Origin of the sequence: Primorskyibacter marinus, from assembly GCF_003313245.1 — a bacterium.
In the GTDB taxonomy this organism is placed as follows: Bacteria; Pseudomonadota; Alphaproteobacteria; order Rhodobacterales; family Rhodobacteraceae; genus Primorskyibacter; species Primorskyibacter marinus.
The window spans coordinates 1-106518 of the sequence record NZ_QJSD01000012.1; the positions used below are offsets into that span (position 1 = coordinate 1).

Annotated in this window: 99 protein-coding genes, 3 tRNA genes and 1 riboswitch; of the genes, 61 read left to right on the forward strand and 41 right to left on the reverse strand. The window is 61.0% G+C overall.

The features are described from left to right. From acs to DMZ65_RS13655, 3 genes are all read right to left on the reverse strand, one after another. On the reverse strand, positions 1 to 1916 hold a 1916-nt coding region (gene acs, locus DMZ65_RS13645; RefSeq protein ID WP_438942732.1), incomplete at its 3' end, for an acetate--CoA ligase. 567 nt (positions 1917 to 2483) lie between these two features. Next, a complete protein-coding gene (locus DMZ65_RS13650; RefSeq protein ID WP_116599449.1) occupies positions 2484 to 3278 on the reverse strand; it encodes an NAD-dependent epimerase/dehydratase family protein in 795 nt (264 codons plus the stop codon). A 96-nt stretch (positions 3279 to 3374) separates the two neighbouring features. Beyond that, positions 3375 to 4217, reverse strand: coding sequence for an SMP-30/gluconolactonase/LRE family protein (locus DMZ65_RS13655; RefSeq protein ID WP_157960632.1), 843 nt, complete (start codon positions 4215 to 4217; stop codon positions 3375 to 3377). A 451-nt stretch (positions 4218 to 4668) separates the two neighbouring features. Here DMZ65_RS13655 and DMZ65_RS13660 point away from each other — a divergent pair, with 451 nt between their 5' ends. Both DMZ65_RS13660 and DMZ65_RS13665 read left to right on the forward strand, forming a co-directional pair. Further along, the gene (locus DMZ65_RS13660) at positions 4669 to 5901 is read left to right on the forward strand and encodes an enolase C-terminal domain-like protein (RefSeq protein ID WP_116599451.1); all 1233 of its coding nucleotides are present in this window, start codon (positions 4669 to 4671) and stop codon (positions 5899 to 5901) included. Between the two features lie 71 nt (positions 5902 to 5972). Further along, a complete protein-coding gene (locus DMZ65_RS13665) occupies positions 5973 to 6893 on the forward strand; it encodes an ornithine cyclodeaminase family protein (RefSeq protein WP_116599452.1) in 921 nt (306 codons plus the stop codon). Between the two features lie 7 nt (positions 6894 to 6900). Here the strand turns inward: DMZ65_RS13665 and DMZ65_RS13670 are convergent, their stop codons facing one another. From DMZ65_RS13670 to DMZ65_RS13695, 6 genes are read right to left on the reverse strand one after another with little or no spacing between them, the layout of a single operon-like run. Continuing rightward, on the reverse strand, positions 6901 to 8067 hold the full coding sequence (locus DMZ65_RS13670; RefSeq protein ID WP_116599453.1) for a molybdopterin molybdotransferase MoeA: 1167 nt from the start codon (positions 8065 to 8067) through the stop codon (positions 6901 to 6903). Beyond that, entirely contained in the window at positions 8064 to 8540 is a 477-nt protein-coding gene (moaC, locus tag DMZ65_RS13675) for a cyclic pyranopterin monophosphate synthase MoaC (RefSeq protein ID WP_116599454.1), read from the reverse strand. Before moaC ends, DMZ65_RS13670 begins: the two co-directional genes overlap by 4 nt. Continuing rightward, complete coding sequence (trpC, locus tag DMZ65_RS13680; protein WP_116599455.1) at positions 8537 to 9340, reverse strand: indole-3-glycerol phosphate synthase TrpC; 804 nt, start codon at positions 9338 to 9340, stop codon at positions 8537 to 8539. The genes moaC and trpC overlap by 4 nt, the downstream gene beginning before the upstream one ends. After that, entirely contained in the window at positions 9337 to 9984 is a 648-nt protein-coding gene (locus DMZ65_RS13685; RefSeq protein WP_116599524.1) for a uracil-DNA glycosylase, read from the reverse strand. Before DMZ65_RS13685 ends, trpC begins: the two co-directional genes overlap by 4 nt. Before the next feature lie 2 nt (positions 9985 to 9986). Beyond that, entirely contained in the window at positions 9987 to 11006 is a 1020-nt protein-coding gene (gene trpD, locus DMZ65_RS13690; protein ID WP_116599456.1) for an anthranilate phosphoribosyltransferase, read from the reverse strand. After that, positions 11003 to 11584 carry an anthranilate synthase component II gene (locus DMZ65_RS13695; protein WP_116599525.1) on the reverse strand — a complete coding sequence of 194 codons (582 nt, stop codon included), beginning with the start codon at positions 11582 to 11584 and terminating at the stop codon, positions 11003 to 11005. The genes trpD and DMZ65_RS13695 overlap by 4 nt, the downstream gene beginning before the upstream one ends. 177 nt (positions 11585 to 11761) lie before the next feature. Here DMZ65_RS13695 and DMZ65_RS13700 point away from each other — a divergent pair, with 177 nt between their 5' ends. Further along, positions 11762 to 13801: a divergent polysaccharide deacetylase family protein gene (locus DMZ65_RS13700; RefSeq protein WP_157960633.1), complete on the forward strand. Its 2040-nt coding sequence runs from the start codon at positions 11762 to 11764 to the stop codon at positions 13799 to 13801. A gap of 166 nt (positions 13802 to 13967) precedes the next feature. On the opposite strand, the gene trpE is transcribed toward DMZ65_RS13700, so the two are convergent. From trpE to fabI, 6 genes are all read right to left on the reverse strand, one after another. Beyond that, complete coding sequence (gene trpE / locus DMZ65_RS13705) at positions 13968 to 15479, reverse strand: anthranilate synthase component I (RefSeq protein ID WP_116599526.1); 1512 nt, start codon at positions 15477 to 15479, stop codon at positions 13968 to 13970. Between the two features lie 12 nt (positions 15480 to 15491). Continuing rightward, positions 15492 to 17339 (reverse strand): peptidylprolyl isomerase, encoded by a 1848-nt coding sequence (locus DMZ65_RS13710; protein WP_116599458.1) that lies wholly within the window; start codon positions 17337 to 17339, stop codon positions 15492 to 15494. Positions 17340 to 17414: 75 nt separating this feature from the next. Then, positions 17415 to 18614 (reverse strand): aminotransferase, encoded by a 1200-nt coding sequence (locus DMZ65_RS13715; protein WP_116599459.1) that lies wholly within the window; start codon positions 18612 to 18614, stop codon positions 17415 to 17417. An 85-nt stretch (positions 18615 to 18699) separates the two neighbouring features. Then, on the reverse strand, positions 18700 to 19203 hold the full coding sequence (gene gpt / locus DMZ65_RS13720) for a xanthine phosphoribosyltransferase (protein WP_084353467.1): 504 nt from the start codon (positions 19201 to 19203) through the stop codon (positions 18700 to 18702). A 13-nt stretch (positions 19204 to 19216) separates the two neighbouring features. After that, positions 19217 to 19819, reverse strand: coding sequence for a LysE family translocator (locus tag DMZ65_RS13725; protein WP_116599460.1), 603 nt, complete (start codon positions 19817 to 19819; stop codon positions 19217 to 19219). 6 nt (positions 19820 to 19825) lie between these two features. Then, positions 19826 to 20632 (reverse strand): enoyl-ACP reductase FabI, encoded by an 807-nt coding sequence (fabI, locus tag DMZ65_RS13730; RefSeq protein WP_116599461.1) that lies wholly within the window; start codon positions 20630 to 20632, stop codon positions 19826 to 19828. A gap of 140 nt (positions 20633 to 20772) precedes the next feature. Here fabI and pdxH point away from each other — a divergent pair, with 140 nt between their 5' ends. The 9 genes from pdxH (at position 20773) to DMZ65_RS13775 (ending at position 32391) form a co-directional block, all read left to right on the forward strand. Then, the gene (gene pdxH / locus DMZ65_RS13735; RefSeq protein ID WP_116599527.1) at positions 20773 to 21378 is read left to right on the forward strand and encodes a pyridoxamine 5'-phosphate oxidase; all 606 of its coding nucleotides are present in this window, start codon (positions 20773 to 20775) and stop codon (positions 21376 to 21378) included. A gap of 136 nt (positions 21379 to 21514) precedes the next feature. After that, entirely contained in the window at positions 21515 to 22048 is a 534-nt protein-coding gene (locus tag DMZ65_RS13740; RefSeq protein ID WP_232824993.1) for a cold-shock protein, read from the forward strand. After that, positions 22030 to 22500 carry a DUF192 domain-containing protein gene (locus DMZ65_RS13745; RefSeq protein ID WP_116599463.1) on the forward strand — a complete coding sequence of 157 codons (471 nt, stop codon included), beginning with the start codon at positions 22030 to 22032 and terminating at the stop codon, positions 22498 to 22500. The genes DMZ65_RS13740 and DMZ65_RS13745 overlap by 19 nt, the downstream gene beginning before the upstream one ends. 74 nt (positions 22501 to 22574) lie before the next feature. Then, positions 22575 to 22651 (forward strand) — tRNA-Pro (locus tag DMZ65_RS13750). Between the two features lie 715 nt (positions 22652 to 23366). Continuing rightward, positions 23367 to 27038, forward strand: a complete 3672-nt coding sequence (locus DMZ65_RS13755; RefSeq protein WP_116599528.1) for a vitamin B12-dependent ribonucleotide reductase — start codon at positions 23367 to 23369, stop codon at positions 27036 to 27038. A gap of 926 nt (positions 27039 to 27964) precedes the next feature. Beyond that, the gene (locus tag DMZ65_RS13760) at positions 27965 to 29056 is read left to right on the forward strand and encodes an HlyD family secretion protein (RefSeq protein ID WP_116599529.1); all 1092 of its coding nucleotides are present in this window, start codon (positions 27965 to 27967) and stop codon (positions 29054 to 29056) included. Between the two features lie 8 nt (positions 29057 to 29064). Continuing rightward, complete coding sequence (locus tag DMZ65_RS13765) at positions 29065 to 30105, forward strand: FUSC family protein (protein ID WP_116599464.1); 1041 nt, start codon at positions 29065 to 29067, stop codon at positions 30103 to 30105. Beyond that, entirely contained in the window at positions 30102 to 31643 is a 1542-nt protein-coding gene (locus DMZ65_RS13770) for a phospholipase D family protein (RefSeq protein ID WP_116599465.1), read from the forward strand. Before DMZ65_RS13765 ends, DMZ65_RS13770 begins: the two co-directional genes overlap by 4 nt. A gap of 55 nt (positions 31644 to 31698) precedes the next feature. Further along, the gene (locus tag DMZ65_RS13775) at positions 31699 to 32391 is read left to right on the forward strand and encodes an endonuclease/exonuclease/phosphatase family protein (RefSeq protein WP_116599466.1); all 693 of its coding nucleotides are present in this window, start codon (positions 31699 to 31701) and stop codon (positions 32389 to 32391) included. 271 nt (positions 32392 to 32662) lie between these two features. On the opposite strand, the gene DMZ65_RS13780 is transcribed toward DMZ65_RS13775, so the two are convergent. The 4 genes from DMZ65_RS13780 to DMZ65_RS13795 form a co-directional block, all read right to left on the reverse strand. Next, positions 32663 to 33184, reverse strand: coding sequence for a bactofilin family protein (locus tag DMZ65_RS13780; RefSeq protein WP_116599467.1), 522 nt, complete (start codon positions 33182 to 33184; stop codon positions 32663 to 32665). Further along, complete coding sequence (locus tag DMZ65_RS13785; protein ID WP_116599530.1) at positions 33174 to 34487, reverse strand: M23 family metallopeptidase; 1314 nt, start codon at positions 34485 to 34487, stop codon at positions 33174 to 33176. The genes DMZ65_RS13780 and DMZ65_RS13785 overlap by 11 nt, the downstream gene beginning before the upstream one ends. 197 nt (positions 34488 to 34684) lie before the next feature. After that, a complete protein-coding gene (locus DMZ65_RS13790; protein ID WP_116599468.1) occupies positions 34685 to 35485 on the reverse strand; it encodes a ferritin-like domain-containing protein in 801 nt (266 codons plus the stop codon). A gap of 66 nt (positions 35486 to 35551) precedes the next feature. After that, positions 35552 to 36025 carry a peroxiredoxin gene (locus tag DMZ65_RS13795; RefSeq protein ID WP_116599469.1) on the reverse strand — a complete coding sequence of 158 codons (474 nt, stop codon included), beginning with the start codon at positions 36023 to 36025 and terminating at the stop codon, positions 35552 to 35554. An 84-nt stretch (positions 36026 to 36109) separates the two neighbouring features. Here DMZ65_RS13795 and DMZ65_RS13800 point away from each other — a divergent pair, with 84 nt between their 5' ends. The 5 genes from DMZ65_RS13800 (at position 36110) to lpdA (ending at position 44037) form a co-directional block, all read left to right on the forward strand. Beyond that, a complete protein-coding gene (locus DMZ65_RS13800) occupies positions 36110 to 39388 on the forward strand; it encodes a YhdP family protein (RefSeq protein WP_116599470.1) in 3279 nt (1092 codons plus the stop codon). Positions 39389 to 39418: 30 nt separating this feature from the next. Then, on the forward strand, positions 39419 to 40489 hold the full coding sequence (gene queA / locus DMZ65_RS13805) for a tRNA preQ1(34) S-adenosylmethionine ribosyltransferase-isomerase QueA (protein ID WP_116599471.1): 1071 nt from the start codon (positions 39419 to 39421) through the stop codon (positions 40487 to 40489). Between the two features lie 97 nt (positions 40490 to 40586). Continuing rightward, the gene (locus DMZ65_RS13810; RefSeq protein WP_116599472.1) at positions 40587 to 41849 is read left to right on the forward strand and encodes an MFS transporter; all 1263 of its coding nucleotides are present in this window, start codon (positions 40587 to 40589) and stop codon (positions 41847 to 41849) included. Between the two features lie 97 nt (positions 41850 to 41946). Then, positions 41947 to 42525, forward strand: a complete 579-nt coding sequence (locus tag DMZ65_RS13815; RefSeq protein WP_116599473.1) for a DUF924 family protein — start codon at positions 41947 to 41949, stop codon at positions 42523 to 42525. 117 nt (positions 42526 to 42642) lie between these two features. Continuing rightward, positions 42643 to 44037 (forward strand): dihydrolipoyl dehydrogenase, encoded by a 1395-nt coding sequence (lpdA, locus tag DMZ65_RS13820; protein WP_116599474.1) that lies wholly within the window; start codon positions 42643 to 42645, stop codon positions 44035 to 44037. A 165-nt stretch (positions 44038 to 44202) separates the two neighbouring features. On the opposite strand, the gene DMZ65_RS13825 is transcribed toward lpdA, so the two are convergent. Beyond that, entirely contained in the window at positions 44203 to 44856 is a 654-nt protein-coding gene (locus DMZ65_RS13825) for an alpha/beta hydrolase (protein WP_116599475.1), read from the reverse strand. Between the two features lie 159 nt (positions 44857 to 45015). On the opposite strand from DMZ65_RS13825, the gene iscR reads away from it, so the two are divergent. The 10 genes from iscR (at position 45016) to DMZ65_RS13875 (ending at position 53523) form a co-directional block, all read left to right on the forward strand. Next, positions 45016 to 45477 carry a Fe-S cluster assembly transcriptional regulator IscR gene (gene iscR, locus DMZ65_RS13830; protein WP_084353448.1) on the forward strand — a complete coding sequence of 154 codons (462 nt, stop codon included), beginning with the start codon at positions 45016 to 45018 and terminating at the stop codon, positions 45475 to 45477. A 121-nt stretch (positions 45478 to 45598) separates the two neighbouring features. Next, positions 45599 to 46645 (forward strand): cysteine desulfurase family protein, encoded by a 1047-nt coding sequence (locus DMZ65_RS13835; protein ID WP_116599476.1) that lies wholly within the window; start codon positions 45599 to 45601, stop codon positions 46643 to 46645. Positions 46646 to 46674: 29 nt separating this feature from the next. Then, positions 46675 to 48198, forward strand: coding sequence for a Fe-S cluster assembly protein SufB (gene sufB, locus DMZ65_RS13840; protein ID WP_116599477.1), 1524 nt, complete (start codon positions 46675 to 46677; stop codon positions 48196 to 48198). Between the two features lie 33 nt (positions 48199 to 48231). Next, positions 48232 to 48846, forward strand: coding sequence for a hypothetical protein (locus DMZ65_RS13845; protein ID WP_232824994.1), 615 nt, complete (start codon positions 48232 to 48234; stop codon positions 48844 to 48846). Positions 48847 to 48878: 32 nt separating this feature from the next. Next, positions 48879 to 49634 (forward strand): Fe-S cluster assembly ATPase SufC, encoded by a 756-nt coding sequence (gene sufC / locus DMZ65_RS13850; protein WP_116599478.1) that lies wholly within the window; start codon positions 48879 to 48881, stop codon positions 49632 to 49634. Then, positions 49634 to 50917 carry a SufB/SufD family protein gene (locus tag DMZ65_RS13855; RefSeq protein ID WP_116599479.1) on the forward strand — a complete coding sequence of 428 codons (1284 nt, stop codon included), beginning with the start codon at positions 49634 to 49636 and terminating at the stop codon, positions 50915 to 50917. Before sufC ends, DMZ65_RS13855 begins: the two co-directional genes overlap by 1 nt. Position 50918: 1 nt before the next feature. Then, positions 50919 to 51422, forward strand: coding sequence for a YIP1 family protein (locus tag DMZ65_RS13860; RefSeq protein ID WP_116599480.1), 504 nt, complete (start codon positions 50919 to 50921; stop codon positions 51420 to 51422). After that, on the forward strand, positions 51419 to 52009 hold the full coding sequence (locus tag DMZ65_RS13865) for a Yip1 family protein (RefSeq protein ID WP_157960634.1): 591 nt from the start codon (positions 51419 to 51421) through the stop codon (positions 52007 to 52009). The genes DMZ65_RS13860 and DMZ65_RS13865 overlap by 4 nt, the downstream gene beginning before the upstream one ends. Next, the gene (locus DMZ65_RS13870) at positions 52002 to 53222 is read left to right on the forward strand and encodes a cysteine desulfurase (protein ID WP_116599482.1); all 1221 of its coding nucleotides are present in this window, start codon (positions 52002 to 52004) and stop codon (positions 53220 to 53222) included. The genes DMZ65_RS13865 and DMZ65_RS13870 overlap by 8 nt, the downstream gene beginning before the upstream one ends. Before the next feature lie 224 nt (positions 53223 to 53446). After that, positions 53447 to 53523, forward strand: a tRNA-Arg gene (locus DMZ65_RS13875). A 395-nt stretch (positions 53524 to 53918) separates the two neighbouring features. Here DMZ65_RS13875 and ettA read toward each other — a convergent pair. Further along, entirely contained in the window at positions 53919 to 55574 is a 1656-nt protein-coding gene (gene ettA / locus DMZ65_RS13880) for an energy-dependent translational throttle protein EttA (protein WP_116599483.1), read from the reverse strand. A 302-nt stretch (positions 55575 to 55876) separates the two neighbouring features. Here ettA and DMZ65_RS13885 point away from each other — a divergent pair, with 302 nt between their 5' ends. Together DMZ65_RS13885 and dacB are read left to right on the forward strand one after the other, a co-directional pair. After that, complete coding sequence (locus DMZ65_RS13885; protein WP_116599484.1) at positions 55877 to 56551, forward strand: nicotinate-nucleotide adenylyltransferase; 675 nt, start codon at positions 55877 to 55879, stop codon at positions 56549 to 56551. Further along, positions 56548 to 58044, forward strand: a complete 1497-nt coding sequence (gene dacB, locus DMZ65_RS13890; RefSeq protein WP_116599485.1) for a D-alanyl-D-alanine carboxypeptidase/D-alanyl-D-alanine endopeptidase — start codon at positions 56548 to 56550, stop codon at positions 58042 to 58044. Before DMZ65_RS13885 ends, dacB begins: the two co-directional genes overlap by 4 nt. Positions 58045 to 58053: 9 nt before the next feature. On the opposite strand, the gene DMZ65_RS19505 is transcribed toward dacB, so the two are convergent. Both DMZ65_RS19505 and DMZ65_RS13895 read right to left on the reverse strand, forming a co-directional pair. After that, positions 58054 to 58191 carry a hypothetical protein gene (locus DMZ65_RS19505; RefSeq protein WP_157960635.1) on the reverse strand — a complete coding sequence of 46 codons (138 nt, stop codon included), beginning with the start codon at positions 58189 to 58191 and terminating at the stop codon, positions 58054 to 58056. Positions 58192 to 58369: 178 nt separating this feature from the next. Continuing rightward, on the reverse strand, positions 58370 to 58771 hold the full coding sequence (locus DMZ65_RS13895) for a tellurite resistance TerB family protein (RefSeq protein ID WP_116599532.1): 402 nt from the start codon (positions 58769 to 58771) through the stop codon (positions 58370 to 58372). A gap of 159 nt (positions 58772 to 58930) precedes the next feature. Between DMZ65_RS13895 and DMZ65_RS13900 the strand changes: the two genes are divergently transcribed. The 3 genes from DMZ65_RS13900 (at position 58931) to DMZ65_RS13910 (ending at position 63528) form a co-directional block, all read left to right on the forward strand. Next, the gene (locus DMZ65_RS13900) at positions 58931 to 60511 is read left to right on the forward strand and encodes a lysine--tRNA ligase (protein ID WP_116599486.1); all 1581 of its coding nucleotides are present in this window, start codon (positions 58931 to 58933) and stop codon (positions 60509 to 60511) included. A 63-nt stretch (positions 60512 to 60574) separates the two neighbouring features. Continuing rightward, positions 60575 to 60985 carry a DUF4864 domain-containing protein gene (locus tag DMZ65_RS13905; protein WP_116599487.1) on the forward strand — a complete coding sequence of 137 codons (411 nt, stop codon included), beginning with the start codon at positions 60575 to 60577 and terminating at the stop codon, positions 60983 to 60985. Between the two features lie 263 nt (positions 60986 to 61248). Continuing rightward, on the forward strand, positions 61249 to 63528 hold the full coding sequence (locus tag DMZ65_RS13910) for a glycosyl hydrolase family 28-related protein (protein WP_116599488.1): 2280 nt from the start codon (positions 61249 to 61251) through the stop codon (positions 63526 to 63528). Positions 63529 to 63590: 62 nt separating this feature from the next. Here DMZ65_RS13910 and DMZ65_RS13915 read toward each other — a convergent pair whose 3' ends face one another. Continuing rightward, a complete protein-coding gene (locus DMZ65_RS13915) occupies positions 63591 to 64229 on the reverse strand; it encodes a hypothetical protein (RefSeq protein ID WP_116599489.1) in 639 nt (212 codons plus the stop codon). Positions 64230 to 64423: 194 nt separating this feature from the next. Here DMZ65_RS13915 and parA point away from each other — a divergent pair, with 194 nt between their 5' ends. The 4 genes from parA (at position 64424) to DMZ65_RS13935 (ending at position 66890) form a co-directional block, all read left to right on the forward strand. Further along, positions 64424 to 65059, forward strand: a complete 636-nt coding sequence (gene parA, locus DMZ65_RS13920; RefSeq protein ID WP_116599490.1) for a ParA family partition ATPase — start codon at positions 64424 to 64426, stop codon at positions 65057 to 65059. Between the two features lie 33 nt (positions 65060 to 65092). Then, entirely contained in the window at positions 65093 to 65935 is an 843-nt protein-coding gene (locus DMZ65_RS13925) for a DUF6206 family protein (RefSeq protein ID WP_116599491.1), read from the forward strand. Between the two features lie 65 nt (positions 65936 to 66000). Continuing rightward, entirely contained in the window at positions 66001 to 66321 is a 321-nt protein-coding gene (locus DMZ65_RS13930; RefSeq protein WP_116599492.1) for an antibiotic biosynthesis monooxygenase family protein, read from the forward strand. 161 nt (positions 66322 to 66482) lie between these two features. Further along, positions 66483 to 66890 (forward strand): universal stress protein, encoded by a 408-nt coding sequence (locus DMZ65_RS13935; RefSeq protein WP_116599533.1) that lies wholly within the window; start codon positions 66483 to 66485, stop codon positions 66888 to 66890. A 121-nt stretch (positions 66891 to 67011) separates the two neighbouring features. Here the strand turns inward: DMZ65_RS13935 and DMZ65_RS13940 are convergent, their stop codons facing one another. Both DMZ65_RS13940 and DMZ65_RS13945 read right to left on the reverse strand, forming a co-directional pair. Next, on the reverse strand, positions 67012 to 68055 hold the full coding sequence (locus DMZ65_RS13940) for an L-idonate 5-dehydrogenase (RefSeq protein WP_116599493.1): 1044 nt from the start codon (positions 68053 to 68055) through the stop codon (positions 67012 to 67014). Positions 68056 to 68151: 96 nt separating this feature from the next. Continuing rightward, positions 68152 to 69099 carry a LysR family transcriptional regulator gene (locus DMZ65_RS13945; RefSeq protein WP_232824995.1) on the reverse strand — a complete coding sequence of 316 codons (948 nt, stop codon included), beginning with the start codon at positions 69097 to 69099 and terminating at the stop codon, positions 68152 to 68154. Positions 69100 to 69215: 116 nt separating this feature from the next. Here DMZ65_RS13945 and DMZ65_RS13950 point away from each other — a divergent pair, with 116 nt between their 5' ends. The 9 genes from DMZ65_RS13950 to DMZ65_RS13990 all read left to right on the forward strand — a co-directional run bounded on the left by DMZ65_RS13950 (position 69216) and on the right by DMZ65_RS13990 (position 77013). Then, the gene (locus DMZ65_RS13950; RefSeq protein WP_116599494.1) at positions 69216 to 70259 is read left to right on the forward strand and encodes an ABC transporter substrate-binding protein; all 1044 of its coding nucleotides are present in this window, start codon (positions 69216 to 69218) and stop codon (positions 70257 to 70259) included. Then, positions 70256 to 71077 carry an ABC transporter ATP-binding protein gene (locus DMZ65_RS13955; RefSeq protein ID WP_232824996.1) on the forward strand — a complete coding sequence of 274 codons (822 nt, stop codon included), beginning with the start codon at positions 70256 to 70258 and terminating at the stop codon, positions 71075 to 71077. Before DMZ65_RS13950 ends, DMZ65_RS13955 begins: the two co-directional genes overlap by 4 nt. Next, entirely contained in the window at positions 71077 to 71880 is an 804-nt protein-coding gene (locus DMZ65_RS13960; RefSeq protein ID WP_232824997.1) for an ABC transporter permease, read from the forward strand. Before DMZ65_RS13955 ends, DMZ65_RS13960 begins: the two co-directional genes overlap by 1 nt. A gap of 79 nt (positions 71881 to 71959) precedes the next feature. Further along, complete coding sequence (locus tag DMZ65_RS13965; protein WP_116599496.1) at positions 71960 to 73324, forward strand: FAD-dependent oxidoreductase; 1365 nt, start codon at positions 71960 to 71962, stop codon at positions 73322 to 73324. An 11-nt stretch (positions 73325 to 73335) separates the two neighbouring features. Beyond that, positions 73336 to 74505: a CaiB/BaiF CoA transferase family protein gene (locus DMZ65_RS13970; protein WP_116599497.1), complete on the forward strand. Its 1170-nt coding sequence runs from the start codon at positions 73336 to 73338 to the stop codon at positions 74503 to 74505. Beyond that, positions 74502 to 75278: an enoyl-CoA hydratase-related protein gene (locus DMZ65_RS13975; RefSeq protein ID WP_116599498.1), complete on the forward strand. Its 777-nt coding sequence runs from the start codon at positions 74502 to 74504 to the stop codon at positions 75276 to 75278. The genes DMZ65_RS13970 and DMZ65_RS13975 overlap by 4 nt, the downstream gene beginning before the upstream one ends. A gap of 11 nt (positions 75279 to 75289) precedes the next feature. After that, positions 75290 to 75637, forward strand: a complete 348-nt coding sequence (locus DMZ65_RS13980; RefSeq protein ID WP_116599499.1) for a ferredoxin family protein — start codon at positions 75290 to 75292, stop codon at positions 75635 to 75637. Positions 75638 to 75647: 10 nt separating this feature from the next. Next, positions 75648 to 76523: a dihydrodipicolinate synthase family protein gene (locus DMZ65_RS13985; RefSeq protein ID WP_116599500.1), complete on the forward strand. Its 876-nt coding sequence runs from the start codon at positions 75648 to 75650 to the stop codon at positions 76521 to 76523. 28 nt (positions 76524 to 76551) lie between these two features. Continuing rightward, complete coding sequence (locus DMZ65_RS13990; RefSeq protein ID WP_116599501.1) at positions 76552 to 77013, forward strand: deoxycytidylate deaminase; 462 nt, start codon at positions 76552 to 76554, stop codon at positions 77011 to 77013. Positions 77014 to 77097: 84 nt separating this feature from the next. On the opposite strand, the gene DMZ65_RS13995 is transcribed toward DMZ65_RS13990, so the two are convergent. Next, positions 77098 to 77964 carry a hypothetical protein gene (locus tag DMZ65_RS13995; protein WP_116599502.1) on the reverse strand — a complete coding sequence of 289 codons (867 nt, stop codon included), beginning with the start codon at positions 77962 to 77964 and terminating at the stop codon, positions 77098 to 77100. Between the two features lie 114 nt (positions 77965 to 78078). Between DMZ65_RS13995 and miaB the strand changes: the two genes are divergently transcribed. The 10 genes from miaB to cmk all read left to right on the forward strand — a co-directional run bounded on the left by miaB (position 78079) and on the right by cmk (position 88894). Beyond that, positions 78079 to 79398 carry a tRNA (N6-isopentenyl adenosine(37)-C2)-methylthiotransferase MiaB gene (miaB, locus tag DMZ65_RS14000; RefSeq protein WP_116599503.1) on the forward strand — a complete coding sequence of 440 codons (1320 nt, stop codon included), beginning with the start codon at positions 78079 to 78081 and terminating at the stop codon, positions 79396 to 79398. A gap of 213 nt (positions 79399 to 79611) precedes the next feature. Continuing rightward, positions 79612 to 80595, forward strand: coding sequence for a PhoH family protein (locus DMZ65_RS14005; protein WP_116599504.1), 984 nt, complete (start codon positions 79612 to 79614; stop codon positions 80593 to 80595). Positions 80596 to 80645: 50 nt separating this feature from the next. Continuing rightward, the gene (gene ybeY / locus DMZ65_RS14010) at positions 80646 to 81152 is read left to right on the forward strand and encodes an rRNA maturation RNase YbeY (RefSeq protein ID WP_116599536.1); all 507 of its coding nucleotides are present in this window, start codon (positions 80646 to 80648) and stop codon (positions 81150 to 81152) included. A 23-nt stretch (positions 81153 to 81175) separates the two neighbouring features. Further along, positions 81176 to 82108, forward strand: a complete 933-nt coding sequence (locus DMZ65_RS14015) for a transporter associated domain-containing protein (protein ID WP_116599537.1) — start codon at positions 81176 to 81178, stop codon at positions 82106 to 82108. Then, complete coding sequence (lnt, locus tag DMZ65_RS14020) at positions 82101 to 83594, forward strand: apolipoprotein N-acyltransferase (RefSeq protein ID WP_232824998.1); 1494 nt, start codon at positions 82101 to 82103, stop codon at positions 83592 to 83594. Before DMZ65_RS14015 ends, lnt begins: the two co-directional genes overlap by 8 nt. A gap of 38 nt (positions 83595 to 83632) precedes the next feature. Next, positions 83633 to 83680: riboswitch (SAM-SAH riboswitch) on the forward strand. 6 nt (positions 83681 to 83686) lie between these two features. Beyond that, a complete protein-coding gene (gene metK, locus DMZ65_RS14025) occupies positions 83687 to 84868 on the forward strand; it encodes a methionine adenosyltransferase (protein WP_116599506.1) in 1182 nt (393 codons plus the stop codon). A 263-nt stretch (positions 84869 to 85131) separates the two neighbouring features. Further along, on the forward strand, positions 85132 to 85974 hold the full coding sequence (locus tag DMZ65_RS14030; RefSeq protein WP_157960636.1) for a DUF1353 domain-containing protein: 843 nt from the start codon (positions 85132 to 85134) through the stop codon (positions 85972 to 85974). Positions 85975 to 86058: 84 nt separating this feature from the next. Further along, complete coding sequence (gene trmB, locus DMZ65_RS14035) at positions 86059 to 86790, forward strand: tRNA (guanine(46)-N(7))-methyltransferase TrmB (RefSeq protein ID WP_116599508.1); 732 nt, start codon at positions 86059 to 86061, stop codon at positions 86788 to 86790. A gap of 85 nt (positions 86791 to 86875) precedes the next feature. Further along, on the forward strand, positions 86876 to 88228 hold the full coding sequence (aroA, locus tag DMZ65_RS14040; protein ID WP_116599509.1) for a 3-phosphoshikimate 1-carboxyvinyltransferase: 1353 nt from the start codon (positions 86876 to 86878) through the stop codon (positions 88226 to 88228). A gap of 48 nt (positions 88229 to 88276) precedes the next feature. Beyond that, positions 88277 to 88894, forward strand: a complete 618-nt coding sequence (gene cmk, locus DMZ65_RS14045; RefSeq protein ID WP_116599510.1) for a (d)CMP kinase — start codon at positions 88277 to 88279, stop codon at positions 88892 to 88894. A 24-nt stretch (positions 88895 to 88918) separates the two neighbouring features. Here cmk and DMZ65_RS14050 read toward each other — a convergent pair whose 3' ends face one another. The 4 genes from DMZ65_RS14050 to rpsA form a co-directional block, all read right to left on the reverse strand. Further along, a complete protein-coding gene (locus DMZ65_RS14050) occupies positions 88919 to 89563 on the reverse strand; it encodes a phosphoribosylanthranilate isomerase (protein ID WP_116599511.1) in 645 nt (214 codons plus the stop codon). A gap of 10 nt (positions 89564 to 89573) precedes the next feature. Then, positions 89574 to 89924 (reverse strand): lipopolysaccharide assembly protein LapA domain-containing protein, encoded by a 351-nt coding sequence (locus DMZ65_RS14055; protein ID WP_084353408.1) that lies wholly within the window; start codon positions 89922 to 89924, stop codon positions 89574 to 89576. Positions 89925 to 89929: 5 nt separating this feature from the next. Continuing rightward, entirely contained in the window at positions 89930 to 90211 is a 282-nt protein-coding gene (gene ihfB / locus DMZ65_RS14060; RefSeq protein WP_084353407.1) for an integration host factor subunit beta, read from the reverse strand. Between the two features lie 518 nt (positions 90212 to 90729). Further along, positions 90730 to 92709 (reverse strand): 30S ribosomal protein S1, encoded by a 1980-nt coding sequence (gene rpsA, locus DMZ65_RS14065; RefSeq protein ID WP_269801563.1) that lies wholly within the window; start codon positions 92707 to 92709, stop codon positions 90730 to 90732. A 56-nt stretch (positions 92710 to 92765) separates the two neighbouring features. Between rpsA and trpB the strand changes: the two genes are divergently transcribed. Continuing rightward, a complete protein-coding gene (gene trpB / locus DMZ65_RS14070) occupies positions 92766 to 93995 on the forward strand; it encodes a tryptophan synthase subunit beta (RefSeq protein WP_116599512.1) in 1230 nt (409 codons plus the stop codon). A gap of 111 nt (positions 93996 to 94106) precedes the next feature. On the opposite strand, the gene DMZ65_RS14075 is transcribed toward trpB, so the two are convergent. The 3 genes from DMZ65_RS14075 to DMZ65_RS14085 all read right to left on the reverse strand — a co-directional run bounded on the left by DMZ65_RS14075 (position 94107) and on the right by DMZ65_RS14085 (position 96154). Further along, the gene (locus DMZ65_RS14075) at positions 94107 to 94484 is read right to left on the reverse strand and encodes a DUF2237 family protein (RefSeq protein WP_116599513.1); all 378 of its coding nucleotides are present in this window, start codon (positions 94482 to 94484) and stop codon (positions 94107 to 94109) included. Between the two features lie 169 nt (positions 94485 to 94653). Beyond that, entirely contained in the window at positions 94654 to 95373 is a 720-nt protein-coding gene (gene pth, locus DMZ65_RS14080; RefSeq protein ID WP_116599514.1) for an aminoacyl-tRNA hydrolase, read from the reverse strand. A gap of 133 nt (positions 95374 to 95506) precedes the next feature. Then, the gene (locus DMZ65_RS14085) at positions 95507 to 96154 is read right to left on the reverse strand and encodes a 50S ribosomal protein L25/general stress protein Ctc (RefSeq protein ID WP_116599515.1); all 648 of its coding nucleotides are present in this window, start codon (positions 96152 to 96154) and stop codon (positions 95507 to 95509) included. A gap of 232 nt (positions 96155 to 96386) precedes the next feature. Here DMZ65_RS14085 and DMZ65_RS14090 point away from each other — a divergent pair, with 232 nt between their 5' ends. After that, complete coding sequence (locus tag DMZ65_RS14090) at positions 96387 to 97553, forward strand: MFS transporter (protein ID WP_116599516.1); 1167 nt, start codon at positions 96387 to 96389, stop codon at positions 97551 to 97553. A 10-nt stretch (positions 97554 to 97563) separates the two neighbouring features. Here the strand turns inward: DMZ65_RS14090 and DMZ65_RS14095 are convergent, their stop codons facing one another. Continuing rightward, complete coding sequence (locus DMZ65_RS14095) at positions 97564 to 98727, reverse strand: alpha-hydroxy acid oxidase (protein WP_116599517.1); 1164 nt, start codon at positions 98725 to 98727, stop codon at positions 97564 to 97566. Between the two features lie 84 nt (positions 98728 to 98811). After that, on the reverse strand, positions 98812 to 99603 hold the full coding sequence (trpA, locus tag DMZ65_RS14100; protein ID WP_116599518.1) for a tryptophan synthase subunit alpha: 792 nt from the start codon (positions 99601 to 99603) through the stop codon (positions 98812 to 98814). Between the two features lie 194 nt (positions 99604 to 99797). Here trpA and ychF point away from each other — a divergent pair, with 194 nt between their 5' ends. Both ychF and gnd read left to right on the forward strand, forming a co-directional pair. Further along, positions 99798 to 100895: a redox-regulated ATPase YchF gene (gene ychF, locus DMZ65_RS14105; protein WP_116599519.1), complete on the forward strand. Its 1098-nt coding sequence runs from the start codon at positions 99798 to 99800 to the stop codon at positions 100893 to 100895. Positions 100896 to 101124: 229 nt separating this feature from the next. Then, positions 101125 to 102522: an NADP-dependent phosphogluconate dehydrogenase gene (gene gnd, locus DMZ65_RS14110; protein WP_116599520.1), complete on the forward strand. Its 1398-nt coding sequence runs from the start codon at positions 101125 to 101127 to the stop codon at positions 102520 to 102522. Between the two features lie 40 nt (positions 102523 to 102562). On the opposite strand, the gene DMZ65_RS14115 is transcribed toward gnd, so the two are convergent. Together DMZ65_RS14115 and DMZ65_RS14120 are read right to left on the reverse strand one after the other, a co-directional pair. Then, the gene (locus DMZ65_RS14115) at positions 102563 to 103021 is read right to left on the reverse strand and encodes an NUDIX hydrolase (protein ID WP_116599521.1); all 459 of its coding nucleotides are present in this window, start codon (positions 103019 to 103021) and stop codon (positions 102563 to 102565) included. A 266-nt stretch (positions 103022 to 103287) separates the two neighbouring features. Then, on the reverse strand, positions 103288 to 103779 hold the full coding sequence (locus DMZ65_RS14120) for an SH3 domain-containing protein (RefSeq protein WP_116599522.1): 492 nt from the start codon (positions 103777 to 103779) through the stop codon (positions 103288 to 103290). 111 nt (positions 103780 to 103890) lie between these two features. On the opposite strand from DMZ65_RS14120, the gene DMZ65_RS14125 reads away from it, so the two are divergent. After that, a complete protein-coding gene (locus tag DMZ65_RS14125) occupies positions 103891 to 104877 on the forward strand; it encodes a 2-hydroxyacid dehydrogenase (protein ID WP_116599538.1) in 987 nt (328 codons plus the stop codon). A gap of 7 nt (positions 104878 to 104884) precedes the next feature. Here DMZ65_RS14125 and DMZ65_RS20045 read toward each other — a convergent pair whose 3' ends face one another. Together DMZ65_RS20045 and DMZ65_RS14130 are read right to left on the reverse strand one after the other, a co-directional pair. Then, on the reverse strand, positions 104885 to 105019 hold the full coding sequence (locus tag DMZ65_RS20045; RefSeq protein ID WP_269801564.1) for a hypothetical protein: 135 nt from the start codon (positions 105017 to 105019) through the stop codon (positions 104885 to 104887). Positions 105020 to 105114: 95 nt separating this feature from the next. Then, complete coding sequence (locus tag DMZ65_RS14130; protein WP_116599523.1) at positions 105115 to 105339, reverse strand: DDE-type integrase/transposase/recombinase; 225 nt, start codon at positions 105337 to 105339, stop codon at positions 105115 to 105117. 669 nt (positions 105340 to 106008) lie between these two features. Here DMZ65_RS14130 and DMZ65_RS14135 point away from each other — a divergent pair. Continuing rightward, a tRNA-Ser gene (locus DMZ65_RS14135) sits at positions 106009 to 106098 on the forward strand. 122 nt (positions 106099 to 106220) lie between these two features. On the opposite strand, the gene DMZ65_RS14140 is transcribed toward DMZ65_RS14135, so the two are convergent. Then, on the reverse strand, positions 106221 to 106518 hold a 298-nt coding region (locus DMZ65_RS14140), incomplete at its 5' end, for an ATP-binding protein (protein WP_198662703.1).

The window sequence follows — 106518 nt, forward strand, 5'->3', positions numbered from 1 at the left end:
CGGTTCATTCTGTTATCGATGAGGTCGTTGACGACGGTTGGGTCTGCGAGTGTTGATGTGTCGCCGAGGGATCCGTAGTCGTTTTCGGCGATTTTGCGCAGGATGCGGCGCATGATCTTGCCGGAGCGTGTCTTGGGCAGGCCGGGGGCCCATTGGATGAGGTCGGGGCTGGCGATGGGGCCGATCTCGGTGCGGACCCATGTGCGCAGCTCTTTCATCAGCTCGTCGGACGGCTCGATCCCGTTCATCAGGGTGACATAGCAATAGATGCCCTGGCCCTTGATCGTGTGCGGATAGCCGACCACGGCGGCCTCGGCCACCTTGGCATGGGCGACCAGCGCCGATTCAACCTCTGCCGTGCCCATCCGGTGGCCCGACACGTTGATCACGTCATCGACGCGCCCGGTGATCCAGTAATCGCCATCCGCGTCGCGGCGACAGCCATCGCCCGAGAAATAATAGCCTTTGTAATCCGAGAAATAGGTCTTCTCGAACCGCTCATGGTCACCCCAGATGGTGCGCATCTGGCCCGGCCAGCTGTCTTTCAACGCCAGCACACCTTCGGTCGGGCTGGTATCGATTTCCTCGCCCGTCTGCGGGTCCAGCACCACCGGCACCACGCCGAAAAACGGCTTCATCGCGGCACCCGGTTTGGTCGCATGCGCGCCGGGCAGCGGCGTCAGCAGGTGCCCGCCGGTTTCGGTCTGCCACCAGGTATCGACGATCGGGCAGCGGCCCTGACCCACCACGTCATTATACCAGTTCCAGGCCTCGGGGTTGATCGGTTCGCCCACCGTCCCAAGGATTCGCAGCGACGATAGATCGGCACCGGTTACGAAATCGTTACCCTGTCCCATCAGCGCGCGAATCGCCGTCGGCGCGGTGTAGAACTGGTTCACCTTATGCTTCTCGCAGACCTGCCAGAACCGGCTGGCATCGGGATATGTCGGCACGCCCTCGAACATGACAGTGGTGGCACCATTGGCCAGGGGCCCATAGATGATGTATGAGTGGCCCGTCACCCACCCAACATCTGCCGTGCACCAAAAGACATCGCCCTCGTGGTAATCGAACACGATTTCATGGGTCATGGCGGCGTAAACCAAATATCCACCTGTTGTGTGCACAACTCCTTTCGGCTGACCCGTCGACCCGGAGGTATACAGAATGAACAAAGGATCCTCGGCCCCCATTTCGGCGGGCCGGCTGACATCGGAGGCTTCAAGCGCCATCTCGTTATAGTCAAAGTCACGCTCGTCGATCCAGGTGGTCTGCCCGCCGGTGCGCTTGACCACCAGGCATTTCACACTGTCCTTGCAATGCAGCAGGGCGGCGTCGGCATTGGATTTCAGCGCGGTCTTGCGGCCACCGCGCGGAGCCTCGTCGGCGGTGATGACAAGTTTGGCGTCGCAGCCATTGACGCGTGCGGCCAGCGCATCGGGGGAAAAGCCCGCGAAGACGATGGAATGGATCGCACCGATCCGCGCGCAGGCCAGCATGGCATAGGCGGCCTCGGGGATCATCGGCAGGTAGATCACCACCCGGTCGCCGCGGCGCACGCCCAGCGTTTCAAGGATATTGGCCATGCGGCACACATGCCCGTGCAGCTGGCGATAGGTGATGTGCCTGGCGTCTTCCTCGGGGTTGTCCGGCTCGAAGATGATCGCGGTCTGATCGCCGCGCGTCGCCAGATGCCGATCGACGCAATTGGCCGCCACGTTCAGCGTGCCATCGGCGAACCAGTTGATCGAGACATTGCCAAGCGTGAAATCCGTCTCCTTCACCTTGGTATACGGCTTGATCCAGTCAACCCGCTTGCCTTCCTCCGCCCAGAACGCCTCCGGATCCGAAACAGACGCCGCATAACGCCGCTCATACCCCGACGCATCAACATGCGCATTCTCAGACAAATCCATCGACGGAGGATAGGTGGTCGCAGTTTCGGTTGAGGTTTGTTTGGTCATCAGAGGCTCCTCCCTGAGTGAAGCATTTCGTGGCTCGATCCTGGTCAATTTCGCGACTGAAGATCGGGTCTGTCTGTTGCAGTAAATATACCGTGATACGAAAATAATTAAACAAGTATCAGAAAAATAACAGTTTTACTGTAAATTATTTTCACGAAGGCGCGCAAATCTGTAAAAATATTTGCCTGACCTTAAGGAAATCCCTGTGAATCAGCACTCTCTTGATTTTGCGTAGTTCAGTGAAAATTAACGGTAGCGCAATCATCGGGACGGGAGGTCCATCATGGGGTGCGGCAAAATGTTTCAGTATGCTGTTGTATGCCGTCAGCGCCTGCTGATGGACCGCCGCTCAAGACGTTCAACCTAAGCCTGCGTCGCAGGTGATTCTCTCGCTGAGTTCTCTGCACAATCATTGCGATGTGTGTCGACATCGAAAAGACCCAAGAGCCTTCTCGAAAACAATTGTCAAAACGCCTGCGAGGGGCTTTGGGCGTGGTCTGAAAACCGGGAAGGGGCGTCCTAGTCTTCGTGGATGCCCTCAGCGGTGAAGACACCGCCCTGAAACCGCACTTCCGGCGTATCCGGAGCGGGCCGCGCCTTATTGGCATCAATCGTCGGCCTGTAGTCTTCAGAGTTGTCTTGCGGTTTCCAGCCCAGGTAGCCGACTTTGGCGTTATCCCACCAACCGGCGTCATTGTCAGACGCGCCGTAGACTACCGGGCATCCCAGTCTGGAGATCGCAAAGACCCGTTCGATCAGCCGAACGAAATCGTCTTGGCTTAGCCAGGTGGACAGGTGCCTGTGATCGGAAGGTTCGGGCAAGCAGCTTCCGATGCGCAGGATGGCGGTCTCGATCCCGAACTTGTCGTGGTACATATTGGCGAGCGCCTCACCGAACACTTTGGATACACCGTAAAGGCTGTCCGGCCGCGGGTAGGCATCGGAATCAAGTCGCTCATTTTGCGGATAGTACCCGATTGCGTGGTTGGAACTGGCAAAGACGATCCGATTGCAGCCTTGTTTGCGCGCGGCTTCATACAGGTTGAAAACGCCGTCAATATTGGCGGAACTGATCACGTTCCAACTGTCCTCGATAGAACGCCCACCAAGATGCACAATACCGTCACAGCCCTTGACGAGTGCCTCGACTGCGGTCTTGTCACTGAGGTCGCAGGGCATCAATTCTTCATTCGGACCGGCTTTGCCCAGATCCGCGATGTCCGACAGGCGCAGCGTATCGGCCAGATGCGCCAGCTTGCTGCGCAAGACAGATCCCAGCCCTCCTGCCGCGCCGGTGATCAGTAGTCTTTTCATGGCATTGTCCTTCAATTATTTCCGACTGCCCGAAGGCCTGCAACGCAGATCGAAGTTTGCCTGTACGGTTGCGGCGATGCCGCAATCCTTTGAACCTTATCCGGCAAAACGCTTTTGCGGCAGGCCGGTCGCGCCCAGACCAGTGATGGCGAACAGCCCGCCAGCCTGGGGTTGATCTGTCCCTTCGGTCAGGTCTGCGCCGATCGAGGTGACAAAAAGGATGTCCAGATCCTTGCCACCGAACATCGGTTTGGTGGGTTTTTCAACCGGCATGTCTATGGTCAGAAGTATCTCGCCCTCGGGAGAAATCCGGTAGACCTGCCACCCGCTGACGCCAGCCATCCAGTAACAGCCTTCGGAATCGACCGTGCCGCCATCGGGCCGACCGGCAACGTTGCGTGTGTCGAAGAACACGCGCGCCGGGCCGGGCGTTCCGGTCGCGGTGTCGTAGTCGCAGGCCCAGACCGTACGGACCCGCGCATTGCTGTCGGAGAAATACATGGTTTGCCCATCGGGAGAAAAGGCAAGGCCGTTGGTCGTATAAATGCCACTTTTCCAAGGGTGAACGATACGGTCTGCATCCAGACAATAAAACCGACCCATCGGTTGCGGCGCGCCGCCGTCTTTCATCGAACCGGCCCAGAACCTGCCCTGCGCGTCGGTGGCACCGTCGTTGAACCGGTTATCTGGCAGATGCGCTTCGGGGTCAGAGATATGGTCGCGTCGACCGCTATCCGGGTCGTAAAGCCAGAAGCCCGATTTGGTGGCCAGCACAAGCCCGCCTGCCTCCCGGACTGCCAGACAACCAACCGGTTCACCAAATTCCTGCGCGGTGTTTTCGCGCGTCACGGGATCATAGCGGTGGATCAGCCCGGCGGAGATATCCACCCACCACAGCACCTGTGCGCGGTCGTCCCAGACGGCACCTTCGCCAATCATGCTGCGGCTGGGGACTACACATTCAATTTGCATGACAAAGCCTCATTGTGGATACGGTCTTTGGCGAGCAACGCCGCCGGGTAAGAAATCATCGTGCCGGATCGCCGACGTGATCTGGCAGTGTTTCCGACGTGTTTGATCCTTGCGGTTGCCCAGAAATGGCATGCTATACGTCCAAGGACAACTCAGGTTCTCAGCCGTGACGGGCCACCCTGCAAGATGCGCCCACCGCCACCATCCCCAACCGGTGTGCGGGCGGCGCTTGTCTTGACAATTTATCGCATCACGTTCTGCCGGGTGTGGACTCTACCCTCCCTTTGTCGACTATGATGAGGCCGACTTGCATTGGGACTGCGTCGACCGCTGAATGGTGACGTGACTGACTTGCGCCTCTCTGCATATGCTGTGGGGGCGGGGCAGGACCTGAAACATGTAACAAATAGAGGCTCCCTTGACCGACACCCGCATCGCCGACATTCGCGTCACGCCAATTGCCTTTTCCGATCCGCCGCTGCGCAACAACGCTGGCTGCCACCAGCCCTATGCGTTGCGTTCCATCGTCGAGGTGGAGACGGAAGGCGGCATCGTGGGCTTGGGCGAGACGCATGCCGGCAAAGAGCTGCTGGACGGGATGACGGACCTCGCCCCGCGATTGATCGGGATGGATGTGACCGATCTCAACGGGCTATGGGCCCATGCGCGGCGTGCGCTTTGGCCGATGCCCGATCCCCGGGTGCAACTGCGCGTGGTTGCCGGGATCGAGGTTGCGATGTGGGACGCGTATGGCAAGGCCACTGATCGGCGGGTCTGCGACCTGTTGGGCGGACAAATGCGCAAGACCGCCCCATTTTCGGCCTATCTGTTTTACAAGTTCGCCAAACACGCAGGCCGCGACACCGCCGATATGTGGGGCGAGGTGGCCACGCCTGAACAATTGGTCAACGAGGCCCACACCCTTGTCGATCAACACGGGTTCCGGTCCTTCAAGGTCAAGGCCGGCGTTCTGCCCCCCGACGAAGAAATCGCCGGGCTGGAGGCCTTGCGCGAGGCGTTCCCGAATGCGCCGTTACGGCTTGATCCGAATGGTGGCTGGCATCTTCATACCACGTTGGACCTGCTGCCAAGGCTTGATGGGCTGGTGCAGTATCTGGAGGATCCGACGCATGGCATTCCGGCCATGGCAACCGTACAGGCAGCAACGGAAATTCCGCTGGCCACAAGCATGTGCATTACCAGCGACGCGGATTTGCCCGAGGGGATTTCGCGCAAAGCCGCGCAGGTGATCCTGTCTGACCATCATTATTGGGGCGGGCTACAGGCGACACGCGAATTGGCACGGATCTGCGCGATCTGGGGTGTCGGCTTGTCGATGCATTCAAACTCGCATTTGGGTATCAGCCTGGCGGCGATGGCGCATCTTGCCGTGTCCTTGCCGCATCTGAGTTATGACTGCGACACGCATTACCCGTGGCAGACGGATGAGGTGATCGAGGGCGGAAAGCTGCGCTTTGACAAGGGCGCGCTGACGCTGCCCGAAGGGCCGGGGCTGGGGGTGACGCTGGACCGCGATGCCCTGAAACGGTTGCATCAGAATTATCTCGATTGCGGCTATACAGAGCGTGACGATGCAAGCGAGATGCGCAAACACCTTCCCGACTGGCAATACGCGCATCCGCGCTTCTGAACCTCTGATCGAAAAGGCCCGACATGCCAACGGCTTGTAGGCGATATTTGCCGGAACGAAAGACGATACAAATGCAGCACATCACCTATGACGCCGTCAATGCACATCTGTCCTGGCCGGATGCCATTCAGGCGTTGAACGAGGGCCACAAAGCGCCAAAACCAGAGCTTGACGATATGTTCCTTGGCCCGTCAGACGCGACCTTGCTGAACCGGGGGGCCTATATCGAAGGCTTGGGTTATGGCGCGAAGGCAGTGACGGTCTTCGGTGCCAACGCGCGGCGCGGCTTGCCGACAGTACAAGGCGCAATGTTCCTTTTTGCGCCCGAGGACGGTCAGCTGCGCGCCATCATCGAAAGCCGTCTTGTCACCGAATGGAAAACCGCAGCCGACAGCGTTCTGGGTGCGCGGCTTCTGGCCCGGCCGGACGCCAGGCGGTTGCTGATCGTGGGGGCGGGTACGGTCGCGGCCTCGCTGGTGCGCGCCTATTCCGCCGGGTTTTCGGGATTGGACAGTATTCAGGTCTGGGCGCGCCGGGGCGAGCAGGCAGAGGCGCTGGTTGCCAAGATGCAGACGGAAGGATTTGATGTCGAGGCTGTGCAGGACTTGCAGGCGGCGGCCGGGCAGGCCGACATCATCTCGACCGCCACGATGGCACGCGCGCCGATATTGCTGGGCGATTGGATCGCGCCGGGCACACATGTCGATCTGATCGGTGCCTTCAAGGCGGATATGCGCGAGGCGGATGATGCGCTGATGCGCAAGGCAAGCGTGTTTGTCGATAATCGCGACACGACCCTGCACCATATCGGCGAGTTGATCATGCCGCTTGCCTCTGGCGCATTGGCCGAAAGCGATGTTCTGGGCGACTTCTATGATCTTGTGGGCGGCGCGCCGGGGCGCACGAGTAGCGATCAGATCACCGTGTTCAAAAACGGCGGCGGCGCGCATCTTGACCTGATGATGGCGCGCTATATCGCTTCGGTTGTCTGAGGCCGGATCAGAGCGGAATGTACTCCACCGGATCGCCCGCATCGCGCGCCGGATCATGCGGAGGACGCACCAACAACGCGTCTGACAGGCCCAGAACGGACAACAAGGAGCTATCTTGCCGCTGGTCGGGCAGAATGCCGTTTTCTGTCAGCCGCGCCCGCATGTAATGTTCGCGCGGGCCGTTGGCAGGCTGGGATTGGGCCAGAACGGTTTGCTTGCGCAGGGCTTGCGCGCGGGGCAGGCCCAGCATGGCCCGGATCACCGGGGCCACGAAAACATGTCCGCAAACCATGGCCGAGACGGGATTGCCGGGCAGTCCGATCATCATCGCGCCGTTCAATGTCCCTGCCATCAGCGGTTTGCCGGGCCGCATCGCCACTTTGTAAAACGCGCGGTCCATGCCCAGGTCGCCCGCCACCTTGCCAACAAGATCGTGATCACCAACTGACGCACCACCGATCGTCACCACCAGATCCGCGTCTTGGGCAAGATCAAAGGCAGTGCGCAAAGAGGCCTCATCATCGCGGGCCAACGGTAACAGTCGCGGCCGGGCACCCAGATCGCGCAGCAGCGCATGCAGGCCGAACGTATTGGATGCGATGATCTGATCCGGGCCGGGGACTTCGCCGGGCATCACCAACTCGTCGCCCGTGGACAGGACCGCCACCTCTGGCCGACGGGTCACAGGCACCTGCGCCACGTTCATTGAGGCCAGAAAAGCGACAAGAGCGGGCGTCAGCCGCACGGAGGCGTCGATGGTCTGTCCTACTCGAAAGTCATCGCCTTCGGCGCGGATATGCGGTCCCTTGTCCAACCCCTCTGTGACGGTGATGACATCGCCATCGCGCGTCACATCTTCCTGGATCACAATGCGGGTGGCACCTTGGGGGACGGGCGCGCCGGTGAAGATGCGCACAGCCTCGCCCGGCCCAACCGGGCCGTCAAAGCGCGATCCGGCCGCCGCTTCGCCGATCACCGTAAAGCTGTCGCCGGGGGCTGCCGCGACAACCGCATAGCCATCCATCGCAGAGGCTGAAAATGGCGGCTGATTGCGTGTCGCAGAAACCGTACGCGCCAGGACGCGGCCGTTTGCCTCGATCAAGGGGATCTCTTCAACGGGCAGTGTGGGGGCGCGCGAAAACAGCCGGTCAAGCGCTTCTGAAACGGGGATCATGTCGCGTCGTACCGGCCGGATTTTCCGCCGTCTTTCAACACAACGCGAATGCCGCCGATCTGCATCGTCTTGTCCACGGCCTTGGCCATGTCATAGATCGTCAGCGCGGCGGTGCTGACGGCGGTCAGGGCCTCCATCTCCACGCCGGTCTGTCCGGTGGTCTTGACGGTGGCTTCGATCCGCAGGCCGGGCAGGTCCGCATCGGGCGTGATCTCGACCGCGACCTTCGTGACAGGCAGGGGATGGCACAGCGGGATCAGGTCGGGCGTTTTCTTGGCCCCCATGATGCCCGCCAGCCGGGCCACGCCGATCACGTCGCCTTTTTTGGCGCGGCCTTCGGTGATGATGTCAAAGGTCTCGCGCGTCATCAGCACATGGCCCTCTGCCACGGCCACGCGCGCCGTCACGGGTTTGTCCGAGACATCAACCATATGGGCATCGCCCTTGGCGTCGAAATGGGTCAGGCCGCTCATGCCGATACCGGATCTGACAGAAGCTGCCGGGTCGCGGTCGCCACATCCGCCTGCCGCATCAGGCTTTCGCCGATCAGGAAGGTGCGGGCCCCGTAGGAGGCCATGTCGGCCAGATCCTCGCCTGTGTTCAGCCCGGATTCAGAGATCAGCAGGCGGTCCTCCGGCACGCGTTTCGAAAGTGTGCGCGTGGTGTCCAGCGAGGTCTCAAACGTCTTGAGGTTGCGGTTGTTCACCCCGATCAGCGCCGATTTCAGCCGTAGCGCGCGGTCCAGTTCCGGGGCGTCATGCACCTCTATCAGCGCGTCCATGCCCCAGTGATGCGCGGCGTCCTCCAGCTCTGCCGCTTGCGCGTCGGACACGCTGGCCATGATGATCAGGATGCAATCGGCGTGCAGCGCGCGGGCTTCGGCCACCTGATAGGTGTCATACATGAAATCCTTGCGCAGCGCGGGCAGGGCCGTGGCGCGGCGGGCCTCGGTCAGGAAATCCTTGGCACCCTGAAAGCTGGGCGTGTCGGTCAGAACGGACAGGCAGGTGGCACCGCCATCCTCATACGCCTTGGCCAGCGTGGCGGGGTGGAAATCCGCGCGGATCAGGCCTTTGGAGGGCGAGGCTTTCTTGACCTCGGCGATCAGACCGTAGCCGGTTTGCGACGCTTTACGCAGTGCTTCGGCAAAGGGACGCACGGGCGGTGCTGCGCGGGCGGCGTCCTCAACAGCGACAAGCGGCGTGGCGGCTTTGTCGGCGGCGACTTCTTCCAGCTTGTAGGCTTTGATCTTGTCGAGGATGGTCCGGGTCATTGCGTCGTCCAGTTGATCTGTGTCTCACCCCTTGCCTTAAGCCAGTCATTGACTTTGGAAAAGGGGCGCGAGCCGAAAAAGCCGCGTCTGGCCGATAGCGGCGAAGGGTGCGGGCTGCGCAGGATCAGATGTTCCGCACTGGTCAGGGTGTCGGCAAACCCCTGCGCATGCTTGCCCCACAGGATGAAGGCACGGGGCGATTTGTCCAGTTCTGCGAGCACCTGTCGCGTCAGGGTCGACCAACCCAGTTTCGCGTGGCCACCCGCATTGCCCGCAGGCACCGTCAGCGCCGTGTTGAGCAACAGCACGCCCTGCCGCGCCCAGAACCGCAGGTCGCCATCCGAAGGGGATGCATCAAGATCGTCTTGCAACTCTTTGAAAATATTTGAGAGAGATCGAGGCAGCGGTCGTACATCCGGTTCGACCGAGAAAGACAATCCGTGGGCGTGGCCGGGTGTCGGGTACGGATCCTGGCCAAGGATCACCACACGGGTGTCATCGGGCGCGCAGGCGTCAAGCGCGGCAAAGATCAGATCTTCGGGTGGCAGGATCTGCCGGGTCTCTGTTTCCAAAGCGGCGGCAATCCCCGGCGATGTCGTGGTAAAAAATGGCAGATGTGCCCAAGCAGGGGGCGGGTGCAACATCATCAGGTGGCTTGGGTGATGCGGGCGAGCGCCTCAATCCGCGCCTTTGCGGCACCGCTGTCGATACTCTCGCAGGCCATGGCCACGCCTTCGCGCAGATCGCTAGCCTTGCCAGCCACGACCAGTGCTGCGGCGGCGTTCAGCAGCACCGCGTCGCGGTAAGCCGACGGCGCGCCGTCCAGCAGGGCGCGGAACGCCACGCCGTTTTCTTCTGGCGTGCCGCCGATAATGTCGTCGAACGGATGCACGGGCAGGCCCGCATCCTCGGGATGCAGTTCCGATTCGCGGATCGTGCCGTCCTCTTCCAGTGCCGCCACCCAGCTAACACCGGTTATGGTCAACTCATCCGTGCCGTCAGAGCCGTGTACCAGCCAGGCGCGTTCGGAACCCAGCTTGGCCAACGTCTCTGCCATCGGGCGGATCAGGTCGCGGGTGAAAGCCCCGGTCAACTGCCGTTTCACGCTTGCCGGGTTGGTCAACGGCCCGAGAATGTTGAACATCGTGCGGGTGCCAAGCTCGGCCCGCACCGGACCGACATGGGCCATGGCAGGGTGATGCATGGGGGCCATCATAAAACAGATGCCCGCTTCTTTCAGAGCCTTTTCAACGGTTTCCACGCCGATCATCACGTTGACGCCCATCTGGCCCAACGCGTCCGCCGCGCCCGATTTCGACGACAGGTTGCGGTTGCCATGCTTGGCGACCACGACACCCGCACCGGCCACCACAAAGGCCGTCGCGGTCGAAATGTTCAGCGTGCCTTTGCCGTCGCCGCCGGTGCCGACAATGTCTATCGCACCTTCGGGCGCGCGAACCTTGTGACACTTGGCGCGCATGACGCCGGCGGCGGCGGCATATTCCTCGACCGTTTCGCCACGAGTGCGCAGCGCCATCAGCAACCCGCCGATCTGGGCCGGGGTGGCCTCGCCCTCGAACAGGATCTCGAAAGCCTGATGCGCCTCTGTTTCGGTCAGCGCGCGATCCGGGGCGGCCCCGATCAGGGGCTTGAGCGCGTCACTCATGCGGGCACCTTCAGTTCCTTCACGAAATTTTGCAGCAGGGCATGGCCATGTTCGGACGCAATCGATTCCGGATGGAACTGTACGCCGTGGATCGGCAGCGTCTTGTGTTGCAGACCCATGATGGTCCCATCCTCCAACTCAGCCGTGATTTCCAATTCCTCGGGCAGCGTGTCCCGGTCCACCACCAGCGAATGATAGCGCGTCGCGTCAAAGGGCGAGGGCAGGCCTGCGAACACACCTTTGCCCGCATGTTGCATTGCGCCCATCTTGCCATGCACGATCTCGTGGCAGCGCACGACCTGGCCGCCAAAGGCCTGCCCGATGGATTGGTGGCCTAGGCAAACCCCCATCAAGGGTGTGCGGGTTTCCGCCGCCGCCAGCACCATCGACAGGCAGATCCCCGCCTGATCGGGCGTGCCGGGGCCGGGGGACAGCAGGATGCCCGCCGGTTTCAGCGCCATGGCCTGCTGCACATCCAGCGCGTCATTGCGCCAGACCTTCACATCCGCGCCCAATTCGCCCAGATAGTGGACGAGGTTATAGGTGAAGCTGTCGTAGTTATCGATGAGCATCAGCATGGGTCGATTTCCCTGTCTGGGGCTGGTGGCCGGGGCCTTGGTCGCGGTATACATGCTCTGGCTTGGCAGGCAGCGTCAAGGGCTTGGCTACGTCGCAGGCCCATGTGCGGCCATGAAGGACAACGAGAGGGCAGTAAAGTGGCAAAGGGTTTTCTCTCCGGAGCAGTGTTAGGCACCGTGACCGCCGTCGCCGGGGCAGGGGCCTTGTCGTTGGCTGTCGGAATGCCGCAGCCGCAACGCCCAGAGGTTGTCGCCGTCGAGGTTCCTGCCGGGTCCGCCTTTGACGATGTCCGCGATGACCGTGCCGCCACGCGCCCCGCGTCAGAGACAAGTGGCCCGGCCGGAGAAGCCCCCCGGATCACTGCGCCGGTGCCGGATGACCTGGCGCGGCTTGCCGATGCCGACACGATGCCGGTGGCGGCACCTTCGCCGGACATGGGTGCAAATGCGATGACCGCGCCTGATGCCGGGGTATCAAGCGGTGCTGTGACAGTGCAGTCCGAAACGCCGGCCCCGGTCGCCGTGGAGCCATCGGCCGCGCCTGCGACACCTGAGGCAGAGACGCGCCTGACGGTATCCACTGAACCTGCAAATCCTCCGGCATCTCTTGTAGAGGAACGCCTGAACGGTCTTACCCCGCCTGAAGACGCAACTGATGACGGCGTGTTCGTCCAAAGCATGCGGGCCGAAGCGATCAACGGTGGACCGGTGCCACAACCGTGGCGCCCGAACGCCGGTGTCGCGATGTTCGATGCGCCGGCCCAGCCCGCGCCACCTACGGCCGAGGATACCACGCCGCCTGCGGCAATCGACACGCCCCCGGCAGCCACGGTCAGCGGCCTTTCCGAGCCATCTGCCCCGGCACCTTTCGTGAATCAGGACGATCCGGGGTTGGCACAGGATAGCGCCGAAGATGCGCCGACTGCCGGGGGCGTGTCTGATGCGACGGCTGCAACTGATGGCTCCCGGTCCGAAGCTGAAGAGCCTGCGGATGCGCCCGTTCTGACGGACTCGCAGGAAGCTGCTGTCGCAGAAGAGAAAGAAGCATCAGACGTGGTTATTGCCGACGTAGAGACTGCCCGATCTGTTCCCGATGATGGCAACGAACAGCCCGCAGACCGCGAGAACGCTGCCGACACTGTAGCGCCGACAACTGGTGGCGGTGAAGGCGTCGGGTCAGGTTCCGACGATGGTGCGGATGCGGGAGCGGACGAAGCGGGTGACATGGACTCTGTCGAAGCGACCCAGGCGGATGATAGCGACCCATCGGATGAACCACCGGCAATCACGATGTCGGACGCACAGCAAGACGAGGGGCCAGCGCCAGCCGATACCGATCGCGCTGAGGCCAGCGCAGACACCGGCGCTGAGGAAAATGTGAACCTGGGTGCCGAAGAGCCGAGCATGGCACCGCCAGAAGACATGATTGCTGAGAGCGCCCCGGTGATTGGCAGTCAGCCAGTCCAAACCGCCGCGCCCGATGCAAGCGCAGAGTTACCCGGCAACGCGGTGGCTCTGGCGGAACTGTCGCCCCTTGAACGTTTCGGCGCGCCCTTCCAGCCTGCGGGCGAAAAGCCATTATTGTCGGTGATTCTCATCGATGATGGAACAGGCCCGCTTGGGCCGGACGCCATTGACGGCTTTCCCTTTGCGGTGACTTTTGCGCTTGATGCCGCCAGCCCCGATGCGCGGCAGCGGATGACGCTTTACCGAGAAAAGGGCTACGAGGTGATGGCACTTGCAGATCTGCCGCAAGAGGCTGGCGTCAATGCCGCAGAGGGTGCCTTGGACGCGCTGTTGAACGATCTGCCAGAAGTGGTTGCCGTGCTTGAGGGCGATCAGGCCGGCCTTCAGGGGGCGCGTGCAATATCCGATCGCGTGACGCAGACAGTCCTGCAAAGCGGTCACGGGCTGGTCATGCGGCCCAACGGGCAGAACTCCGCACAACTGCTTGCCGTGCAACAGGGCGTGCCCGCCGCAACAGCGTTTCGGGATCTTGACGGGCAGGGACAGGGACAGACCGCGATCCGAAGGTTCCTCGATCAGGCGACAACGCAGGCAACCTCGCGGGCAGGCCGGGAACAGCCGATCATTCTGCTTGGTCGGCTGCGTGCGGAAACGCTGGCATCGCTGATGCTCTGGGGGATGCAGGACCAGACCAAGGATGCCGTCGACATCGTACCGGTGTCGTCTTTTCTGTTGCAGCTGGCGGACTGACCCTCACGCCACAGTGGTGAACTGATCGCGTGAACCCTTTGCCAATGTCATGTTTCGACCGTCCCTTTATGCGCAACACAAGGCCGCCCGGTCAGCTTTGCTGACCGGGCGGCCGGGCGACGCCGAAGGCGGCGCAATTCCTGGCCGAATGGGCCTAGCTATCTGATCAAAGGTTGCCGGACCCGGTAAAGCGCGCGGCATCTTCCGCGGCCATGCGAATGGCGTTGGATTTATGTACCGTCTCCTGATACTCGGCTTCCGGGTCGCTGTCATAGACCACGCCGCCGCCGGCCTGGATATACAGCTTTTCGTCCTTCACCACGGCCGTGCGCAGGGTGATGCACATATCCATGTCGCCGCCCGCGCTGAAATAGCCGACACCACCGCCGTAGACACCGCGTTTTTCCGGTTCCAGCTCGTCGATGATCTCCATCGCGCGCACTTTCGGTGCGCCGGACACCGTGCCCGCGGGCAGTCCCGCCAGCAAGGCCGACAGCGCGTCGTGATCGTCGTCCAATTCACCCACCACGTTCGAGACGATATGCATGACGTGGCTGTAGCGTTCGATGATGAATTGTTCGGTGGGGGTCACGGTGCCGACCTTCGACACGCGGCCGGTATCGTTGCGGCCCAGATCAAGCAGCATCAGATGCTCGGCCAGTTCCTTCTTGTCCGCCAGCAGATCGGCCTCCAGCGCCTTGTCCTCGGCGGGGGTGGCACCGCGTTTGCGTGTCCCCGCGATTGGCCGAATGGTCACTTCACGGCCAAAGACCCGCACAAGGATTTCCGGCGATGCGCCGATCACCTGAAAATCGCCGAAGTTGAAATAGAACATGAAGGGCGACGGATTGGTGCGACGCAGCGACCGGTAAAGCGAGAAGGGCGGAAGCGGGAAATCCTGCGTCCAGCGTTGCGCGGGCACGACCTGAAAAATGTCACCTGCGCGAATGTATTCCTTGGCCTTTTCGACCGCCGCCTTATACGCATCCTTGGTGAAATTCGACACCGGATCGGCGGTTGCGCTGGCCTCGCCCAGATCGCGGCTGGCCTGCGGCATGGCGCGTTCCAGATCGCGCACCGCGTCCATCACCCGCTCTGCGGCCTGTGCATAGGCTGCGCGCGCGGACAGGCCTTCGCGGGTCCAGGCGGGGGCCACGACGGTGACCTCGCCCTTGACGCCATCCAGAACCGCCACGACAGAAGGCCGCATCAGCACCGCATCGGGCAGGCCCAGCGTGTCGGGATTGACGTTCGGCAAATGCTCGACCAGCCGGATCATGTCATAGCCAAGGTACCCAAACAGCCCCGCCGCTGCCTGTGGCAAATCGGCAGGCAGTTCGATCCGGCTTTCGGCGATCAGGGCGCGAAGTGTCTCAAGCGGATGACCCTCCAGCGGGGTAAAGCTCTCGCGGTCAAAGCGTGCCTGCCGGTTGATGCTGCTCTGTTCGCCGTCGCAGCGCCAGATCAGGTCAGGCTTCATGCCGATCATCGAATACCGGCCACGCACCTCGCCGCCGGTCACCGATTCCAGCATGAACGCATCCCGCGCAGCACCTGTCAGCTTCAGCATCAGCGATACCGGCGTGTCCAGATCTGCCGCCAACCGAGCATGCACAATCTGGTTTTGTCCGGCCTGATAGGCGCGGGCAAAAGTTTCATAGTCGGGGGTCAGTTGCACCATTCTCGAACCTTACTGGAATTGCGCGTGAACCGCGTTGATGGCTTGCTGGTTCAGTTCCAGCCCGATGCGGGACTGGATGTCCGTCGCCATGGCGCGGAACAGATCCTGCGAGATTGACGCCCCGGCCTGCTCGCGCAGCGTTGTCACCAGTTCCTGCGCATCGGCGCTGTCGCGATCAGCCGCCGAGATTTGGTCCAGACGTACCAGCAGCACGTTGTTCGATGCCGTGACCGCGCGCGCCTCGCCCGGTGCCATGTCAAACACCGCCAGCAGCACCTCTGGAGGCACGCCGCCTGCGAAATCGCCGCGCGTCGCGCCAGCCTCGGATCTGGGATCAAGCCCGAGGGTTTCAAATGTGCTGTCTCCGCCCAGTTGTCCGGCCATCTCTTCGGCCTTTGCTGCCAGCGTTTCCGTCCGGGTTTGCGTCAGCAAATCCTCTGCGACCTGATCGCGGACCTCGTCGAACGGGCGGGCTTGTGCCGGAATGTCCGAGTCGAGCCGCATGGCGTAGATGCCGCCATCGCCCAGCAGATCCATCTGCGGAAAATCCTCGGCGCTAAGCGCGGCTGCGGCGGTGCGGAACGCCTCGTAGCCGGTGATGTCGCCATCGGCTTGCCCGCGCCAGTCAACCTGACCAAGCTGCATATCGGTGGCCTTCGCGACCTGTTCCAGCGTCTCGCCGCCGGCCAGCCGATCATCCAGATCCTGCATCTGCGCTTCGATAGCGCGGCGGGCATTGTCCAGCGCAAGATCGTCGCGCAGCGCGGGCTGCGCATCCTCGAAAGAGGTGACTTGCGCAGGCAGAACGCCGTTTACACGAAACAAGGCCGGGCCGAGATTTGAGGCGAAGGGGCCGACAATGTCGCCGACCTCTGCGCCGAACACGGCCTCGCCGGCGGTGCCCAACTCGTCCTGGGCCACGTCCCCCATATCCACGTCGGCCAGCGCCAGACCGCGATTTTCAACCAGCGTCTCGAATTGCGTGTTGCCTGCATCCAGACTTTCGCGTGCGGCCTGTGCAGCCGCATCATCGGCAAAGACCAGACGTTCGGTCAGGCGACGCTCTGGCTGATTGAATTCAGCGTCGCGACGGTCATAGGCGGCGCGCAGATCGTCTTCGGACACTTCTACGCTGTCGATGATCATTTCGGGCGTCAGCCATGCATAGGTGATCGCCTTGGCCGCCGCGTCCGTGTAAAGCGCGATATTCTCGTCATACCAGGTTTTCAGCTCTTCCTCGGTCGGGTCCGGCAATGCGCCGTCCAGCAGCGCCGGGTCAAGCTGCGCCCATGTGAAATCACGGGTTTCGCCGGCATAGGCGACAATTACGTCGGCATAGGCGTCGGGGATCGTGTTGCCGGACAGCACGGCGGCTTGCAGCATGGTGCGGGCGGTCTCATCGCGCAGTTGTTCTTCGAACTGCGCCTCTGTCAGCCCGGCATTCTGAATGGCAAAGCGGTAGGCTTCGCGGTCAAAATCGCCATCAGCACCCTGAAAGGCGGAAATCTGGCGCAATTGCCGGGCCACAATTTCATCGCTGACAGAGATGCCAAGCCGCGAGGCTTCGGCGTCCAGCGCGCGTTCTGTTACCAGTCGTGACAGCACGGCGCGGTCCACACCCGCCGCCTGGGCATCGGCAAAGGTCAAGGCAGAGCCGCGTTCAGCCTCAATCGCGCGGATCTCGTTTTGCAGCGCGCGGGCATAGGTGTTGGTGTCGATTTCCTTGTCACCGACAGAGCCGACCGATCGCACGGTGCCGCTGAAATTGATCGCGCCAAAGCCCATGAGGCCGACGATCAGCAGACCCATCAGGATCCAGACCAGCGTTTTTCCGACGCTCTTCACCGGTGAAGCCATGATTTTCCCTTGCCTGTTCGTGCCGTGTCATTTGATGCGGTGTCTTTTAAGCGGCCCGGCCGCTGCTGCGGATGTCTACGCTGCACCGCCGTTTGGGGCAAGGGGCAGCGACAGTGCCTCCAGCCGGTCAAAAAGCGCCGCAATCCCCGCCGCATCGACATTGGCAAAGGCCACACGAATATGCCGCGCGCCCATGGGGTCATCGGGCGGCGTGAACATCGTGGCGGGCAGGGCGAGGACATGCGCCTGTCGTACCAGAAGCGGCGCAAGTTCATTGGCGGGCATGGCGAAAGGATGTTCCAGATACGCGAAATAGGCACCGACACCGCGCAAGCGCCAGCCCTGCGGCTCAAGCCGTGGAAAGCCGGTTTCAATCGCCGCACGCCGGGACAGGATCTCTGCCCGTTCGCCCGCCAGCCATTGCGTCAGGTTCTGCAATCCCCAAAGGGCGGCGCGCTGACCAAGTTGCGACGGGCAGATGGTCACCGCGTCGATGAACTTTTCGACCTCTTCCAGACGCGCGGGCGAGGTCATCACCGCCCCCACGCGATGCCCCGTCAGACGGAAGGATTTGGAGAAGGAATAAAGCACAATGACCGTGTCGGCCCAGTCCGGATCATGCAGAAGATCATGCGGCGCGCCACTGCGGCTGTCGAAATCGCGGTAGGTTTCGTCAAGGATCAGCTTAATTCCGGCGGCGCGTGCAAGATCGCGAAAGGCGTGGATCACCTCGGCCGGATATTCGACGCCCGTGGGGTTGTTCGGGCTGACCAGCGCAATCGCCCGCGTGCGGGGCGTAATCAGCGCGGCGGCGGCTTGCGGGTCGGGGATAAGATCCGGTCCGGTGGAAAGCGGCACCGCCCGCACGCCCGACATATCCAGCCACATCTTGTGATTGAAATACCACGGCACCGGCAGGATCACCTCGTCTCCCTCGCTGCAAAGCGAGGCGATCACCGCCGCGAAGGCCTGATTGCAGCCAGAGGTGATGCCCACTTGTTCCGGCAGAACGGTGCCTGCGTACCAGTCCGACCAGCGCGCCGCCAGTTCCGAGCGCAAGGCAGGCAGGCCCAGGTCGGGACCGTAAAGATGGGTGGTCGTATCCTCCAGCGCTTCAGCCATCGCGCGGCGTAGCACTTGCGGCGGCGGGGCCACGGGGGCGGCCTGGCTGACATTGATCAGCGGGCGGTCGGCTGGAAAGCTGACCCCGTTGAGCCATGCCCGCGCCGCCATGATCGGCGGGCGAAAGGTGGCAGCCGTGCGCGGCGTACTCATCTGCGTTCCCTATGGTGAATGGCGGTTGTGGACGACAAGGCTTCCGCGTCGTTCAAGGCTTGCGTGTTGCCGGCGATGCATCGCCTCAATCGGTGCCGCGATAAGGTTCCACATATTGCAGGGCCATGTCCCAGGGGAAGAAGATCCAGGTGTCCTGACTGACCTCGGTGATAAAGCTGTCGACCTGCGGGCGGCCCTGCGGCTTGGCGTAAACGGTGGCGATATGCGCCTTTGGCATGTGCTGGCGCACGACTTCCAGCGTGCGGCCTGTATCGACCAGATCATCCACCACCAGCACACCGGTGCCGTCGCCGATCAGATCCATGTCGGGCGACTTGATGACCTGCGGCTTGCTTTGCGTTTGGTGGTTGTAGCTTTTGATGCTGATCGTATCGACGGTGCGGATGTCCAACTCGCGTGCGACGATCATCGCGGGTGCCATGCCGCCGCGCGTGATTGCCACCACGGCGCGCCACCCCCCGTCCGCAGGGCCGTTGCCATCCAGTCGCCATGCCAGCGCGCGGGCATCGCGGTGAAGCTGGTCCCAGCTGACGTGAAACCCTTTTTCGTGCGGCAGTTGGTTGGTCATTAAGAACTCCTGATTAGCGGCTGAGCAGCAGGCGCAGGCCCAGCAGGCCCATGACACCGGCCGCGATACGGTCGAAAATGAATTTGGCGCGCAGGTAGCCTGCGCTGATGCGGCGGGTGCTGAGCAGCATGACAAGGACAGACCCTACCAGAAACTCCACGCCGAGGTGATTGAACACAATCAGTCCCTTGTCCCCGACGCCAAGCCCGGCGGGGAAGATCACCACCAGAACGGCTGCCGAAAACAGCACCGATTTGGGGTTGGAAAGATTGACCAGCACGCCGCCCAGAAACGCCCGGGCAGGCGGGGTGGGGGCGTCGGCCAACGGGGCGCGCGCATGACGCCATGTCTTCCAGGCGATATGGATCAGGTAGAACGCCCCCACAAGCTTGCAGACCGTATAGGCCCAGGGCACGATCTGGAAAACCGCATCCAGTCCCAACAGCGCCAGCAAGGTCCATGTCGCCGCCATCACCCCCAGACCCCAGGCCGTGAAAAGTCCCACACGCCTGCCATGCGCCAGCGTGTTGCGAATGATATACAACATCGCGGGGCCGGGACTGGCGATTGCCGCCAGCAGGGTCACGTTGAAGGCGATCACATGGGCGAGGTCCATCGCGCCTCAGCCTTTGGTGATGTCAGGCGCATCCACGGCCTTCATGCCCACGACATGATAGCCGGCATCCACATGATGCGTCTCGCCGGTTACGCCAGCGCCCAGATCGGACAGCAGATAAAGCGCCGAGTTGCCGACATCCTGAATGGTCACATTGCGGCGCAACGGCGAGTTATATTCGTTCCACTTCATGATATAGCGGAAATCGCCGATGCCCGACGCCGCCAATGTCTTGATCGGGCCGGCAGAGATCGCGTTGACGCGGATGTTGTCCTTGCCCAGATCTTCGGCCAGATAGCGAACCGATGCCTCAAGCGCGGCCTTGGCCACGCCCATGACATTGTAATGCGGCATCACGCGTTCGGCCCCGTAATAGGTCAGCGTCAGGCAAGACCCGCCGGTTTTCATCATCTTCTCGGCGCGTTTCACCACCGAGGTGAAGGAATAGACGGAGATGTCCATCGTCATCGCAAAGTTGTCGCGGCTGGTGTCCACATAACGCCCGCGCAGCTCTGTCTTGTCGGAAAAGCCGATGGCGTGGACGATGAAGTCCATATTGTCCCAATGCTCTTGCAAACCGCCGAAAAGCGCATCCACCGAGGCCTCGTCGCCGACATCGCAGGGCAGGACGATATTGCTGCCCAAGGACGCTGCCAGAGGATCGACGCGCTTTTTCAGTGCTTCGCCCTGATAGGAAAAGGCAAGCTCTGCGCCTGCATCCCCAAGCGCCTTTGCGATGCCCCATGCGATTGATTTGTCATTGGCCAATCCCATGATCAAACCACGCTTGCCGGCCATTAGTTGATTAGACATAAGGATCCCTTCGCCCGATACTTCTTGGAAAACCGTTTAGGGGATAGGCGGGTTGTCGGCAAGCCTCGGGCGGCGTATGGCGGCTTTGGTGTGCCATGGATCTGCTCACAGACACCGAACTTGCGACCGAAAGGACTCTCATGACCGACCGTAGTGGCATCTTCGCCGGAGACGACCCTTTTGTAATTGCGCAATCCTGGCTCGATGAGGCCCGAACGCAGGAAATCAACGATCCGGATGCCATGGCGCTGGCGACCGTGGATGCGAACGGGCTGCCCAATGTCCGCATGGTCCTGCTGAAAAAGATCGAGGCGGCGGCCTTTGTCTTCTACACCAATTACGAAAGCGCCAAGGCCCGTGAGATTACCGATACGGGCAAGGCGGCCTTTGTCATGCATTGGAAATCCCTGCGCCGGCAGGTTCGTGTGCGTGGGCTGGTCACGCGTGAGGAGGGGCCACAAGCCGATGCCTATTATAGATCCCGCTCGCTCAAAAGCCGCCTTGGTGCCTGGGCGTCGCAGCAATCGCGACCGCTGGACAGTCGTGCAACCCTGATGGCCGAGGTTGCCAAGGTGACTGCCCGCAAAGGCACCAATCCGGATCGCCCGCCATTCTGGGGCGGCTTCCGCATCACGCCGCTGGAGATCGAGTTCTGGGCCGACGGAGCGTTCCGACTGCATGATCGGTTTCGCTGGCATCGCAACGACGTCTCGGATGCATGGCAGGTCGTTCGGCTCAACCCCTGACGCGGATTCGCGATAACTCTGCCAGGCTTTGAAGCGATTGCAGTTCGTGTCACATGAACTGCAATTAGGCGGGATATCCTAGGTTTTTGGTTGCATTGATCAAGCCTGTGTCGCAAGACGTATGTGGGGACAAGGAATGGTTGTTAACTTGGAAATGGATATGGCACCCGGCGAACATGTGCAGGGGAAGGTCAAGTGGTTCGATCCGGCAAAGGGATTCGGCTTCGTTGTTGCTGACGAAGGTGGTCCGGACATACTGCTGCATGCAAACGTGCTTCGCAACTTCGGGCAAAGCTCCGTTGCGGACGGCGCGCGCGTGGAAATCGCCGTGCAGCGCACGGATCGCGGTGTGCAGGCGACGGAAGTGCTGGAGATCGTTCCGCCACTTGGTGCCGAAGGGTTGCCGCTTGCCGATTTCGAAGAGATCGATCCGGAAATCATCGCGAATGCGCCACTTTTGCCCGCGCGGGTCAAATGGTTCGACAAGGCGAAAGGCTTTGGTTTCGCGAATGTCTTTGGTCGGCCCGAGGATGTCTTTATACATGTCGAGGTGCTGAGACGGTCCGGCCTGTCCGACCTTCAGCCGGGCGAGGCGCTGGCAATCCGCATGATCGATGGCAAACGTGGCTTGATGGCGACGGAGGTTTGTTCTTGGGAAACCGCAGTTTAGGTCTGGCTCTGGTTTTTACGATCGCCGCAGGGCAGGCTGGGGCTGCATGCCGTGATGATCGCGTATCGTTGCGCGGTGACTGGGGCAGCGCGCAGTTCTCTGTCGAGGTTGCCGATGATGGCCAAGAGCGTGCGAAAGGCCTGATGCACCGTTCGGAGATGCCCAAAAGCGCGGGCATGCTGTTTGTCTATGACAGGCCGCGATCAGTTGCTTTCTGGATGCGCAACACGCTTATTCCATTGGATATGATTTTTGCGGATGCCAGCGGCGTGGTGCAAAAAGTGCATTCCAACGCCGTGCCTTTGGACGAGACCGCGATTCCCGGCGGCGACAACATCCAGTATGTGCTGGAAATCAATGGCGGACTGGCCGACGCGATGGGCATCACAGCGGGCAGTCAAATGCAGCATCCGGCAGTTGGAGCAGCGGCTGCGTGGCGCTGCGACCGATAAATATCAACTTCCTGCCGAAATGCGTCAGAATGGGCTTTTCAATTGCGGCAGTCACGTCTATTGAAGCCGCTGTTCGGGGCGTAGCGCAGCCTGGTAGCGCGACGGTTTTGGGTACCGTAGGTCGCAAGTTCGAATCTTGCCGTCCCGACCACTTTCCCAGCTTTTCAAGCAATTCCGTATGAAGTGATCCTGCCCCGGGCCGGTCGTTTTGTTCTGTGCAGCGTCACGAACGAGATGCGTAACGGCGGTTCTTTGGGATTCGGCGCTTCGGGACCGTAATCATCTTTTGATTGTCTGCGCGGACCATGACGACCACCACATATATGTAGGGTTGCGATTTCATCGCTATATGCAGGCCTGTCCTGAGGCGGGGACATGGCCGCTTTGCTCCGACGGTCAGCCGTGTTCTTTGCGCCACGCCTATGCGGCTGCGACACGGGGCGATTTTAAATTATTATACGTTAACAAAACCTAAACGATGGATGGGTGTAACTCATTAAGTGACTGTAATTAAATGTATAAGTTCCTTTATAGAGGGTGCTTTTCCTGTGGATATGTCTGGGGGCGACTCGTCGTGTCCGACGCGAAGATGCGTCAACCCAAAAGAAGCCATGAAAAGGCCAATAAATCCGTTGACGAGCTATGCCTAAATACGTCAGATTGTGTAGGTCAGTCGTTGAGCCACAATATGTAGTGGCGGCAGGCGGGGTCAGAAGGCGAAAGCGCCTTTATCGGGACACATGAAACGAACAGCGCGACAGGTTTTCGATTACGCGCCGTTTTCACCGTCCCCTGACCCGGAAAACGGCACAGGTGCCCGGCAAATGGGCGCAAAAATGAAAACGCTGGAAATGGGGCAGCCTGATATGAAGATCGAAAGACAATTCACTCGCGCCGGACAAGATGCTTATGCAGGCATTGATTTCGTCAGCACGACCTCGGAGATCCGCAATCCCGACGGAACCGTTGTGTTCCATCTCGACGAGATCGAGGTTCCCGCGAAGTGGAGCCAGGTTGCCAGCGATGTGATCGCGCAAAAGTACTTTCGCAAGGCCGGCGTTCCTGTGCGCCTGAAGAAGGTCAAGGAAAAGGGCGTGCCCGAGTTCCTGTGGCGCTCTGTTCCGGCCAAGGACGGCGTCGAGAAAACCGGCGAGACTTCGTCCAAGCAGGTATTTGACCGTTTGGCGGGTGCCTGGGCCTATTGGGGCTGGAAGGGTGGCTATTTCACCACCGAGGCCGACGCCCAGGCCTATTACGACGAAATGCGCCACATGCTGGCCACGCAGCGCGCTGCCCCGAACAGCCCGCAATGGTTCAACACCGGCCTGCATTGGGCCTACGGCATCGACGGGCCGGGCCAGGGCCATTACTATGTTGACCACGAAACCGGCGATCTGACCAAGTCCACCTCCGCCTATGAGCATCCGCAGCCCCATGCGTGCTTCATCCAGTCGGTCAAGGATGATCTGGTCAGCGAAGGCGGCATCATGGACCTTTGGGTGCGTGAGGCGCGCCTGTTCAAATACGGTTCCGGCACGGGCACCAATTTTTCCTCGCTGCGCGCCGCGCAAGAGCCGCTGTCGGGTGGCGGTAAATCGTCCGGCCTGATGGGCTTTCTGAAAATCGGTGACCGCGCTGCGGGTGCGATCAAATCGGGTGGCACCACGCGCCGCGCCGCCAAGATGGTGATCTGCGATGCCGACCACCCCGATGTCGAAGAATTCGTGAACTGGAAGGTCAAGGAAGAACAGAAGGTCGCCAGCATCGTTGCCGGATCGAAGATGCACGAGCAGATGCTGAACAATCTGTTCGCCGCGATCAAGGCATGGGACGGTGAGCAGGCGAACGAGGCCGACGCCTACGATCCCAAGGTCAACGATGCGCTGAAGGCCGCCGTGCGCGCCGCAAAGAAGGTCTCGATCCCCGAGACCTATATCAAACGCGTTCTGGATTATGCGCGGCAGGGCTACGCTTCAATCGAGTTTCCGACCTATGACACCGATTGGGACAGCGAAGCCTACGCCTCTGTTTCCGGACAGAATTCCAATAACTCCGTGCGGGTCACGGATGCCTTCCTGACGGCCGTCAAGAACGATGCCGACTGGGAATTGATCCGCCGCACGGATGGTTCGGTCGCGAAAACCGTCAAGGCGCGCGCCTTGTGGGAAGACATCGGGCATGCGGCCTGGGCCTGCGCAGATCCGGGCATCCAGTATCACGACACCGTCAACGACTGGCATACCTGCCCCGAAGACGGCGCGATCCGCGGGTCGAACCCGTGTTCCGAATACATGTTCCTGGACGACACGGCCTGCAACCTGGCGTCGATGAACCTGCTGACCTTCCTCAAGGACGGCGTGTTCCAGTCCGAGGAATACATGCACGCGACACGTCTGTGGACGCTGACGCTGGAAATCTCGGTGATGATGGCGCAGTTCCCGTCCAAGGAAATCGCGCAACTGTCCTATGACTTCCGCACGCTGGGGCTGGGCTATGCCAATATCGGCGGTCTGCTGATGAACATGGGGCTGGGCTACGATTCAGACGAGGGCCGCGCGCTGTGCGGCGCGCTGACTGCGATCATGACCGGCGTGTCCTATGCGACCAGCGCCGAGATCGCGGGTGAGCTGGGTGCCTTCGCCGGCTACAAACGGAATGCCGATCACATGCTGCGGGTCATCCGCAACCACCGCAACGCGGCTTACGGCAAGACCTCGGGCTATGAGGCGCTTGCGACCAAACCTGTCGCGCTGGACCATGCAAATTGCCCCGATGCATCGTTGATCGAGTTGGCGCAATCCAGCTGGGACGAGGCGCTGCGCCTTGGTGAAAAGCACGGCTATCGCAATGCGCAGGTGTCTGTGATCGCGCCCACAGGGACCATCGGTCTGGTGATGGATTGCGACACGACCGGGATCGAGCCGGACTTTGCCCTGGTCAAGTTCAAGAAGCTCGCCGGTGGCGGTTACTTCAAGATCATCAACCAGTCAGTGCCAGCCGCGCTTGAAAAGCTGGGCTATTCCTCCAGCCAGATCGCCGAGATGGTGGCCTATGCTGTCGGTCACGGGTCGCTTGGCAATGCGCCGGGGATCACCCATACCGCATTGATCGGCCACGGCTTTGGTGAGACCGAGATCCAGAAGGTCGAAAGCGCGCTGGCCGCAGCCTTTGACATCCGGTTCGTGTTCAACCAGTGGACACTGGGCGAAGAGTTCTGTCGCGAAACGCTGGGCATCCCGGCTGAAAAGCTGACCGATCCGACCTTCGATCTGCTGCGGCATCTGGGCTTCACACGCGCCGACATTGACGCGGCAAACGATCATGTCTGCGGGACGATGACGCTGGAAGGCGCGCCATTCCTGCGCAAGGAACATTACGCGGTCTTCGATTGCGCCAATGCCTGCGGCAAGAAGGGCAAGCGTTTCCTGTCGGTGGACAGCCACATCTACATGATGGCGGCGGCGCAAAGCTTCATCTCGGGCGCGATCTCCAAGACGATCAACATGCCCAATGATGCAACCATCGAGGATTGCCAGAAGGCGTATGAGCTGAGCTGGTCGCTGGGTGTGAAGGCCAACGCGCTGTATCGTGACGGGTCCAAGCTAAGCCAACCGCTGGCATCGGCGCTGGTCGAGGATGACGAGGACGCACAGGACGTTCTGGAAAGCGGATCCCAGCACGAGAAGGCAACGGTTCTGGCCGAAAAGATCGTTGAAAAGATCATCATCAAGGAGGTTGCGCAGCAGCAACGCGCCAAACTGCCCGACCGGCGCAAGGGCTATACCCAGAAGGCGATTATCGGCGGTCACAAGGTCTATCTGCGCACCGGCGAACATACCGACGGTACGCTGGGCGAAATCTTCATCGACATGCACAAGGAAGGGGCGGGCTTCCGCGCGATGATGAACAACTTCGCCATCGCCGTGTCCGTGGGCCTGCAATACGGTGTGCCGCTGGAAGAGTTCGTCGATGCCTTCACCTTCACCAAGTTCGAACCGGCGGGCATGGTGCAAGGCAATGACAGCATCAAAAACGCAACCTCGATCCTGGATTACATCTTCCGCGAACTGGCCGTGTCCTATCTGGACCGTACCGATCTGGCGCATGTCAAACCCGAAGGTGCGTCCTTTGATGATCTGGGACGCGGCGAAGAGGAAGGCGTGTCCAACATCAAGGAGATGTCGGAAACCGCAGCGTCGCGTTCGCTGGAAGTGCTGAAACAGATCAGCTCGACCGGCTACTTGCGCAAGCGTTTGCCGCAGGAACTGGTGGTGTTGCAGGGCGGTGCCTCTCTTTCCGGGCTCGATACGTCCGGGGCAGTCGAAGCATTGGTGCCCGAAGTGGCCGCAATGGCTGGCGGCGGCGGCGGTGGCTCTACTGCTGTGTCCTCCGGCACGGTCGGGATGGACCAGCGCGTGAAGGCAAAAATGCAGGGCTACGAGGGCGAGGCTTGCGGCGAATGCGGCAACTACACGCTGGTCCGCAACGGCACCTGCATGAAGTGCAACACCTGCGGCGGTACGTCGGGCTGTAGCTGATAAGAATTGGTGCGGGCTGATCCGGCTTCCGGGTCAGTCCGAGATTGAAACAGAGAGACACAGAGCAGCTGCGCCTGCTCTGTGCTCTGGACAGGCCGCAGGTAGAAAGCAAACCGAGCGGTGAACCAACCGAGCCTGTTCCAGAGAACCTAAGGGGTGCCCGCGCGGCACCCTTTTTTCAATCCATCGGTGGCGACTATCCACGAGTCGAATGTCGTAATTGGGCAGAGATCAACCGTCGTGACATGTTGCTTGCAGGGCGCTGCGAAATGATAAACGTCCACCGGGCGTTTTTATGTCGTTCGGTCTTCTGTCCCGTCTGCCTGAAACCAGCGCCGGTCGACATCCGTCCTGAATGTCATCACACGCGTCGCGCTCGTCTGGTTTCGGCTGTGTTTCAAGGATGCTGTTCCGTCTTTCACGTTTTCGAACCTGACCCAGCGATGCAGATTTCAGGAATGGTTGGTTGGTCAAATCCTGGTGTATCTTGACCGTTCTTGATTGCTATTCTTGAATACGCGATCTCGTCCCCCCAGATCGTTGCCAGATATGCGTGACGATGGGGGCGTCAGGAATTGCATCCACATCAGGGCCTGTCAGAAGCAGGCAATCATCCTGAACGCCGGGTTATGAAACCGGGTCGGTAGCAATGTCACCGGCAATAGTTGAGGATGCGGATCATGTTTGACGCAAAGAGCATCCAACTGAACGATGATGTGGCTGTGGCTGTGGCTGTGGCGGCGCGGGGATCGGTTGTGTGATCGCAGAACGTCTTGGGTTTATTATCTCAGGTGAACGGGTATTCTGTGCATGATACGGGTGCTTTGGAGCTGAAAACCGCAGTCGGCGAGACGATCACTGTTCGCCGACACTACGCAAGCGAGAGACGCGCTGAGACGCGTGAAGAAGAAAACAAGAGGCTGGAAATGACTGATAGCACGACAGAACCCGCCGGGAAGCCAGCCTCGAAAGTGGCGATCCTGGTGGTGCTGCTCCTGATTGTGATGGTTGTCCTTTACGCTTTGGCGGATCGCATGGCACCGTCCTCGTCTCGCGGTATTGTTTCCGCCTATGTCGTGCAAATCGCGCCGCGGGTGTCGGGCGAAGTGACCGATGTGCTTGTCGATGACGATGCCATCGTTCAGGCGGGCGATCCGCTGTTTTCTATCGATTCGCGTCCGTTCGAACTGGCGGTCAGGCAGGCAGAGGCCAATCTGGAAACCGCGCTTCAGAACGTCAACGCCTCTGGCGCATCTCTGGTGGCGGCACAGGCTGCCGTCACTCAGGCCCGTTCGGCGCTGGACAACACACGCGCAGAGGCCGAGCGAACCTTTCGACTGGAAGAGCGTGGAATCGCGGCGACAGCACAGGGCGATCAGGCCCGCGCCGGTGTCGCGCAGGCAGAGGCCGCGCTGCAAACCGCCGAGGCAAATCTGGAAAGCGCACGGGCCAAGCTGGGACCGCAAGGCAAGGACAATCCCGCTATTCTTGCGGCAGAGGCGCAGTTGGAAAAGGCGCAATACGATCTTGCCTCCACCACCGTGACCGCACCGCATCTGGGTGTGGTGACGAATGTCACCCTGTCGGAGGGGCAATTCATCGGGGCGGGCAATCCCGCGCTGACCTTCATAGATGCCGAGGCCGCCTGGATCACGGTGGACCTGCGCGAGAACCAGTTGCAGGGCATCGGTGCCGGCGATTCGGCGCATCTGCTTTTCGATGCGCTGCCAGGGCGGATCTTTGAGGGCCGCGTTCAAAGCGTTGCCTGGGGGATCAATCCGGGGCGCAACGTTCAGGGTGGTCTTGTGGTCAATCAACCCTCGAACCGTTGGTTCGAACCGGCCAGACGTATTCCCGTCCGGATAGAGATTGATGGTGGCATGGAAAACTGGCCCCGCGCCGCGCGGGTGGGGGGCAAGGTCCATGCGGTGGTTTTCGCGCAAAGCGACACCGGTCCGATTGCCTTGATCGCAAGGGGCATGCAGCGTCTGCGGTCCTGGTTCAGCTATCTGCACTGAACGCGCCAATGTATGTCACACCTCGCCCCGACCCGATAGAAGATCCGCTTTATGGCATTCGCCTTGGGCTGATGGGCGCGTTGGCATATCTTGCGATCCCGATCCTAAATCCGGCGCTGCCTCCGATCATCGCGGCCCTGCCGGTCGGTCTGATTGCGTCACAACGCCGTGCCTTTGATCCGGGCAAGGCCATCGGCGGCGTGGTTGCGATGATCGTGCTGCCCTGGATCATGACATGGTTTGTTGAATGGCTGCGGCCCATGCCCTTGGTCTATGTCGGGGCCATGTGGCTTGTGTATTTCTCGGGCTTTCTGTTGATCCTGCGGTCCGGTGCGCAGGCAGGCATGCTGATCGTTGTCGTGGCCGTGCTGATGTCCGTGATGGGGATGCATGGCAATGCAACGGTCGAGTTTCTGCGCGACGGGTTTGTGCAGGCCTCGCTGGTGGCATTGGTGGTTGGCCCTCTGGTCTATCTGTTGTTACCACCCCGCACCCGCGAAAAACAGGTGGACGACCCGAAACCCGGCGGCGGAAACACGACCCTTGGGGCGGCGATCCGCGCGACGGTATTGCTGGGGCTGAGCTTCTGGTTATACGCCGTGATGCAACCTTCGGATATGATGATGGCCGTGGTCGCGGCCATGGTTCTGGTATTCCCGACGCGCAACGCTGTGTTCCATGAGGCGCGGCAGCGTGTGCGGGCCACGTTCTACGGCGGGGCGATTGCTGTCGGCGTGCTGGCGCTTTTCACCCTGTCGCCAAACCTGCCGATCCTGCTGGGCCTGATTTTTCTCAGCGGATTATGGCTGGGCCAGAAGATGCTGAACGGCACACGGCCAAGCATGGTCTATCAATATGCCTTCTCCGTCGCGCTGGCCCTGATCGCCGGGGCGCTCAGCACACAGGACCCCGCCTATGCAACGTTTACGCGGATTGTCCTGACATTGACCGGCGCATTCGTGGCTGCCTTCACCGTGGCGCTTCTGGACGCAATGACCGGCTGGCGCAGGTCTGCGGAACATGAGGCTCAGGGGGTCACTGGCACATGATATATATGATAAAACTTCTTGTGAGCCTGTTGGTCTTTGTGGGCGTTGTCGTTCTGATCGCCCGCATGGTCTTTACCGTGCCGACGGTGGAGGACCGGACCGATACGACGGCACTGAAGCCAGCAGTGGATGGCCCACTGGCCGACGCTTTGATCGAGCGTGAGGCTGCCAATGCAGGCTTGACCGGCGTTGCGCCGCTGCAAAACGGTGCCGACGCATTTGCCGCGCGGATGATCCTTGCCGATGCGGCGGTGTCGTCCATAGACGCGCAATATTACATCTGGCATGGCGATCTGACCGGAACTTTGCTGCTTGATGCGCTGGTGCGCGCCGCCGACAGAGGCGTGCGGGTTCGGCTGCTTCTGGATGACAATGGCACTGGCGGGCTGGACCCGGAACTGGCAAAGATGAATGCCCATCCCATGATCGAGGTCCGGCTGTGGAACCCGTTCAACCTGCGCCATTTCAAGCTGCTGTCTTACGGGTTCGATTTTTTTCGGCTGAATCGGCGGATGCACAACAAATCCTTCACCGTGGATGGACGCGCCACCGTTCTGGGCGGGCGCAATATCGGCGACGAATATTTCTCTACCGGGTCTACAGCGCTTTATGTCGATCTGGATGTTCTTGCCGTAGGGGCAATCGTTCCCGAAGTGTCTGCCGATTTCGATAAGTACTGGGCCGCGCCTTCCACGCATCCTGTCGGTCCGATTGTCGGCGCACCGCAGGATGCAGACCCGGTTGCCGATCGTCTCGCCTCGTATCAGGCAGACCCGCAAATGGCGGAATACCGTGCCCTGCTGAAATCTTCGGACATCGTGGCCGCGCTCGCGGCAGGGGAAATGGGGGTGGAGTGGACCAACTCCATGCTGGTCAGCGACGATCCGGTGAAGGGGGAAGGGGCTGTTCCGCGTGAAGACCTGCTGGCGTCGCGGCTTAGAAAGGCCGTGGGCGAAATTGAAAGCAGTTTCGACGGTATTTCGCCCTATTTTGTCCCCGGAAAGGCAGGGGTCAATGCCTTTGCGACACTTGCACGCCATGGGGTTGTGGTGCGGATGCTGACCAATTCGCTGGAGGCGACGGATGTGCTTCCGGTCCATGCGGGTTATGCCAAGCACCGCGAAGATATGCTGAAAGCCGGAGTCGTCCTCTATGAGCTGCGCCAACAGGCAGCGGTTGATGCGCCAATAGATCGCCTGGGCCCGTTCGGGTCGTCCGGTGCCAGTCTCCACGCCAAGACCTTTGCCGTGGACGGGAAACGCATCTTTGTTGGTTCCTTCAACTTCGATCCACGCTCGACCACGCTCAATACCGAAATGGGGCTTTTGATTGACAGCGAACTGTTGGCGCAAGGATTGCACGGTGCTTTTGACAACGATTTACGGGGCCTCGCATGGCGGGTCGAGCGCAAGGATAACGATCTGGTCTGGATCGATCCCGAAGATGGCTCGACAGTGACGGATGAACCGGGGACGACGTTTCTCAAACGTGCCGCGCTGACCGTGATTGGGTGGCTGCCGATCGAGTGGCTGCTTTGACGGATCCATCGGGCAAACCCTCCGGGAGCGGGGCGCTTGAAGGCTGGCGCACCGGATGAGCGGGCGTCCCCTTTGCATCGTAAGCTGGAATATCCGTAAAGCCGTAGGTCTGGACTGGCGGCGTGATCCGGCCCGAGTATTGCGAGTGCTGTCTTCCATGAAGCCGGACATCATATTGCTTCAGGAAGCGGATAAACGGTTGGCACCCCGCCATCCGGCGCTGCCACTGGATCAGGTGGCAAAGGCCGGATGGACGGCTTTGAACGCCGATCCCAGGACACCTTCGATCGGTCATCACGGCAACGCCATACTGTTGCGGAGCGATTTTATTGCAACTCGAATCGAGCCGGTCGATCTGCCCGGTCTGGAGCCGCGCGGCGCGCTGCTCGCCCGCATTGAGGGATCGTTCGGGGCCGTGACGGTTGGCGGGCTGCATCTTGGCCTGCGCCATGCCGACCGCCGACGCCAGATCGCAAACGTCATTGAAGCGGCAGAGCGTATCGGCGGGCGGATCGTTCTGGGAGGCGACCTGAATGAATGGAGAAGGTCCGACGAGGCTTTCGGTTTGCCGGACGGCTGGAGAACATTGGCACCAAGCGCAACATTCCATGCCGCGCGTCCCACGCTGCGGTTCGACCGGTTTCTGGTCGGACCGGGTAATGGCGATCCCGTCGCGGATGTTCCACACAAGGGGGAAAGCCTGCGCGCATCGGATCACCTTCCAATTCGGCTTCTGGTCGAGACGTAGGGCGTTGCAGGGCGCGTTGGTGCAAGGCCGCCGACGAAAACCGCGACGACGCAACCGACTGGTGAAATCGCGTTTTGAAATTGCGACGGTTTTTGCAGAAACGCCCTGAAGGGGGCGGGCTGTACTCGGCGTAGCATTTGTCGGGCGCTGAAAGCCTGACATTGTTAAAACCAATTTCTGCAACCGGCTGCGGGTCCGACAAACGGGAAGGGGCCTCAACGCAAAAAGGCCGCCTTAGGGGCGGCCTTGTCAGAATGGCGAGCGCAAAGGCTTAGCCTTTTTGCGGAGCAGACTGTTGTTGAGGCTGCTGTGCGGCTGCGCGTGGCGCTGCGGCACCCTTGGTTGCCAAGGGATCATCCTGACGCTGCACGGAACCTTCGAAATGCGCACCGCTTTCTATTGCGATGGTCTTGTGGATGATGTCACCCTCGACCCGCGCGGTCGCGGTCAGACGAACCTTCAAGCCGCGCACACGGCCAACGATGCGGCCATTGATCACGACGTCATCCGCCATCACTTCGCCTTTGACGGTTGCGCTTTCGCCGATGGTCAGCAGATGGGCGCGAATGTCGCCTTCGACGGTGCCTTCGATCTGGATATCGCCAGTCGTCTTGACGTTGCCGGAGATGTGAAGATCGGGGCTAAGCACCGACGCAGGCGGCTTGGCCTTGGGCGTCGAGGCTTGAAAATCAGATTGCGGACGGGGAGCGGAGGACGAGGCATCGGCGGTTGCCGATTTCGGCGCATCGTCGGCTTTCGGCCCGGGCTCGTTGATCTTGCTCTTAGAAAACATCGTTTGCAGCCTTGATATAGGTCATAGGATTGACAGCGTTGCCGCCGACTCGGACCTCATAATGTAGATGGGTCCCGGTCGAGCGTCCAGTATTGCCCATATCACCAATGCGACTGCCGCGCGAGACCCTTTGCCCCTTCTTCACGCGAATCTTGGACATATGCGCGTAGCGGGTTTCAATGCCGAATTCGTGCTGGATTTTCACTAGATTGCCGTAGCCCGACTGCCATCCCGCATGGATAACCACGCCATCTGCCGTGGAATAGATCGGGGTGCCGTGTGGCGCTGCAAAGTCGGTGCCGGCGTGCAGACGACCCCAACGGTAACCGAAGCCGCTGGTGAAGCGAAACGAATCCTTCAGCGGGCTGGCAAACGGTGCTTTCTGGGCGGCGATTCGATACAGGTTCAGCCGGTCCATCTGGCCAAGGATGCTGTTGGCGCGCATCGCATCACCGGACGGACCTTCGCCGCGTGTCGACAGGCTGAGCGGCGTCAGCGGACCACCCTGGCCGGAATAGCCCTTGCGGACCTGAGACAGGATACGGTCCGGGTCCATACCCGCGGCGGTGAACATCTTGTCGAGCGGTTTGACCGAGACGGTCATGGCCTCTTCAAGCTGGCGGAAGATGCGGTCGTTTTCATCTTCCATCATGCGGATTTCGCTGGCCATGGCGTCGGCCTGGGTCAGAGCGTGCTGCGCATCGGCGAGGATCTGGTCACGCTCGATCGCTGTGCGTTCCAGTGCTTCGGCCATGAAATCCATGGTGTCGTCGGTGCTGTGGTCGCCTTGCGCCAATTGCACGTCGCCATCGGCAAGCTGGGCCTCGATGGCGGCAAGCTTGCGGGTGATGTCCTTGCGCTGGGTCATCGTGTCGCGAAGCGTCGCCTGAATGACCTCGATGCCGGCTTCCAACTCGCTGCGGCGGGTTTCGGATTGCAACAATTGTGACTGCATCACGGACACCTGCGCCAGCGCGGTGTTGAAGCGTTCCTGCGCGGCCAACGCCTCTTCGGCGCGGATGTCGCGTTCGGTGGACAGGGTGTTGAGGCGCTGCTGATAGGTCGCCTGATCGCGAATGGCCTGCTCGCGGAAATTGCCGGAGCCGATGGAGTCCATCAGCACGATGGCTGTTGCGATGATCGCCCAACCGACGATAACCGCGCTCCCGGTAAAGGCGAGCGCTTGCGTGCCGGGCTTGAGACGAATGAACCGGGTATCGGTTTCAGACCTCAGAAAGAGTCGGCGTTCCGGGAAGAAGCGCTCAAGTAGCGCATGTGTCTTGATCGCGAGTCGCGTTCTCACCTGTCCGTCCTTGTCCAACCCCGTTTATGGCACTTAGGTCAACTGAGACCGCGCACCTTGGCTGATGGCTTATCCAGACGTTGGTATTTTCGCAACGGTTTTGGGTTAGTCGATTCGTCGCAAGGTGGCGTTTTTGTTGAAAGCGGCAAAAAACCGCCGATCTAGAATGGTTTGCGATCCGAGTTGCCCGGCGATCGTCAGGTCAGCGGCCAGTAGAAATCCGGGGGCAACCCCGCTTCGGCACGCTTTTCCTCGTTGAATGGCGGCTTCAAAGAGCTATGGAAATACCGGCCAACAAGATCGTGGAATGCCAGTTTCGGGTCCATTTCATGGCGTCCGCACAGAAAGTGAAACCATTTGGAGCCGTACGCGACGTGATGGACCTCTTCGGCGTAGATCGTTTCAAGCGCCGCCACCGCCTGCGCATCGCCCGCCTTGGTGAACAGCGCGATCATGCCGGGGGTCACGTCCAGTCCGCGCGCCTCCAGAACCATTGGCACAACCGCAAGGCGGCCCATGAAGTCCTCGGCTGTATCTTCTGCGGCGCGCCACATCCCGGCATGGGCGGGCAGGGCACCGTAATGGCTGCCCACATCTTCAAGACAGTCGCACATCAGATTGAAATGTTTTGATTCTTCGTCCGCCGCCTTGACCCAGTCATCATAGTAGCCAACCGGCATCGGAATATCCGCGAAACGCGCGATGATGTCCCAGTGCAGATCCACTGCGTTCAACTCGATATGCGCGACAGCGTGCAGCATCGCGATGCGGCCCTGCGGCGTGCCGGGTTTGCGCTTTGGCATCTGTCTGGGGTCAAGAAGCTCTGGCCGGGCGGGGCGCGACGGTTGCATCGGCGGCACCGCACGTCCGATTTCCGGCGACTCACCTGCTTCGCGGGCGGCGAACCAGTCCGCCGCGTGACGGCGCGATCTGGCGGTTTTCTCACGGCCGTCCGACGTGGTCAGCACGTCCACTGCCATCTCGCTCAAGCTTAACATCGGCACTCTGTTCCTTTGTGGGCAATCATGGGTCACATCTCGTCGCAAGGGATGTGTGAGGTGCCGCTACAGGTCTTTCGCAGCCGCCAGAACCTCTTCTGCATGGCCGGGGACTTTCACCTTGCGCCATTCACGCGCGATGCGTCCGTCGCCGTCGATCAGGAAGGTCGAGCGTTCTATCCCCATGAATGTCTTGCCATACATGGATTTCTCTTTCCACACGCCGTAGCGTTCGCAGGTATCGCCGTTTTCGTCTGACAGAAGCGGTACGGTCAGCCCGTGCTTGGCCACGAATTTTTTATGTTTGGCCACGCTGTCCTTTGAGATGCCGTAGAGGCGCACGCCCAAAGTGGCAAATTCCGGCAGAAGACCCGAAAAGCCGATGGCTTCTTTCGTGCAGCCGGACGTATCATCACGCGGGTAAAAGAACAGCACCACCGGGGCGGGCCGCAGGGCCGATAGGGTCATCTCGTCACCGCCGTCGCGTGGCAGGGTGAAATCCGGTGCCATCTCGGCAGCTTGGTCGGAATCTGTGGACATTTGCGGCTCCTTATCCTTTGCAGGGTCAGAGGTTTCATATCAAACTCGACGCGACAAGCGTAATCGCGAAAGGCACCATGTCCAGTGAGCAACGCAGAAAGACCTGAACAGACTGCAAGATCGCGACGCGGACTGCATCTTGCAGGTTGGCTGCTGGTGGTGGTGCTGTTGCTGGGCGCGCTTGCAGGGGCAGGGGCGCTCTACGTCGTGGGGCGGCCCATTGCCGCGCCGGACTGGCTGCGCGACCGGATAGAGCAGCGCATCGGGCAGACCGTTCCCGGTCTTGCGGTGACTTTCGGCGAGGTCACGTTTCTGATCGAACGTAACGGCGCGCCCAGACTGTCGCTTTATGACGTGGATATCGGCACAATTGACGGGCGCGACCTTGCCTCGCTCAGCGATATCGAGATTGTGCTGTCACGCGCGGCCTTGCTGCGCGGCGAGCCGAAGCTGAAGTCGGTCACGCTTGCCGGGGCTTTTGTCACCATGCGCCGTGATCGAGACGGGCGTTTCGGCCTGTCTTTCGGGGATTCTCTGGCACCCGAAGGACAGGGCCCGGACCTGCCCGCAATCATCACGGCGGTGGACACCGCACTGGCCAATCCCCGCCTTGATGCGTTGGAGGAGATCACGGCCAACGGTTTGACGCTGCGTTATGAGGATGCCCGCGCCCGTCGCGGCTGGACCGCCGATGGTGGGCGGCTTGCGCTGACACGCGGGGACCGCTCGCTGTCCCTGCGCGGCGATTTCGCGGTTCTGGGCGGCGGGACAAATGTGGCCACGATCGCGCTCAACGCCGAAAGTGCCCTGGGGGATCCGGGGCTGGTCTTCGGTGTGACGCTCGCGGATATGCCGTCACGCGATATTGCCACGCAAGGCCCGGCGCTGGCCTGGCTCAAGGGGCTGAGGGCCCCAATCTCGGGGGCGATGCGCGCGCAGATGTTTGCCGATGGCAGCCTTGGTCCGCTGAACGCGACGCTGGCGATCGGCGAAGGTGTGCTGCAACCCACCGATCAGACCAGCCCGGTTCCCTTCACGGGGGCGCGCACCTATTTCACCTATCACCCCGATACCGAGACGCTGGTTTTCGACGAGATTTCGGTCAAGTCCGACTGGGGGCAGGCGCTGGCCGAGGGCCGCGCGACCTTGACGGGTCTGCAAAACGGCTGGCCCAGGGCGATGCTGGGGCAGTTCCGTGTCTCCGACATCCGCACCAATCCCGGCGATTTTTTTGAAACGGATCTTGCCCTGAGAGGGGCCGAGGCTGATTTCCAGCTGGAGCTGGACCCGTTCCGGTTTTCGCTGGGACGGATGCGGCTGGTGGATGAAGACCTACCGCTGCGGATTTCGGGAGAGGCCGCGGCGGGGCAAGAGGGCTGGCACCTGGCGCTGGATGCGCGCGTGGCCAAGGTAGCACCCGCCCGTGTGGAAGAGCTTTGGCCGCCGCATGTCGTGCCCAAGACCCGCAAATGGGTGCGCGAGAATGTGCAGGGCGGGGTTTTGCAGAATGTCCAATTCGCGCTGCGCGTCGAACCCGGAAAGCCACCCGCGACCTATCTGGGTGCCGAATTCGAGGAGGCGCAGGTGCAATACGCGCGGACCCTGCCGCCAGTCACCGGCGGGTCGGGGCAGTTTGTCATCAATGGCAAGCGGTTGATCGCGACCGTTGACAAGGGGCAGGTCGCGGCAAGCGAAGGGCAGCCGCTGGATATTTCAGGTTCTACCTTCACCATTCCGGACATAACCCAGCGCCCCGCCACCGGCAGGTTGGAGTTGAACGCAACGGGCCGGATTCCGGCGGCGCTGGCCTTTCTGAACCGCGAACCGCTATCGGTGATGGATCGCGCCAAACGGCCCGTCGATGTGGCCGAGGGGCGCGCGACTGTGACGGGATGGATGGAACGGCCATTGCGCAAAGGCGTGAAGCTGCCCGACATGACCTTCCGTTTCGACGCGGATCTGACTGATGTGCAAAGTGACAAGCTGATCCCCGGCCGCACCCTGCGCGCGTCGCAACTGAAGGTAGAGGCCACTCAGGAGAGCGTTAGCATCAGCGGACCCGCGCGGCTTGGTGCCGTGCCGTTCAATGGCACATGGGCCATGCCCTTGGGCCAGCCCGGCGCGGCCAGCAAACTGACTGGAAAGCTGGAACTGGGGCAGGCTTTCGCGGACGCGTTCGGCATCGCGCTGCCGCGCGGGATGTTGTCGGGCAAGGCGCAGGCAGATCTGGCACTGACGCTTGAAAAGGACCGCGCGCCAGAGTTTTCCCTGTCGTCAAATCTGGCGGGGCTGGGGGTGCGGCTTGATGCGCTGAAATGGGGGCTGAGCCAGCGCCAGACCGGCAAGCTGGAGGTTGCTGGCCGCCTTTCGCAACCTGTTCAGATCGACCGGCTCAGCCTATCGGGGGCGGGCCTGAACGCCGCTGGCGACGTGCGGCTGAATGCCAATGGCAGCCTTGACAGAATTGCGCTGAACCGAGTGCAGCTGGGCGGTTGGCTGGATGCGCCTGTCGTGCTGACCGGGCGCGGTGCCGGGGTGCCGCTTGCGATCACGTTGCAAGGTGGAACCGTCGATATGCGCAAGGCAAGTATCGGTGGCGGATCAGGTGGCGGTGGGGGCAGCACCGGACCGATCACTCTGGCGCTTGACCGTTTGCAGATCTCTGACGGGATTGCGTTGCAACCGTTCCGGGGAACGTTCACCAGCGGGGGCGGGCTGAATGGCAGGTTTACCGCGCGCATCAATGGCGGTCCGGATATTGCGGGCGTCGTGTCGCCGCAACGGGGCGGGGGCAGTGCCTACCGCATCCAGTCGCAAGAGGCGGGCAAGGTGTTCGCGGCGGCGGGGCTGCTGAAAAACGTCGCCGGCGGCGAGATGGATCTGACCCTGCGCCCGACCGGCCAGACCGGCACGTTTGACGGGATACTGAAAGTGACCAATCCGCGATTGCGCAGTGGCAATGCGTTGGCAGCCCTTCTTGACGGGATCAGCGTCGTCGGGCTGCTGGACCAGATGAACGGGCCCGGCATCTACTTTACGGATGTCGACGCGAAGTTCCGGCTGACGCCTGCGCAGGTGATCCTGTCGCAATCCAGCGCTGTTGGTCCGTCCATGGGCCTGTCGCTGGACGGCTATTACACGCTGGCCAGCAAGGCGATGGATTTTCAGGGGGTGATCTCTCCGATTTATATCCTCAACGGAATAGGGTCGCTGTTCACCCGCAAGGGCGAGGGGCTGATCGGGTTCAACTTTACCATCAAGGGCACGTCGGATACGCCACAGGTCGGCGTGAACCCGCTATCGATTCTGACGCCCGGCATGTTCCGCGAGATTTTTCGCAGGCCACCGCCGACCACCCAGTGATGCACCCAAGCCTGAGATGAAGAGCCCACCATGAAGCTTGCCGATTTTGACTTTGACCTGCCGGATGAACTGATCGCCACGCGCCCTGCGAACCCGCGATCCTCGGCGCGACTGCTGGTGGCACAGGGCGATGAAATCCACGATGCGGTGGTCATGGATCTGTTGGATTGGCTGCGCCCCGGCGACCGGTTGGTGCTGAACGATACGCGGGTAATCCCGGCGCGATTGTCTGGCTTGCGCGAACGTGACGGGGCCGAAGGACTGACGCAGGCCCGGATCGAGGTCACGCTGCTGGATCCGGCGGCGGATGGTTGCTGGATGGCGCTGCTCAAACCGCTGAAGAAAGTGCGAGACGGCGAGGAGATCACCTTTTCGCCTGAGCTGTCGGCGACGGTCGAGGCGCGCGAGGACGGGCAGGCCCGGCTCCGGTTCAATCTGACAGGCAGCGATTTTGATGCGGCTCTGGCAGAGGCGGGGGCGATGCCGCTGCCGCCCTATATTGCCGCGAAACGCCCGGCGGATGAGCGCGACAAGACCGACTATCAGACCGTCTGGGCAAAACGCCCCGGCGCCGTGGCCGCCCCCACGGCGTCGCTGCATTTCGACGCCGCCTTGCTTGCGCGGCTTCACGAAGGCGGCATCCAGTTTACCCATGTGACGCTGCATGTCGGCGCGGGCACCTTCCTGCCCGTCAAGGTCGAGGATGTGACCACCCACCGGATGCATGCCGAATGGGGCGAGGTCACGCAAGACGCCGCCGCCGAGATCGCGGCCACCCGCGCGGCGGGCGGGCGTGTCATCCCGGTGGGGACAACCGCGCTGCGTCTGATCGAAAGTGCGGCCGCAGATGGCGAGATCCGCGCCTGGTCCGGCGATACGGATATATTCATCTATCCGGGCTACGAATTCCGCATCACCGACGCGTTGATGACCAATTTTCACCTGCCCAAATCGACCTTGCTGATGCTGGTCTCTGCATTGATGGGGCAGGACAGAACCCGGCGGATCTATGCGCATGCGGTAGAGGCAGAATACCGCTTCTTTTCCTATGGCGATGCCTCGCTGCTTTTGCCGTCTTGCAAAAGCGACGCCGAAGGATGAAGAGCGTCGCTGCGAAGACAGTTGATTCTCCGCACGTCCGGTAGGCTGAAACAAAGGCCCTGGCGCCAAAACTCTCTTTCGTTCCGCCGGAGGCACGATGCTGTACGTTCTCAAAAACTCATGGGCGCTTTTGCTTGGCATGATGCTGCTTATGCTGGGCAATGGCCTTCAGGGGTCGCTTCTCAGCGTGCGGGGCGACGAGGCGGGGTTTTCCGCTTTCCAGATGTCGATGGTCATGTCGGCCTATTTCCTGGGGTTTCTGTTCGCGTCGCGGATGACGCCCGGATTGATCCGGAGGGTTGGCCATGTCCGTGTCTTCGCAGCACTTGGGTCGTTCATTTCGGCCGTGCTGATCATGTATCCGACGTTTGAACATCCGATGGCCTGGATCATCGGTCGGGTCATCATCGGGTTTTGCTATTGCGGTGTCTATGTCACCGCCGAAAGCTGGTTGAACAATGCCGCCAGCAACGAGACCCGCGGGCAGTCGCTATCGGTTTACATGATTGTGCAAATGGTCGGGATCATCGTGTCCCAGGGCTTGCTTCTGGTGCCGGATCAGTCCGGCTATCTGCTGTATGTGATTCCGTCGGTGCTGGTATCCATCGCCTTCGCCCCGATCCTGCTGTCGATCTCGCCCACACCGGCGTTTGAAACCACCAAACCGATGAAGCTGAGCGTTCTGTTCCATACCTCGCCTTTGGGCTGCGTCGGCATGTTCCTGCTGGGCGGTGTGTTCGCCGCGCAATTCGGCATGGCGGCGGTCTACGGGACACAGGCGGGCATGACGCTGACGCAAATCTCGATGTTCGTGGCGTCGTTCTATATCGGCGCGCTGGTGCTGCAATATCCGCTTGGCTGGCTATCCGACCGGATGGACCGGCGCGAATTGATCACGATCTGCGCCGGTATCGGCGGTGTCGCGGCATCGGTTGCGGTCTTTCTGAACGGAAATTTCGCGCTGATGCTGGTGGCGGCCTTTCTCATCGGTGGCATGTCCAATCCGCTGTATTCGCTGCTGATCGCCTATACAAACGACTTTCTGGGCACCGAAGATATGGCCGCCTCGTCTGGTGGATTGCTGTTCATCAACGGGCTTGGTGCCATTGCAGGCCCGTTGATCACCGGCTGGATGATCGAGATGTTCGGCCCCGGTGGATTCTTCGTGTTTATCGCCGGTCTGATGCTGTCTTTGACGGGCTATGCGCTTTACCGGATGACCCAACGCCCTGCACCTTCGAGCGAAGAAACCGCCGCCTATGCGCCGCTGACTGCCGGTTCCACACCCGTCGCTGTGGAGGTGGCGCAGGAACTGGCCATCGAAAGCGCGCAGGACGACACGCAGGACGCCGCCGCATGATGTGACGGTTTGTCGTAATTTGTTACTGTTTCAAACTGTTAATGAGGTGTTAGCATTCTCGCATCTGCGGGGGGGCAAACCGCAAGGAGTGTGAGCCATGGTGGCACCTGAAGATGTTCTCAAGTTCTGGCTCGATGAAATCGGGCCGAAAGGTTGGTATCAGGGGAGCAAGGAGCTGGACGCGCAGATACGCGACAAGTTTCTTGAGAGCTGGCAAGGAGCAATGGAGGGGCGTCACGCGATGTGGCTGACCTACCCGTCCGGGGCGCTGGCCTATATCATCCTTGTCGACCAGTTTCCCCGCAACATGTTCCGCGGAACAGAGCAGTCCTTCGCGTCTGACAAGATCGGTCTGGCCGCTGCGAAACAAGCGGTCAAACGCGGCTGGGATCTGAAGATCGACGAACCTGCGCGGCAGTTTTTTTACTTGCCGATGATGCATTCGGAAAACCTGTGTGATCAGGACAGGTGCATCCGGCTGATGAGCGACCGGATGAAGGAAACCGGCGCAAGCAACCTTACCCATGCACAGGCGCATCGCGAGATCATTCGCCAGTTTGGACGGTTCCCCTATCGCAATGACGCGCTGGGACGAAAGACAACCGACGCAGAGGCCGCGTTCATGGCCGCGGGCGGTTACGCGAAAATGTTGAAGCAGATCAACGTCCCGGCCTGACAGGTCTTATTCGATAACGGGCGCGGGCGGCCCCGTGTCGCCCCGGTTCCCGTTGATGCCCTTCAGCTCTTCGGCTAGCGTGCTTCGGCATGACAGAACGAACCGGAGGTCCACGCTATGGCGTCGCAAACATTCGACATGATCGTGATCGGAGCGGGGCCGGGCGGCTATGTGGCCGCCATCCGTGGCGCGCAACTCGGTCTCAAGGTCGCCATTGTCGAGCGCGAACATATGGGGGGGATCTGCCTCAACTGGGGCTGCATTCCCACCAAGGCACTGCTGCGCTCGTCCGAGGTTTTTCACCTGATGCAACGTGCCGGTGACTTTGGGCTGAAGGCCGATGGCATCGGTTATGATCTGGATGCGGTGGTGAAACGCTCGCGCGGCGTGGCCAAGCAACTCAATTCCGGCATCGGCCACCTGATGAAGAAAAACAAAATCACAACCTTCATGGGCGAGGCGACGCTGCCTGCCAAAGGCCGGGTCAGAGTGAAGACCGACAACGGTACGCAGGAGCTTGAAGCCGACAATATCGTTCTGGCCACCGGAGCCCGCGCCCGGGAATTGCCGGGGCTTGAGGCGGATGGCAAACATGTCTGGACCTACAAACACGCGCTGCAACCGCCGCATATGCCCAAAAGTCTGCTGGTCATCGGATCCGGCGCCATCGGCATTGAATTTGCCAGCTTCTACAATACGCTGGGCGCGGACACGACCGTTGCCGAAGTCATGGACCGGATCCTGCCGGTCGAAGATGCCGAGATTTCGGCTTTCGCAAAAAAGGCTTTTGTGAAACAGGGCATGACCATCCGCGAAAAAACAAATGTCACGAAGCTCGATCGCGGAAATGCGGGCGTCACGGCCCATATCGAACAGGGCGGCAAGACCGAGACACAGGCTTTCGACACGGTGATCTCTGCCGTGGGGATCGTCGGCAATACCGAAGGTCTGGGGCTGGAAGAACTGGGCGTGAAGGTCGAAAAAACCCATGTGGTGACAGACGAGTATTGCCGTACCGGTGTGTCGGGCCTCTACGCCATCGGAGACCTCGCCGGCGCGCCCTGGCTTGCACACAAGGCCAGCCACGAAGGCGTGATGGTTGCAGAGCTCATCGCAGACGGTCAGCCGCACAGCGTATCACCCGACGCGATTGCCGGCTGCACTTATTGCCAGCCGCAAATCGCCAGCGTCGGCCTGACAGAGGCCCAGGCCAAAGAGAAAGGTTTTGACATCAATGTGGGCCGTTTCCCATTCATCGGAAATGGCAAGGCTATTGCTCTTGGTGAGGCGGAAGGCCTGATAAAGACCATCTTCGACGCCAAGACCGGCGCACTGCTTGGTGCCCATATGGTCGGTGCCGAGGTCACCGAACTGATTCAGGGCTACGTCGTCGCCCGACAGCTTGAAACAACCGAAGAAGACCTGATGCAAACCGTCTTCCCGCATCCGACCCTGTCAGAGATGATGCATGAAAGCGTGCTGGATGCTTACGGTCGCGCAATCCACGTCTGACCGCCGATAAAATGGGCAAAGAAAAACGCGATCACTGCTTCTTCTTGGTGAAAATACTCCGGGGTGTGTGAGGGGCTGGCCCCTCACTCCCGCAATCTCAAACAGACACGTCGGATTTTTCATCCCGCAAAGGGTTAAACACCCGCTTGCCCGTGCTCTACCTGTTCAGCGCGTGTTCTCCGTCAGACGACGCTTCACATAGTCCGAGACATTCCCGATCATTGTGTCCATATGCGGCTCTTCAAAGAAATGGCCCGCGCCGTCGATCTCCTGATGGGTGACGGTGATGCCTTTCTGTTCGTGCAGCTTGCCCACAAGCGTCCGTGTATCCGCAGGTGGCGCAACGCGATCAGTGGTGCCGTTGATCACCAGACCAGAGGATGGGCAGGGGGCCAGGAAGGAAAAATCATACATATTGGCAGGAGGGCTGACCGAGATGAACCCGGTGATCTCGGGGCGGCGCATGAGCAATTGCATGCCGATCCATGCGCCAAAACTGAAACCCGCAACCCAGCAATGCTTGGAGTTGTTGTTCATGGATTGCAGGTAATCGAGGGCCGAGGCCGCATCCGACAGCTCGCCGATGCCCTGATCGTATTCGCCCTGGCTGCGCCCGACACCGCGGAAATTGAACCGCAGGACCGTGAAACCCATGTTGTAAAACGCGTAATGCAGATTGTAGACAACCTTGTTGTTCATTGTCCCGCCAAATTGCGGATGCGGGTGCAACACGATGGCGATCGGCGCGTCGCGTTCCTTTTGCGGGTGGTAGCGGCCTTCGAGGCGGCCTTCGGGTCCGGGAAAAATCACCTCGGGCATGGTCGGGTCTGACTCCTGGTGGGGTGCGGCAATATTCTTGACGAAATCACTCAAGCACCTTAGAATGGTTCTAATCCGGCTTGAGCGCCGGTCAGGCTGCATGGCAGATAAGCCCTGTGGCAGCAGACGTCAATCGTTTCGCGAGGGGAGTTGGGTGCGTTGAAACTAAGCACGAAGGGGCGTTATGCCATGGTGGCACTGGTTGATATTGCTCTTCAGCCGCAAGGCGACCTGGTGACGCTTGGGGATATTGCCAAACGGCAGGATGTTTCGTTGCCTTATCTCGAGCAGCTTTTTGTCAAGCTGCGGCGTTCTGGGCTGGTGGATTCGGTCCGCGGTCCGGGCGGGGGGTATCGTCTGGCGCGTCCAGCGAGCGAGATTCGCGTTGTCGAAGTGTTGGCGGCCGTGGATGAGACAGTTGATGCGATGCATAAGGGTGCGGGTGCGTCAGGTGGGCTGTCGGGCAGTCGCGCGCAATCGCTGACCAACCGTTTGTGGGAGGGATTGAGCGCGCATGTCTATGTGTTCCTGCATCAGACCCGCCTTTCGGATATCGTGGGTAACGGATTGGCACCCTGTCCGGCGGTGCCAACCTTGTTCGCCGTGGTGGATGAAGAATGATATTGCTCCGTAACAGGCCGTTTGCGCGCGTTTCGCGCGCCCGAAGGAGGGGGCCAGCCCCCTCTGCCGCCTGGGGCGGCATTCACCCCCGGAGTATTTTTGCCAAGAAGAAGGGCTGGGTGTGAAGGCGCGCGTTTACCTTGATTATAATGCGACGGCGTTATTGCGGGTCGAGGCGCGTGACGCGATGATTTCGGCGATGGATCTGGTCGGCAATCCGTCATCGGTGCATTCAGAAGGTCGCGACGCAAAAGCGATTGTCGAGAAAGCTCGGGCGCAGGTGGCGGCAGCTTTGGGCGCGGAAGGTGCGGATATTGTTTTTACATCCGGTGCCACCGAGGCGGCGGCTTTGGCCTGTGTCGGCCGGAAGCTGGACGGGGCCGCGATAGAGCATGATGCGGTGAGGGCGTGGGTATCCGATCGGCTTGCAGTCGATGGTGCGGGACGTGTGACCGTTGCGGATCCGTCGGGCAGTGCTTTGCAATTGGCCAATTCCGAAACCGGGGTGGTGCAGGACTTGCCGCAGGGGGTGGCGGTCAGCGACATGACGCAGGCTTTTGGAAAGCTGCCCTTTGCGTTCAACTGGTCGGGCGCGCAGATGGCGCTGATCTCGGCGCATAAGCTGGGCGGCCCAAAAGGTGTGGGTGCGCTGGTGATGAAGCGGGGCACGGATCTGGCTGCACAGATTCGCGGCGGTGGGCAGGAGATGGGGCGTCGGTCCGGTACAGAGAATGTTATCGGGATCGCGGGATTCGGTGCCGCGGCAGAGGCAGCGGCGCGGGATCTTGACGCGGGTATTTGGGATCGGGTCGAAAAACTTAGAAACATTCTAGAAATAGCTATTGAGGCTGACGCAAAAGAGACTATTTTGGTCGGGAAATCAGCGCGACGTCTGCCCAACACTTCTTGCCTTGCGGTGCCGGGCTGGAAGGGGGAGACGCAGGTCATGCAGATGGATCTTGCGGGCTTTGCCATTTCGGCGGGCTCTGCCTGTTCCAGTGGCAAGGTGCGCGCCAGTCGCGTACTGACCGCGATGGGGTATGACGAGGCCGTGGCGGCGAGCGCGATCCGCGTGTCGCTGGGGCCTGCGACGACAGAGGATGAAGTGCTGCGTTTCGCTGAAGCGTGGCTGGAGAAATATCACAGACACCGGGCCCGCGCCGCTTGAGGCCCGGGATTCGAGCGAAGGAGACAGACATGTCGGCATTGGATACCACAAACGTCAAGGAAGGCGTGGACCGCGAGACTGTGGATGCGGTTCGCGAGGTTGGCGGCAAGTACAAGTACGGTTGGGAAACCGAGATCGAGATGGATTATGCCCCCAAAGGGCTGACGCCGGATATCGTGCGGCTGATCTCGGAAAAGAACGGCGAGCCGGACTGGATGACCGACTGGCGGTTGGCGGCTTACGATCGCTGGTTGCAGATGGAAGAGCCGGACTGGGCGATGGTCGATTATCCTGAGATCGACTTTCAGGACCAGTATTACTATGCTCGTCCGAAAAGCATGGCCGAAAAGCCCAAGTCGTTGGATGATGTCGACCCCAAGCTGTTGGAGACCTACAAAAAGCTGGGCATTCCGTTGAAGGAGCAGATGATCCTTGCCGGTGTCGAAGGGGCAGAGGCCGCGCCCGCAGAAGGCCGCAAGGTCGCGGTGGATGCGGTGTTCGATTCCGTCTCGGTTGGCACGACCTTCCAGAAAGAGCTGAAAGCGGCCGGTGTGATCTTCTGTTCGATCTCCGAGGCGATCCGTGACCATCCTGAACTGGTGAAGAAGTATCTCGGCTCTGTTGTACCGGTGTCGGACAACTTCTATGCGACATTGAACAGCGCCGTGTTCAGCGACGGGTCTTTTGTCTATGTGCCGCCGGGCGTGCGTTGCCCGATGGAGCTGTCGACCTATTTCCGGATCAACGCCGAAAACACGGGGCAGTTTGAGCGCACGCTGATCATTGCCGACAAGGGCTCTTACGTCAGCTATCTTGAGGGCTGCACGGCGCCGATGCGCGACACCTCGCAGCTTCATGCCGCGGTGGTGGAGATCATCATCGAGGAAGACGCCGAGGTGAAATATTCCACGGTTCAGAACTGGTATCCGGGCGATGAGAACGGCAAGGGCGGGATCTATAACTTCGTCACCAAGCGCGCCGATTGCCGGGGCGACCGGGCCAAGGTGATGTGGACGCAGGTCGAGACCGGCTCTGCCGTGACGTGGAAATACCCGTCCTGCATCCTGCGCGGCGATGACAGCCAGGGCGAATTCTACTCGATCGCCATCACCAACCACCATCAGCAGGCCGATACCGGCACCAAGATGGTGCATCTGGGCAAGCGCACAAAGTCGCGCATCGTGTCCAAGGGGATTTCGGCGGGCGTGGCGCAGAATACCTATCGCGGGCTTGTCTCGATGCACCCCAAGGCCAAGGAATCGCGTAACTATACGCAATGTGACAGCCTGCTGATCGGCGACAAATGCGGGGCGCATACCGTGCCGTATATCGAGGTGAAGAATAACAGCAGCCGGGTGGAGCATGAGGCGACGACGTCCAAGGTGGATGACGACCAGATGTTCTATTGCCGTCAGCGCGGCATGGACGAGGAAGAGGCCGTCGCCCTGATCGTCAACGGGTTCGCCAAGGAAGTGTTGCAAGCCCTGCCGATGGAGTTTGCCATGGAAGCGCAGCAACTGGTTGCGATCTCGCTGGAAGGCTCGGTGGGTTAAGCGATGAGCGGCGCGATAGAGCTCGGCTGATCAATGAATACCAGTGCCATCACGCAGGTGCCGCCGACGCGCCCGGAATTGACCATGCCCGTGCCGGAGGTGGCACTTTTGCGTGCCGAATACGCGCGGGCAGAGGTCATTCTGGAATATGGCAGTGGTGGATCCACGGTGCTGGGGGCCGACATGCCGGGCAAGACGGTGTTCTCGGTGGAAAGTGACAAGGGCTGGGCGCAGATGATGCGGGGCTGGTTCAAGGACAACCCGCCGCGCGAAGGCACGTCAGTTGATGTGATCTGGTCCGATGTGGGCGAGACAAAGGAATGGGGGCGCCCGGTTGATGACAGTCAGTGGCGGCGCTATCCGCGTTACCCGCTGGAGGTTTGGGGCCTGCCGGAATTTCGTCAGCCCGATGTGGTGCTGGTGGACGGCCGGTTCCGCGAAGGATGCGCATTGGCGGCGGCATTCATGGCACAGCACCCGCTGGTGCTGCTGTTCGATGACTATGCGCAGCGCAAGAATTACCACGCGGTCGAGGAGTTCCTCGGCACGCCGGAGATGACCGGGCGGATGGCCCGGTTTGATGTAACACCGCAACCCGTGCCACCGGCGCAGCTCTTGCGGATCATGCAGTTGATGGTGCGCCCCTGAGTGCGCCAAAAGGGACCACGGAAGGAAAATAAATGCTTGAGATCAAGAACCTGCACGTCGAACTTGAAGAAGAGGATAAGCAGATCCTCAAAGGCGTCAACCTGACCGTTGAAGCAGGCAAGGTACATGCGATCATGGGACCAAACGGATCGGGTAAATCGACCCTGTCCTATGTGCTTGCCGGTCGTGACGGCTATGAGGTGACCGAAGGGTCGGCCACGCTGGAAGGCGAGGATCTGCTGGATCTGGACCCTGAAGAGCGTGCCTCGCTTGGTCTGTTCATGGCGTTTCAATATCCCGTGGAAATTCCGGGCGTCGGCAATATGACGTTTCTGCGCACGGCTGTGAACGCGCAGCGCAAGGCGCGCGGCGAAGACGAAATGTCCGCGACCGAATTTCTCAAGGAAATCAGAGCGAAGGCCAAGGAACTTCAGATCGATGCGGAGATGCTGAAGCGGCCCGTCAATGTCGGGTTCTCGGGGGGCGAGAAAAAGCGCAACGAGATCCTGCAAATGGCGATGCTGGCACCCAAAATGTGCATTCTGGACGAGACCGATTCCGGTCTGGATGTGGATGCGATGAAGCTGGTGGCTGACGGTGTGAACGCGCTGCGTGACGAAGGCCGTGGTTTTCTGGTCATCACCCACTATCAACGTCTGCTGAACCACATCAAACCGGACGTGGTGCATATCATGTCGAATGGACGGATCGTGAAAACCGGCGGACCGGAACTGGCGCTTGAGGTCGAAGAGAACGGCTATGGCGGCATTCTGGCGGAGGCAGTGTAATGGCAATGGCACAAGCAAAACTGGACGCGACCGATGCGCGTCTGGCCACGCTCAGCCTGCCGACAGGCGGCTGGGCCGAAGCTGCGCGCCGCGATGCGCTGACCCGTGTGCAGGCAACCGGCCTGCCGGGGCGTCGCGATGAGTATTGGAAATACACCCGGCCTGACATGCTGACCGCAGCAACCGCCGCCGAAGCCGCGATTTTCGACGCTGACGAAGCGCCGGTCTTCGGTGAGGTTGACCAGCTGAAACTGGTATTTGTCGATGGGGTGTTCGACGCCGCAGCCTCTGACGATCTGGCGCTGGATCATGTCCGCATCGAACGTCTGGCAGAGGCCGGCTCGGCCGATATTCATTGGGCGCGCGATCTATACGGCACATTGGAGATCGCTGGGCAAACGCCTGTGGTGCGCCCCCTGGCGGCGCTCAACACGGCGTTTGCCACTGACGGCGTGCTGATCCATGTGACCGGCGCGGCACCCAAGCCCATCGCGCTTGTCTATCATCACAGCGACCCGAAATCGGACGTCATGCTGCACCATGTGATCCGCATGGACGCGGGCGCGGAGCTGACCCTGCTGGAAAGCGGCCCCGTCGCGGCACGGTGCAACATGGTGATGGAGATCGACGTGGCGGACAGTGCCGCGTTCAACCATGTCCGTGTTCAGGGTCGCGACCACGAACGTCAGGCCGCCACGCATATCTTCGCGCGGCTGGGGCAGGAAAGCCGGTTCAAGTCTTTCACCATGACGGCAAACGGTGTGATGACGCGCAATGAATGCGTGATCGAGTTGACCGGCGACGATGCGTCCGCGCATGTTGCAGGGGCCTGCATGGGCGACGGCGATTTTCTGCATGATGACACGGTATTCATCACCCATGACGCGTTGAATTGCGAAAGCCGTCAGGTCTTCAAGAAGGTTCTGCGCAACGGTGCCACCGGTGTTTTTCAGGGCAAGATCCTTGTGAAGGCTGGCGCGCAGAAGACCGATGGCTATCAGATCAGCCAGTCGCTTTTGCTCGACGAGGACAGCCAGTTCCTCGCCAAGCCGGAACTGGAGATCTACGCCGATGACGTGGCCTGTTCGCATGGCTCCACCTCGGGTGCCATCGACGAGGACGCGTTGTTCTACCTGCGCGCGCGTGGTGTTCCGCATGGGATCGCGACGGACCTTCTGACACTGTCTTTCCTTGCCGAAGCGGTGGAAGAAATCGAAGACGCGGGCCTTGCCGAAGAGATCGTGACCCGCATGGAAGCGTGGCTCGCGCGGCGGCGCGGGTAGGGTGCCGGTCACCCAGGACATCGTGGCCACCTATCGGGGGCCGGGGCGCGTGATGCGTCGCCTGTTGTCTATGGGGCAACGAGAGGACCGCGCGATTGCCATTGTAATGGCGGGTTGCGCGGTGATCTTCGTGGCACAGCTGCCGCGTCTGGCGCGCGAGGCGCACCTGACCGGCGAAGAGCTGAACCCGATGCTGGGGGCCTCGCTGCTGGCTTGGGTCTTTATCGCGCCGCTGATGCTCTACGCGCTGGCGGCGCTCAGCCATCTTGTTGCGCGTCTGCTTGGCGGGCGCGGAAGCTGGTTCGATGCGCGTCTGGCATTGTTCTGGGCGGTGCTGGCCTCGTCCCCGCTGATGCTGCTGAACGGGCTGGTTGCCGGGTTCATCGGACCCGGCCCGGCGCTTAGCTTTGTCGGGTTGCTATGGCTGGCCATCTTCGGCTGGTTCTGGGCGCGTTGCCTCTGGGTGGCGGAGCGTCCACAAACATCCGTGGGGGCAGGGGTATGAGCCTGCAAGCCTTCCTTCAGCTTGCCCTGCAAACGGTGTTGGCACCGCGCGATGTTGCCCGGCTGCTGATCTCTGCCCGGTTGGCGCGAGAGGCGTTGCTGACCGCCTTTGCGCTGGTCGTGGCGCTGAACACGCTGGTCTTTGCGGGAATGGCCGCCCTCATGCCGCCTGACCCCTCCGTGGCGATCGGAAATCTTTCGCCTCTGGCATTCATGTTGCTTCTTGGCGGATCTGTGGTCACGGCTGCCGTCGTGATCACCTGGGCCGGGCGCGCGATGGGCGGCACCGCGCAGTTCGAAGACATCGCCCTGCTGCTGATCTGGCTGCAAGCGCTGCGTTTTCTGATGCAAGTGGCGCTGATCCTCATCAGCCTTGTTCTGCCGGGGGCCGGGGTTCTTTTGGTGATCGCGGCGGCTGTCGCGGGACTGTGGATCTTGCTTAACTTCATCGACGCGGCCCATGGGTTTGGCAGCCTTGGAAAATCCGTCTTCGTGCTTTTCATCTCGCTTCTGGGCGCGGTGGTGGGCCTTTCAATTCTGCTGTCCCTTGTCGGGACTTCTACACTGGGACTAAGCGACTATGTATGACGTGACGCAGATCCGAGCCGACTTTCCGATCCTTTCGCGGCAGGTCAATAACAAGCCGCTTGTTTATCTGGACAACGGTGCGTCAGCGCAGAAACCGCAGGTGGTGATTGAGGCGATCACCACGGCCTATGCGCAGGAATATTCCAACGTTCACCGTGGCTTGCACTACCTTTCTAATCTTGCGACAGAGAAATATGAAGCGGTGCGCGGCACCATCGCGCAGTTTCTTGGTGCGGCGGATGAACATGAAATCGTCATGAATTCCGGCACGACCGAAGGTATCAACACCGTCGCCTATGGCTGGGCCATGCCGCGGATGGAACCTGGCGACGAGATCATCCTGTCGGTGATGGAGCATCACGCCAATATCGTGCCCTGGCATTTCCTGCGCGAGCGTCAGGGCATTGTCCTGAAATGGGTCGATGTCGACGAGACGGGCGCGCTCGACCCGCAAAAACTGCTGGATGCGATCACGCCCAAGACCAAGCTGATCGCTGTCACCCATATGTCCAACGTGCTGGGCACCGTGGTGGATGTGAAGGCGATCTGCGAGGGCGCGCGCGAAAAGGGCGTTCCGGTGCTGGTCGATGGCAGTCAGGCGGCGGTGCATATGCCGGTGAACGTGGCCGAGATCGGGTGTGATTTCTACGCGATCACCGGGCATAAACTTTACGGCCCGTCCGGTTCTGGCGCGATTTATATCCGCGCCGACCGCCAGGCCGAAATGCGTCCCTTCATGGGCGGTGGCGACATGATCCGCGAGGTCCACAAGGATGCGATCACCTATAACGACCCGCCGATGCGGTTCGAGGCCGGCACGCCCGGCATCGTGCAGATGATCGGGCTGGGCGCGGCGCTGGATTATATGACCGGCGTCGGCATGGCCAATATCGCCGCACATGAGGCAAGTTTGCGGGACTATGCGCAAGCAAAGCTGGACGGGTTGAACTGGCTTCAGGTGCAGGGCCATGCGAAGGGCAAGGGCGCGATCTTTTCCTTCACGCTGGATGGGGCGGCACATGCGCATGACATCTCGACCATCCTTGACAAAAAGGGCGTGGCGGTACGCGCGGGCCATCACTGCGCAGGCCCGTTGATGGATCATCTGGGCGTTACCGCGACCTGCCGTGCGTCCTTCGGCATGTATAATACCACGCAGGAGGTCGACGCGCTGATCGACGCGCTTGAATTGGCGCATGATCTGTTTGGCTGAGTGATGGACCATATGAAATGTCTGGCGCTTATGCCGGAATTTGCCATTGCAGTCACAAGTCGCGGCGGCTATACGCCGAACTCAGACACTCATAGCTCAACCGGACGAAGCGTCGCCCTCCGAAGGTTTTGGGATATGGGTGCAAGACGTTGAAAGGTAAGATGGAAATCAAACGGTAATCGCGGAATCGTACAGAAACCGCAAAGATACGCCGCTAAAAACGCGGTCCCGTAGCTCAGCTGGATAGAGTGCTCGCCTCCGAAGCGAGAGGTCACAGGTTCGAATCCTGTCGGGACCGCCATCCTTTCACCGAATCGATAACGTTGGATTTCCGGTTCTATCCGCCCAGCCGCCCAGTCAGTCACAGGCAGCGAGTTGGAATGGTGACGCGGGCACAGCCAAGAACTCTCTCGTCTCAGCACGGCAAGCCGTAGATGGCTGACGAGTTGAAGAAGACCGGCTTGAAAACCAGTGTCGTACTGGGTCTTTAATGTGCCAGAATGACATATCCGTGTTGAGAACCCGCAAGCACGCAAGCACAAGGTCACGACAGACGGCACTCTTCCGTTCAGTATCGCACGCGATTTGTCAGAGCGGCATTGTACAGAGGATCAACCGAGCCAGACATGGGCCGACGACGTCAGCTATGCCTGGGCGGAAGAAGGCGTGCCGGGACGCAATTCCGGCACGCTATGCTTATCTCACGAACTTCTTGAACTTCACCCGTTTCGGTTCCAGCGCGTCGACGCCGAGGCGGCGTTTCTTGTCTTCCTCGTAATCCTCGAAGTTGCCTTCGAACCATTCAACATGCGCGTCGCCTTCGAAGGCGAGCATATGCGTGCAGATCCGGTCAAGGAAGAAGCGGTCGTGCGAGATGACCACGGCGCAGCCGGCAAAATCCACCAGCGCGTCTTCGAGCGCGCGCAGGGTCTCGACGTCCAGATCGTTGGTCGGCTCGTCGAGCAGCAGCACGTTGCCGCCCTCTTTCAGAAGGCGGGCCATGTGAACGCGGTTGCGTTCACCGCCTGACAGCAGGCCGACTTTCTTCTGCTGGTCGCCGCCCTTGAAGTTGAAAGAGCCGCAATAGGCGCGGGAGTTGACCTCGGCATCGCCGAGCTTGATGACTTCGGCACCGCCCGAGATTGCCTGCCAGACAGTGTCATCGGCGTTCAGGTCGTCGCGCGACTGGTCGACATAGGACAGCTGCACGGTGTCGCCATAGGACACGGTGCCTTCGTCGGGCTGTTCCTGCCCGGTGAGCATCTTGAACAGCGTTGATTTCCCCGCGCCGTTGGGACCGATCACGCCGACAATCCCGCCGGGGGGCAGGCTGAAGTCAAGATCCTCGATCAACAGCTTGTCGCCCATGGCTTTTTTCAGGTTTTCGACTTCGATCACCTTGGCACCAAGACGCGGCCCGTTGGGGATGACGATCTGGGCTTTGCCGACCTTTTCACGTTCGGACTGCCCGGCGAGTTCCTCATAGGCCTGAATGCGCGCCTTGGACTTGGCCTGACGGGCTTTCTGGCCCTGCCGCATCCATTCCAATTCGCGTTCCAGCGTCTTTTGCTTGGACTTGTCCTCGCGGGCCTCTTGCGCAAGGCGCTTGGCCTTCTGTTCCAGCCAAGAGGAATAGTTGCCCTCATATGGCATGCCGCGACCGCGGTCGAGTTCAAGGATCCAGCCGGTGATGTCATCCAGGAAATAGCGGTCATGGGTGACGATCAGGATGGTGCCCTTATAGGCGATCAGGTGGTTTTGCAGCCAGGCGATGGTTTCGGCGTCAAGGTGGTTGGTCGGTTCGTCCAAGAGCAACATGTCGGGCGCTTCGAGCAGCAGTTTGCACAGCGCGACGCGGCGCTTCTCCCCGCCCGAAAGCGTGGTGACATCGGCATCGTCGGGGGGGCAGCGCAGGGCCTCCATCGCGACGTCGATCTGGCTGTCCAGATCCCACAGGTCGTTGCTGTCGATTTCGTCCTGAAGGGCGGCCATCTCGTCGGCGGTCTCGTCCGAGTAGTTCATTGCCAATTCGTTGAACCGGTCGAGCTTGGCTTGTTTGGAGGCCACGCCCAGCATCACGTTTTCGCGCACGCTTAGGGTTTCGTCCAGCGTGGGTTCCTGCGGCAGATAGCCGACCTTGGCACCCTCGGCGGCCCAGGCCTCGCCGGTGAAATCCTTGTCGAGCCCGGCCATGATCTTCAGCAGCGTGGACTTACCTGCGCCGTTGACGCCGACAACGCCGATCTTCACGCCGGGCAGGAAGCTGAGCCGGATATTTTCGAAACATTTCTTGCCGCCGGGATAGGCCTTGGAGACACCATCCATGTGGTAGACGTACTGATAAGCTGCCATGTCTGAAACGATCCTGCTCTGTCCTGAAAGTGTTGATTGCATATAGACTGCCTGACACTTGGCTGCAACGTGGCTGATACCGCTGATCCTGCTGTATGGCAGGCCGGTCAACAGGGAACGCCATGCCGGAATGAACGTCGGCGGCTTGATGAGATGCGGGGGCTTTTCGCTGTCCAAGTCGCGTTTGCGACTGCGTATTGAGAAAGGGCAAAGGTCGAAAGCCGTTGATCTTCGCACTCAGGAGTAGTTTCTGGTCTGCGGGCCGCAGCTACTATGCGATTTCCGGTCCTGCGAGGGGGAAGATGAAACAGCGAGGGGCATATCTGCGGGCCGGCATGCGCGTGGGACTTCTGGGCGGATCGTTCGATCCGGCCCATACCGGGCATGTCCGGGTGACACTGGAGGCGCTGCGGCGGTTCGGGCTGGATCGGGTCTGGTGGCTGGTCAGTCCGGGCAATCCGCTCAAACCGCGCGGGCCGGCCCCGTTGGCCCAGCGGATGGCGGGCGCGCGGGCGGTCATGCAACATCCCAAAGTGCATGTCAGCGATTTCGAGGCACAGGCAGGCACGCGCTACACCGCCGATACAGTGCAGCGGTTGCGCAAGATCCATCCCGGCGTGCGTTTTGTCTGGTTGATGGGGGCGGATAACCTTGTGCAGTTCAGCCAATGGGACAATTGGCAGCAGATCATGCAGACGGTGCCGGTGGGCGTGCTGGCGCGGCCCGGAGACCGGATTTCGGCGCGCACCTCCGTCGCGGCGCGGGTCTTTCGCCACGCGCGATTGCCCGCAGAGGCCAGCCGACTGTTGCCAAATGCACAGGCCCCGGCATGGTGTTTTGTGAATATGCCGATGGTTGATCTCAGTTCCAGCGCGATCCGGGCTGCCCGCGACAGCGGGACAGGGGTGCATTCAGCAGGTAGTCACGAGAACTCGACTTGTGGCGCGGTGAATGGTGGGGTTAATTCTGGATCATGACAAAACGTATTTCGAGACGGGCATTTCTGGGCGGGACGGCTGCGTTGATGGTGGCCACGCCCGCGCTTGCCAATGCACCAACCCGTTCCTTGCGCCCCGTGGCGCGCGGCGAAGCGCGGCTGGCCGTGGCCCAGACCCCGCCGGAAGAGCTGATCGCCCGCGCCAAGCTGGACGGCCAGGTCAGCTATTGCCTGTCGGACGCCGATACCGGCAAGATCATCGAGCAATACGCCCCGAATGTCGGCCTGCCGCCGGCCTCGGTCGCCAAGGCGATCACGGCAGCATACGCGCTGGAGGTTCTCGGCCCGGAACATCGCTTTCGCACAAGGCTGCTGGGCAGCGGGCCGGTGCAGGAAGGCGTTCTCAAGGGCAATCTGATCCTTGCGGGCGGGGCAGACCCGACGCTGAACACCGACGGGCTTTATGCCCTGTCGGAAGGGCTGAAGGCCGCAGGCATCCATACGGTCGAGGGCGATTTTCAAGTTTATGGCGGCGCAGTGCCCATGGCACCCGTTATCGACATCTCGCAGCCCGATCACGTTGGCTATAACCCGGCCGTGTCGGGGCTGAATCTGAATTTCAACCGCGTGCATTTCGAATGGCACCGCGAGGACAGCGACTATGCCGTGACGATGGAAGCCCGGTCCAGCCAGCACCGCCCGGGGGTGCATTTTGCAAAGATGCAGGTCATCGAACGCAGCATGCCGGTCTACACCTACAAAGACAGTGGCGCTGCCGATGAGTGGACGGTTGCACGCGGCGCGCTTGGCAAAGGCGGGGCGCGGTGGTTGCCGGTGCGCAAGCCCGAACTTTACGCTGGCGAGGTTTTCCAGACTTTCGCACGCGCGCAGGGGATCGCGTTGCGCGCGCCGAAGGTGATCGCAGAATTGCCGAAGGCCGCAGCGGAACTGGCCGGGCAGGACAGTGGGCCGCTCGGCGATATTCTGCGCGACATGCTGAAGTTTTCAACGAACCTGACGGCAGAGGTGGTCGGGCTGGCCACGACGACGGCACGGTCCGGCAAGCCTGTCTCTGTGCGCGCGTCGGCAGAAAAGATGAGTGCATGGGCCAATGCGGCGTTCAAAACCGACGGCATCGCACTGGTCGATCATTCGGGGCTTGGCGATACCAGCCGGGTGGAAGCGCCCGATATGGTGGCCTTGCTTGTGGAGGTGCGCGAACGACTTGGGCTTTTGCCGCTGTTGAAAGAGATCCCGATGCGGGACGCCAACCGGAAGGTTCTCAAGGCCCATCCGGCAACCGTTCGTGCCAAGACCGGGACACTGAATTTCGTCAGCGGGCTTGCGGGCTATGTGGACACGACCGACGGCAAGGCGCTGGCCTTTGCAATATTTGCCGCCGACACGGACCGTCGCGACGGGCTGGAAAAAGCAGAGCGGGAACGCCCGCCGGGGGCGGCCTCGTGGAATGCGCGGGCGAAGATCCTGCAACAGCAGTTGATCGACCGGTGGTATATTCTGCACGCCAGCTAGGGCGCGGCGTCAGCACATGGCGCTGCGGAAACAGCGCCATCTGGGTCGCTTCCAGTTCAGCAGGGCCAGCCGCGGTGCCGCGGCACCGACGATCGGCAGCAGGCAAAGCAGGAACAGGCCCAGAAGGGTCAGCTTTCTGCGGTTCATTCTTCAATCTCCGACAAGAATAATCTCGATCAACGTCATAACGGCGGTAATTGCCTGTTTTATGACATATCAAAAAAGACCCGTTGTCGGCAGTCAGGAATAGCTTACCTGCATCATATTGAGCAGAAAGCCGCCCGGTTAGGCGGCTTTGCGGGGATTTTGGGCAGGTCAGTGTGTGTCAGGCGCGCAGGTGCCGGGCGCGGGCACCACGTTCAATCGCTGCGGCGTGCAGCCGGTCGAGGTTCAGCTCGTAGCGGATCTCCTCCAGCAGGCGCAGTTCCGGTTCGTAAAGCTGACCGTCGGCCGCGGCCACATCGCAGGCAAGCGCATAGGCGGTTTCAAACAGGCGCTCCGGCAGGTTGTCGCGGATAAGACCGAACAGCGCGTCCAGCCCATCCTCTTGTTCAAACAGGTCGAAAACCGTTTGCGAGGTGCTGTTCATGCGGTCGATGTCATATTCGGCAAAGACCGGCAGATTGTTCACCGCCGACTGGATCTTGACCAGCTCCGACGTGCGGATGTTCTCGTCTGAGGCAGAGACCGCGACCATCAGGGCAACAAGGCAGTCCTGCGGCGTCATCGGGTGGGAGGGCGTGTCGTCGTCTTCGGTGCTCACAAGACTGATCCTTGGAATAAGGGAAGGTTGCGTTGCAGATTATTGACCTATCCCGTCCCCCGCAATAGGTAGGCGAGCGCTGCGTGCCCCAAGACGGGGCGTGCGACCCTAGGAGACTTCCGTATGTCCGACACCCGCGACGCTGCCCTTGCCTCGAAAGCCTGGCCCTTCGAAGAAGCGCGCCGGGTGCTCAAACGCTATGAAAAGGCACCGCCCGAGAAGGGTTATGTGCTGTTCGAGACGGGCTATGGCCCCTCGGGGTTGCCGCATATCGGAACATTCGGCGAAGTTGCGCGGACCACGATGATCAAGCGCGCCTTCGAGCTGATTTCGGACATTCCGACGCGGCTGATCTGCTTTTCGGACGATCTGGACGGGATGCGCAAGGTGCCCGGCAATGTGCCCAACCAAGAGGCGTTGCAGGAGCATCTGCAAAAGCCGCTGACCAGCGTGCCGGATCCTTTTGGCGAATACGAGAGCTTTGGCGATCACAACAACGCCATGCTGCGGCGGTTTCTGGACACGTTCGGGTTTGAATACGAATTCATCTCGGCCACGGAGTTCTATCGGTCGGGCAAGTTCGACGAGGTGCTGCTGCGCGCGGCTGAACGCTATGACGACGTGATGAAGATCATGTTGAAATCCCTGCGCGACGAGCGTCAGAAAACCTATTCGATCTTCCTGCCGATCCATCCCGAAACCGGCCGTGTGCTGTATGTGCCGATGAAAGAGGTCAACGCCAAGGATGGCACGATCACCTTTGACGACCCCGATGGCCGGGAATGGACGCTGCCCGTCACCGGCGGCAACGTGAAGCTGCAATGGAAGCCGGATTTCGGTGCGCGTTGGGCCGCCTTGGGTGTCGATTTCGAGATGTATGGCAAGGATCACAGCACCAACACGCCGATCTATGACGGCATTTGCAAGGTGCTGGGCATGCGTCCGCCCGAGCATTTCACCTATGAGCTGTTCCTTGACGATCAGGGGCACAAGATCTCGAAATCGTCGGGCAACGGTGTGTCGATCGACCAGTGGCTGACCTATGCCTCGACGGAATCGCTGTCCTATTTCATGTATCTCAAGCCAAAGACAGCCAAACGGATGCACTTTGACGTGATCCCCAAGGCGGTGGACGAGTACCACCAGCAGTTGCGGGCCTATCCGACGCAGGATCTGAAGGGGCAGTTGAACAACCCGGTCTGGCATATCCACGGCGGCGATGTGCCTGAAAGCCGGATGGTTGTGCCGTTCTCGATGTTGCTGAACCTTGCCAGTGTGGCAGGCGCCGAGGACAAGGAAACCCTGTGGGGGTTCATGCGCCGCTATGCCCCGGAAGCCAGCCCCGAGACGCATCCAGATCTGGATCAGGCAGCAGGTTTTGCCGTGCGCTACTACAATGATTTTGTAAAGCCTGCCAAGGTGTTCCGTGTCGCAACTGATGTAGAACGTGAAGCTCTTCTAGAGTTGCGCGACGGTCTGGCAGCCTGGGACGGGCCTGCGGATGGCGAAGCGTTGCAAGGGCTGGTGTTTTCCTGCGGACGCGAGCGGTTCGACCCGATGCGCGACTGGTTCAAGGCGCTTTACGAAGTACTTCTGGGTGCCAGCCAAGGCCCGCGCTTTGGTGGGTTCATCGCGCTTTACGGTGTCGATGAAACGGTCGCTTTGATCGACAAGGCCCTGGCCGGAGAGTTGCTGGCGTCCTGAGGCACGTTTTGACCGTTGGACAAACTGCGCTATCTCCCTGCCTAGATTGCAGGGAGATGGATTATGCGGAGTTTGATTTTTGGGCTGGTTGCAGCGGTGGCGTTAGCGGGCGGCGTGGCCGCACAGGACACACCTGAAACGGGCATCAAGGATGTGATCTCTTCCCAGTTGGAGGCATTCCGGCAGGACGATTTCGCGCGGGCGTTCTCTTTCGCCAGCCCTTCCATTCAAGGTATGTTCGGATCACCCGAGAATTTCGGCGGGATGGTGCAGAACGGTTATCCGATGGTCTGGCGTCCGGGGCGCGTGGATTTTCTGGAACTTCGCCAGATCGAGGGCAGCCTCTGGCAAAAGGTGCAGATCGTCGACCAGAGCGGTCGGGTACATCTGCTGGACTATCAGATGGTCGAGGGCCGCGACGGCTGGCGCATTGGCGGGGTTCAGATGCTGGAATTGCCCGGCATGGCGGTATGAAAGGCCGGTCGAGTTAATCTAACCGGCTAATCATCTGTAGTGGCGTGGCTAATTGGCCGCGCCGTTTTTGATTCATGACGCATCGAACCGTTGGCGCAACGCCTACCGTCACGGTGCTGTCGGGCGGTGTTAACGCGCCGTTGGTATTTCCCTCAAAGCGGCCGGGTGAGCATCCGGCACTGTTTATCAGCAGGTCGGGAAACCGGCCCTGCGGCGGGTGAGACCCGTTTGCAGGTGGGCTGTGCGCGCGGAAAGGGAATGGAATGAACAAGGCAATCACTGACGGGGTGCAATTCATGCCTGCGGCTTTCGAGGCAGGGTTGGGAAATTGGTCGCGGGGCGATGGCGTGCCGGGATCTGACAGCTACCACAATGTGGCGACGGCGGCCTTTGTGCCTGCGGATCAGGATTTTGGCGGGTGTCTGGAGCTTCAGAAAACCGAAGGCGTGCAGAAATTGCGCTACAAGGGGCAGACGCCTATTCTGCCGGGCTGTTACATTCGGGTGACCGCCCGGATCAAGGCGATGTCGGGCAATCTGCCCTCTGTCCGGATTGCGGGGTGGGCGGGGTCCGCGGGCAGTGTTCATGTAAACGGCTTGCCGGAAACCGATGTCGCGGTGCCGTTGACGGCTTATGGCGATGTTGTCGAGGTTTCGGCCATCATTGGCAGCGGCAATCGGCCAGGGGTCGATCTGGTCTGGGGGACAGAACCGATTTATGGCCATTTCGGCATCGATCTGACGGGCCAGAACGGCGCGGTTGTGCGGATCGACGATATTCAGATCGAGGATGTCACACAGGTCTTTTATCGCGACCTGATGAATTGGGTCGATGTGCGCGACTATGGCGCAGTGGGCGATGGCATTACCGATGACAGCGCGGCGTTCGAGGCTGCTGACGCGGCCGCCGATGGCAAACGCGTGCTGGTCTCGAAAGGAATATACTATCTCGGCAGCAGTGTGACGCTGGAAAATCGGGTTCAGTTCGAAGGCAACGTTATCATGCCCGACAACGCCATCCTGTCGCTGACGCGTGATTTCCATCTGCCCGCCTATATCGACGCTTTCGGCAATGAAGAGCTGGCGTTTCGGAAGGCCGTCCAATCCTTGCTGAACAATTCCGACCACGAAGGTCTGGACCTTGGCGGGCGGCGGGTGTCTGTGACATCGCCGATCGACATGCAGGCGGCGGTCAACAACCGGACGACCTTTGCGCAACGCCGCCATATCCGTAATGGCCAGTTGCGTGCGGAAGGCGGCCTAGCCTGGGAAACCGACGTCGTGACCAGTCAGGCGAGCTACACGGCCTCAAAGCCGTTTACGCTGACCAACGTGGTCAATGTCGCGAACATCCCCGTTGGGTCTTTGGTCGAAGCGAATGGCGTGGGGCGTGAAATCTATGTCCGCGATCGCAATGTCGCCGCGCAGCAGATCACGCTGTCGCAGCCGCTGTCCGACGCGGTCGGCACGCAGAACTATACTTTCACCCGGTTCAAATACCTTCTGGATTTCAGCGGCTTCGACAAGCTGACCTATTTCTCGATGTCGGATATCGAGTTTCAGTGCAACAACAGGGCAAGCGGTGTGCTGATGCCCCCTTTGGGCGGCATCTTTCAGTTCCGCGACTGTTTCTTCAACCGTCCGCAGGATCGCGCCATCACCTCGCACGGGTCGGGTTGCCAGGGCATGCTGGTGGACCGCTGCAATTTTGAAAGCCCCGAAAACGGTCTGGCCGCGCAGGACAGGACGGTTGTGGCCATCACCGCCAACGCAAATGACGTGAAACTGCGCGATAACCGGGCGTCGCAGTTCCGGCATTTTGCGGTCTTGTCCGGGTCGAACAACGTAGTGACCGGCAACCACTTCTTCCAGGGGTCGACGGGCGGCGTGCGCACGGCGGGTCTTGTTCTGGCGCTGCGGGCCTGCAACACCACGATCACCGGCAATTACGTCGATAACTGCTTCATCGAATGGACGAACGAGCGTGAACCGGAACCCGACTATACCGGTGGTTTCGGCTTTGCAGGCGTGTCGATCACCGACAATGTTTTCCTGGCGGGTGGCGTGGCAAGCTGGTTTTCCTTCATCGTGATCAAACCCTATGGCACCGGGCATTTCATCAACGGCTTGAACGTGTCGGGCAATACGTTCCGCTGCGTGGATGCGGTGATGAATCGGATCGAACGTGTGGACACCACCTATGCCAATCTGGAAATCGGGCACATGCGCAAGCTCTACTTCTCTAACAATACGCATCACAACGTGGAGTACCCGACGCATAACCCGCTGACCGTCAAGCATCGTCAGAATACGGCGGCGCAAACCTGGCAGGTCGAATGCGCACCGCATTTGCCGTTCAATGGCTACGCGCAGAATGTCGACGGGGTCGCTTTGCGCGGCAGGATCGCAAACGCGTCCAACGCGGCCCAATATGTCTCGCCGCATGCGTTCGAACAGAAGGGGCCAAACAGATCTCAGGTCCATTTGATCTGGCCGACGCCGGTGACGGGGACTGTTAACGTCCAGGTGCGGATGGACAAGTAGGCCGTCATGGGGCCGGGGTGTGTTGAACGCTCCGGCCCTTTGTTTAGGTTCAGGGGGCAGGATCAGAAATCCTGCCAGAGACCGAATTTGATACCATAATTCCGGCGTTCCAGCAGATCTGTCGAGGCACCGATCTCCAGATGCCGGGACTTGCCGAAAGGGATGACGACCGAGGGGGCTAACTGCGCGGTTGCGGCCTGACCAAACGGTTTTCCGGTTTGCAATTGCAGGATAAGCATTCGTCCACGATCATCTTTCAGGCCCAATGTCAGGTCCAGTTTCAGGTCAGTTGCGCCGGTCATCCGGATCTCTGCCAGCGCATCCGCCGCCATCCAGCCTTTATCCAATCCGCGCCCCCAGGAAATGCCGGGGCGCAGGACGATCTGCGTGTCGATGACGCCCAGCCCAAGCTCTGCCGCGATGGGGCCTCCGGCCTTCGTTGTGGTCAGCGGCTGCCGGACAAAGGCAATGGCGCGGGACGTGCCATCGTTGGAGTATCCCGCATCCAGCCCAAGCGTATGGCGGCCATTCAACCCGTATTCGAGATAGGCCGAACTGTACGAGGTGAGTGTCATAAAGGTGTCGTCAAAGGTCAGACGGGTCGCGACGCTGGCAAATCCTGTGCCTTCCTGCCGTGGCCAGGCACCCGCAGCTGCATGCGTGCCTGCCAGGCAAATCAGAAGGCAAAGACACTTCAGCATCGCAACCCGTCCTTTGCAGCCCCGTGTCCAGCATCGGCAAGGTTGGTTAATCGCCGGTTAATGCGGGGTCAGGACCGGTTTGCACGGGCAGGCGGGCTTGACGTAGCGATTTCTGCACCGCAGCTTGGCGCAAAGCCTGTCACCGCGGCAAGCGAATCAGCGGCCACCGGGCCGCAAGCAGAAAAGGCAGCTTTATGACAGGATGCGTTATCACCGTTGCGCAGCAAAAGGGCGGGTCCGGCAAGACGACTCTGGCGGTCAACCTGGCCGTGGGGTTCGCCCGCGCTGGCAAAAGTGTCGCGGTGGTGGATGTGGACCCGCAGGGCAGTCTGGGCCGCTGGTTCATGGCGCGGCTGGACCGGCTGGAAGAGGCGGGGATCGAATTTGCGACCTCCTCGGCCTGGGGGGTGACGTATGAGTGCCGCAAGCTGGCCGACAGCCATGACATCGTGATCGTGGACACGCCGCCCAAGGCCGACAGCGATCTGCGGCCCGCCTTGCGCGCGGCCGATCTGGTCGTGGTGCCGGTCTCGATGAGCCATGTCGATCTGTGGGCCACCGAAGGTGTGCTAGATCTGGCGCGGCGCGAAAACCGGGTGTCACTGGTGGTGATGAACCGTGCGCGGGCCGGAACGCGGCTGGGCGCAGATGTTGCGGAAGCCGCCTCGCAACTGGAAGCACAGCTTGCCACGGCGCAATTGGCGAACCGTGTTGTTTATGCCGAAACACTGGGGCAGGGGCTTGGCGCCATCGAGGCCCCGCGCGGGCCTGCGCGCGACGAGGTGACAGCTTTGTGCGAAGAGGTGGCGCTTTTGCTGGAGGACGCGTAAGCACAGCCCAGCCGACAGACGGAGCCGCCTGCCATGACCGACCTCGACGCGCTGATTGCGCTGATCAAAGCCGAACCCTCGACCCGAGGGCACACGATTTCCAAGCTCGGATATTTCTGCGCGCCGTTCCGGCCCGTTTCCGGCCCGCTGTCGGACAAGGTGATCAAGGTCTACCGGGGCATGCGGGATGATGCGGCGCTGGACCGGCTCAAATACTGCCACGACGATTATTTCGACGCGCTGCGGCAATGCGATGTGACAATCCCCGACACCGAGATGCATCTGGTGACCATCGACGGTGCGCGCCAGCCGGTGATCGTGCAGGACGCGTTGCCGGAAAACAGCCTGATGCGGCCGTTGATGCAAAGCGCCTCGCTTGAGGATGCGCTGGCGATGATGGAGGCCGCGGGGCAGTGCATTGCCAGCTTCTGGCATGGCGCAGAAAAGATCGACACGCGCATCGGCTTTCACCCCTCGATTCGCAATTTCGCGATCATTGATGGGGGGGCGGTTTTCTTCGACACGTTCCCGCCGCTGATCCACTACTCGCGGGACGAGATGGGACGGATGTTGCTGCAATATTCCGACAAGCGGCTGATGCGGCTGGTGGGACCATTGATGCAGAAACGTGTGACCGGCATTCAGGATGAATGGTATTCGCCGCCCGAAACGCTTGTCGGGCTGGTCGGGTCAGCCTGCCGGTTGCGGCCGCCAGAGGCAGAGGCATTCCTGACCTGGGGGCGCGATTTTGCCAACCGCCGCATGCAGCCCTGGGCCGAAGAGGCCTTGCGCGGGATGCAGGAACCGCCGCGCCTGCCGGGCTATTGGACGGGTTTCCGCAAGATATTGGGTCTTCAGGGCGAACCCAACGTCTGAGGCATGAATACAGGTCTTTGCCTGATCCTCCGAACCTGCCAGACTGGTACAAAACGGAGGATGCCATGCCCACAACCATCAACTTTCCAAGCGAGGTCCAGACGGTCATCACCACATTCGAGATGACGCCCGGCACCTGCCATGATCTGCTGGACGAGCTGACCGAAGCCTATGAGGTCTTTATTTCCAAGCAGCCCGGCTTTGTCTCGGCGGGTTTGCATGTGAATGACGCACAGACCCGGATCGCCAATTATTCACAGTGGAACCGCCGCGAGGATTTTCAGGCGATGCTGCGCACCCCCGAAATGCGCGAGCGGAATCGGCGGATCAACGGGCTGTGTCGCGCGTTCGAGCCGGTGATGTACGAGGTTGCCGGAACTTTCTGACATGTTTGCATCCTATGCCGTCTGTCGCGGCATATCGCTAACTGGCTGTGATTCGGACTTCATATGTGCATTCATGGATGTGCGCGTCATCGTCCGGCATCAATAGAATGAACACGCTTGGCCGTCAGGCTGATGCGGGATTGGCAAAAAGGAGGTCGCAGATGTATCGAAATATTCTGATTCCGGTTTCGTTCGACGAGGATCGGGACGTCAAGGGCGCGCTGGAGGTCGCCCGCGCGCTTTCCATCGAAAGCGCCAAGATCACGCTGTTGCATGTCATGGAGCAGATGCCCACCTATGCGATCAGCTACATTCCAGAGGATTATCTTCAGGAAAGCCGCAAAGCGATCAACACCGAACTGGCCAAAATGGCCTCGACCCTGCCGAATGGCGAGGGGGTGCTGCGCGAAGGGCATTCCGGGCGGACGATTCTGGATTTCGCTTCGGAAATCGGCGCGGATTGCATTGTCATCGCCTCGCACCGGCCGGGGATGCAGGATTATCTTCTGGGCTCGACCGCGCATCAGGTCGTGCGCCATGCGCGCTGTTCGGTCCACGTTCTGCGCTGATCTGAATGAAGTCAGGCTGCGGGTTTGCCCCGCAGCGCATGGCTTGGCGTTGTAGACGTTTCCCGCTCGACAGATGGTTGCGCGGGCGCTGTCACAAGTGCGCCGGGCGCCAAATCCGCGCCTATCCGGCAAAGGTCAGATGTACCTTGACGGCGCGGGTGCGGTCGGCGGCGGTCTCGAATGCGGCCAAGGCGTCCTCGACCGGGAAACTCTGCGAGATCATCGGGCGCACGTCGATGCGCCGGGAAGAGATTGCCTCGGCGGCCTGTTCAAATTCCGGGTGAAAACGGTGCGTGCCCTGAAAGGCGATTTCCTTGCCAACCAGCAGGTTGACGGGCAGCGCCACATCGCCGGTCACGCCGACTTGCACAAGCGTGCCGCGTGGGCGGAGCGCCTCTATCGCGCCACGGATCGCGGGCTGCGCGGCAGAGCATTCAAAGACCACATCGAAATGGCCCTTGTTCTCGGTGAACCGGCTCATGGCGCTTGCGTTTGTGCTCATGTTGATGGTTTGCGTCGCGCCCATCGCCTCGGCCACCTTCAGTGGCACGTCCTGAAGGTCAGTGACGACAATTTCCGACGCGCCGGCCTCGGCCGACACAGCAGCGCACAGCGCGCCGATCGGGCCTGCACCTGTCACCAGCACGCGCTTGCCCGCCAGATCGCCCGCGTTGTTGCGGGCATGCAGGCAGACCGCCAGCGGTTCGGAACAGGCAGCCTCGGCCAGCGAGACATCCGTGGAAACCGGCACACATTGCGCCGCGCCAATCACGATACGGTCGCGAAACAGCCCCTGTTCGTGCGGAAACCGCATGGCAGAGCCGCGAAACCGCATATTGAGGCAATGCTGATGCAACCCTTCGGCGCAGTAGGCGCAGTCATTACAGGGGCGGCTGGGATTGAGCGCAACATGCTGGCCCGGCGTCAGACCGGTCACACCGTCGCCCAGTTCCACGACAACGCCGGCGGCCTCATGGCCCAGAATGATGGGTTCCTTCACCCGGATCGGCCCGAACCCGCCATCCTGAAAGTAATGCAGGTCAGACCCGCAAATCCCGCCTGCGGCCAGCGCGACCAAGACTTCGCCGGGGCCGGGCGCGTCCAGTTCTGCGGTCTCGATACGGATGTCAGCGGTAGCATAAAGACGGCAGACGCGGGTTTGCATGGAAGCTCCAGTCTTGAAGGATGTGTGGGTGGGTGATTGTTATTCGAGTATAGCCCGACAAAAGCGCGCCTGCGAGTGGATAAGACCGCAACCCGATCACGAATCCAGCCGCATCTGTCCCAGCTCCTTGGCCAGCGCGTCGCTCATCAGCATCTTCGCGGGCCCGATGGCCGCCGAGGCAGACACCATGATGCCGATCCGTACCTTCGCCAATGACGCCTGAATCAAAGGTACGAAACAAAGATCGCCGCGCTCTACCTCGTCATAAAAGCCGATCTTGGTGTACAGCCCGATCCCCTGGTTCGACAGGATCATCTCTTTGGCCAGAAACAGCGTATTGGTGTAGACATGCGTGGACAGGGGCGTCACCAGAGTCGAGATTGCCTGATCTATGATCGAGTTGCCGCCGCGCGCATCGCTTGTGCGCACCAGCCTATAGCCGGCGAGGTCGTCGATCTTCACGCTGGGGCGCGTCGAAAGGGGATGGTCGGGGCGCGTGATGACGCCAAAAGGCGCGGACTTTTCCGACAGCACGCGCACATCAGGATGTGGCGCGAAGATGAAGGCGACGCCGATCTCGGCATCGCCCGACGCCACGGTTTGCACCACGTCCTCTGGCTGGGCGGTGGTCACAGAGATCGAAATATCCGGGAATTTGCGCGCGAATTCATTCATCGCGCGGGGCAGCGCGGTGACGGCCATCGAATCCATCGTGTGAATGGTGATGTGGCCGGTTCGCAGGTCGCGCATATCATCCATCAAAACCTTGGCGCGTTCATAATCGTGCAATACTTTTCGGCAGTGTTCCAAGAGAATCGCCCCCATTGCGGTCAGCTCCACGCCTTCGGGGGTTCGGTCGAAAAGCCGCATTCCAAGGCTTTCCTCGACGCTCAGGATCTTGCGATTGACCGATGTGGATGACACGTTCAGCACCAGGGCGGCCTTGCGGATCGACCCTTGGCGCGCCGTTTCGTCAAAGTATTTCAAGAAGATGGAGTGCATGAAATCGCTCGCCATTCGGATGTTGCCAGGGGTGGTGCGCATAATGCATCGCCGTTGGCATATCTTTGTTCTACCTGCATCGCATCAGGAATCATAGGCTTACTGGGACAAGGTCGAACAACAGGCCGGTCCCGAAACCTCAACAGGAGAGTTTGACAATGACGCGAGACACCCAGAACGGACTTACCCGGCGTAAGGCGCTCAAGACTTTTGGCGCGGCGGCAGGTGCTGCCTTTGCAGGCAACCTCGTCGGCATTCAGAAAGCCTGGGCGCAGGATATGCACACGGTATCGCTGCAACTTGGCTGGCTGGCATCGAACGGCATTCTGGGCGAGGTCGCCGCCGCCGATCAGGGTTTTTATGCGGATGAAGGGCTGGAGCTGGATGTCGTGGCCGGTGGCCCGAACATTGATGGCGTCGCTTCTGTCGCCTCTGGCCGTGCCGATATGGGCTCGATCTCTTCCAGCCCGTCACTGATGCTGGCGCGGTCGCAGGGCTTGCCGATCAAGTGTATCGCCGCGGGCTATCAGCAGCACCCGTTCACATATTTTTCGCTGAAAAAGAACCCGGTGCGCGAGCCCAAGGATCTGATCGGCAAGACCGTCGCCACCAATGGCACCGCGCGCATCCTGCTGGAGGCACTGCTGGCCGCGAACGACATCCCCGAGGATGAGGTGAACGTTCTGGTCATGGGGTCTGATATGTCGCCGCTGCTGACGGGGCAGGCGGATGTCGTGACCGGGTGGCGCACCAATACAAGCGCGCTGGCCGTGCTGGGCGATGACCGGGTGGATATGTCGCTGTGGGATGCGGGCGTCAAGCTATACGCAAACCCCTATTACGTCACCGATCAGACACTGGCCGAAAACCCCGAGCAGGTCGAAGGCATGTTGCGTGCCAGCGCCCGCGGATGGGCCTGGGTGCATGAAAACCCCGAAGCGGCGGTGGATATTCTGGTCAAACGCTACCCCAACATGGACCGCGACAATGAATTGGCGACGGTTCAGATGGTGCTGGATTACAGTTTCAACGCCAACACGGCAGAGAATGGCTGGGGCACGATGACCCGTGAAAACTGGCAGGCGCAGATCGACGCCTATGACAATCTTGGTCAGTTCGAAAACGCGGCACCCGCCGTGGATGAAATCATGACGCTCGATGTGCTGGAAAAGACCGCTGCATCGCGTGCCAATTACGGATGACAGGTATGATGGAAGCGAAAAACTCCCTTCAAGGACAAAAGGTAGGTGCCCCTGACAAGGCACTTGCCGCCTCGCTCACCGATGCGACGGTGCGGTTTGGCACTTTCACGGCCATTGACGGGCTGAACCTCGATATCGAAGAGGGTGCCTTTTACACGATCCTCGGCCCCTCGGGCTGTGGCAAGTCGACAATGCTGCGGTTGGTTTCGGACCTGATCCCGGCGGCGGCTGGCGACGTGTCGATCTTTGGCAAGACGACAGAGCAGGCGCGACTGGCGCGAGAGTTTGCCTTTGTCTTTCAGGACGCGACTTTGCTGCCCTGGCGGTCGGCGCTCAAGAATGTCGAACTGCCGCTGGAGATCGGTGCCAAGCGCGGCGTTGACGTGCCCTTGGGCAGCCGCACCCCGCGCGAATTGCTGGAACTGGTCGGCTTGAAAGGGCGCGAGGATGCGCTTCCACACGAGTTGTCCGGCGGGATGCGTCAGCGCGTTGCCATTGCCCGCGCGTTGGTGTGCCAGCCGAAACTGCTGCTGATGGATGAACCTTTCGGCGCGCTGGACGAGATGACCCGCGACCACCTGAACCTGCAACTTCTGGACATCTGGCGCGAGACCGGGACGACGATCCTGTTTGTCACCCATTCCATCGCCGAGGCGGTGTTTCTGGGCCAGAAGGTCATCATGATGCGCGCCCATCCCGGACGTCTGCGCGAAGTGGTGGATATTGATCTGCCGGAACCGCGCACGATCAAGCAACGCGACCAGCAGGAATTCACCGCCTATTGCGGTTACCTGCGTGACCTACTGGAGACATGCTGATGGCTGTGGCAGAAAATATCACCATGCCCGATCTCGAAGCGGCGGAACGCGCAGAGGCGCGGCGTCGCAAGATCGTGTCCACCGCCGTGCCGCTGGGCACCGCGGCGGCCCTGATCCTGCTGTGGCAGCTTGGCGTCAAGGCGTTCGGCGTGCCGACCTATGTCGCCCCCGCGCCGTCGGATGTGGCCGTCGCCTTTGTCGAGAAATTCGACATCCTGCTGATGAACTTCTGGCCGACGCTGATGGAAAGTGTCGCAGGCTTCGCGGTGGGCAATATCGTGGCGATCCTGATTGCCGTGGCCTTTGTGCATTCGCGCCATGTGACCATGGCGTTCTTCCCCATCGCGGTTTTCATCAACACCATCCCGATCCTGGCGATTGCGCCCATTCTGGTGCTGATCTTCGGGCCCGGCATCACGGCCAAGATCGTGATCGCGGCGCTGATCTGTTTCTTCCCGACACTGGTGAACATGGTGCGCGGACTTCAGGCCATCAGCCCGCAAGCGTTGGAACTGTCGCGCATCCTGTCCGCCTCCAAATCCGAGGTGTTCTGGAAGATGCGTCTGCCTGCGTCGTTGCCCTTCCTGTTTTCGGCACTGAAGATCTCGGCCACGACATCTGTCATCGGCGCGATTGTCGGTGAATGGGTCGGCGCGGATCTGGGGCTTGGTGCTTTGATCATCGACGCCACGTTCAACTTCAACTCACCCTTGCTTTACGCGACGGTTTTCATGTCCTCGGGCCTGTCGGTGCTGATGTTTGCACTGGTCACACTGGCCGAGAAACTGATCATCCGCTGGTAAAGTAAGTCCCTAAATACACACGAAAAATAGCGCCCGGTTCGGCAAGCGGATCACGGCGCATCAGGAGGAGTTTGTCAAAATGACCGATCGTATCAAGGATCACATCGCCACCCGTTCCGAACAAGTGCCCGTTGTCGCAGACACCGATGTCGTGGTGATCGGCGCCGGTCCCGCAGGCCACGCGGCCGCTGTTTCCGCCGCCCGCAACGGCGCATCCGTCACATTGGTCGAACGCTACCACCACCTTGGCGGCATGGCCTCCGGCGGGATGGTTCTGGTGCTGGACGACATGGTGAACGAGGGCAACGAGGTCGTCACAACCGGTATCGTCAGCGAATTTGTCGACCGGATGGAGCGCCAGAACGGCGCGGTTTATCCGCCCTCCGAGGATTGCCTGACCAACTGGGAGATGTGGAAGAAATGGTCCCGCTGGGGGGCGATTGATTTTCACAAATCCGGCATGCCGCAGCCGATCATTCATGCCGTGGCCTTCGACCCCGACGCCTGGAAGCGCGTCAGCCTTGATATGGTCAGTGACGCCAATATCAACCTGCGCACCCATAGCTGGTTTTCGGAGGCGCTGGTCGAGGATAACCGCATCACCGGCGTGATCGTGCAGACCAAACTGGGCCGTCAGGCGATCCGCGCCAAGATGGTGATCGACGGTTCGGGCGATCTGGATGTCGCGTCGTCGGCGGGGGCATCCTTCATCACCGGACAGTTCATCGTCACCACGGTGTTCCGTCTCATGGATGTGGATACCGCCCGCGCCGAAGCGTTCGAATACGAGAACCCGGAAGAGTATAAAAAGCTTGACCGTCAGGCGCGTCGCGTGATCGGCGGGGCCTGGGGCATGTGGTGGCTGAAAACGCCGCTGCCCGGTGTGGTGTGGTGCAACTGCCCGCATATGCCCGGCTATGACGGGTTGTCGCCCGAACACATGGTCGAGGCGGAATACGAAGGCCGTCGCCGGATGATGGAACTGCTGGAATTTGCCCGCAAGAACCTGCCCGGTTTCGAGAATGCCAAGATGCTGGGTGCCGCCGAGCAGATGGGCATCCGTCAGACGCGGCTGTTGCAGGGCGAATATGTCGTCACCAAGGACGATGTGAAATCGCGCCGTCACTTCGCGGATTCGGTGTGCCGGGGCCGGGACTACTATACGCCGTACCGCGCATTGCTGCCCAAGGGCATCGACAACCTGATCGTCGCGGGGCGTCACTATTCGGTCGAAAGCGAAGCGCAAAAGCAATCGCGCGAGATCCCACCCTGCATGAGCCAGGGCGAGGCCGCAGGCGTCGCCGTCGCCAAGGCGCTGGAGGCAAATTGCGCGCTGCGCGATGTGGATGTCACCTCGATCCAGAAACAGATGCGCGCACAAGGTGCCGATCCGGGCGATGTGCCCTCGGCCAATGCGCTTGTCGAAGAACCCGTTGACGCGTGAAGGAGTTAACCATGTCTGAACAACATCTTCCATTGGAGGGCGTTCGCGTCCTCGACTTCACCCAGGTGATGATGGGCCCCTGCGCCACGCAGATGCTGGCCGATTTCGGCGCCGATGTGATCAAGATCGAACGGCCCGGTGCGGGGGATCTGTCACGCAACTTCTTCGGCGAAACCTCGGAGGAGGCGATGAACAACGCGGTTTTCGCCTCCCTCAACCGCAACAAGCGCTCGGTGGAGATCAACAGCAAATCCGACGAAGGCCGTCAGATGATCTATGATCTGGTGGCGCAGTCCGATGTGGTCGTGGACAATTTCCGCGCCGGTGTGATGAAACGTCTGGGCTTTGATTTCGAGACGCTGAAGAAGATCAATCCACGGATCATCTGCGCCTCGGGCACAGGGTTCGGCGAAGTGGGGCCTTACGCCCACAAGGGCGGGCAGGACGTGCTGGCGCAGGCCATGACCGGCGTGATGGAAAAGACCCAGGATCCCGCGATCCCGAAGTCGATCTACCCCACCACGCTGTGCGACTACACCGCCGGCATGCATATGGTGCAAGGCATTCTTGCAGCCCTTCTGGGGCGCGAGAAAACCGGCCGGGGGCAGAAGGTCGGCGTGTCGCTTTACGATTCGATCATCGCCATGCAGATGCAGGAGGCCGCGCAATGGTCCAAGCATCGCGAGGTGCTGAACTGGGCCGCCATGCCGCTGACCGGCGTGTTCGACACCACCGACGGCGCGGTCGTCGTGGTCGGGGCCTTCAAGGCCAACCCGCTGCAAGACATCTGCAAGGCGCTTGATATCGAGGATCTGTCGCCGGAGTATCCAACGCTGACCGTGCAGCGGCAGAACAAGCCTTATCTGCAAGGTCGGTTCCGCGATGCCTTTGCCACCAACACGACCGCCTATTGGATCGAACGGCTGGAAGAGCAGGATCTGCTTTGCGCGCCGGTAAAGTCGCTGGGCGAGGCGCTGGACGATGAGCAGACCAAGGCAAACGGAATGCTGGTTGATATGGAGCATCCGATCCTGGGGCATCTTACGCTTGTCGGATCGCCCGTGCATCTCAGCGAGGCACCGGTCATCATACGCCATACACCGCCGAAACTGGGCGAACATACCGAAGAAGTGATCCGCGAGCTTGGCCTGACCGCCGAAGCCCGAAAGGAGGCCGTATGAGCGTCCTGTTCGACGTCAAGGATCACGTCGCCTATGTCACCATCGACCGCGCCGACAGGATGAACGCGGTCGATCCCGACACCGATGCGGCGCTCAACGACATCTGGCAGCAGGTCGAGGCCCGCGATGACATCCGCTGCGTCGTGCTGACCGGTGCCGGAGAGCGTGCTTTCAGCGCCGGTGCCGACATGAAGGCCGGCGGGGGGCATAGCGGGCTGGAATACTGGGCCGCGGCCAACCCCAACGGGTTCGGCGGCATTGCCCTGCGGCAAACGCTGAACGTGCCGGTGATCGCGCGCGTGAACGGCCTGGCCCTTGGTGGCGGGTTCGAGATTGTGCTGGGGGCGGATATCGTCATCGCGTCCGAGACCGCGAAATTCGGACTGCCCGAGGCCAAGGTCGGCCGGCTGCCGCTCGATGGTGGCATGGTCGCGCTGCAACGGCTGATCCCGCGCAATATCGCGGCGGGGATCATGCTGACGGGGCGGATGCTGTCGGCTGCGGATGCCGCGCATTACGGGCTGGTCAACGCGGTGGTGCCTGCGGCGGATCTGGATGCCGAGGTTGCGGCCTGGGTCAAGGACATCCTGTCCTGCGCGCCGCTTTCCGTCGCCGCGATCAAGGACACGCTGCGCAACACCGCGCATCTGACACCGGTCGAGGCGCGCGACCTGCGCCGCCCCGCGCTGGTGACGGCCCTGCAATCCGAAGATTCCGAAGAAGGCGTTCGCGCCTTCCGTGAAAAACGCGCCCCTGTCTGGCAGGGCAAATAACCGGAGGAGATATGGCACTCGTCATCCAGAACCAATGCATCGACATCAAGGACGGGATTTGCACCACGTCCTGCCCGGTGGACTGCATCTACGAAGGCGAGCGGATGTATTACATCCATCCGACCGAATGCATCGAATGCGGCATGTGCGAATCCATCTGCCCGGTTGATGCGATCCGCTATGATGACGAGTTGGACGCCGAAAATGCCGTGTTCGCCCAGATCAACCGTGAGGTTTTCGAGGACGAAAACGGCGAGATCGTCGAACCGGGCGGATGGAGCAAAGACGACCCGCCCGTACCCGATCACCCCAAACTTGCAGATTACGCCCGGCGCGAACCTGCCGATCAGGAAAGTTGAGGAGACATTCATGCAAGGTATCATTGCCGCCGTGCCAACCCCCGTCGATGCGGCGGGGGTGCCTTCGGAAACGCTGTTTCTGGAACATGCCCGCTGGGCACTGGACAATGGCTGCGACGGGCTGAACGTGCTGGGCTCGACCGGCGAGGCGAACAGCTTTGACAGTGCCACGCGCCGTCAGATCATGGGCTGGGCGGCGCGCGGGCTGGAACTGGACCGGCTGATGGTCGGCACCGGCACACCGTCGCTGGCCGAGACGATTGCCCTGACCATCCACGCGGATGATCTGGGCTATCCGGTCGCGCTTGTCCTGCCGCCATATTACTACACGCCGCCCTCCGACGACGGGCTGGTGCGCTGGTACACGGCCCTGCACGAGGCGTTGGGCGATCGCCCCATAAAGGTTTGGTTCTACAACTATCCGCAAATGACCGGCTTTGTGATCCCCGAAGAGGTGATCGCCCGGTTACATGCCTTGGCACCGGAGCGGTTCAACGGGATCAAGGATTCCTCGGGTGATCTGGACTATTGTCGCCGGATCGTCGCGGCGCATCCGGGTTTCGCCGTCTTCCCCAGTTCTGAAACCAGCCTGTCGGTTGCGCCTGAGGCGGGCTTTGCCGGCTGCATCTCTGCCACGGTCAACCAGTCCGCACCGCTTTGCGCGCAGGTCTGGAAGGGCGCGGCCACGCCCACGCTGATGGAACGGATCGGCAATATCCGCGCAGCCATCGCAGCCGGTCCGCTGATCCCTTCGGTCAAGCATCTGGTGGCGCGCCGCACCGGCAACCCGCTTTGGGCCAACGTGCTGCCACCTTTCGTTGAACTCAGCGATGCCGAGCGTGTCGCGTTGGATCATATGGTCCCCGAAGAAGAGACGGTCGCCTAGATCGCCCTATAAACAGGAGGCCTTTCCCATGGCAAATGAAGACGTCTGGGCCACACGTTTCGTGGCGCTCGCCCGCGAGATGGCAAGCTGGTCCGAAGATCGCGACCGGCATGTCGGCGCGGTGATCGTGGGGCAGGGCCACGAGGTCCGTGCAAGCGGTTATAACGGCTTGCCGCGCGGGGTTTCCTCGACAGAGGACGCGCGGTTCGACCGGGCCAGTGGCGAGAAATTCCACTGGGTCGAACATGCCGAGCGCAACGCGATCTACAACGCCGCGCGGTCCGGCGCGGCGCTGGAGGGATGCACGATCTATGTCACGCGGTTTCCCTGCGCCGATTGCGCCCGCGCGATTATCCAAAGCGGCATCGCCCGCGTGGTCAGCCCGGCGCGTCCGGAAAACGACGGCGCGCTGGATCATAGCTTTGAGGTGTCCGAGGTCATGCTGGCCGAAGCAGGCATCGCTTTCACGGCCGTCCCTGACCTGCCGTAAGCGGTTGTCGCGCGGCTTCGGAAAACCTGCCTTAGACGGCGGCGCGCCATCAGGTGCGCGGCGCGATTTGGGTTTGATTTTCCTTTAGAACCACTGCCCCGGTTCCATCAGACCGAGATCAAGCAACTGACGCGAATTCCACTGGAATTGCGTCGAATTGTGCCAGCGGAAATTCTGAATATCGAAAGTGGAGCCGGGGTTGCGTTTCAGCGCCTTGGCGGTGCGGAAACTGGCAATGACCGAGGTCAGGTTGTGATGCCACGGACAGGCGAAGGTGTTGAACTCTTCGTCGTTGAACCTGTGGTCGTCGCGCAGCAGCAGCCCCGGCTTGGCGCGAAACAGCGAGATCCGGTCAATGCGGCGACGATCCTGGGGGACATGCTCTTCGTAGCGCCAGCGCAGACCGCCGTAGAAATCGAGCTGCCGCTCCTTGGCTTCATGGCTGATCGGATCCTTGCGCGCCAGGGCGTAATAGCCCGACATGTCGACCCAGGCATCGTCCAGTGACACGGCATCGGGGTTTTGCGTCAGATCGCCGGCATAAAGGTCCAGAACGGTGCTCAGCATCGCGTCGCGCCGTTCCTCGGCATGAAAGCCGAGCATTTCGCCAATCGTGCGGCTTTCGCAGAACGGGAAGAACAGATATTCGGCATTGTAGCAGTAATGCAGCCAGACGCCGGGGGCGGCGGCAATGACGGCATTGACAGCATTGGTCAATGCGCCCTCGGCCCCCATGTCGTAGCTGACCTGATGCACGGTGGTCGCCAGATCGGGCGGCAGCGTTGCCCCCTCTCGCATGAAGGCCACGATTTCCGCGAAACCTGTCTTGTGCTGGTGGCGCAGGGTGCTTTCAATCTCGACATCATCTTCGGAAAAGACCAGCGCGACCGGGCCTTTTGCCAGCGCCGGTTTGCCCTTTTCCAGAAACGCCGCTAGCCCCTTATAGATCATCGTGCCTGTCGCCCCCTGTGAGGTTTGATGCAAAAATCGATGAAATCGGCATGCATTGCAACCCACCACCATTTTGCGATATGCCGCCGCTCTGAGACATGCGAGGATTGCGCCATGACCGCGCCGAAAAAACTGTTCATCAAGACCTATGGCTGCCAGATGAATGTCTATGACAGCGAGCGTATGGCCGAGGCCATGGGCGGGCAGGGCTATGAGCAGACGCAGACGGCCGATGACGCGGACATGATCCTGCTCAACACCTGCCATATTCGTGAAAAGGCGGCGGAAAAAGTCTATTCCGAGCTGGGGCGCTACAAGGGGCTGAAGACGGCCAAGCCTGATCTGAAGATCGGCGTGGCGGGCTGTGTGGCGCAAGCCGAAGGCGAAGAGATCATGCGCCGTCAGCCGATGGTCGATCTGGTCGTCGGCCCGCAAAGCTATCACCGCCTGCCAGAGATGGAGGCGAAGATCCGTGAAGGCAAAAAGGCGCTGGATACGGATTTCCCCGAAGAGGGCAAGTTCGACAAGCTGATCGCGCGGCCCAAGGCCAAGCGCGGCCCGACCGCGTTTCTGACCGTGCAGGAAGGCTGTGACAAGTTCTGCGCCTTCTGCGTTGTGCCCTATACGCGCGGCGCAGAGGTCAGCCGCCCGGTGGACCGCGTGTTGTCTGAGGCGCGCGATCTGGTCGAGCGGGGCGTGCGCGAAATCACCTTGCTGGGTCAGAACGTCAATGCCTATCACGGCGCGGGTCCGAACGGCGATATGGGCCTTGCACAGCTGATCTGGGCGCTCAATGATGTCGATGGGCTGGAACGCATCCGCTTTACCACCAGCCATCCCAACGACATGGACGATGCGCTGATCGAGGCGCATGGCGACTGCCCGAAACTGATGCCGTATCTGCATCTGCCGGTGCAGGCCGGGTCCGACAAGATCCTCAAGCGGATGAACCGCAGCCACACCGCCGCAAGCTATCTGCGCGTAATCGAACGGCTGCGCGAGGTACGTCCCGACATCCACATCTCGGGCGATTTCATCGTCGGCTTCCCCGAAGAGACCGAAGAGGATTTTCAGGCCACGCTCGATCTGATCGAGGCGGTGCGCTACGGCTCTGCCTATTCGTTCAAATATTCGACCCGCCCCGGCACCCCCGCGGCAGAGCGCCCGCAAGTGCCGGAGGATGAAAAGGACGACCGTTTGCAGCGTTTGCAGGCGCTTCTGACGCGTCAGCAACGGCAATTGCAGGACGACATGGTTGGCCGCGACGTCAGCGTGCTGTTCGAAAAGCCCGGTCGCGAGGCAGGGCAGATGGTCGGCAAATCGGAATATCTGCATTCGGTGCATGTCACCGCCGACGGCGTGTCGCCGGGCGACATGGCACGGGTGCATATCCTTGAAAGCCGCACAAATTCCTTGTCCGGGCAGCTGATTTGAGGTTGCTTGCCCCGCCCGGTCCCACCGCTTTGACCGGGCAGGGCGCAGGACGGGTGGCCGACGGCACCTGTCCCGCCTGATGGGCGGCATTTCACCCCAACGGAACAGAGAACCGTCATATCTCTGTCAAAAACATCACATTTTGCGTGTTAGGCTTGCGCTACCCACAAGCTGTTGGCACGATCAAGGTGACTCGCAGCAGTGGAGAATTGCGTGGATACAGGCACATTGACCGAAGTCCTGATTGAATTTCCCGACAATCGATTGCTGATCGACCTGTGCGGCGAATATGACCGCAACCTGGCAGATATCGAAAAACGTCTGGATGTGCAGATCGTGCGCCGTGGCAATCTGCTGGCGATTCTGGGGGAAGAGAGCGCCCAGATCGAGGCGCGAGAGGTGCTCAATGCGCTGTATCAGCGGCTGGAAGCCGGACGCACCGTCGATCCCGGTGATATCGACCGCGAGTTCCGCATGAACGCGCCCGAAGAAACAGCCCCCGGTGCCGATGCACAGATGGAGATGTTCTCGGGCGGCAAGGTCGAGATCAAGACCCGCAAAAAACTGATCGAACCCCGCACCGACGCGCAAAAGGCCTATGTGCGGTCACTCTTCAACAACGAACTGGCTTTCGGGATTGGCCCGGCAGGCACCGGCAAGACCTATCTGGCCGTGGCCGTGGGCGTGAACCTGTTCATCTCGGGGGCGGTTGACCGCATCATCCTGTCGCGTCCCGCTGTCGAGGCGGGTGAAAAGCTGGGCTATCTGCCCGGCGACATGAAGGACAAGGTCGATCCCTACATGCAGCCGCTTTACGACGCGCTGAACGATTTTCTGCCCGGCAAGCAATTGGCGAAGATGATGGAGGAAAAGACGGTCGAGATCGCGCCGCTGGCCTTCATGCGCGGCCGCACGCTGTCCAATGCCTTTGTGGTGCTGGACGAGGCGCAGAACGCCACCACGATGCAGATGAAGATGTTCCTGACCCGTCTGGGCGAGGGCAGCCGCATGGTCATCACCGGCGACCGCACGCAGGTTGACCTGCCGCGCGGTATGCCGTCCGGTCTGGCCGATGCCGAACGTCTGCTAAGCGACATTCCGAAGATCGGCTTCAATTACTTCACCTCTGCGGATGTTGTGCGACACCCGCTGGTGGCCGCGATCATCAGGGCCTATGAGGGCGACACTCAGGGCTAGGGGCGATGCGCCAATCATGGCGCAGATGCCCCGGCTGGATGGACAAGACAATGCTGACCGACACGATTATAGAGGATGACCGCTGGCAGGCGCTCGGGCTTGCTGCGCTGGCCGAGGCGGCGGCGAAGGCAACTCTTGCCCGGCTGGCGCTGGACGCTGCGGAATTCGAGATCGCCTTGCTGGCCACCGATGATGCCCGGATCACCGTGCTCAATGCCGATTTCCGGGACAAGCCGCAGCCGACAAATGTGCTGAGCTGGCCATCGGACGAACGCGGTGCCGAGGCCGACGGCGACGCGCCGGAACTGCCCGACCCGGACCCTGATCCGGAACTTGGCGACATCGCCATCGCCTATGACACCTGCGCACGCGAGGCGTCCGAGGCCGGAAAGCCGCTCAGCGATCATGTGACGCATCTTATCGTTCATGGTGTTTTGCACCTTCTGGGATATGACCATGTGCGTGACCGCGATGCCACGTTGATGGAATCACTGGAACGCGAGATACTTGGCAACATGGGGTTGCCTGACCCATATAGGGAAGATGACAGGGTCTGACGGCCCGCCTCTGGACAGGAATGATGGACGACAACGAAGACGGAAGTTCTAGCGCAGCGCAACGCGCGCAGGACGAAGAACAACAAGATCGGCCGGAAGGCTTATTCCGCCGCATCATCGGGGCGCTCAGCCCCAACGACACAGATGAAGACTCGCCCGACCCCGATCCTGCGGGCAGTGCGGTGCTTTTCTCGCGCGGTATGATCAATCTGCGCCGGATGCGGGTCGAAGACGTAATGGTCCCCAAGGCGGACATCGTTGCTGTTCCCGACACAATTGAGAAAAAGGATCTGGTGCAGGTGTTCCGCGACAGTGGAATGACTCGTCTGCCGGCGTTTTCCGGCACGCTGGATACGCCCGTGGGCATGGTACACCTCAAGGATCTCGCGCTCAGCCACGGGTTCAATGGCAACACCACCGAATTCGATCTCGGCACGATGCTGCGGCCGTTGTTGTTTGTGCCGCCGTCGATGCCGATCGGCGTGCTGCTGACCAAGATGCAGACCGAGCGCAGGCATATGGCGCTGGTGATCGACGAATATGGCGGCGTTGACGGGCTGGTCACGATCGAGGATCTGATCGAACAGGTCATCGGCGAGATCGAGGACGAACACGACATCGACGAGGGGCAGAACTGGACCCGCGAAACGCCGGGCTGTTATCTGGCGCTGGCCAAGACCCCGCTGGAAGAGTTCGAGGCCGAGATCGACCTGCAACTGGCCGATGGCGAAGAGATCGACCGCGAAGAGATCGACACGCTTGGCGGTCTGGTCTTCGTGCTGGCAGGCCATGTGCCCGCGCGGGGCGAGATGGTGCCGCACCCGTCCGGCGCGGAATTCGAGGTCGTCGATGCCGATCCGCGCCGTATCAAGCGTCTGCGCGTGCGTCTGCCGGGCGCGACTGTCGGGCAGGGGGGCAGAGCGGCAGCGCCCTCACAACAGGCTGCAAGTGGCTGATCAGACGGCGCGGGTGGGACGGCAGGATCGTTGGTTCTGGCGCCTGCCGCTTGCCGCCGCTCTTGGGGCCGGGGCCGCGTTGGGGCAGGCCCCTTGGGACATTCTCTTCGTCGCGATCCTGTGCTTTGCGGGTGGGTGTTTTCTGTTTCGGACTGCCCTGACCGCGCGCGTCTCGGGCTGGACCGGATGGGCCTTCGGGACCGGCTATTTCGCGCTCGCCCTTAGCTGGATTCCCGAACCGTTCATGGTGGACGCCGCGCGGGACGGATGGATGGCCCCTTTCGCGCTTGCAGGCATTTCGGGTGGGCTGGCGTTGTTCTGGGCGCTGCCCTTCTGGCTGGCGCATCGGTTGCGCGGCGGGCTGTGGTTGCTGGTCCCGCTTTGGGCGCTGGCAGAGATCGCGCGCGGCACGGTCCTCACCGGGTTTCCCTGGGGGTTGCCGGGATATGCATGGGCCCCCGTGCCTGCTGTACAATGGGCCGCTGTCATAGGCACTTACGGGCTGAGCTTCGTGCTGTTCGCCCTTGCGGCGCTGCTTGCCACCTTGCGCGCCGGCCCGGTGCTGATCGCTGGCGCGGTGACAGCGGCTCTGATCGGAACGGGGGCTTGGATGGGTGGCAGCATCGCGCCGGACGCCGATGCGCCCGTGGTGCGCCTGATCCAGCCCAACGCCGCCCAGCATGAGAAATGGAATCCCGACAAGATCCCGACCTTCTTCAACCGGCAGGTCGATTATACCGCCGCCGCATCCGATCCGCGCCCCGATCTGATTGTCTGGTCCGAAACCGCACTGCCGACTTTGCTGAACCACGCCGAAGAGGCTTTGGCGATCATCTCGGATGCGGCGGGGCCGGTCCCGGTTGTGCTGGGCCTCCAGCGGGAAGAGGATTTCACCTATTATAACTCTGCCATCGTGCTGGATGGCAGCGGCACCGTCACGCAGATCTACGACAAGCATCACCTCGTGCCCTTTGGCGAATACATGCCCTTGCCCGGCCTGTTTCGGTCCCTCGGGATAGAGGCCTTGGCGCAGCGCGTCGATGGCGGGTATGGCTCCGGTCCGGGGCCGCGATTGCTTGATCTTGGCAAACTGGGCCAGGCGCTGCCGCTGATCTGTTACGAGGCGGTGTTTCCGCAGGATCTGCGCGGCACCGACCGTGCGCGCTTTCTGCTGCAACTGACCAATGATGCGTGGTTCGGTCAGTATTCCGGTCCCTATCAACATCTTGCTCAGGCCCGGTTCCGCGCCATCGAGCAGGGTCTGCCATTGCTGCGCGCCGCCAATACCGGTGTGTCTGCCGTGTTCGATGCGCGCGGGCGGATGACGGCCAGCCTGGGATTGGGGCAGGCGGGATATGTCGATGCGGCCTTGCCTGCGGCCTTGCCGCCAACGATTTATTCACGCACTGGCGATAGTCCCCTGCTGGTGTTGTTGGTGTTGCTCAGCCTGGGCGCGATCTGGCGGGCAACCCGCGTTTCGCGTTGACCACCTCCGCCTGCCGACGTATCCCGACCTAACTGAAAATCCCGTCACAACGGCTTCCTGGCGTGACGGCAGACATCAATGGAGCACTTCCCATGTCGCGAAATAACTATATCTTCACCTCCGAGTCCGTCTCGGAGGGCCACCCCGACAAGGTTTGCGACCGGATTTCCGACGCAATCCTGGATGCGTTCCTGACAGCAGAATCCTCGGCGCGGGTCGCCTGCGAAACCTTCGCCACCACCGACCGTGTCATCATCGGCGGCGAGGTCCGCCTGTCCGACGAGGACAAGGCGCGAAAACTGAGCGACGACATGGCCAGCGTCGTGCGCGAATGCGTTCGCGATATCGGCTATGAGCAGGATAAATTCCACTGGAAGACGCTTGAAGTGACGAACCTGCTTCATGCCCAGTCCAAACATATCGCGCAGGGTGTGGATGCCGCCGAAGGCAAGGAAGAGGGCGCCGGCGATCAGGGCATCATGTTCGGCTATGCCACCAACGAAACCGATGCGCTGATGCCCGCGCCGATCCAGTTCAGCCACGCCATCCTGCGGCGGCTGGCAGAGGTTCGCAAGGACCGCACCGAACCCACATTGCGCCCCGATGCCAAATCCCAGATCTCGCTGCGCTATGAGGATGGCAAACCGGTCGAGGTCATGTCGATCGTGCTGTCCACCCAGCATGCCGAAGAAAGCCAGACCAAGGACGATATCCGCGCCATTGTTGAACCTTATATCCGCGAAGTGCTGCCCTCTGGCTGGATCACCGAAAAGACCCAATGGTGGGTCAACCCGACAGGCACTTTCGTCATCGGCGGGCCGGACGGTGATGCGGGCCTGACGGGGCGCAAGATCATCGTGGACACCTATGGCGGGGCCGCACCCCATGGCGGCGGCGCGTTTTCCGGCAAGGATCCGACCAAGGTGGACCGGTCCGCCGCCTATGCCGCGCGTTATCTGGCCAAGAACGTTGTCGCCGCAGGCATGGCCGAACGCTGCACCATACAGCTCAGCTATGCCATTGGTGTTGCCCGGCCGCTGTCGATCTATGCCGACACGCATGGCACCGGCGCGATCGAGCCTGCCGCGATCGAGGCCGCGATCCCCAGGATCATGGATCTCAGCCCGCGCGGCATTCGCGAGCATCTGAAGCTGGATCAAGCAATTTATCAACGCACCGCGGCCTATGGTCACTTTGGCCGCGAGCCTGACGCTAACGGCGGTTTCAGCTGGGAACGCACCGATCTGATCGACGCGCTGAACAAGGCGGTCTGAAACGCAAAGAGATCCGCCTGTCCCGCGAAGCGGGGCAGGTGCCATTCCCGGTTCGTGCCATCGGGAATGGCAATATCTGCGCCGGTTCTGCCCGGCAAAGTCTCCCAAGCCTGCAAGAAATTCGGACAATCGTTTGGGGTTGATCCCCGCAAGGGCCTTCGCCTATCGTACGCCAAATCTTAATATTTGGTTAATTTGGTGTGCGCATGTTGCGAATTTCTGCATTCTCCGCAATTTTTCTAGGCCTTCTGGGCTGTGGCCCGATGCTGACAACAAAAGAACAGCTTGATACCCGGCAGGCGCTTGCGGCGGATCAATGCGAAGGGCCGTCCTCTGACAGTTGCCAGTTCATCAACAGCCCCGTGAAGCTGCAAAACGACAGCGTCCGTATCGGCTCGCGTCTTGCGGATTTCTATCCGACCGCAGAGCGGCTTGAATTCGTTGATGTCGCGCAGCGTCGCTGGGTCGCGCCAGAGCGCACGCTGACGGATGGCGCGTCGATTCCACGGATTTTCGTGCCGATTGTCGGGGCACCCAGGTCGCAGGAATTTGTCAACGCCGCAGCAATCCACGACGCCTATTGCGGCATCGGAAACGAGCAGCTGCCCGAATATCACTCGGCCCCCTGGCAGGAAGTGCACCGCATGTTCTACGATGCCCTGCGCGTCGGCGGCACCGAGGCAGGCCGTGCGAAAGTGATGTTTGCCGCCGTCTATCTGGGCGGTCCGCGCTGGAACAGCCCGAATAAGCGTCTGGATATGGTGCCGGATGCCTATCTCAAGGATGCGATGATCAAGACCCGGACTTACATTGATGAAAACGATCCGACGATGCCAGAGCTGCTTGCCTATCTGAATTGGCTGGAACTTCGGCTGATTGAAGAATGGGTGCCTGCCAACGAGGATGGCGACAACAATAGCCGGAATGACCGCGCCGAAACGGGCGCGGGCGCTCGGGACAGTGGCACTGGCAACGGTGCCGGCATCGCGGGTGACGAACGCATCGACGGGCCTGCTAGACAAGACGGCGGCACCTTGGCGTTGACTGACGCGAATTCTGCCGACGGTCTGGCCACTTCCAGAGATGTGACCCGCGCTGCCCGCTAAGCTGGCCGCTAACTGGGCTGTCAGTGTCAACATTGGGTCGCCCGGCATTGCGCTGCGCGCCGCACCGCGCTAGACGCTCTGCCCATGACCGGACAGGACAGGCGTGATACGCACCCTTCAGGCGCCCCGTGGCGCAACTTTTATGGCCGTTTCAAGGGCAAAGCCCTGCGGCCCAGTCAGGAAGCGTATCTTCAGGAAGACCTTGATGCGCTGTCGCCCGGCGCGGTGGACTGGGAAACCAACCCGGACCGCAACCCTCTGGACCTGCCGGGCCTGTTTGGCGATGCCCCGGTCTGGCTGGAAATCGGCTTTGGCGGTGGCGAGCACATGGTGCATCAGGCCGTGCGCAACCCCGGCACCGGCATCATCGGCTGCGAACCCTATATCAACGGCGTCGCCATGTTGCTGGGCAAGATCCGTGATGCGGGGGCCACCAACCTGCGGGTTCATCCCGGCGATGCGCGCGATATGTTCGACGTGCTGCCAGAGGCCTCCATCGACCGTGCCTTTCTGCTCTATCCCGATCCCTGGCCGAAAAAGCGTCACCACCGCCGCCGGTTCGTGACGCCCGATCACCTCGCACCACTGGCCCGCGTGCTGAAACCCGGTGCGATCTTCCGCGTGGCGACGGATATTCCCGATTATGTACGCCAGACTCTGGAGCAGGTTCCACGCTTTGGTTTCGACTGGCTGGCCGAACGCCCGCAGGACTGGCGCACCCCGTGGGAGGACTGGATTCCCACCCGCTACGAGCAGAAAGCCCTGCGCGAAGGCCGCAAGCCGCATTATCTGACCTTCCGCCGAACGAAAGGCTGACCAAGGGCCGCACGACAGGTGATTTACGCCCCCTTCCGCTTGCGCTATCAGACGACCAACTCGCAGTTCACGCAAAGGTCTTCAGATGTCTGCACATGGCACCCCGATCCCGATGATGTCGCGCAAGTCCGGTCCGCTTGTCGGAGAGGCAAACGTACCGGGGGACAAGTCGATTTCGCATCGTTCGCTGATCCTTGGCGCAATGGCCGTGGGCGAGACGCGCATCACCGGCCTTCTTGAAGGGCAGGACGTGCTGGATACCGGCAAGGCCATGCGCGCCTTCGGGGCCGAGGTCGAGGATCTGGGCGGCGGCAATTGGCGCGTGCAGGGCGTGGGTGCCGGCGGTTTTGCCGAACCGGACAATGTCATTGATTGCGGCAATTCGGGCACCGGTGTGCGCCTGATCATGGGGGCCATGGCCACCACGCCGATCTCTGCCACCTTCACCGGCGATGCCAGCCTCAATTCGCGGCCTATGGCGCGTGTCACCGATCCGCTGGCGCTGTTCGGCGCGCAGGCGGTGGGGCGTGCCGGTGGCCGTCTGCCGATGACAATCGTGGGGGCTGCGGACCCGGTGCCGGTGCGCTATGCCACACCCGTCCCATCCGCGCAGGTGAAATCCGCCGTGCTGCTGGCGGGGCTGAACGCCCCCGGCCAGACCGTCGTGATCGAGAAGGAAGCCACCCGCGATCACACCGAACGGATGCTGGCCGGTTTCGGTGCCGAGATCACCACCGACGTCACCGATGAAGGCCGCGTCATTACCCTGACCGGCCAGCCGGAGCTGAAGCCGCAGGACATCACCGTGCCGCGTGACCCAAGCTCTGCCGCCTTCCCGGTCTGCGCCGCGCTGATTTGCGAAGGCTCGGATGTGCTGGTGCCCAATATCGGGCTGAACCCCACCCGCGCGGGCCTGTTCACCACCCTGCGCGACATGGGCGCTGACCTGACTTACGAGAATGAGCGTGAAGAGGGCGGCGAACCCGTGGCCGATCTGCGTGCGCGCTACTCGCCCGACATGCGTGGCATCGAGGTGCCGACCGACCGGGCCGCCAGCATGATCGACGAATACCCGGTGCTGTCGGTCGTCGCCGCCTTTGCCAAGGGCCGCACGCTGATGGCCGGCGTCAAGGAATTGCGCGTCAAGGAATGTGACCGCATCGATGCGATGGTGACGGGCCTGCAAGCCAATGGTGTGCAGGTTGAGGAAGGCGAAGACTGGTATGCCGTCGAAGGGCAGGGGCCGGGCAGCGCGCCCGGCGGGGCCGAGGTGCAAAGCCATCTTGACCACCGAATCGCCATGGCGTTTCTGGTGATGGGGCTTGCCACGCAAACCCCCGTGCGGGTCGATGATGGCGGGCCGATTGCGACCTCCTTCCCGATATTCGAGCCGTTGATGACGCAGCTCGGGGCGCAGATCGAACGGTCGGGGGCCTGACGCGCGCCGCGCAGGCGGTTTTACAACCTCATTCAGGGGGAATTTTTATTGGCTTTCACCATTGCAATCGACGGGCCGGCAGCCGCAGGCAAGGGCACACTCTCCAAGGCCGTGGCGGCGCATTTCGCCTATGCCCATCTCGATACCGGCCTTCTTTACCGGGCGGTCGGGCGGCGGATGCTGGACGGGGTTGACCCGTTGCAGGCCGCAACCTCTCTGCTGGCCGAGGATCTGGACGCGGATGATCTGCGCACGCCAGACGTCGCACAGGCCGCCAGCCGGGTCGCAGTGATCCCCGAGGTGCGCGCCGCATTGGTCGATTTCCAGCGCGCCTTTGCCCGGCGCGACGGCGGGGCCGTGCTGGACGGGCGCGACATTGGCACGGTGATCTGCCCCGATGCCGAGGCCAAGCTGTTCGTCACCGCCAGCGCCGAGGTGCGCGCCGAACGCCGCTTTCGCGAATTGCTTGACCGGGGGCTGGAGACCACGTTTGAAACCGTCCTTGCCGATGTCCGCGAACGCGATGCGCGCGACATGGACCGGGCGGCGGCACCATTGCTTCCGGCCGAGGATGCCGTGCAAATCGACACATCGAGCATGAGCATCGACGATGCCGTTGCCGCCGCGATTGCCGCTGTGACCCAAAAAGGCGCAACGCAGGCCTAGAGGCACAGGCCTAGTCACCTTGGCCTAGATCCCCCGCACAGCCTTTGCAAACGCCGCGATTTTGGCGGCATCCTTCACGCCCGGCGCGCTTTCCACGCCAGAGGACACATCCACCTGCCGCGCCCCGGTCATCTGAACCGCCAGCGCCACGTTCGCGGGCGTCAGCCCGCCTGCCAGCATCCACGGCACCGGCCAGCGCCGTCCGGCGATCAGCCGCCAGTCAAAGGCAAGCCCGTTGCCGCCCGGCAAATCGGCCCCTTTCGGCGGCTTGGCATCGACCAGAAGCTGGTCGGCCACACGGCCATAGCTGTCCAGCGCGGGCAGATCCTCTTCCGACGCAACCCCGACCGCCTTCATCACCGGCAGGCCGTAACGCGCGCGAATTTCCTGCACTCGTTCAGGCGTCTCGCGACCATGAAGCTGCAACATATCCAGCGGCACCTGATCGGTGATCTCGTCCAGCAGCGCATCCTCGGCGTTGACCACCAGCGCGACCTTCGCCAATCCGGGCGGCGTCAGCAAGGCAAGCGCGCGCGCCTGCGTCACCGTCACGTTGCGCGGGGATTTCGGGAAGAACACGAAACCGGCATAGGCCGCACCCGCATCGGACACGGCCTTGATGTCGGCCTCGGTGCCGAGACCACATATCTTTACACGAATGTCAGGCATGATCGCAGGCTCAGCGCGCCTCGTCGAGAATGGCCAGAACCTCGTCCTTGCCTTCGTCGCGCTGGCCTTTGACACGGCGCAGCTCGCGCTCCAGCTTCTTGACCTCGGACGCTTTGCGGTTGGCCTCTGCACGCACCTTGTGCTCGCGCAGCCACTCCCAGAAGAAACCGATCAGCAGGCCTGCGGCAATCCCGCCGAAAATCACGATGAACAGCGGCAGTTGGATGGAATGGGTCAGACCCAGCAAATCGGCCAGTTCCGCAGGCAAAAGCCGCAGCGTGACAAAGCCGCGATTGGCCAGAGCCACGGCAATCAGCACGATGGCCATAGCGCCCAGGAAGGCATAGCGAATGTAGCGCATGAAGTTTACTTTCCGTTCAGCCTGTCGCGCAGCAGCTTGCCGGTCTTGAAGAAGGGCACATGTTTCTCCTCGACATCGACCGACTCTCCGGTGCGCGGGTTACGTCCCACCCTCGCATCCCTTTTCTTGACGGAAAAGGCACCAAAGCCGCGCAGTTCGACGCGATCTCCGCGTGCCATCGCGTTGGTAATCTCTTCAAAGATCGTATTCACGATCCGCTCTACATCACGTTGATAAAGATGCGGATTATCATCCGCGATCTTCTGGATTAGCTCCGACCGGATCATATATGTTGCCCCCCTCGGGCATGCCCCACCGTTCTCGTTTATCCCGATAACTATAGGATCAAACGCGCAAAAAGGAAATGTTTTCCGGGCGTTGGGGGGCGAATAATTGTCATGTGCCTCACCGCCTACCGCCAGACACGCGTCGGACCGGCCTTGCAAGCGCGATGCTGCATTGCGGCATCGCTGCTGTTGGGCATATAACGCCCTGCGGACAGCACTTGATTCGTATACAATCATGCGACGTTATTTCGGACATAATCCGAGGTCTTATTGTAGCGCAGAAATTTTGCATGGGACCAGTCACCCGTTTCTGAACGACGTTCGTGGACGAACTGGAATCATCGGGGCTGACGGGGGTGTCGCAACGGGGGCACTGCCGGCGCAACGGCGATCAGGCTGCGCAGAAATACTATTCTGATGTGAGGGCCGCCAATGCCCCTGACGGAATTCCGAGACGCTAACGAAAAAGGCCCCGGCGCTGTGCCGGGGCCTTTCGTCATCTTGTGCAACCCTAGGGTTTATTCGTCGCCGGTTTTCAGCGCCGCACCCAGGATGTCGCCAAGCGATGCACCCGAGTCGGAAGAGCCGTACTGCTGCACTGCTTCTTTCTCTTCGGCAATCTCGCGGGCCTTGATCGACAGGCCCAGCTTGCGGGTCTTGGCGTCCACGTTTGTCACGCGCACGTCGATCTTGTTGCCGACCGAGAAACGCTCGGGGCGCTGTTCGGAACGGTCACGCGACAGGTCAGAGCGGCGGATGAAGGATTTCATGCCCTCATATTCCACTTCGATGCCGCCATCTTCGATCGCGGTCACTTCGACAGTCACGATGGATCCGCGCTTCACGCCGCCAACCGCTTCTGCGAACTTGTCGCCACCAAGTGCCTTGATCGACAGCGAGATACGCTCTTTCTCGACATCAACCTCGGACACAACCGCCTGAACGATATCGCCCTTGCGGTATTCCTGAATGGCTTCTTCGCCGCGCTGGTCCCAGCTGAGGTCGGACAGGTGAACCATGCCGTCGATCTCGCCTTCGAGACCGATGAACAAACCGAATTCGGTGATGTTCTTGACCTCGCCCTCGACATGCGTGCCTTCGGGATGGGTTTCGGCAAAGACTTCCCACGGGTTGCGCATGGTCTGCTTGAGACCCAGCGAAACGCGGCGCTTGGCCGGATCGATTTCCAGAACCATGACTTCGACTTCCTGGGAGGTCGAAACGATCTTGCCGGGATGCACGTTCTTCTTGGTCCAGGACATTTCCGAGACGTGAACCAGACCTTCGACACCGGGCTCCAGTTCGACGAACGCACCGTAATCGGTGATGTTGGTCACGCGGCCGGTATGCACGGATTCCAGCGGGAACTTGGCGGCAACCATATCCCACGGATCTTCCTGAAGCTGCTTCATGCCCAGGCTGATACGGTGGGTTTCCTTGTTGATCTTGATGACCTGAACCTTGACGGTTTCGCCGATCGACAGGATCTCGGAAGGGTGGTTGACACGACGCCATGCCATATCGGTGACGTGCAGCAGGCCGTCTACGCCGCCCAGGTCAACAAACGCACCGTATTCGGTGATGTTCTTGACCACGCCGTCCACGGCCTGACCCTCGGTGAGGTTGGCAATGACTTCGGCGCGCTGTTCGGCACGGGATTCTTCCAGGATCGCACGGCGCGAAACAACGATGTTGCCACGACGACGGTCCATTTTCAGGATCTGGAACGGCTGCTTGAGACCCATCAGCGGGCCGGCATCGCGCACGGGGCGCACATCGACCTGAGAACCGGGCAGGAACGCAACCGCGCCGCCAAGATCGACCGTAAAGCCGCCTTTGACACGGCCAAAGATCGCACCTTCGACACGCTCGTCGTCGGCATAGGCCTTTTCCAGACGGTCCCAGGCTTCTTCGCGGCGGGCCATCTCACGGCTGATGACCGCTTCGCCGCGCGAGTTTTCCGCGGACCGCAGGAAAACCTCGACTTCGTCGCCGACATTGATTTCGGGCGCTTCGCCGGGGTTTGCAAATTCTTTAAGATCGACGCGGCCTTCCATCTTGTAGCCTACGTCGATGATGGCCTGGCCTGCCTCTACGGCGATGACCTTGCCCTTGACGACAGTCCCCTCATCGGGTGTGTCCATTTCGAAGCTTTCGTTCAAGAGGGCTTCGAATTCCTCCATAGATGTATTTTCAGCCATGTGGCGCTCAGATCCTTTAAGATGTTTTCTGGCCGAGCGGTTGTCTCCGCCGGTCTTGATGATGTCCGCGCTTGCGGCGGATCGGATTGGTCTACAGACAAACCGCAAAACAAAGAGGGCCGGTGGTTCCGACCCTGCTCGATCTCGATGTTGCGCGGCAATTTCACCTTGTCGACGCGCGCGGTATAACCGGGATGAAGGGGATGCACAACCATGTAGTGCATGGATCGGGGGCGGGGCTGCGGCGGATCGGCGGACAGACGGGCAGGGGAGAGGAAAAACACATCCTGTGGCCATTTCCTTCGCCGGACGGGGACGTTATGTATGGGCACGAATAACACGGGGCGCATCCGATGAACGATCTCTTCAACAGCTTCATGTCCGGGCCCGACGAAAACGGCCGTTTTGGCAAGTTCGGCGGCCGGTTCGTGTCCGAAACCCTGATGCCGCTGATCCTCGAACTTGAGGAACAGTACGAACGGGCGAAAACCGATCAGTCCTTCTGGGACGAGATGAACGATCTCTGGACCCATTATGTCGGCCGTCCCAGCCCGATGTATTTTGCCGAACGCCTGACCAACCATCTGGGCGGTGCCAAGGTCTATTTCAAACGCGACGAGCTGAACCATACCGGCGCGCATAAGATCAACAACGTGCTGGGCCAGATCATTCTGGCGCGGCGCATGGGCAAGACGCGGATCATTGCCGAAACCGGCGCGGGCCAGCACGGCGTGGCCACCGCAACGGTCTGTGCCAAGTTCGGCCTGAAATGCGTGGTCTATATGGGCGCGCATGATGTCGAACGGCAGGCGCCCAACGTGTTCCGGATGCGGCTTCTGGGTGCCGAGGTCGTGCCCGTCACGTCTGGCCGTGGCACGCTGAAGGACGCGATGAACGATGCGCTGCGCGACTGGGTGACCAATGTGCGCGACACGTTCTACTGTATCGGCACGGTGGCAGGCCCGCATCCCTATCCGGCGATGGTCCGCGATTTTCAATCCATCATCGGCAAGGAAGCGCGCGAGCAGTTGCACGAACAAGAGGGCCGCTTGCCCGACACGCTGATCGCCGCCATCGGCGGCGGGTCCAACGCGATGGGCCTGTTCTACCCGTTCCTTGATGAACCATCCGTGAACATCATCGGGGTCGAGGCCGGCGGCAAGGGCGTCAATGACAAGATGGAACATTGCGCCTCGCTGACCGGCGGGCGTCCCGGCGTGCTGCATGGCAACCGGACCTATCTGTTGCAGGACGATGACGGCCAGATCCTCGAAGGCTTCTCGATCTCCGCCGGTCTCGATTATCCCGGCATCGGCCCGGAACACAGCTGGCTGCATGATACGGGTCGCGCGCAATATGTCTCGATCACCGATGCCGAGGCTCTGGAAGCGTTCCAGCTGTCCTGCGAGATGGAGGGCATCATCCCCGCGCTGGAACCGAGCCACGCGCTGGCCCATGTGATGAAGATCGCGCCGGACCTGCCAAAGGATCACATCATCTGCATGAACATGTGCGGGCGCGGCGACAAGGACATCTTCACCGTGGCGCGCCATCTCGGTTTCGACATGAGCGCCGAGCCGTAAGACACCCACCCCGGTCGCTCTGCGAACCGGGGTCTTGTCCCTGAATGTCGGCCTGAATTTCGCCCTCGGGGCCTTTTGTACGTTTGAGGCGTACAAAAGGCACAAAAGGCGTCAAACCGTGTCGGACGAATGCGCCTCCAGCACGCTCAGCGGCACGATGTCCAAGGCCCGGATATGGGTCGCGGTCAGGCGCACCTTGGGCGCGCAGCCCTCGTCATGCGCTTGCAGAAACCGCCCCGCGCACAGGCACCAGCGATCACCGGGCTTCAGGCCTGCGAAGGAAAACTGCGGTTGCGGGGTCGACAGATCGTTGCCGACATATTTCGAATAGGCCAGAAACTCCGCCGTCATCACCGCGCAAACCGTGTGGCTGCCCTGATCCTGCGCGCAGGTATTGCAGGCCCCGTCGCGGAAATACCCCGTCAGCGGCGAGGTCGAACAGCTCTCCAGAACGCCACCCAAGACATTGATTTCAGGATCTTTCTTCATTAGCTATCCTCCGTCCGGGTCTGGCATCTGCCTGTGTGTAAGCTAAACGTGGGGTTGATTGGTTTTGATGTTACACCAATCAGGGTTGATCCGGCCAGAGCCGATGCAGCACTGGGCTGTGTCTTTGCCTTTGACGTGCAACGTCTCCGCGCGCCGCAGCCGACCCCAGCTACCGGAACCGATCCGCCAGTTTTTGCAATGCGCTGCGCCTGTCAGGCGTCTCTGTATTTTCTGTTTTCGCTTCAGAGGCTTGAGCGACCTTCTCAGGTTTCCTTGCCGCTGTCTTTCCGCCATCTGGTCCGGTGCCCGTCGCCTTGCGGGGCGGTGCCATTCGCAACGCGACCGCATTCATGAACCGCCCCGCATCACCTGCCGCCAGCGACGCCGCGCCGTCCGAGATGCCGCGCATCAGATCGTCCAGCCAGCCCGCATCGGCCCGCGCAAAGTCATGCAGCACATAGCCTGAGACCAATTCCTTGCGGCCGGGATGGCCAATACCAAGGCGAACCCGTTGATAAGCCTCGCCAATATGGCCATGCGTCGAGCGCAAACCGTTATGCCCGGCATGCCCGCCACCGGACTTGACCTTCACCCGTCCAGGCGCGAGGTCCAGCTCGTCGTGAAAAACGCAGACATCCGAAGGGTCCAGCTTGTAGAACCGCATCGCCTCGCCCACCGATTGCCCCGACAGGTTCATAAAGGTTTCGGGCTTTAGCAAAAGCACCTTTTCAGTCCCCAGCTTGCCTTCGCTGATCTTGCCCTGAAACTTCGATTTCCACGGTGCAAACCCATGATCCGACTGGATTATATCAACCGCCATAAAGCCGATATTATGCCGTGTGTTGGCATATTTCGTGCCCGGATTGCCCAAGCCGACAAAGAGTTTCATGGGTTTTGTCCCCTGTACTGTGCTCTCATGGCTACATAGGCCGGGACGCGCGCGAAGAAAAGCCGTGCGACAAACGCAAACGGCCCCCGCCACAAGGGCAGGGGCCGCGATACCTGGCTCGTTGAGGCTGGGATCAGCTCTCTTCGACTTCGGTTGCCGGAACCTCGTCGGCTGCGACTTCTTCTTCGTCATCATCGCCAGAGGATTTCAGGCTCGACGGAGCGGACAGGTTGGCAATCACGAAGTTACGATCAACCGTGACCTTCGCACCCTTGGGCAGATCGACCTCGTCGATATGCATCACGTCGCCGATATCCTTGCCGGAAAGATCGACCGTGATGTGGTCGGGAATGTCGCCCGCCTGCACGTTCAGTTCCACTTCCGGGCGAACAGTGGTCAAAACGCCACCTTTGCTCAGGCCGGGGCATTCTTCATGGCCGACGAATTCAACCGGAATGAACAGGTTGAGGCGCGTGGTGCGGCGCAGGCGCAGCAGGTCGAAATGCGTCGGCAAATCCTTGACCACATCGCGCTGCACGTCGCGGCAGATCACGCGGACGTCTTCCTGGCCTTCAACCTTCAGGTTGAACAGCGTGGACTTGAAGCGGCCTGCTTTCAGGCGCTTGAGCAGTTCGTTGAAAGGAACTTGAATTGCCAGGGGCTCTTTGTCGCCACCAAATACGATGCCCGGAACCATTTTTGCACGACGTGCAGCGCGAGCGGCGCCCTTGCCCGTCCCCGTGCGTTCCTGGGCGTGAAGATCAGGGATCTCACCAGCCATTTGTAGTCTCCATAAATAAAGGCGGGGTTCCTCCAAGGCTGTAACCCCGCGTGAAGCCGCGCGTATAGGGCAATTCCCCCAGGTTGGAAAGTCGATTCGAAAGCACGCTTTCCAAAGCGCTTTAATATGTTACTTTGCAGCGCGTGTGCAGCCATGTACCACATGCGGGCAATGTCGGACCAGTCTTGCAGCGACGAGGCGGCAGGCCGGGAAATGCCGTGAAGGGATTCTGATGTCATATAGCAAAGCGATCGCGGTGTCGCGCGCGCCGATGCTTGCGCTGACCGCAGTGGGGACGTTCTGGGGCACGTTTGCAGCCTCTGTTCCCGATCTCAAGCAAGCGGCTGGCCTCAGCGATGCGGATATGGGCCTGGCGCTGTTGTTTTCCGCCCTGGGCGGTTTTGTGGCGATGTATCTCAGCCCGCGGATCGGCGCGCTGCTGGGACGGCGGGTGCTGCCTGTCTCGGGCGCGCTTCTGGTCGGGGGGTATCTGCTGCTAAGTTTGGCGGATGGTTTTGCCTCATTTGCAGCGGCGATGCTGTTTTCGGGGCTGATGGTGGCGTTGCTGGATGTCAGCGCCAATGTCCGCATCTCGGTTCTGGAAGAACGCCACAACATGCCGTTGATGAACGTCAACCACGCGATGTTTTCCTTTGCCTTTGCGGGCGGCGCGCTGGTGACGGGGATTGCACGGCGCGCAGGCTATGGCCCGGACCAGATCCTGCCGGTGATGGCGCTGGCGGGGCTGGCGCTTGCGGTGTTCATGCATGAAGGGCGCGCGTGGCGCGGATCGCCGCCGCCCGACACGTCGCAGCCCGCGCATATGCCCTGGATGCTGATCTTGCTGACCGGCGGCATCCTGTTTGCATCCTTCATCGGCGAGAACGCGACCGAGGCCTGGTCCGCCTTGCTGATCGAGCGCACGCTTGGCGCGGCCGAAGGCACGGGCGGGTTCGGCCCGTCGATGCTGGGGCTGGCGATGGGCGTGATCCGGCTGTTGGGACAGGCGGCCGCGCGCTGGCTGGGCGAGGGGCCGTTGATCCTGTGGTCAGCGATCCTGGGCGTCGTGGGGGCGCTGACGATTGCACTGGCCGTCAATGTGCCGATGGCGATTGCGGGCGTCGCGGTGATGGGGGCAGGCATGGCGGTGATCGTGCCTTGCGCCAATTCTCTGTTGGGCCGGTTGGTGCGGCCCGATCAGCGGTCGCTGGTGATTTCACGCGCCTGGATGGTGGGGTTTGTCGGATTTTTCATCGGGCCGTCGATGATGGGGCTGATTGCCGAGCATCTGGGGTTGCGGATGGCGTTCATCGCCACCGCGATGCTGGTGGCGACGATCATCCCGTCGGTCCTGACCCTGATGCGGGCTTCGACAGCGCGGCCCGTAGCGGCAGAGTAGCGGTCTGGCGCTACTGCCAGCGGCCCTCGAAATCCTCGGGGATCAGCAGAATGTCGCGGTCCAGCTCGTCCATCCGGCGGCGTCCACACAGCGCCATCGAGACATCCAGCTCTTTCTCGATCACTTCCAGCGCCTTGGTCACGCCTTCCTGACCCATGGCCCCCAGACCGTAGACAAAGGCGCGGCCGATATGGGTGCCCTTGGCCCCCATCGCCAGCGCCTTCAGCACGTCCTGACCGGAGCGGATGCCGCTGTCCAGATGCACCTCGGCGTCATCGCCGACGGCTTGCAGGATCGGGTCCAGCATGCGGATGGAGCTGAGCGCGCCGTCCAGTTGCCGCCCGCCGTGGTTTGACACGACAATCGCATCGGCACCGACTTTCAGCGCCATCTTGGCATCTTCGGGATCCAGAATACCCTTGAGGATCACCTTGCCGCCCCATTGTTCCTTGAGCTTGGCCACCTTGTCCCAATCAAGCGCCGGGTCGAATTGTTCCGCCGTGTAAGACGCGAGGCTTGCCAGATCCTTCACGCCATGCACATGGCCGACCAGATTGCCGAAATTGCGGCGTTTTGCGCCCGCCATCCCCATGCACCAGCCCCATTTGGTGCTGAGGTTCAGCATCGTGGTCGGGGTCAGTTTCGGTGGGGCCGACAGGCCGTTTTTCAGATCCTTGTGCCGTTGCCCGAGGATTTGCAGATCCAGCGTGATGACCAGCGCGGAACACCGTGCCGCCCGCGCCCGTTCGATCAGGCGCGAGGTGAAATCGAGGTCCTTCATGGTGTAAAGCTGGAACCAGAACGGCTTGGTCGTCGCTTCGGCCACTTCCTCGATCGAGTTGATCGACATGGTCGACAGGGTGAAGGGCACGCCGAACGCCTCGGCCGCACGGGCGGTCTTGATCTCGCCATCGGCGCATTGCATGCCGGTCGACCCAACCGGGGCGAGCGCCACCGGCATTCTGACCTTCTCGCCGATCATCTCGCTTTGTGTGCTGCGCCCGGTCATGTCGACAGCCACACGTTGCCGCAGGCGGATCTGATCGAAGTCGGAACAGTTGTCGCGGAAGGTCTGCTCTGTCCAGCTGCCCGATTCAGCGTAATCGTAGAACATCTTCGGGACGCGGCGCTTATAGATGCGCTTGAGGTCTTCGATGCTGGTGATGACGGGCATGGCAGAGTCTCCGAAGGATTGGTGAGGTTTTGTTACCAATGCCCGCGCCGACGCGCAATGCGGCATTTGTCATGACGGCCCTTGTCAGGCGCGATGGGCCCCGTCCGACAGTGTTTTCACAAAACTCAGCACATCCTTGACCGGTTTGCCATCGGCCAGCGCGCCCACGATGGCAGAGCCGACAACCGCACCATCGGCGATGCTGGCGATGCTTTCGGCGGCTTCGGGGGTTCTGATGCCAAAGCCCACAATCACCGGCAGGTCGGTCTGCGCCTTGATCCGCGCGACTTCCGGTCCGACATCGCCGGCCTCTGCCGCCGCCGCACCGGTGATGCCGGTGATCGAGACATAATAGACAAAGCCCGAGGTGTTCTGAAGCACTTTGGGCAGGCGTTTGTCATCCGTGGTGGGCGTGGCCAGACGAATGAAGTTCAGCCCGGCGGCCTGCGCAGGGATGCACAGTTCCTCATCCTCTTCGGGGGGCAGATCGACGACGATCAGACCGTCGATGCCCGCAACCTTGGCATCGTCAAGAAACGTGTCCACCCCGTGATTGTAGATCGGGTTGTAATAACCCATCAGCACGATCGGCGTGGTGTCATCGGTCTCGCGGAACGCGCGCGCCATCTGCAAGGTGCGTTTCAGCGTCATGCCGCCTTCAAGCGCGCGCTGGCCCGACAGTTGGATCGTCTCGCCGTCCGCCATTGGGTCGGTGAAGGGCAGCCCCATCTCGATGATATCGACGCCCGCGGCCGGCAGACCCCGGATCAATTCCAGGGATGTGTCGTAATCGGGATCGCCTGCCATGACATAGGCGACAAATGCTTTCTTGCCCTCAACCTTCAGGGCGGCGAATTTGGCGTCGATGCGGGTCATGGGCGGTCCTTTCGGGAAGTTCCTGACCGATGTGCCGAATTGGCGCGAGGAAATCAAGACGCTCTGACGTCTGCACAGGGGGCTTGTGCGGCGGCTTTGGTGCCGGTTGTCATTGCGAATGACAGCAGCATGTGTTGCAGCGCGCCGGGCTTGGTTCTAGAAGGCGCGGGAAACCTAGCTGGGAAAGATATGTCATGGGATTCAAGATGGGAATTGTGGGCCTGCCGAATGTGGGCAAGTCGACCTTGTTCAATGCGTTGACCCGCACCGCTGCGGCGCAGGCGGCGAACTTCCCGTTCTGCACGATCGAGCCCAATGTCGGCGAGGTCGCGGTGCCCGATGCGCGGCTGGACAAGCTTGCCGCGATTGCAGGCAGCCGCCAGATCATTCCCACCCGGATGACCTTTGTCGACATTGCCGGTCTGGTGAAGGGGGCGTCGAAAGGGGAAGGCTTGGGCAACCAGTTCCTTGCCAACATCCGCGAGGTCGATGCCATTGCCCATGTGCTGCGCTGTTTCGAGGATGGTGATGTCACGCATGTCGAGAACCGCGTCGATCCGGTTGCGGATGCCGAGACCATCGAGACAGAGCTGATGCTCGCCGATATCGATTCCATCGAGAAACGCATGCAAAACCTCACGCGCAAGGTGCGCGGCGGCGATAAGGAAGCGGTGCAGCAGGAACGGCTGTTGAAGGCGGCGCTGGCGGTGCTGGAAGACGGCAAACCCGCCCGCACGGTCAATGTGGATGCCGAAGACCAACGGGCCTGGAAAATGTTGCAACTTTTGACCACCAAGCCGGTTTTGTATGTTTGCAACGTGTCCGAGGAAGACGCCGGCGAAGGCAACGCCCATTCCGCGCGCGTGGCCGAGATGGCCGCCGCCGAGGGCAATTCACACGTCATCATCTCGGCGCAGATCGAAGAAGAAATCAGCCAGCTTGAAGATGAGGAAGCCGAGATGTTCCTGTCTGAGATGGGGCTGGAAGAACCGGGGTTGGACCGACTGATCCGCGCGGGCTATGAACTGCTGCATCTTGAGACCTATTTCACCGTCGGCCCAAAGGAAGCACGCGCCTGGACAATCCGTCAGGGGACGTCCGCGCCGCAGGCCGCAGGGGTGATTCACGGCGATTTTGAAAAAGGCTTCATCCGCGCCGAGACCATTGCCTTTGACGATTTCGTCGCCTTGGGAGGTGAACAGCCCGCCAAGGAGGCCGGAAAGATGCGCGCCGAGGGCAAGGCTTATGTGGTCAAGGACGGCGACGTTCTGCACTTCCTCTTCAATACCTGAGTGCTGCCCGGCTGTTTTGGCGCAGCGTGTGCAAGCGGACCTGTGCGCGCTGAGTTGATGCCGTGATGCGCCGGTTTGACCATCGGGAGCGGTGGCGCTAACAGTTGGGGTGAACGACAGGTGCGTCACCTGTCCCGCGAGGCCCCGGCTCGGGGGCCGGGACGGGTATCACTCGTTCGACCCGCAGCGCCGTATCGACCGCCACAAGACAGTCAGGAGATCCACACCCATGTCAAAAGCAGAGATTGGCCTGATCGGCCTGGGAACCATGGGGGCGGCGCTGGCGCTCAATATCGCGGATCACGGCTTTGACATTGCGGTTTGGAACCGCACGACCAGCGTCACGCAGGAGTTTCACGCTTCTGCCGGGCAGCTTGCCGCGCGGATCACGCCGACCGAAACGCTGGAGGCGCTGGTCGAGGCCATTGCAGAGCCACGCGCGATCATTTTGATGGTGCCGGCGGGGCAGGCGGTGGACGACCAGATCGCGGCGCTGAGGCCGCTTCTGGGGCCGGATGATCTGATCATCGATGCGGGCAACGCCAATTTCCACGACACCAATCGCCGGTCGCGCGATGGCTCTGGGCCGTTTCTGGGCATTGGCGTATCGGGCGGAGAAGATGGCGCACGCCACGGGCCGGCGATCATGGGGGGCGGCAAGCGTGCCGACTGGAACCGGGTCGCGCCCATCCTGACCGCCATCGCCGCAAAGTTTGACGGCACGCCTTGCGCCAACTGGATGGGCGAGGAGGGGGCCGGACATTTCGTCAAGGCCGTCCATAACGGTATCGAATATGCCGATATGCAGATGATTGCCGAGATCTACGGCATCTTGCGCGATGGCATGGGCTATGGTCCCGATCAGGTTGCCCGTGTCTTCAACCGCTGGAACGAGGGTCCGTTGCAAAGCTATCTGGTCGAGATCTCGGGCAAGGTCGCAGGGGCCACCGACAAGGAGACCGACAAACCGCTGCTGGAGGTCATCGTCGACGCGGCGGGCCAGAAGGGCACCGGCCGCTGGACCGCGATCGAGGCGCAGCATCTGGCCGCCCCCATTCCCTGCATCGAGGCCGCGGTGGTCGCGCGCAACCTGTCATCCCGCCGCGATGCGCGGGCCGAAGGCGAACGCCTGTTTGGCGCTGGACCGGTGCCAATGGGCGATGCCGCACCGACCGAAGACGCGCTGGAAAACGCGCTCATCTGCGGCAAGATCCTGTGTTACGCGCAAGGCTACGAGATGATCGCGGCGGCGTCAGAGCAATATGGCTGGGCGCTGGACCTGCCAACGATTGCACGGACCTGGCGGGCGGGTTGTATCATCCGTTCGGCGATGCTGGACGATATGGCGACGGCATTGGCAGAGGGGAGCAGCCGCAACCTGATGTTCGCGCCGCATTTCACGAAACGGATCCAGGAAAGCCATGCAGCCTTGCGGCAGGTCGTTGCCACAGGCGTTGCACATGGCGTGGCGCTGCCGGCACTGGGGGCAGGGCTGGCCTATTTCGATGCAATGCGCACGGCGCGTGGCACAGCGAACATGATCCAGGGTCAGCGCGATTTCTTTGGCCTGCATGGGTTCGAGCGTTTTGACGGTCGCAAGGATCAGCACGGACCTTGGGCGGAATAAGCCGGATACGCCTTGGCGCTGCCAGCCCGTCTGCCAAAAGTCAGGAGGCCTTGAGCACCATTTTGACGCTGGGTTCCTTATGCGGCTTCTTGTTTAGCTTGAGCAGAAGCTCTGACAGCTCGGGTTCATGCACCCGTTTGGCGGCCGCTTTAGGGGTGAACCAGTGGCGCTTGCGCTCGTCCCGCTCTTTCCAGTTGCGCTTCAGCTTCTTGACCATCATCGGGTAGACCCGGACCCTGCAACGCAGCGTCTTCTTGTCGTTCAGAACCTTGTCGTAGTGGTAAATGCCCAGCTCTTCGTCGGCGATGAACCCTTCGGCACCTGCCTCTTCCAGCGCTTCAATCTCGGCCGCTGCCCAGGGTTTCTTGTTGTCCATGATCCAGCCCTTGGGCAAAACCCATCGCTTTGTCTCGCGAGAGGTCACCATCAATACGCTGATCTTGCCTTTTTCGTCGCACCTTATGGGCAGCGCGGCGATTTGTTCGCCCCTCCGCTTCATTCTTCTGCTCCTTGGGTCTTTTCCAGACCACTATTTTACGCAACCTGTTGCTTGTCTGGTTCGGCTGCTTGCGCCCTGTCGGGCTTTAACAACTACAATATTTCTTAAGATTTTAGTTTCTACATAGTTAATTATAGGGCTTTGCTAAACAAAAATCCAGCCGGATGAACCACGCCTTGTCTGGCGTGCTGCCACTACGCGGGAAGGTGCGGCCCGTGTCAGCGGGATCAAAACGACCTTCGCGATCAAACAGCCCGAGGCCGCGCCTAGTCGCGCAGCTCGTCCGGTTTTACGCCCCACAGGTCGGCTTTAGGTGCCCAGCCGTTGTAGCCGCCCGCGCTAAGCTGACACCATTTCAGGGTGCATTCGTTGAGCCGCGCGATGACGCCCATTTCCAGCCGGGCCGCGACCTGGGCGTCGTCATCGGGGCGTATGCGCAGATCAAGCATTTCGCGTTCCACCAAAACCGTGCGCACCCCGGACAGAAGCGAATAATGCACCCAACCGCCCGCGCCGTCACGGTCGCGCACCCGGCGCCAATGGCCATATTCGGCGGTGATTTCCAGCGGCATGTCGCGCCGTTTGAACACCCAGTCGATGCGGTGTGTCAGCGATGGACCGCGCCGGACATTGCCTTCGCTTGCCTTCATCGAGACAAATCTCGGCACCGGCAGGTTCGTCACCGGCCCACGCTCTTGCGCATATGCCGAAACCCCCAGCAATACCGCGAGGATAAGCCCTAATCCGATGGGTTTCATTCGACTTGCCCCGGTTGCGCATGTGTTTTTCGCGCAGGGTTCTTGTGCCCCGTCGCTGCTTGCGCCACTGTGCCAAAAGCTACGCGGGTTTGGAAGAAGCAGGAGTGCATGATGCCATCAAAACGCCTGAGTGTTGTCGTGACGCGACGCTTGCCTGAAGTGGTTGAAACCCGGCTCAAAGAACTTTTCGATGTCCGTCTGCGGGACGATGATACGCCTCTGACGCGAGCGGAACTGGTCGCGGCAGTGAAAGAAGCCGATATTCTGGTTCCGACCGTGACCGATCAGATCGACGCCGCGTTGATATCCCAGGCCGGTGACCGGCTGCGCCTGATCGCGAATTACGGTGCCGGTATTGATCATATTGACGTGAACACGGCACGGCAACGCGGCATTCTGGTGTCCAACACGCCCGGCGTCGTGACGGAAGATACCGCGGACATCACGCTTGCCCTGATCCTCGCTGTCACCCGACGTTTGCCCGAAGGGCTGGCGGTAATGCAGACCGGGGACTGGAACGGCTGGGCACCGACCGCCTTTCTTGGCGGACGCCTTGGCGGGCGTCGCCTGGGCATCCTGGGTATGGGGCGGATCGGAATGGCGGTCGCGCGCCGGGCGCAGGCATTCGGCATGCAGATTCATTACCACAATCGCCGCCGTCTGCGTCCCGAAAATGAGCAACAGGTCGAGGCAACATATTGGGAAAGCCTCGATCAGATGGTCGCGCGGATGGATGTCATCAGCGTGAACTGTCCGCACACCCCGTCCACCTTTCACCTGTTGAATGCCCGGCGGCTGAAGCTGCTGAAACCCAGCGCCGTGGTTGTGAACACCTCGCGCGGCGAAGTGATCGACGAGCCGGCCCTGACCCGCATGCTAAAGGCAGGCGAGATCGCGGGCGCAGGGCTTGATGTCTACGAGCAAGGTTCGCAGTCCAACCCCGACCTGCGCAATCTGCCCAATGTGGTGATGCTTCCGCATATGGGGTCCGCCACACAGGAGGGCCGGGTAGAGATGGGCGAAAAGGTCATTATCAATATCAAAACCTTCGCCGACGGTCACCGCCCACCCGATCGGGTCGTGCCCGCCATGCTGTGACCGGCGGTCACTCGGCATCGTATAACCCGGTCCAGTTGTCGATGACGCGTTGACCTGTATTCCTCTGCAATTCGTGCAGGTAGACAGCCTCTTGCCAGAGGGGCCGCCAGAACCGTTCCATGAAGGTATCGCCCTCGTCCATCTATTACCGTCAGGTGTTTGCAAGCAAACACCGAGAGGCATTGAGATCTTGATCTTGGCCTCTGTCAGGGTCGTAATCCAGACCGATCCGGTAAACTACGATCCTTGATCGGTATTCATGGCTTCGGGTTTGCCGTATTTGGCGATGGCCTCTTTCAGCGTCTCAACGCCAAAGCGCGCATCCAGCGCGTTGGAGACCCGCCACGCCAGCACCTTACGCGTCGTCCAGTTCTTGATAGACACCAGATAAAGGAACCCGCGCCGCACCGGGACACAGGTTATGTCGCTACCCCAGACATGGTTCGGGTGCGTTACTGGCAGCTTCCGGAGAAATAGGGATAGTTCGGCTGCTGGGGATGCGTCTTGCGCGTATTTGGGCCTTTGTAGATAGCCTCACTCCCATGATCCCCATCAGACGTCGAACCCGATACCGGCCTGCGTGGACCCATTTCTAGGCGAATATGCGGCGATCTGGCGGCTACCAAGAACGGGTATTTCGTAAAGGCACCGATAATGCGGTAGGCATTGCCAAGACAGTTCGAAAACTGGCGTAGCACGAAATCGGAGCACGTCAGAACTGGGATGAACGCAGCATCTTCGAAGGGAAAAGCCCGGTTTCATCCTTGGAAATGGTTCGATCTCGACCATGGTGGCTTTGTCACGGCTTGCCGTTTTGCGTGCGTTCAACATGTTGGGACACTTGGTTCGTGGTTGGCCGGACGGAAATGACGATCGAACAGCGCCACGGTACGCGTGACCAACTTTGCTGGCCGCTTGGGTGCCAAGCGGAAGTTTTCGCCGCAGCAACCGAACCCTTGCCAAAGCGAAGCCGCTTTTGCTGTAAGGGAAATTGACCAGACCTTGCCCAAAGCGGCACTGTACAGTGCCTCTCAACGCACGTTGAGCAGGTTTCTGACCGTAGGGAGTTTTTTGCAAATAAGGGCAGTTTCGCCTTGTAACCCCCATGTTCCCTTGGCTATACGCGTCGACGGAGACGTGGCCGAGTGGTCGAAGGCGCTCCCCTGCTAAGGGAGTAGGCCCGGAAGGGTCTCGAGGGTTCGAATCCCTTCGTCTCCGCCACCCTTCTTTATTGTATTTTATCTCAATATATTAGACTCTTGGAGTATCTCACGGAGGATACCTTGGAGGATACGAGTGTCGAGCTACCCCGCTACATCACTGGCTTTGAACAAAGGCAAATACTACGTTCTTCTGACAATGTTGCCAGTCTCGATTATGGCACAATGATGGGTTACGCGATCCAGAAGCGCGGTTGTCATTTTGGCATCGCCGAAGACCGAGACCCACTCTCCGAACTCCAGATTGGTGGTTATGATGACGCTGGTCTTCTCATAGAGCTCGCTGATCAGATGGAACAGCAATGCGCCGCCAGACTTTGGGAACGGGATGTAGCCCAACTCGTCGATGATGACGCAGTCCAGGGCCGATAGCTGCCGGATGATCTTCCCGGCATTGCCTTCGGCCTGTTCCTTGATCCGC

Bases quoted from the DNA above. Each gene is read 5' to 3' on its own strand.
- DMZ65_RS13650 (WP_116599449.1), bottom strand. From the start codon at position 3,278: ATGAAAAGACTACTGATCACCGGCGCGGCAGGAGGGCTGGGATCTGTC.
- DMZ65_RS13655 (WP_157960632.1), bottom strand. From the start codon at position 4,217: ATGATTGGCGAAGGTGCCGTCTGGGACGACCGCGCACAGGTGCTGTGG.
- DMZ65_RS13665 (WP_116599452.1), top strand. From the start codon at position 5,973: ATGCAGCACATCACCTATGACGCCGTCAATGCACATCTGTCCTGGCCG.
- DMZ65_RS13670 (WP_116599453.1), bottom strand. From the start codon at position 8,067: ATGATCCCCGTTTCAGAAGCGCTTGACCGGCTGTTTTCGCGCGCCCCC.
- moaC (WP_116599454.1), bottom strand. From the start codon at position 8,540: ATGAGCGGCCTGACCCATTTCGACGCCAAGGGCGATGCCCATATGGTT.
- trpC (WP_116599455.1), bottom strand. From the start codon at position 9,340: ATGACCCGGACCATCCTCGACAAGATCAAAGCCTACAAGCTGGAAGAA.
- DMZ65_RS13685 (WP_116599524.1), bottom strand. From the start codon at position 9,984: ATGTTGCACCCGCCCCCTGCTTGGGCACATCTGCCATTTTTTACCACG.
- trpD (WP_116599456.1), bottom strand. From the start codon at position 11,006: ATGAGTGACGCGCTCAAGCCCCTGATCGGGGCCGCCCCGGATCGCGCG.
- DMZ65_RS13695 (WP_116599525.1), bottom strand. From the start codon at position 11,584: ATGCTGATGCTCATCGATAACTACGACAGCTTCACCTATAACCTCGTC.
- DMZ65_RS13710 (WP_116599458.1), bottom strand. From the start codon at position 17,339: ATGGCTTCACCGGTGAAGAGCGTCGGAAAAACGCTGGTCTGGATCCTG.
- DMZ65_RS13715 (WP_116599459.1), bottom strand. From the start codon at position 18,614: ATGAGTACGCCGCGCACGGCTGCCACCTTTCGCCCGCCGATCATGGCG.
- gpt (WP_084353467.1), bottom strand. From the start codon at position 19,203: ATGACCAACCAACTGCCGCACGAAAAAGGGTTTCACGTCAGCTGGGAC.
- DMZ65_RS13725 (WP_116599460.1), bottom strand. From the start codon at position 19,819: ATGGACCTCGCCCATGTGATCGCCTTCAACGTGACCCTGCTGGCGGCA.
- fabI (WP_116599461.1), bottom strand. From the start codon at position 20,632: ATGTCTAATCAACTAATGGCCGGCAAGCGTGGTTTGATCATGGGATTG.
- pdxH (WP_116599527.1), top strand. From the start codon at position 20,773: ATGACCGACCGTAGTGGCATCTTCGCCGGAGACGACCCTTTTGTAATT.
- DMZ65_RS13740 (WP_232824993.1), top strand. From the start codon at position 21,515: ATGGTTGTTAACTTGGAAATGGATATGGCACCCGGCGAACATGTGCAG.
- DMZ65_RS13755 (WP_116599528.1), top strand. From the start codon at position 23,367: ATGAAGATCGAAAGACAATTCACTCGCGCCGGACAAGATGCTTATGCA.
- DMZ65_RS13760 (WP_116599529.1), top strand. From the start codon at position 27,965: ATGACTGATAGCACGACAGAACCCGCCGGGAAGCCAGCCTCGAAAGTG.
- DMZ65_RS13765 (WP_116599464.1), top strand. From the start codon at position 29,065: ATGTATGTCACACCTCGCCCCGACCCGATAGAAGATCCGCTTTATGGC.
- DMZ65_RS13770 (WP_116599465.1), top strand. From the start codon at position 30,102: ATGATATATATGATAAAACTTCTTGTGAGCCTGTTGGTCTTTGTGGGC.
- DMZ65_RS13775 (WP_116599466.1), top strand. From the start codon at position 31,699: ATGAGCGGGCGTCCCCTTTGCATCGTAAGCTGGAATATCCGTAAAGCC.
- DMZ65_RS13780 (WP_116599467.1), bottom strand. From the start codon at position 33,184: ATGTTTTCTAAGAGCAAGATCAACGAGCCCGGGCCGAAAGCCGACGAT.
- DMZ65_RS13790 (WP_116599468.1), bottom strand. From the start codon at position 35,485: ATGTTAAGCTTGAGCGAGATGGCAGTGGACGTGCTGACCACGTCGGAC.
- DMZ65_RS13795 (WP_116599469.1), bottom strand. From the start codon at position 36,025: ATGTCCACAGATTCCGACCAAGCTGCCGAGATGGCACCGGATTTCACC.
- queA (WP_116599471.1), top strand. From the start codon at position 39,419: ATGAAGCTTGCCGATTTTGACTTTGACCTGCCGGATGAACTGATCGCC.
- DMZ65_RS13810 (WP_116599472.1), top strand. From the start codon at position 40,587: ATGCTGTACGTTCTCAAAAACTCATGGGCGCTTTTGCTTGGCATGATG.
- DMZ65_RS13815 (WP_116599473.1), top strand. From the start codon at position 41,947: ATGGTGGCACCTGAAGATGTTCTCAAGTTCTGGCTCGATGAAATCGGG.
- lpdA (WP_116599474.1), top strand. From the start codon at position 42,643: ATGGCGTCGCAAACATTCGACATGATCGTGATCGGAGCGGGGCCGGGC.
- DMZ65_RS13825 (WP_116599475.1), bottom strand. From the start codon at position 44,856: ATGCCCGAGGTGATTTTTCCCGGACCCGAAGGCCGCCTCGAAGGCCGC.
- sufB (WP_116599477.1), top strand. From the start codon at position 46,675: ATGTCGGCATTGGATACCACAAACGTCAAGGAAGGCGTGGACCGCGAG.
- DMZ65_RS13845 (WP_232824994.1), top strand. From the start codon at position 48,232: ATGAATACCAGTGCCATCACGCAGGTGCCGCCGACGCGCCCGGAATTG.
- sufC (WP_116599478.1), top strand. From the start codon at position 48,879: ATGCTTGAGATCAAGAACCTGCACGTCGAACTTGAAGAAGAGGATAAG.
- DMZ65_RS13855 (WP_116599479.1), top strand. From the start codon at position 49,634: ATGGCAATGGCACAAGCAAAACTGGACGCGACCGATGCGCGTCTGGCC.
- DMZ65_RS13865 (WP_157960634.1), top strand. From the start codon at position 51,419: ATGAGCCTGCAAGCCTTCCTTCAGCTTGCCCTGCAAACGGTGTTGGCA.
- DMZ65_RS13870 (WP_116599482.1), top strand. From the start codon at position 52,002: ATGTATGACGTGACGCAGATCCGAGCCGACTTTCCGATCCTTTCGCGG.
- ettA (WP_116599483.1), bottom strand. From the start codon at position 55,574: ATGGCAGCTTATCAGTACGTCTACCACATGGATGGTGTCTCCAAGGCC.
- DMZ65_RS13885 (WP_116599484.1), top strand. From the start codon at position 55,877: ATGAAACAGCGAGGGGCATATCTGCGGGCCGGCATGCGCGTGGGACTT.
- dacB (WP_116599485.1), top strand. From the start codon at position 56,548: ATGACAAAACGTATTTCGAGACGGGCATTTCTGGGCGGGACGGCTGCG.
- DMZ65_RS19505 (WP_157960635.1), bottom strand. From the start codon at position 58,191: ATGAACCGCAGAAAGCTGACCCTTCTGGGCCTGTTCCTGCTTTGCCTG.
- DMZ65_RS13895 (WP_116599532.1), bottom strand. From the start codon at position 58,771: ATGACGCCGCAGGACTGCCTTGTTGCCCTGATGGTCGCGGTCTCTGCC.
- DMZ65_RS13900 (WP_116599486.1), top strand. From the start codon at position 58,931: ATGTCCGACACCCGCGACGCTGCCCTTGCCTCGAAAGCCTGGCCCTTC.
- DMZ65_RS13905 (WP_116599487.1), top strand. From the start codon at position 60,575: ATGCGGAGTTTGATTTTTGGGCTGGTTGCAGCGGTGGCGTTAGCGGGC.
- DMZ65_RS13910 (WP_116599488.1), top strand. From the start codon at position 61,249: ATGAACAAGGCAATCACTGACGGGGTGCAATTCATGCCTGCGGCTTTC.
- DMZ65_RS13915 (WP_116599489.1), bottom strand. From the start codon at position 64,229: ATGCTGAAGTGTCTTTGCCTTCTGATTTGCCTGGCAGGCACGCATGCA.
- parA (WP_116599490.1), top strand. From the start codon at position 64,424: ATGACAGGATGCGTTATCACCGTTGCGCAGCAAAAGGGCGGGTCCGGC.
- DMZ65_RS13925 (WP_116599491.1), top strand. From the start codon at position 65,093: ATGACCGACCTCGACGCGCTGATTGCGCTGATCAAAGCCGAACCCTCG.
- DMZ65_RS13930 (WP_116599492.1), top strand. From the start codon at position 66,001: ATGCCCACAACCATCAACTTTCCAAGCGAGGTCCAGACGGTCATCACC.
- DMZ65_RS13935 (WP_116599533.1), top strand. From the start codon at position 66,483: ATGTATCGAAATATTCTGATTCCGGTTTCGTTCGACGAGGATCGGGAC.
- DMZ65_RS13940 (WP_116599493.1), bottom strand. From the start codon at position 68,055: ATGCAAACCCGCGTCTGCCGTCTTTATGCTACCGCTGACATCCGTATC.
- DMZ65_RS13945 (WP_232824995.1), bottom strand. From the start codon at position 69,099: ATGCGCACCACCCCTGGCAACATCCGAATGGCGAGCGATTTCATGCAC.
- DMZ65_RS13950 (WP_116599494.1), top strand. From the start codon at position 69,216: ATGACGCGAGACACCCAGAACGGACTTACCCGGCGTAAGGCGCTCAAG.
- DMZ65_RS13955 (WP_232824996.1), top strand. From the start codon at position 70,256: ATGACAGGTATGATGGAAGCGAAAAACTCCCTTCAAGGACAAAAGGTA.
- DMZ65_RS13960 (WP_232824997.1), top strand. From the start codon at position 71,077: ATGGCTGTGGCAGAAAATATCACCATGCCCGATCTCGAAGCGGCGGAA.
- DMZ65_RS13965 (WP_116599496.1), top strand. From the start codon at position 71,960: ATGACCGATCGTATCAAGGATCACATCGCCACCCGTTCCGAACAAGTG.
- DMZ65_RS13970 (WP_116599497.1), top strand. From the start codon at position 73,336: ATGTCTGAACAACATCTTCCATTGGAGGGCGTTCGCGTCCTCGACTTC.
- DMZ65_RS13975 (WP_116599498.1), top strand. From the start codon at position 74,502: ATGAGCGTCCTGTTCGACGTCAAGGATCACGTCGCCTATGTCACCATC.
- DMZ65_RS13980 (WP_116599499.1), top strand. From the start codon at position 75,290: ATGGCACTCGTCATCCAGAACCAATGCATCGACATCAAGGACGGGATT.
- DMZ65_RS13985 (WP_116599500.1), top strand. From the start codon at position 75,648: ATGCAAGGTATCATTGCCGCCGTGCCAACCCCCGTCGATGCGGCGGGG.
- DMZ65_RS13990 (WP_116599501.1), top strand. From the start codon at position 76,552: ATGGCAAATGAAGACGTCTGGGCCACACGTTTCGTGGCGCTCGCCCGC.
- DMZ65_RS13995 (WP_116599502.1), bottom strand. From the start codon at position 77,964: ATGATCTATAAGGGGCTAGCGGCGTTTCTGGAAAAGGGCAAACCGGCG.
- miaB (WP_116599503.1), top strand. From the start codon at position 78,079: ATGACCGCGCCGAAAAAACTGTTCATCAAGACCTATGGCTGCCAGATG.
- ybeY (WP_116599536.1), top strand. From the start codon at position 80,646: ATGCTGACCGACACGATTATAGAGGATGACCGCTGGCAGGCGCTCGGG.
- DMZ65_RS14015 (WP_116599537.1), top strand. From the start codon at position 81,176: ATGGACGACAACGAAGACGGAAGTTCTAGCGCAGCGCAACGCGCGCAG.
- metK (WP_116599506.1), top strand. From the start codon at position 83,687: ATGTCGCGAAATAACTATATCTTCACCTCCGAGTCCGTCTCGGAGGGC.
- DMZ65_RS14030 (WP_157960636.1), top strand. From the start codon at position 85,132: ATGCTGACAACAAAAGAACAGCTTGATACCCGGCAGGCGCTTGCGGCG.
- trmB (WP_116599508.1), top strand. From the start codon at position 86,059: ATGACCGGACAGGACAGGCGTGATACGCACCCTTCAGGCGCCCCGTGG.
- aroA (WP_116599509.1), top strand. From the start codon at position 86,876: ATGTCTGCACATGGCACCCCGATCCCGATGATGTCGCGCAAGTCCGGT.
- DMZ65_RS14050 (WP_116599511.1), bottom strand. From the start codon at position 89,563: ATGCCTGACATTCGTGTAAAGATATGTGGTCTCGGCACCGAGGCCGAC.
- DMZ65_RS14055 (WP_084353408.1), bottom strand. From the start codon at position 89,924: ATGCGCTACATTCGCTATGCCTTCCTGGGCGCTATGGCCATCGTGCTG.
- ihfB (WP_084353407.1), bottom strand. From the start codon at position 90,211: ATGATCCGGTCGGAGCTAATCCAGAAGATCGCGGATGATAATCCGCAT.
- rpsA (WP_269801563.1), bottom strand. From the start codon at position 92,709: ATGGCCACAGGATGTGTTTTTCCTCTCCCCTGCCCGTCTGTCCGCCGA.
- trpB (WP_116599512.1), top strand. From the start codon at position 92,766: ATGAACGATCTCTTCAACAGCTTCATGTCCGGGCCCGACGAAAACGGC.
- DMZ65_RS14075 (WP_116599513.1), bottom strand. From the start codon at position 94,484: ATGAAGAAAGATCCTGAAATCAATGTCTTGGGTGGCGTTCTGGAGAGC.
- pth (WP_116599514.1), bottom strand. From the start codon at position 95,373: ATGAAACTCTTTGTCGGCTTGGGCAATCCGGGCACGAAATATGCCAAC.
- DMZ65_RS14085 (WP_116599515.1), bottom strand. From the start codon at position 96,154: ATGGCTGGTGAGATCCCTGATCTTCACGCCCAGGAACGCACGGGGACG.
- DMZ65_RS14090 (WP_116599516.1), top strand. From the start codon at position 96,387: ATGTCATATAGCAAAGCGATCGCGGTGTCGCGCGCGCCGATGCTTGCG.
- DMZ65_RS14095 (WP_116599517.1), bottom strand. From the start codon at position 98,727: ATGCCCGTCATCACCAGCATCGAAGACCTCAAGCGCATCTATAAGCGC.
- trpA (WP_116599518.1), bottom strand. From the start codon at position 99,603: ATGACCCGCATCGACGCCAAATTCGCCGCCCTGAAGGTTGAGGGCAAG.
- ychF (WP_116599519.1), top strand. From the start codon at position 99,798: ATGGGATTCAAGATGGGAATTGTGGGCCTGCCGAATGTGGGCAAGTCG.
- gnd (WP_116599520.1), top strand. From the start codon at position 101,125: ATGTCAAAAGCAGAGATTGGCCTGATCGGCCTGGGAACCATGGGGGCG.
- DMZ65_RS14115 (WP_116599521.1), bottom strand. From the start codon at position 103,021: ATGAAGCGGAGGGGCGAACAAATCGCCGCGCTGCCCATAAGGTGCGAC.
- DMZ65_RS14120 (WP_116599522.1), bottom strand. From the start codon at position 103,779: ATGAAACCCATCGGATTAGGGCTTATCCTCGCGGTATTGCTGGGGGTT.
- DMZ65_RS14125 (WP_116599538.1), top strand. From the start codon at position 103,891: ATGCCATCAAAACGCCTGAGTGTTGTCGTGACGCGACGCTTGCCTGAA.
- DMZ65_RS20045 (WP_269801564.1), bottom strand. From the start codon at position 105,019: ATGGACGAGGGCGATACCTTCATGGAACGGTTCTGGCGGCCCCTCTGG.